The following is a 115343-nucleotide window of genomic DNA, read 5'->3' as shown; positions in this document are numbered from 1 at the left end:
CCCTCCCTATCGAAGATATCATGAAGGGACATGAGAAGGATACGCTCAACACAGCTACCATCTCTTTCCCACGACTCAACAATGACAACGAAGACAACCCATACAACTTTGCTACACCAAGCACCATCCTGATGGTTCAGAAAGACAGTTTGCAGTCGTTCTTCGAAAAGAGCAAGTTGGCTGACAACCGTACTTCTTATACGGCAAGCTACAGCAATACCGGCACCTACAAGAATGCCTATACATTCCAGAATATCGCCAACCTGGTTTCTGCCATGTATAAGAACAAGGGCAAGGGGGAAAACTGGAATAAAGTAGTACTGGTTCCTGTAAACGTCATCACAACCACACAGGGCTATACTACCGTCATCTCCAAGATCAATCACGATATGTCACTCGCTTCCACCCGACTCATCGTGGGTACGGATGATCCTAACAAGGATTATACCACAGACGAGAAGACTGGTAAGAAGGTGGCATCTGGTCCGATCCGAATCAAAGTGATTTACAGTAAGTTTAAAGAAGAATAAGCATTCATAACGCAAAGTAAAAAAGGAAACGAAACATGGCTGATAATTTTTTGGAGCGTCATCGCGAAGAATACGAAATACGCAAGGCTGCATGGCTCAAGAAGAAGAAACTATTCATGAAGTCAGGCAAGAAACAGAAGCCCCAGACACAGATGCCACGTCCTGAAGACGAAGCGTTATAAACACGAAAAAATTCAGAATCCTGAGAAAGAGGGTGTATCATAAAGCATTTGAATGTTTATGATACACCCTCTTAACTTTGCCGGTTAATCCTTAAAAACTGCCGCATAAGTACAATAAAAGCCACTTAATACAAAATAAAGCAAAATTAATTTGGAGTTTACCCATTTTTTTTATATCTTTGCATTGTGAACTTAAAAGTATTAAATATTAAACAGACAAAAAGCAATAAAATAAAAATAATCAAGATATTAGTAGAGATACTGGTCTATGGGTTTGACTTTTCTAAGAACTTGCATTTAAGGATACAAGATATTTGCAGGATACAAGTTACTTGCAATATATGAGATACTTGGTTTATGTTTATAGATAATGGAGAAATTACTCTCATAAAGAATTTGTTTTTAAGTTTAAACAAAAATGCTAAAGTTAGATGTTAGTAATTATAAGTCCCCGTAGTGACCGTGAGGCTACTGCGGGGACGCTTTTTCAATTTATAGTATATAGAAACAAAAAGGGCAAGACCAGAGATGGCCTTGCCCAATCTATTTTTATAACTCTTTATCTATATTATAAGATTCTACCTGTAAGAGAGAACTTCAAAACAGGATAAACCTTCAAGTCTTTTACAAACTTAGAGAGATCATCCTCGCCAGCATCTTCCAATGCCTTATTGATATCTATCTCGTTACCATTCTGGTAAACCTTGAGCTTACCCATGAACTGGCAACCCAACTCAAAGCGGCAACCGATACGGTTCTTAGGAACCAGACGACCGAAACCTAAACCAAGGTATGGACGAACATTCTTGCAACGGATATCGCCCTGAACATTATAGTTCTCATCGAGCTCCAAGTTGTAACCACCCAAGTTGGCTGATATAGCCTTACGGAACTGATTCTTCAATTCAGGAGTAGGCAAGTTCTCAGAGAACTGACGAAGTTCATCGGAAGAACCATTTACCTCAGCAATCTTCTCACCACCAATTGACAAACCAGCAGCGATAAAGAACTTGCTGCCACCACCGAATGGATACAGATTAGCCTTTACATTAAAGGTGGTACGGTCAAATGAGCCTTCTGCATGAATGGTTGCACCGGTTGGATAAGTAACATTAGGTAGTTGAGGCAAAGAACTGGTATTGACATCTACATCCAAATCACCAGACAGTTTGAAAGATGGCATGATGTTCACACCTGCTTCTACCTCAAGGAAGTTAGTAACAGGAGCAGCCACACCAACACTAATACCCTCGGTACCTGCACCCACGTTAAGACCTACATGGTTAAAGATACCGCGCTTGTAATCGCTCTGTGCCATTACACTTCCTACACCAGCAAGCAGAATTACTGCCATCATCATTAATTTCTTCATAATCGTTCTGTTTATAAGTTAAATATTAAACTCTTTTTTGCATATCGTTCGTAAATATGCTATAAATATAAACAAAAGTTACAAGAAGAACAAATAATTATAAAAAAATTAAGACTCTTTAGTACTTCAGCATACTAAAGAGCCCTAATATATGATTAAAAAACGCAAAATCAGACTACTGAACTTAATCTACTACCGTAAACTTGGCATATTTCAGCAGAAGCTGTTTGGTGCCAGAATGAACGAACTCAACCGTAGCCTTCGTATTCTCACCAGTACCTTCAATCTTCAATACTGTTCCCCGTCCAAAACGCTGATGTTCAATCTTCATTCCCTCCTGCAAACCACAAGAAGGACTGCCAGCAGATGAAGCTGTAGAAGAAGAAACTGATGCTGCAGAAGATCCAGTACCGCGAGAAGCAGGATGAGAAGAATGCGTCTCCATATAACGCTTAGCTGCATTCAGCGCTCTAACAGACTTGAAATTGCCTTCAGAGAGAGATGAGCGACCGGAAACAGACGAGCGTCCGGAAGTACGTGAAGTCTCCGGTTCATCATCAAAGAGAGAAGGCTTAGGATCTGCCACAAACTGCGATGCTACCGGTTTGGAATTCTGATACCTGCTACTGTATCTAGGCTGCTCAGCATCCTCCCACGGTCTGCGAGGACGTTGCGCTCTCGCCCACTCCGGCTGGTCAGACATAGAGCCAAACAAGCTTCCACCAGCCTCATCCTGGCTATCAATCAACTTGCCGTCAATCTCATCGATAAACCGACTCGGATTATCAAACTCCATCTTGCCATATCGCCAGCGGTTCTTGGCGTTCGTCAGGATACAATGTTTCTCAGCTCGCGTAATAGCAACGTAAAGCAATCTCCGTTCCTCCTCCAGTTCTCGGAGGGAAGCAGCAGAAAGCGGACTTGGGAAGATATTCTCTTCCAAACCAACCACGAAAACCGTAGGAAACTCCAGACCCTTGGCAGCATGAACCGTCATCAGAGAAACACGAGGTTCATCCTTATCACCATCACTGTCAGCATCGGTAAGCAGCGCCACATCCTGCAGATAATCCTGCAGGAAGAGTTCATCAAACCTACCCTCTTCACGGCGTTCCTCCACAAAAGCCGACATACCGCTCAAGAATTCCTCCAGGTTCTCCTGACGTGCCAGATCATCGGCATCCTTGCCCGACATGATATCCTGACTGATACCACTCTCCTTGATAATGGCATCACCCAATTCATAGACATCCGTAGTTTGAGCCCGTTCGATAAACGAAGAAATCAGCAATCTGAAGGTTTCCAGCTTGTTCATCGTACCCTTGGTAACCGCCAGTCCATACCGCTCAGGGGCACCGATTACCTCCCAGAAACTCACCTGGTTCTGATGGGCACAGTCAGCAATCTTCAGCACCGTAGTAGCCCCTATTCCACGTGCCGGATAGTTGATGATACGCTTGATAGCCTCTTCATCATCCGGATTCGCCACCAGACGGAAATAAGCAATAATATCCTTAATTTCCTTGCGCTGGTAGAAACTCAGTCCGCCATAAATGCGATAAGGAATACCCTGCTTTCTGAACTCCTCCTCGAAGCTGCGGCTCTGGGCATTGGTGCGGTAGAGAATGGCAAAATCACTATACTGGCATCCATCCTCGCGCCGGATACGCTTCACGTCCTTCGCCACAATCGCCGCCTCTTCCTTGTCGCTGTAAGCAGGCTTATACTGAATCTTCTCACCCTTCGCATTCTCGCTGAACACATCCTTAGGAATCTGGTTGCGGTTATGCTTGATCAGACTGTTAGCCGCCTCAACGATGGTCTGGGTAGAGCGGTAGTTCTGCTCCAGTTTGAAGAGACGCGTGCCCTGAAACTGGCGCTGATAGTTGAGAATATTATCGATATTGGCACCACGGAAACTATAGATACTCTGCGAGTCATCACCCACGGCACAAACACGCTGCTTCTCCTGACAGAGTTGCATGACGATAGACATCTGAACGTGATTGGTATCCTGATACTCATCCACCAGGACATAATCGAAGCGGGCGGCATATTTGTGGCGAATATCCTCATGCTCCCTGAAGAGCTGATAGGTAAGCGTCAGCAAATCATCGAAATCCATGGCATTAGCCTGCTTGCAGCGCTGCACGTAAGCCACGAAAATCTTACCAACCTCAGGCATCTGCGCACGCTTGTTCTGCTCGAAGATAGCCGCATCGCTCTCATAAGCCGCAGCACTCATCAGGTTGTTCTTCGCCATCGAAATCTTGGCATGAACGGCAGCAGGCTTATACTTTTTATCATCCAGTCCCATTTCCTTCACTATCGCCTTGATCAGCGAGCGCGAGTCACTTTCGTCATAAATGGTAAAGTTGTTGTTGAAGCCGATATGCTCAGCCTCCGCTCTCAGGATTCGGGAGAAGATGCTATGGAAGGTACCCATATAGAGATGCTGGGCGAGATCATTTCCCACCAGTTTTCCGATACGTTCCTTCATCTCCCTAGCCGCCTTGTTGGTAAAGGTGAGCGCCATGATGCTCCAGGGTTTCATGCCCTGGCTCAGGAGATAAGCTATCTTATAAGTAAGCACACGCGTCTTACCCGAACCTGCACCGGCTATCACCAGCGAAGGTCCGTCAATATATTCTACCGCAGCACGCTGCGCTTCGTTCAAGTCTTTCAGTAAATCCATGAATCAATATTTGAGGCAAAAAACTATTTTAAGGTCACCCCTATCAACTATAAACTATAAACTATCAACTAAGTATTACTTCCCCCTATATCCTCCCACAGCCGTGCCAGGGTCGAAATCTTCGCCCTCACGAGGGAAGGTAGGGATAAATCTCATCTGATGTTCTATCTGTCGCTGGCGCTTCTTCATATAAGCGCTAGGATGCAGCGAACTGAATTTGCGCGGATTAGGAAGTGTAGCTGCTATCAGCGCACACTCGCCACGAAACAGATCTTTCGCTTTCTTGTCGAAATGATATTCTGCAACCGCATCCACACCATAGATACCCGGTCCCATCTCAATGCTGTTGAGATAAACCTCCATGATGCGCTGCTTGCTCCACATCATTTCGATGAGGAAGGTAAAGTAGACTTCAAATCCCTTGCGGGTCCATGAACGGCCAGGCCACAGGAAGACATTCTTAGCAGTCTGCTGACTGATGGTACTGGCTCCATGCACCTTTCCACCACGTGCATTATTCTTCGCCGCACTCTCGATGGCATTGAAGTCGAAACCGTGATGCTTCAGGAATCTCGCATCTTCGCTCGCCATTACCGCCACTGGCATGTGAGGCGAAATCTTATCCATCGAAACCCAATGATGATGCAGGGTAATACTCTCTCCATCAGCTACTTGCTGAAAGCATCGGATAAACATCAGAGGAGTGACATATACAGGAATGAACCTATATGCCACTACAGCAAGAATGGTGGTACTGAAAAACAGCACCACCACCCATTTTACTATATTCTTGATTTTCTTCAAAATCATCTATTTAGTTTTTCCCTTCCGGGAGCATGAAACTTATTACTTCAATGTACCGTTGTTGGCTGCGTTAACCATAGCCTGGCTAGCATACATGTAAACCTCTACACGACGGTTCTGGGCGCAAGCAGCAGTAGTATTAACAACAGGGTTAGCAGAACCAAAACCCTGAACATTCTTTACCTGACGGCTGGTAACACCGCAAGAAGCGAGATAGTTGTAAACTGCCTCAGCACGCTTCTGGCTCAAAGGCAAGTTGATACCGTCATTACCTGTAGCATCAGTATAACCCTGGATAGAAACCTCACAGTCGGTATTGTTCTTCAATACACCGGCAAACTGAGCCAAATCAGTCTTTGCGCTGCTGCTGAGAGTAGAACCGTTAGTTGGGAAGAGGATACCAGAAGCAAATGTTACCTTAACAGCAGACAAGCCATTGGCATCTGTTACAGTCTCAACCTGTGCATTCTTCACCCGTTCAGCCTCAGCCTTCACCTTATCCATGTGCTTTCCGATGAGGTTACCAGCACCGCCACCAACAGCTGCACCGATAGCAGCACCAACAAGTGCACCTGTACCACGATGGCTATTATTGAGCAATCCACCAACGATAGCACCCAAAGCTGCACCAGAACCGGCACCTACAGCTGTACCAGTCTTCTGATTGGTTCCACAACTTGAGAAAAGCAAGCACAAAGAGAGGCCTGCAACTGCAAAATTAGTCTTTTTCATTTTAAAATCTCCTATATTTATGTTATTTAATTGCAAAGATAACTCTTTTTTCTCCATAATGGAGAGTTTTCTAATATTTTTTTGTATTTTTGCATGCAAATTTAAGGGTATTTGTCGAAATAGAGCTAGGAAATCACCTATTTGGGGGTGGAAAATCCCTAAAAGTAGGATTTCAGACACCTGCAGACAGATGAACTGCCGGCAGCAGATGATGAAGGGGTTCATGCTTATACCTTAATATATAAATAACAGAAGAAATAAAAAACAAAATAAATAGAATAAAGCAATATGGCTAAAGAACTCAAGAATTTAACCAAGCGCGCTGACAACTACAGTCAGTGGTACAATGATTTGGTAGTAAAGGCTGATCTCGCTGAGTTGTCACCAGTTCGTGGTTGTATGATTATCAAACCATACGGTTACGCAATCTGGGAGAAGATGCAGCAGCAGCTCGACAAGATGTTTAAGCAGACAGGTGTACAGAACGCATACTTCCCTCTCCTCATCCCGAAGAGTTTCTTCTCTCGTGAGGCTGAGCACGTGGCAGGTTTCGCCAAGGAGTGTGCCGTAGTTACCCACTACCGCCTCCGTTCTACAGAGGATGGCAAAGAGGTTGAGGTTGATCCTAACGCAAAGCTCGATGAGGAGCTCATCATCCGTCCTACTTCTGAGACCATCATCTGGAACACCTATAAGAACTGGATCCATTCATGGCGTGATCTCCCTATCCTCTGCAACCAGTGGTGTAACGTAATGCGTTGGGAGATGCGTACCCGTCCGTTCCTCCGTACTTCTGAGTTCCTCTGGCAGGAGGGTCATACCGCTCATGCCACTAAGGAAGAGGCTGAAGCAAAGGCTCAGGAGATGCTCAAGGTTTACGCTGATTTTGCTGAAAACTACATGGGCGTTCCTGTATTGCAGGGTGTGAAGAGTGAGACTGAGCGTTTCGCAGGTGCTCTCAACACTTATACCATCGAGGCAATGATGCAGGATGGCAAGGCTCTCCAGAGTGGTACTTCTCACTTCCTGGGTCAGAACTTCGCCAAGAGTTTCGACGTAACATACTTGAACAAGGAGAACAAGCCTGAGTATGTATGGGCTACTTCATGGGGTGTTTCTACCCGACTGATGGGTGCCCTCATCATGGTTCACAGCGATGACAACGGTCTGGTATTGCCTCCAAAGCTGGCTCCTATCCAGGTGGTTATCGTTCCTATCAACAAGGGCGACGAGCAGTTGGCTCAGATTACTGCTAAGTTGCAGCCTGTCATCGACCAGCTCCGTGAGTTGGGCATCACCGTGAAGTATGATGACAACCCTGCCAAGCGTCCTGGCTTCAAGTTCGCTGACTATGAGTTGAAGGGTGTTCCTGTTCGTCTGGCTATGGGTGGCCGTGACTTGGAGAACAACACCATTGAGATTATGCGCCGTGATACCTTGGAGAAGGAGAACGTAAGCTTCGACGGCATCGTTGAGCGCGTAAAGAATATGTTGGAAGACATCCAGAAGAATATCTTCGAGAAGGCTCGTGCTTACCGTGATGCTCACGTTTACGAGTGCGACAACTACGAGGAGTTCAAGGAGCGTGTGAAGAACGGTGGTTTCTTCCTCTGCCATTGGGATGGTACAGCCGAGACCGAGGCTAAGATCAAGGAAGAGACTCAGGCTACCATCCGTTGCGTGCCTTTCGCTTACGAGCAGACTCCAGGTGTAGATATGGTAAGCGGCAAACCAGCCGTAGCCCGTGTCATCATCGCAAGAAGTTATTAATCATCCCCGGTGTCGGGAGTTCATCCTGACACCATAATATATTTAATATGAGGCAGTTGATACTATACATCCTTTTTCTGGTGTCCATGGTCTTCTCAGGCTATGGAGAGGTATCTGCTGCCTCTATTTCTTTTACTCCCGAGGATTCTTATACCGAAGATGCAAGCCATAAGAAAGATGGTTTGACAAAGGTTGAGTATGACAAGAGCCAGCCTGAGGCACAGCTTGAAAACGCCTCACAGCTTGCTTACCGCATCTGTAGCAGCCGTCCGCAGCGCTTATTGCCAAGTGGCAACATGCACAACAGTCAGACTGCCAGTAGATTGCTGACAAATAGAATCCGTTATTTATCATCCCTTTTATCAGCTATAGAAGGTGGCATGGAGCCTTTCCGACAGGAAACTGCCCCAATCCACTTTGATGTCGCCAGCAAGTATTATGTCATTTGCCTGCGACGTCTGCTCTGTTAGTGCTTATTCTTTTCTCTTTTTAAAATTTCATATAGATTTATCGCATCTTTCCTAAGATTTGCGATAAGACTGGTTACACCCCTATTCAAAACAAAAAACAGTTCAATATATATTATTTTTCAAGAATTAAGAAGAAGCAAATAACAGTATAAAATTATGGCAAAGATTAATCATTTAGAGATGGGTGCTGATGTTTTGGCACTCCAGGATGTACAGGTAAAGAAAGGTTTCATGGGTTTGACAGTCAAGCTCATCTATCAACCTACCAACAGTGTGATTAAGATAAAAGAGAAGGAATATTCTGCAGAGGATGGAAGAAAGCTTGAGAATATCCTCAGCGCAGCCCCTAAGGATGTAGAAACAGCGATCAGCAACTTCCCTGTTTCTGCCATCAGCATGGGTAATATGAAGTTACAGGCTTGCATCTCTGACGACCACCAGTTTGTTGCCACACAGCTCCTTGCCTTCAAGGATTTCGGTTACAAGCCGGTTACAGAGATGAAGACCTATACAGGAAAGACAGCCGAAGCTTTCGCTCAGTTGTTTTAGTTATATCACAGTATCGGGACAGGGGACAGAACAATTCCTCTGTCCCTTTTTTATTTTATAGGTATAGGATGAAATCTTTATTTGAAAGAAGGCGGTTCATTCCCCTCTTCCCAATTACGGTAATTCTTAGGCGACAGACCGGTATGTTTCTTGAAGAAGGTTCCGAAGGCTGAAGCATTGGGAAAACTGAGTTCATTGGCTATCTGCTGTATCGTCTTCGTGGTGTTCTTCATCAGATAGATACTGCGACGGATCATCGCCTTGAAAAGCAACTGCTGGACCGTCTGACCGCAAACCGACTTGACCAGTACCGACAGATATTTCGGTGTAAGACAGAGTTCGTCTGCATAGAAAGCCACACTGCGCTCACGCATATAGTTCTTCTCTATCAGCAGCACCAGCGACTCAAAGATGGCTATCTTCCTCTCCATCTCCTTGCCGGCAGCCTTGAACGATGCCGAGAAGATGCTGCACAACCTATACGTAACAGCCATCAGCAACAGTTTCTGCTCATGCACACAATAGGCATCCAGTTCACCACTCTTCTCTTTTTCCAGCTCCAGTTTCCTCAGCATCAGGGCATAAGAAGTAAGCATATCCTCATAGCCCGTCGTCCTGACATGGCAGGGTTTGGGATAAATCGTAGCATAAAGACGCATGGTAACCACGGTATTGCCCAACATGTGACGAATCTGTTCAGCACGGTAAAAAAGAAGGGTATATTTAAGGTTCTTGCCCGTTTCCTGCACATGAAACATCACTCCTTTGGAGAGGAAAACGGTCTCACCCTCAGATGCAACAAAGGATGTTCCGTCTACACAGAAACGGAACATCCCCTGATGACAGATTACGATTCCGACATAGTCGGAGTAGAAAGGCTGCATCAACAGCTGAGGAAACTCATGAGCCTCATATATGATGATATTATCTGTTATTTTCATGATGAATATGGGTCTGTTATCTTCAGATTTAACTGCGAAGATAACAAAAATATCCATTCATCAGATGAGCAGCCTGTATCTTTTATGATATTTTAGCACTCCCCTACCTTCTTCCCAGGGATTTCACATCTACATTCTTCAGCAGATACTCACGCGTCAGTTCCCCGATATTGCGCTTGCGCCAAGGGAGAACGAGCATCAGTCCGGCACACAGCAGACAGCCGTAGAAGGTCCAGCCTGCCATCTCCTTGATACTCACCAGCGTAGCCTGTACCTGTACCTTTCCCTTCGTACTCATGGCAGCCATATTCTGCGCCTCGGTTACACTCTTGCCCTGATATTGCATGCCTCTCACCGTCTGGTCGTAAGTCTTCGCCGTCTCGATGTTCGTGCGGTCGTAATCCTGGGCAAAGCGGGTTACATAATACTGCTGTCTGTGCTGCAGCACATTGGTATAGAGCGCAGAGCCGATGCAAGGGGCAATGACCATACGAACGGTAAGCATGATGCAAACCCAGGTTGACATGAAGCGGTAAGGCATGCGCTGGTTGGCTATCGTGGAGATGAGCGAATAGAGCAGCATCATTCCCGTAGAACGGATGATAATAGGCCATTTCATACGTTCATACATACCGTCGTTCTGTACCTCGAAATACATGTACAGCGCATAGGCTCCGATAAAGAGGAAGCCCAGACAGTACATCCACTTCAGGTGAACATTCTTGACTCGGGCGATGACGGCGAAAATCAGTCCCACGGTATAGCCCACCATCACCCAGTTGCCTAGCGTGGCGTTCTGCCAGTTATCTATCTTCATGCTCACATTGGTGAACACGTTGACAAACATGGCACTCGAATTGCAGACCATCAGCAGGAAGAAGAGCAGGATGCCGTAGTTGATGACCCTGAGCTGGAACACCTCCATGATGAAATAAGGTGAACGCCGCGTCTTCTCCAGATAGATGAACAGAGCGGTAAAGATAAGACAGACCACCGAAGAGAAACGGATGGTTGGATCATCAAACCAGTCGAGCGTCTTACCGAAAACCATGACGTAAGCAAACGAACAGAGCATGATGCTGAACACCGTAACATTGCCAAACTTCGACATCGTTATCGGGAACTTAGGCATCGGATACTTATGATAAGGCATGGTGAAGAACACGATAATGATGCCTGCCAGCATGAATGCCATCATGAAATGATAAACATACTGCCACTCATAGGCATAGGCAAGCCATGCCGTTAGCCAGGTTCCCAACTGTCCGATAATCATGAAGAAGAGATAGATGACCGGCTGCGACACCATCTTCTCCGAATCTACCGCATCCCATGCTTCCTCGGTAGTAGGCTCGCATCCCGGAGTGATATTCCTCGTAGCCTCTATTCCGAAACCATATCTGATGAGCACGAAGAGATGCGCCATCAGCAACGTCTGACGGACAAAACCCATCAGCAGACTGCACAGTCCGAGTATGAACAGCGAGTCGGTCTGGGCACACACGAAACTGAGGATAAAGAGAATGGAGAAGCCCACGATACACATCATCTTCTCTCTACGGATGCACACCAGATCATAGAAGAACGGCGAGAAAGCCGCCATTCCTATCGAGGTGCAGAAGCCCGCAAAAGCGATGTATTCCGACTGGATGCCGAGTCCGCTCATCATCTCGCCGCTGTTGGCAGAATAGACGCCACTCATCGTAATCATCGGCACGAAGAGGATGATCATGAAGATGATACCGAGCGGTTTGGGCACCCAATCATAAAACGGATAATTCTTATATTCTTCTTCCATATATTACTTCATTTCCATCTAGCTGTTTTTTACTTTCTCTCAGCCTTGACAACCACCATCATGCCGGCAGCAAGATGCTCATTATCCTCTTTGCTGAGGTTGTTGAAATCGATTCTTACAGGCACACGCTGCTGAATCTTGACAAAGTTGCCAGCCGAATTGTCGGTAGGTACCAGCGAATATTTCGAACCGGTAGCACCAGAAATGGCGGTCACCGTACCCTCAAATTCCTTGTTACTGATGGCATCTACGGTCATACGCACCTTCTGTCCTACATAGAGATTCTCTATCTGGGTTTCCTTATAGTTGGCAATCACCCATTTGTTGTTGGTTGGGATGATATAGGTAATGGTGGTTCCTGCATTCACCATCTGTCCCTCCTCGATAGAGCGGCGACCCAGTTTACCATCACAAGGGGCCACAACCACACAGTAAGAGAGATTCAGTTTTGCCATCTCTACGGCAGCCTCGGCACGCTCGATGGAGGCTGCCACATTCTGTTTGCGGGTAGTTACCTCGTTTACTCCCTTATAGGCAGCAGCCTGCTGCTTCTTTACCCCTTCGAGTTTCTTCCTGGTAGCAGCATATTCCACCTCCAGCTGTTCGAGCTGGATAGGAGTAGCCGCCTTCTTTTCTACCAGGTTGCGATAGCGTTCGCAGTCCTTGGCAAGTTTGGCAAGTCGTACATTTATTTCATCGATAGATGCCTGATAGATAGAAGCTGATGTCTCGGTGGTCTGCTCTGTAGCGTTGATGACATTGGCTCCAGCCTTGGCATCCTTGAGGGCTGCTTCAGCCTCCATCAGACGGATACGATACTCCCGGTCGTCGAGCACAAGGAGGGTATCTCCCTTGTGTACTTCCTGATGTTCTCTGAAGCATACCTTGGCGATATAGCCGGATGCACGGAGATTAACCGGTGAGATATATTGCTCTATCTGAGCATCATTGCTCGTTTCGTTAGAGTTATAATCGAGGAAGAGGCATACGATCTTCCAGAGTCCGAAAGCCAGAATAGCAACACCTATCAGACTGGCAACAATCTGTCTTACGCGCTGCTTCTTGAGTTTCTTCCTGGTTTCTTCGTGAGATACCTGTGTAGCCTCTGCTGTTTCTACATTTTTATTTTCGTTCTGTTCCATAGTTTTATTGTAATTTGGAATCAGGGAATATGAAGTAAACTTTTTTACATCCCGTTTTCCTGTTTATATTTTATTTCTTAATGATTTATTCTTCTCCGTTATTTAGCAACCGAAATCTGGTTGAGCTGTCCAGTCAACTTGAGCAGCGAGAGATTGGCAACCTTGTAGCGATAGTAGGCTGTGAGATAATTGTTCATAGCCTCGCTCATACGCATCTCGTCCTGCAGCACTGCTGTCATCGAAGCTACACCCTCCTTATACTGGTCTGCTGTTACGTTGTAAACATCCTGAGCCATGGTATAATTATCAAACTGCTTCTTGTAGTTGCGCTGACTGTTGTTCACCTCGCTCACCGCATTCATATAGTTTGCCTGCAGTCCCTTCAGGGCGTCCTCGTAACCGATGCGTGCATTCTCCTCCTCTATCTTCGCCTTTCTGATTTTAGAACGCTTTTCAAAACCATCGAATACAGGCACTCGCAGCTGGATGCCCAGACCATTGGAACCATACCAGTGGTTTGATTCGCCCGAATGAATCCAGTGATCTATCCTATCGGTAAAGGCAGAATACATCAGGTTTCCGGTCAGCGAGAGCGATGGCAGATAGCCGTCCTTGGCAAGTTTGGTCTGCTTCTGGGTGAGCAGTTTCTTCTGTTCCAGCAACTGGAGTTCGTAGAGTCCCGTATCCAGTCCGTCAGCCTTCACCATCTCAATCTTTCCCGGATCTACGGCTGTCACCTTCATCTCCTTCTCGGCAGGATAATCTATCACATACTTGAGCATGGTATACTGCTGTTCGAGCATGGCGATGGCGTTATCGCGCTGCACGGTGAGGTTCTCGATATTGAGATTCACTCGCTTCAGATCGACCTCCAGACTCATCTGGTTGTCATAGAAAGCCTGGGTGATGTTTCTGAGTTCTACCAGTCGCTTGATGTTGTCATCCGTCAGACGAATCTGCTCAGATGTGTTTTGCGCCATGTAATACATCTTGGCAGTCTGCACGATGAGGTCTTCACGCGCCTTCTCATAAGAGAGTTGGTTGAGTTTATCGGCAATCTTGGTAATGTCGATGGCGGTAAGAATCATCTGGTTATACAGTGGCATCTGCAATTGTACACCCGCCGAAGCATTATACTGCAACGTCTTGGTTACATTATAAGGCTTGCCGTAAGCCGAGCCGTCGGTAACCGAAACAGGCGGCGTAAAGTTGTCGTTGAGCTGTGCCACCGCATTGATCTGCGGATAGAGTTTAGCCTGATTTTCGCTGATAGCGTACTTTCCCTTAGCTATTTCGTTTCGGCTGCTCTGGAGCGACAGGTTGTTATCCACTGCCATCTGCAGGCACTGGCTGAGCGTAAGCGTCTCCTGTGCGCCAAGTGTATGGAAAGCTCCGAGCGCGAAACATAATATGATTATTTTCTTCATTTCTTCTTAATGATTTCTATTGATTTACGTTTCATTTATTATCTGGGTGCAAAGGTACGGCTTTTCGGTGATAAATGACTATTCACATCTTATCACAATATGTTCAAAATTTCCGAAAATAACAGGATATGGTTCAGTATCAGCCTCATCGGCCTACTGGCTTTCAGCTATGCGCTTCTCCAGAACCTTCTTCAGGTTATCAGCTGAGCCCATTCCCAACTTCTTTCTGATGTTGGCCCGCTGGGTAGTGATGTTCGATTCCGACTTGTTAAGCAGCGCGCAAATCTCACTCAACTTTCTGTTCTGCAGGATAAGGTAACAGATTTCCTGTTCAGAGGCACTCAACTCGGGAAAGACGCGTTCTATGTTCTGTTTGCTCAATTCGCGGGTCTGGAGATATTGCATCACATTGTCTATGACATTCTTCTGCGAAGCCTCACCCAGAAGATCCAGCAAATGCGCGGTAAGTTTAACATCATGCCTTTCCTTCGCCAGAGCCACGTATGCCTTAATCTGCTTTTTGTTTATCTTCAGCACCTGGAGCAGTTCTTCCTCATCACGCTGCAACGTTCTGTTCGCATTAACAAGATACTCACCGTTTCTGGCAACAGCCAGACTCAGCACGCTGATAAAAAGCAATATGAGCATCATCATGAAGAAATAATCCATGAGCGATTCATCCCCCGTTACAATCACACTCAATATATAAACCCCAAAAGCTATTCCCACCAGCCAGCGTGTGAGACGCGCCTGATAAGCCGCCAGCGAGAAAAACATGTTGCCTGAAAGGATAAGCATATTGATGAGAATCACCATTCTGTTATCTTTCAGCGTAGGCATAAAGGCACTGTAGAGGATATCGGCTCCGATAAAGCACTGGGTGGCGATAGCGATACAAACGATTGCCCTCACCATTGGGATTTTCCCGAAGAGATAAGCCATGAAGGAGGATAACACGACTATCAGAAAAACGATGTTAGACACGGTAAAAAACGGATCAAAGGCTCCAGAAAAGCCCAGGATATTTGACAGGATGCCCAAAGAGAGCATCACGGAGAAACACACAAGGATAGCTTGACGTTGGCGGTCCAAGTAATTAGATTCTCTCTTCAGGAAACAGAATCCTAACTGATGTATCTTAGATTTCTTTGCGTTCTTTTCTTTCATATTCATAATGGATAGATAAATTATTTCGTATTGACAGATGAGGCAGGTTTGCCCTGACTGACGAATCATTTTGCACAGACACACGAATCGCTTTTTCTTCTTGCAAAAATAATAAAAAAGATTGGTTTTGATGTATTTTGAGGGATATTTTTTTATAATTCCAGAAAAATCAGCATTTTTCAGTGTACTTTTCTCCCTACCGAGAGTGGTTTTCCATTACTTTTGCATTTGAAAATTCAAATCATTTATCAATCATTTAATACTAATTACGTATGAAAAAGAATATCACTTTCAACAGTAAGCACATACAATGGTTTCTGTTTTTATGCTTAAGTTTCAGCATCACATTCTGTATGTTTCTGCTATCTTCATGCAGCGATGATGACAGCCCAGAAGTAAACAATAAGGCACACTATCAGGACGTACCAGCCAGTCTACTGACCGATGCCAAGAAACTGGAGATGGTCCGGTCTATCCAGGACTTGAAAGACGGAAGATTCTTCTATCTTGACTATACGGAGGATTACAAACTCTCTACCATATCAGGCTATAATCTTACCGACAACACCCAACTGATTGGTGCCGTATTAAAAACCCTCTGCGACAAAACACCATCCTGGCTCAAGGCAAGAGTCAAGCTGGATGCCGGCTGCAGTGCCTTTGCTGTTACGACACCAGATACTGGTGATTATCTGATGGGGCGCAACTTTGACTATTCTCACGATAATGAACCGATTGCAGCAGCCCTGGTTCGCACGGCTCCAGAAGGTGGACTGAAATCCATCAGCATGGTGGATGCCTACTGGATAGGTTACCGGCAGGATCTCTGGCATTACATCCTATATAACAAGGAACAGTTTGAGAAACATAAGACGCAAGACCTTTCCTATATCATGGCATTCCCATATCTTCTGATGGACGGCATGAACGAGGCAGGCTTTGCCGTTTCCGTTCTTCATCTTGACGGCAAGCCAACCCAGCAGGCTAGCACGGGCAAGAAACTGACTACAACCCTGGCCTTACGCATGATGCTGGATCATGCAAGAACGGTAGATGAAGCTCTCAAGATTCTGGACGGATATGACCTCTGGATACCGGATAATGACGGCAACTATCATTTCTACATGGCAGATGCCACGGGCCGTTACGCCATCGTAGAATTCGTATATGACAAGGATCACCAAAGCAAGATTTACATCGACGATGAATATACGGGTGAAGACGGAAAGACTCATTTCAAATATCCTGACGTATTGCCAAACACCCGCGAGGTGATAGAAAAGCGCTATGCCAGCAACTTCTATGTATCTGAAACCATGGCATGTTCAGATAAAGGTCCGAAACTCTCGAACCACGGCAAGACCCGCTACGACATGATGGAATTCGTCATCAAGCAGAACAGTAACCAGTTGTCAGAGGAAGGAGCCATGAATCTGCTCAATGGTGTGAGTCAGGCAGAAACTCCAGGCAATCCAACGAGCCATACCCAGTGGTCGGTGGTATACAATCTCTCCCAGCGCAAGGCAACCATTTGCGTGAACAGAGATTACAAGAACAAGTTTACGTTCTATGCAAAATAATACATTTTATGCAAAAGAAGATTTTGCCGAGAAATAATATAAAAATAGGTCTAGCTACACCGCGCTAAGCGGGGTCGCTAGACCTATCTTCTAATCTATCAAGAACTTATATTCTTATTTTAGTCTTCATCAGCAAACTCATTCAGAGTATATGCGCTGCTGCCATCGAAACAATGGGTACATACCTGGCACTTTGGAAGACCGATAGCCTCTACCAGCTGCTCGATGGTGTTGAACTTCAGGGAAGTCAAGCCCAACTGGCTGGCAATCTCATCTACCATCTTCTGATACTCAGGAGAACCAGTGGTAGCGTATTTCTCAAGATTCTTGTTGGCATCGCCCTCAAACTTCTCGATGATGCGACGGGTAATCAGCTCCATATCACTCTTGGAAGAAGTGAAGTTGATGAACGGACAACCGTATACCAATGGAGGACACGCAATACGCATGTGGCACTCCTTCAAGCCTGCCTGGTCGAAAAGCACCTTCACATTGTCGCGAAGCTGGGTACCACGAACGATACTGTCATCGCAGAACAACACTCGCTTGCCCTTCAACATCGCCTTGTTAGGAATCAGCTTCATCTTGGCTACCAGTGAACGCATGCTCTGGTTGCTAGGAGTAAAACTGCGAGGCCATGTAGGAGTATACTTGGCAATGCAGCGCTGGTAAGGCACACCCTTGCCGGCAGCATAACCCATCGCCATACCCGTACCAGAATCCGGAATACCGCTGCAGCAGTCTACCTCCACATCATCGGTCTTGGCGAGATTAAAGCCGTTGGTAAAACGCGCCTCCTCTACATTCTTGCCCTCGTAGGTAGATGTAGGGAAACCATAGTAAACCCAGAGGAAAGAGCAAACCTGCATCTTCTTGTTGGCAGGACGGATCTGCTCCATGCCATCAGCTTTAATCTTCACGATTTCGCCTGGTCCTACCTCATATGCAGTTTCATAATCGAGATTAGGGAACGAGGTGGTTTCGCTGGAAGCCGCATAGGCACCTTCCTTCTTGCCGATGATGATAGGAGTACGTCCCCAACTGTCACGCGCACAGATGATGCCATCCTCGGTAAGGATCATCATGGTGCAGGAACCTTTGATGTGATGGAAAACGTTTTCGATACCTTCTCTGAAGGTTTTCCCCTGAATAATGAGCAGAGCCACCAACTCAGTAGGATTGGTACTACCCGAAGACATCTCTGCAAAGTGCATGTTCTTTTCGAGCAGAAGCTGAGTAAGTTCATCCTTGTTTACTATCTTAGCTACGGTGCAAATGGCAAAGCGGCCAAGATGAGAGTTCATGATGAGTGGCTGGGCATCTGTATCGCTAATCACGCCGATGCCCGATGTAGCTCCTTCAAACTTGTTGAGTGTAGGTTCAAACTTCGTTCTGAAGTATGAACTTTCCAGATTGTGGATAGAGCGCACGAAGCCCTTCTCACTACTGTAGGTTGCCAAACCGCCCCGGCGTGTGCCGAGATGTGAGTTGTAATCTGTGCCGTAAAAGAGATCAGCGACACAGCTTTTCTTGGAAATAGTTCCGAAAATGCCTCCCATAAGAGTATAATTATATGTTATAATTTTGTAATATGGGTGCAAAGGTAAATAAAAATCAGAAAATATGCAAGTCTTTTTGCTTTTTTTCTATAAAAACATGATAATGAGGGTAACTTGCTACCCTATTTCGAGAAGAATAAACGGCTACTGAAACGAAAAGCGCTCCGGCAATAATTACCGGAGCGCCATAATATGATTTCCTATGAAATTAATCCAACTTCAGGCTCTTCTTGATAGCCTCGATCTTATCCATTGCAGCAGCTGTGCAGCGGTTGTAGCAGCCAGCGCACTTGAATGAAGGATCCTTAACCTCAATATAGAACTTAATCTTAGGCTCTGTACCTGATGGACGGACACTTACCTTAGTGTTGTCATCGCAGAACCACTGGAGTACATTGCTTGTAGCAGGCATATCGAGCTTCTCTACGCTGCCGTCAGCATGCTTAGCCTCCAAAGACTGATAGTCCTTCCAGGTTACCACCTTGCTGCCACCCAACTCCTGTGGAGGGTTGGCACGGAAGTCTGCCATCATCTGCTTAATCTCGTCAGCACCAGTCTTACCTGGGCGAACTACGTTTACAGTGAACTCCTTGCTGAAGCCATACTCTGCATAAATCTGCATCAGGAGGTCGTAGAGAGTCTTACCCTGATCCTTAGCCCATGCAGCAATCTCGCAAATCAGACAGATAGATGCAGGAGCATCCTTATCGCGTACCTTATCGTATGGCAAGAAACCGAAGCTCTCCTCACCACCACCGATGTACTGCTGCTTGCCCTCAGAGATAGCAATCTCGCGTGCAATCCACTTGAAACCGGTGTAGCAGTCGCGCAACTCTACGTTGTTCTTCTTGGCAATCTCAGCGATAACTTCTGTTGTTACGATGGTCTTTACGAGGAAGTCTGTTGGCTTCAACTTACCCAACTTCTTCTTGTTCTCGATGATGTAGTAGCAGAACATCATGGCTGTCTGGTTACCGTTGATGATCATCCACTCGCCCTTGTCATCGCGGCAAACGATAGCCAGGCGGTCAGCATCTGGGTCAGTAGCTACCACGAGGTCAGCGTTCAACTTAGTACCGAGCTTCATACCGAGGGTCATAGCCTCTGCATTCTCTGGGTTAGGAGAAACTACTGTTGGGAAGTTACCATCTACAACCATCTGCTCAGGAACTACATTGATGTTCTGGAAGCCCCAAGAACGCAGACAGAGAGGAACGATGACACGACCTGTACCGTGCATAGCTGAATAAACGATGTTGAGGTCTTTCTGACGGTTGATGACATCCTGGTCAATCATAGCAGAATGAACGGCTGTCATGTAGTCGTAATCCATCTCACCACCGATAATCTTGATCTTATCCCAGTTAGCCTCAAACTTCACCTGGTCGATAGTAACCTTGTTTACCTCCTCGATGATACCTGTATCGTGTGGAGCCAGAACCTGAGCACCGTCGCTCCAGTAAGCCTTGTAACCGTTGTACTCCTTAGGGTTGTGAGAAGCAGTTACGTTGACACCAGCCTTGGCACCGAGCTCGCGGATAGCGAAAGAAATCTCTGGTGTAGGACGGAGACTCTCGAAGAGATAAGCCTTGATGCCATTGGCAGAGAAGATGGCAGCTACGGTCTCAGCGAAGAGACGGGAGTTGTTACGGCAGTCGTGACCTACCACTACAGAAAGGTTCTCCTCACCTGGGAAAGCCTTGAGGATGTAGTTAGCAAAGCCCTGTGTAGCCATACCAACGATATACTTGTTCATGCGGTTGGTACCTGCGCCCATGATACCGCGCAAACCACCAGTACCGAACTCCAAGTTCTGATAGAATGCATCAACGAGAGCAGACTTATCCTCTGCGTCGAGCATTGCCTTTACTTCCTTACGGGTTTCTTCGTCAAAAGCAGGTGTGAGCCACTGCTGTGCTCTTTCTTCACACTGCTTGATCAATTCTGCGTTATTAGCCATAGTTTGATTATATTATGTTATTAATTAATTCTTATCGAGAAGGATGTGCACGAAAACAATGCATAATTTCTCTATTTGCGTACAAAGTTATATAAAAATTTTGATAAACCAAGCAAGAATGAAGTTTTTTTTGTATTTTTGCACTTTGAAATGGAATTGAAAATAGAATAAGGCTAATATTTAGCAATATTGTATTGGTAAGATAGCAAAGTTGAATGAACAAAATATAAAACAATAGAATATGGAAGTATATTACACGGGCGTCATCATCGCCGTATCCACCTTTTTAATAATAGGTATCTTTCACCCTATCGTCATGAAGACGGAATATTATACGGGCACCCGCTATTGGTGGGTTTTCCTCGTTGCAGGCATCATCTGCATAGGAGCTGCCTTCCTGGTTGCCAACGTGCTCTTCTCTGCCATACTGGGCGTAGTAGGTGCTTCATGCCTTTGGAGCATCGGTGAACTCTTCGAACAGAGACAACGCTGCGAGAAAGGCTGGTTCCCGAAGAATCCGAAAAGAATAGGAACAGGATATTACAGGGACGAGAAGAAGTGAAGAACGAAGAACTGAAGTTTCGCATGTGGTTCAAGTACGGGCTGAAGGCCCAAAAGCTCCTAGCCCAGGGCGTGTGGGGCTTACTTGCGAAACTTCAGTGAAGAATTCAAGTGTATAGGAAGAAAATGAAGACAGAACTCATTTTGGTCGGAAAGACCGTAAACAAGCATTTCATTGCGGGCATCAAGGATTATGCCGAGCGCATCACCCATTATATGCCTTTCAACATAACAACCATTCCTGAGCTCAAGAACACCAAGAGTCTCAGCGAACAGCAGCAGAAGGAACGGGAAGGAGAACTGATTCTGAAACTCCTCCAGCCTTCGGATACCGTGGTGCTGATGGATGAACATGGACAGGAATTCCGAAGCATCGAGTTTGCCAAATGGATAGAGCGCAAGCAGGCTACGGCAAGAAGGCTCGTCTTTGTCATCGGCGGTCCTTACGGTTTCTCACAGTCTGTCTACGACCGCGCCAACGAGAAGATTTCCCTCTCCAAGATGACCTTCTCGCATCAGATGGTTCGCCTTATCTTTACCGAGGCGCTCTATCGCGCATGTACTATTATAAAAGGTGAACCTTACCACCATGAATAAAGGGTAAAAAGTAAAAAGGTAAAAAGGTAAAAAGGTAAAAAGAGCCTTTCCCCCTTGCGCCCCCGTCCCCAGCGATTCCATCGCTGGTCCCCTAATCTTAAAAGAAGAAAGAATATGCCAAAAGATAAATATATAGAAATAAAAGGGGCAAGAGCCAACAACCTCAAGAATATCGATGTGAAGATACCTCAGGGCAAGTTTGTTGCCATTACGGGTGTCTCCGGATCGGGAAAATCATCGTTGGCTTTTGATACCTTATATGCTGAGGGCCAGCGCCGCTATGTGGAGTCGCTCTCTTCATACGCACGCCAGTTTCTGGGACGTATGAGCAAACCGGAATGTGATTTCATCAAAGGATTGCCACCTGCCATCGCCATCGAACAGAAAGTGATTTCGCGCAACCCACGATCTACCGTGGGCACCAACACCGAAATCTACGAATACCTGCGACTGCTCTACGCACGCATCGGAAAAACCTATTCGCCTATCAGCGGACAGGAGGTGAAACGCCATACTACCGAAGATGTACTCGCCTGTACCCGACAGTATTCCCAGGGTACCAGGTTTGTCATCCTCGCCCCTATCCACGTCATCGAAGGGCGCAGTCTGGGCAAACAGCTGGAGATGTACAATCAGGAAGGTTACGCGCGTATATATATAAAAGGTGAATTCGTGCGCATCGAAGACTTCATGGAGCAGGCGGATAAGGAACTGCTGGAAGTAAGCGGCGATAAACTGAGAAAGAGAATGCAGCAGAAGGATGAAGAAATCTTCCTGGTCATCGACCGTGCTTCGGTAAGCGATGAGAAGGATGATATCAGCCGACTGATGGATTCTGCCGAAACTGCCTTCTATGAGGGCGATGGAGCCTGCCGCCTCGTCTTCCTGCCAAGCAACATCTGCTACGACTTCTCTACCCGGTTCGAAGCTGACGGCATGCAGTTTGAAGAGCCTACCGACAATATGTTTGCCTTCAATTCTCCTCTCGGAGCCTGCCCTACCTGCGAAGGTTTCGGCAGCATAATAGGCATCGATGAGAAACTCGTCATCCCGAACACTTCGATGAGCGTATATGACGGATGTGTGGTTTGCTGGCGAGGCGAAAAGATGGGTATGTGGCTCAAGGAATTCATCCGAAGAGCAGCAGAATACGACTTCCCTATCTTCAAGCCTTACTTCGAACTGACTCAGCAGCAGAAGGACTGGCTGTGGCACGGTCTGCCTGGCGAGAAGAAACGTAAACAGCAGGAAAGGGTGAGCATCGATGAGTTCTTCAGAATGGTAAAGGAGAACCAGTACAAGATACAATACCGCGTGATGCTGAGCCGATTCCGTGGAAAGACGATTTGTCCTGACTGCCATGGTACCCGACTCAAGAAGGAAGCCAACTATGTGAAGATTGGCGGAAAGAGCATCACCGAACTGGTTGAGATGTCGATTGTGAACCTGAGCGAATGGTTCAAGAAACTGGAACTCTCTGAGCATGAGAAGGAAATCAGTAAGCGTCTGCTCACCGAAATCACCCACCGCCTGCAGTTCCTCCTGGATGTTGGTCTGGGTTATCTTACGCTCAACCGACTTTCCAACACCCTCTCCGGCGGTGAGAGTCAGCGCATCAACCTGACCACCAATCTGGGCTCATCGCTCGTGGGTAGCGTATATATCCTCGATGAACCTAGTATAGGACTCCATAGCCGCGATACCGCCCGACTGATTAAGGTGCTGAAAGAACTGCAGCAACTGGGCAATACGGTGGTTGTGGTAGAACACGACGAAGAGATTATGCGGGCAGCCGACTATCTCATCGATATTGGTCCAGATGCCGGCAGACTGGGCGGAAGAGTGGTCTACGCCGGTCCGTCATCAGAATATTCAACCACCGACAAGGCTGAACAGGAAAAGCTGCTGGCTGAATATCCAGAGAGTTATACCATCAAGTACCTGACCCACAACGAGGAGATAAAGGCGCCAACGAGCCACCGTGCCTGGAACCAGTATATCGAAATCAAGGGAGCCCGGATGAACAATCTGCGCGGCATCGATGTTAAGATACCGCTCAATGTATTCACCTGTGTAACCGGTGTATCAGGCTCAGGCAAGAGTTCGCTCATCAAGGGAATCCTCTATCCTGCCATGCGTCGCCGTCTGGACCTCGTAGCAGATGCACCAGGCGAATATGCATCGATGGAAGGCGACTGGAAGAGCATCCATCATGTAGAGTTTGTCGACCAGAACCCTATCGGAAAGAGTACCCGCAGCAACCCTGCTACCTATCTGAAGGCATACGATGCGATACGTGCCCTCTTTGCCAACCAGCCACTGGCTAAGCAGATGGGATTCACGCCGCAGTACTTCTCTTTCAATACCGAAGGCGGAAGATGCGAGGAATGTAAGGGTGCGGGATATGTTACCATCGAGATGCAGTTTATGGCAGACCTCACGCTGACCTGCGAGGCTTGTAAGGGCAAACGGTTCAAGCACGATATCCTGGAGGTTCGCTATGGCGGAAAAGACGTCAATGATGTGCTGAACATGACGGTAAACGAGGCCATCGAGTTCTTCAGCGATGAAAAGCTGCAGCGCAACGAGGGCGACTTCGACAACTGCCGCATCATCGTAAACCGCCTGAAGCCGCTTCAGGATGTAGGTCTGGGTTATATCAAGCTCGGTCAGAATTCAAGTTCGCTTTCGGGAGGTGAGAATCAGCGTGTAAAGCTCGCCTTCTTCATAGGCAAGGAGGAACAGGAGCCTACGCTCTTCATCTTCGACGAGCCTACCACGGGTCTTCACTTCCACGACATCAAGCGCCTGCTCCATGCCTTCAATGCCCTGATAGAAAGGGGCCATTCGCTGGTAGTGATTGAGCACAATCTGGATGTCATCAAGTGTGCCGACTATATCATCGACCTCGGTCCTGAAGGCGGCGATAAAGGCGGCAATCTTGTTGTTGCCGGAACTCCGGAAGAAGTAGCTGCCTGCAAGGCAAGCCTTACCGGAAAGTTCTTGCGTTAAGAGTTGGGGATATAAAAAACTGTGTCAAGTTACAACCAAAGTAATTTGACACAGTTTACTTTTGCAACCTCATCACAATCTGATGAAGTATAATAAAGTATCTGCGAAATTCCAGCCCGCACAGCAAGTTCCATCATGGAATGTTAAAAACGGTAAATACAAATTTAACGTATTTACCGCCTTTTTCATTTTCATACCTTTTTTGCATAACGTTTGCATAAGCATAATAACCAAACATTAATGCATAATATTTTCTCAAAAAGGGAAAGACTTCTAAAGCCCGTTCCACCCAATATAGTTCTCAAATAAGGTTTATTATCCATACTTGTCTATATTTAGAAGGCGAAATCATCCTCTTCCTCATCCTCATCATTTGGGAACATGACGCTTCTCTCATACTCTGGATCATAGAATTCATACTCATCCTTCACCTGTTTGATTTTCTTCTGAATGGAGCAAATCTGCTCCAACTCCGGAAATTGAAGATGTTCACGATTGAACTCCAATATCCCATTCAGCTCTCTCTCAATGGAACAAACCTCTGGTTGGAAGTCATCCATGTCAAACTCGGAATCATTGAAGAGGTCATTATCTAGGGCCTCGTCCAAACGTTTTTCCATCTTATCCAATTGCTCTTTTATAGTTTTGTTCATTATGCTCTATTTTTAAGTTATATGTTCGATTTATGAAATAAGAATCTTACCTGATGAAAGATTCATTTTTCGTAGGAATCTGAGAGTAACAGGATTTGCTTCACCTTGGAAAGCAAATCTTTCTCTGTAACTTCTAAGTTCAAAGATGCCCCATTCCCTGTTATATTGACACCTAAAACACCTGTAAGTTTTATCAGATGTTTTGTACTTCCACTCTTTACAAAAAGACAAATAGACCATTCACCATAAGTACAAAAAAGGGTTATATAAATGGGCCTGTTGTCATACATGATTTGATAACCATATTTTTCAACATATGGAATCTTGCCATCGAAGGTTTCCGCTATAAAGGAAGCTATCTCCTCGTGGAACTTCTTCGTAAAAACGTTGGCGTATTCTTCGGAAATCTCATCCTTGGCACAGATAATCTGCTCTTGGGCATCTTCCAAATCATCAAGCAAATCGTCTAAAGCCGAGCATTTTTCGATAATGTTCAGTCCTTTTAACTTCGCCATTTCTTTATTAATATCAAACTTTTCCATTGTATATCAATTTTAATTATTCTGGAGCAAAGGTAGCCCACACCTGTGTAAATTCATTTCACTCAATAAAAAAGTTTTTTCATGCGCAATGATTTTTCTCACGTTTCATCTAATTTTGCAGAAAATTTAATGAGCAAACATGAATATGGGCAAAGAATTATCAAATGGTAAGATGGATAAAGAAGCCATCAAACATACCATCAAGACAAAGTATCTCAATAGTTACAAGGTGATTGTAGCGGGAGGACGTGACTTTGACAACTATGAGTTTCTGAAAGAAAGGCTTGATGAAACTTTCGAATCTTTGGGAGACTTGGACGCTCACCCAATAGAAATCATTTCAGGAATGGCAGATGGAGCAGACACCTTAGGTATCAAATACGCCAAGGAGCATAAGCTAACAATGGTCCTATACCCTGCGAATTGGGATAAGTATCCGAGGATGGCAGGAATCCTTAGGAACATGAATATGCTTGTTACGGCAACACATCTTGTAGCTTTTTCCGTCTTCAGCCACCGACAACATGCTACTCAATGCCAACCGTGATGAAATGAATCCCGCACACACCAATGGAAAGGAGTGGAATTCTCATCATGGATAGCTGACAATCTCCAAGATGAAGGTCGGTATGTTATTATCGATGATGAATACGTGATACAGGATTCGCAACTGCCACACTTCATCCTGACCAATCCGTATGATGGCATTACTGCGGACCTGGTCAACAAAGCCATTAAGATTCTTAACGGATAAAGGAATTAAGTTTTTCTATAAGTATAACCGTAATTTATGGGATTAAGATATGAACATAAAACATGTATTTGAAGACTCTCGCATAGTCATGCTGGAGAAAGACATTGCAAGAATAAACGAGTATTGTCAATACTCTGATGAAGAAAAGTTTGTGATGAAGCACTTGCTCAAAAAGCGTTGCAACGTACTATGGCAATTGAATATGTATGACGATGAGACGAAGCAGCTCCTCATCGGTTTCAATGATGCACTTCGAAAGGCATGTACGCAGCTTTATCACCGGACGATGACAGTTTATCAAGAATACCTGCATCGTAAGGACATTTCTGGAGATTTTGAGGTGGAAGGAAAGATATTCCTTGGTTACGAATATCCTGCACATCACCCCATTCAGACAGAAACGGCAAAACAGGTGTGGGATACTCTCACATGTGGAGGTTTCAATACACTCTATGATGAGGGTTGCGCATGGCCGCTCCGATTCAGTAGAGAGCGGCCTTCTGAGCAAAGTATCAATGAGAAATTGGAGAATTGGTTGGGGATGGAGATTGAGAACGACAATTGGAATGAGGGACTGGATAGAGAATGGTCGAAAGACCTGCATCTTATACAGCCCTTTCATAATCTATACGATCATTGCTACTTCTCATTATATGACCTCATATATGTCCGTGAGTTCAACCTGGAAGTACATGTGGAGTTTGATGATAAAGTAAAATATTAAACATCAAGCCAAACAAACCGCTGGAACTCTACAATCTGCTAGAGGATCCGGAAGAGAAGCATAATCTCGCCAAGAAATATCCGGAAAGTGGGAAAAAGTAATCGGCTTTGTAAAACTGAGGGCGTGTCATGGACTTATGACACACCCTCAGTTTTTTATCCGTTTTTCAAGATTTTACGGTCTTTAAGCAACGTGTTTTGCGACAACGTGTTGGCTGTAGAATATGCATCGAGCAGCCAGCGTGACAATTATCCATCACCAAGATTTTCTGAATTGGAGATGTTGTAGCGATAGCAGCCATTCTGTCGGCAATCGATATTCACCCAAATGTTTTTCCTGTGTCGTCATACGTCACTCACGTTATTTTTTACTTATCCAAAAAGCTGACAACCTCTGGAATCTCTTTATTCAAGAAGTCGTACCAAAGCTGAGGGCTATATCCCAAAGATGTATGATGAATCATATAGAACGGCAGCTTGTAGCCGTTAGCAAATTGCAGTTCACCTTTCTTAGGATAAGAGTTGTTGATTTTTTCATCCAATGTTTGGATAAAATACTTCACACCTTTCTCGTCAAGAATATTCATGCCTTTGTCGTTTCTTAGACCAACAAATATGCAAACATCTGGCTTGATGATCTGCACGACATCAGCTAAGCACTTCCATGCCGTCTCGTAATCAGCCAAGGAGGGCACCTCATGTGTGCCTTTCATAGGCTCCTGTATGAAGTTATAAGAAGCTATTTTGTTCCAAAAGCCCTCGACATCCATGTCGCTTTCATCCAAGAATGTTTTCTGAAGGTTAGTATGGAATTTCCAGCCACCTTTTTCTATTGCACAATTAATGATTCCTCTTGTATACTCCTTGTCTGTAACACATCTATCATATTCCTCTGGGCAGAATTCGCCTTCGTCATTCACCGTATAGTGCGAGTCTCCCATGATAAGCACACGCTTTGGTGCCGAAGCATAGTTGCAACCTATCCAAGGATAGTGTACAAGATTCTCAACTTTATCAAACTGCGAATCAAATTGTCTGTCTGATGTTGTCATAATAACCTAATTTCCGCAACACTATAATTCAATGTTATTTATAAGAACCTGAGCAACAAAAAGTTGATTAGTTTTTTGCCATGTCAGAAATCTCACTTGTCTTAGTGTTGCATTTAAAAACAAATAAAACTCTGAATGACACGGCAAAAATACAAATAAAATCTAAGAAACACACTCCTTTTGGGGATTTTTTTTCTATTATGAAGCAATTTGATGCTTTTTTAGCTCAAACCATAGATTCCACCTTGGGATTGAGATGCACATTGTTTGGTTATCAATATAGTGAGATTCTACGCTCTCTGATATGCGTATATCTTTGTGGTGGTTCATGTCTTGAGGATATTTCAACACACCTTATAAAACATTTTATAAAAATATCACAGCCTTCAAAGATATTTTTAATCTGTGCCATTTTTTTGCACACCATTGCACTACCTTTGCAATAAATTTTAAATGTTAAGTGTATGAAACTGAAAGAACTTTTACTTAGTACGGATTTTGATATGTTGATACCAGCCTTGAAAAAGGAAGGATATTTGGGCATCAGACAATATCGTGAGGCATACGACATCCTTTGCCATCTTATTCCTGCGGATGAATCCGAGATTAAGGACCCCCAAATACGTGTAGAGTGGGTTAAACCTGTTGAAGGCTATGAGGATGAAGAGCCATATATTAATGTATACAATTGTGAAGGTGATTTTTGGGAATGTAATGTTGCCAAGGAAGTTATTGTTGACGATGCCTGTAGACTTACTAAGGAAGAAGTCATAGCCAAGATTCTTTGGAGTTGTACATTCTACGGCTATACACCGCAGACACTCAAAGATACATTTGAGGACAGAATCGAGCACAAGATGCACACCAGTTATGGTACTATGGCTAGAAAACTAGAACAAAAGTTATACTTCAACTATTTGCCTGGCCGTAAGAAAAGGGAGATCCTCGAAACCATGAAGCTCGCTTCTCATGATAGTATATCCATGAGCATGGAGGATTGGGACTACTGCAACAGAAGAATCTCCCAAGCATCCAACATCAAAAAGAAGCGTGACCATCGCTTGGAGAAGCGAATTGATTATCTCGATTATCGAGAAAAGTATGAAGCTCTCCGAGAGAAGTTCTTGGGTGGTAAAGATATTTCCTTCCATGACATGGACTTCATCTATGATGGTTTCTCAATGCTGCAAACCAACATGGAGACTCATACCTATGGAGAAATCAGCAGAGTGGATTACCTGAAAAGACTGATAAAATACATAGATATGGATTCAGAGAATGAGTTTTTCAATCTGCAGAAGCTAGTCGTATTATGTAAGGTGTCTTCACTTCATCCTCTTTCTTTGAAGGAGGAAGAAAATATCAAGAGTGAGTTCCAAATGTTGGCAGGAAAAGGAAAATTAGTCTTTGGTACGAGAGAGGTAAGTTCCGGTGTAGTTGATTTGCATTTTACGATACTTATTCAGAAATACGAAAAACGTCAACCATAAACCTACTCGGATGACTACAGGCATTTCTTTGACTGATATTTAGAAGACTTGTCACCAAGGTGGAAACCTTTCTCTATTGACCTCCATCTTGGTTTTTAAGTTCATTAAACTGTGAGACATTGTAAAACTCCGTAAAAGCACCACCCTTGCTTTGATTTTCTCAAGAATGAGCATGACCAAAGACATGAAAACGAGGTTGAGAACGATAGACCTCTAACAAAAGAGGAAGGCTTCCCCTACCCTCGTCAAGTATGCCTTCCGGTGGAATATGGGTTATCAGGAAGTCCATTTTGCCAGCAAGGTGGATATTTGACTCCTTGCTTTGCAAACTTCGCGTGGATATATTCCCAAAACTTATCCTATCAAACTCATAGCAAGTATCATGGAGGAAGACTATCTCCCTTGTCAGCAGGAACTTGGCTTGCTCTGGAGTACCTTCCAAGAGTAACTCATGATTGCCAGCCACAAAAATATAAAGTTTGGCGGGATGGCTTAACAACCAGGAAAAGAAGTCCTCCATGCCATCCTTGCTAAAGCCAGACACTACATCGCCAGCACAAAGCAGGATGTCAGCTTCTTCAAGGATATGAAGCCACTTGTGCATTCCATGAGAGTCAGAGAACGCAAAAATCCGATGTTCCTTATAGTTGAATAGCATAAATCTAAATCTTATAAAGTTAATACTTCAATGGTGAATGTGGGCGGAATCTCTTCCGACCACATTTTTTGCATTGGCTTCATATTTCATTTTTTAAATGATACGAGACCTGTTTTCTTATTTTTCCTGACACACTTTATAAACATCAAACCATAAACCATGCAACATGTCAAGCAGTTTGATTTTATCGTCTGAAGATATGGGTAAGCCGGCAATGTCCTCTGGTTCGAAGCTGACGGATGAGACTTCATTTTTTAGCTCTAGCAAGAGCATATCCATTCGTTTCTCCAAGTATTGTTTCAACCAAGAGAGTTCGTCAAAATCACAAGTTGGAATTTTGATGTTTGATACATATTTTTGTTTCTTATCACCTGTCACTGAGTACAAATTCGCAAACCATATATCGCCAAAGCCAACACTCAAACTGAGTTCTATGCTATATATCTTTCCCGTATAGGAAAAAACATACTCACTTTGAGCTTCATCACCTATGTCAAAGTCAACCCATTGATTCATCTTCATATGCTTGAATGATTAACAATAGTTGTTCTTCACTTGTGCCCAATGTCTTCTGTACAAGATCCACCTTTGTTGTGTCCATAAATGATTGTGACACAGACATAAGTTGAACAAGTTCTCCCATCAGCAAAGGATATTTTACAGAGGTGACGATTCGCATAGACACCTTATTATATTTAGCCCAATCCACCAGGGTGTATTGCCTAAAAGATCGGCAGATAGCCTCTGCCCTGCTCTCTCCTTTCATTGGAAAGGAATAGATACGGCGTTTTACCGATATTCCGTGTTTAGTTTGTTCCATGATTTCTTGTTACTTTACATCTATGGCACAAAGGTAGTCTGAAAATGGGAAAAATTACTGCACACCTAAAAAATATTTTAGATGTGACAACATTTTACACAGGAAATATGTTCCTTTGCCACAAAATAAATATACAATGAAGAGGAGGAACATATGGGGGCAATGCTCCATCTATAAACAGATTTTCTTGCCGCCCAAGATTGTGGTTTTCCCATTGGAATTGATAGACGAGATTATCCTACATGAAATGAGTCATCTCAAATTTATGCATCATAGGAAACAATTTTGGGAGTACTTTAGTTTCCTGCAAGGAAGAGATGCCAAACTATGCAAGATGAAGGAAAGTGTATTTTTCGCCAAATACGACGAAATGATAGAGTTCTTACTAAAATAATTGGCAATTGTGCAACATTATTTCTCACTTTTTCATTATCTTTGTACCAAAATTTAAAAGTATAGAATATGGCTATCAATCAATTGAACAAATATGTCTGGCTCGTAGAGACCATTCATCGAGCAAGAAACAGGGGTGGCATTACCCTGAAGGAGATTCAAAGCAGATGGTTGGACTCTGACCTCAGTGAGGGAACGGAACTTTCACGGCGTACCTTCATCAATAATCTCCATGCCATCGAGGAACTGTTTGAGATTAACATCGAATGTAGTAGCGGATTCCGTTATCACATAGAGTATGGCAATTGCTTCGAGGAAGGAAGCACCAGGAACTGGTTACTCAACGCCTTCTCACTCAACGCCATGGTGGGCAACAGTCGCAAACTCAAGGAGAGGGTTCTCCTGGAGGACATGCCATCTGGCAGGAACTTCCTGGAGGATATCATCAAGGCGATGCGCGACAACCACGTTATATTCATCTCTTACTACAGTTACTATAACGAGAAGTATTATGAGTTTGACATCCATCCTTATTTCGTGAAGGCTTTCAAGAAACGTTGGTATGTGGTCGCATATAGTCCTGGCACGAACGATATCCGTTGCTATGCACTTGACCGTATGGAGAATGTCATCATCTCCGAGGAAATGTTCAAGATGCCTAAGGATCTGGAACCAGCTGAATACTTCAAGGATTGCTTTGGAATCATCAACAACAAGGATTCCGAAGTTCAAAAGGTAGTGCTAAAGGTTGATGCCTTCCAGAGTAACTACATACGCAATCTTCCTCTCCATGACTCTCAAAAGGAGACAAAGCGAACTGACGAGTACTCTATCTTTGAGTATCACCTGAAACCAGAGTTTGATTTTGAGCAGGAGATTTTCTCGAACATGGACGCCATGGAAGTGTTGGAACCTCTATGGCTAAGAGATGAAGTGACAGAAAAGTTAAGGAATCTTGCCGAGAAATACAAGATATAAACTTCTTGGTAACTTCCATCATGGAATGTTAAAGCTTGATGAGACTTTCGAATCTTTGGGAGACTTGGACGCTCACCCAATAGAAATCATTTCAGGAATGGCAGATGGAGCAGACACCTTAGGTATCAAATACGCCAAGGAGCATAAGCTTACAATGGTCCTATACCCTGCGAATTGGAAAAGATATCCGAGGATGGCAGGAATTCTTAGGAACATGAACATGCTTGTTACGGCAACACATCTTGTTGCTTTTTGGGATGGCAAATCTCATGGAACCAAGCACATGACAGAAATTGCCAAGGAAAAGGACATACCAGTATGGATATATAAATATTAAAAATTTGGAGAATACATATATAATTAGTAACTTTGCACTCATGAAGAATTTTGCAGCGATAGATTTTGAGACTGCCAACCAGCAACGAACCAGCGTTTGCTCCGTGGGCATTGTGATAGTAAGGGATGATGAGATTGTGGATAGCTACTACAGTCTCATCAAGCCAGAGCCTGAGTATTATTCTTATTGGAATACAAGGGTACATGGACTAACCATGGAGGATACCATGAACGCCGGGGTATTTCCAGAGGTATGGGCTGAGATTCAGCCAAAGATTGAGGGATTGCCATTGGTGGCTCACAACTCTCCCTTTGACGAGGGATGCCTGAAGTCTGTGTTCCAAATGTATCAAATGGACTATCCCGATTATGAGTTCCATTGCACATGCCGAGCCTCCAGAAGAAAGTTGGGATCTCTCCTACCCAACCACCAACTACAAACTGTAGCTGCTTATTGCGGGTACGACCTAACCCAACACCATAATGCCCTGGCTGACGCAGAAGCTTGTGCTTGGATTGCCAGGGAACTACTATAATTCTTACAACTCATTTTAATGTTTTTGTCACAAAATGACAATAGCACTACAAGGGAGTTGCTTTCACGGGTTCATACCGTGAAGCACTCTTTTTGGATTGGTACATAGCATAACAGGAAGTCCCTCATAAAAGTGTGTTAATCTTTCAAAAAGTCCCTCATAAAAATGTGAAATATTTTGCTATCTCGCTAATTTTCAATATATTTTCAGTAAAAAGCAATATATGGAAAGATAATTAACCAATATCACAACTAAAATGTTAATTAGTAATAAAGTTCTTACTAAGAAATTTCTTACTAAGAAGATTATTACTATCTTTGCATTCAATAATAACGAAAAAAGAAACGATTATGATAGAAAATCCATTTGAATTCGGTAGAGCTGTGGAAGATGAATATTTCACCGACCGCATAAACGATGCTAAGCGTTTGGAAGCCAATCTTACACATGGCATCAATACCATCATTATCTCTCCTAGAAGATGGGGAAAGACTTCTCTTGTCAAGAAAGTGATAAGCCAGTCAAAGCGGAAAGATGTTAAGTTCATCTTTATTGATGTATTCTCATGCAAATCCGACTATGAGTTTTGCAAGATGCTGGCAACGGAAACCATCCGTCAGACATCTTCCAGATGGGACGAATGGGTTCAGATGGCAAAAACCTTTCTTTCCAACATTACTCCAAAGTTCTCCTTCGGTACTGATCCTATGAACGACTTTTCCCTGTCTTTTGCCTGGAATCCAAAGGATAACCCTGAAAGGGAAATCTTGCAGCTGCCAGAGAAAATTGCAGAGAAGAAAGGCATTAAAATAGTTGTGTGCTTTGACGAGTTTCAGCAGATAGCTGACTTCAAGGACTCGCTTACCTTCCAGAAGAAACTGAGAACAGTATGGCAGCACCAGAAGTTGACTACTTACTGTATGTTCGGAAGCAAGAAGCATCTGATGACTAAGCTGTTCCACACCACAGAATGTCCATTCTACAAGTTTGGCGACATCATGTTTCTCGACAAGATACCGGAAACAGAGTGGATTCCTTTCATCTGCGAGAAGTTCAAGAATACAGGGAAGCATATAGAAGAGAAACAGGCTCTTAAGATTTGCCAAGTCTCGGAAAACCTGTCTTCGCTCGTCCAACATCTGGCTTGGCTCACCTGGTACAAGGCTAGTCCGGAAGTTACAGATCAGATGATAGATCAAGCTATCGATGAACTTTTGGATCAAAATCGCCTGTTCTATCAGCGTGATATGGAAACCATGACGGTTTACCAGAAGAATTTCCTCATAGCGGTGGCGAATGGCATCAATACCGGACTTTCCCGTAGGGAGGTACTGAATGAGTATCGCCTGGAAAACTCAGCCAACGTGCAGAGTATCAAGAAGGCATTGATTGCTAAAGATTTCATAGATGTGGAAGGAGATACAGTATCTTTCAACGACCCATTCTTCAAACTTTGGATCAGAAGAAACATTGCGCAGCTTTGATGGAATAAGAATACCTTTTCACATACAGAAAGCTTAAACATAGTTAAGACTACGATTTTTCGTATAAAACATTTGGTTACTACGAAAAATAGTAGTATCTTTGCATTGTCTTAAAATAAAACGATATGAAGAAGATTTTAGTAACAGAAAAAGAGGAAGAACTGATAGAAGCTATCAGAAATTTCCGGAAGTCATACCCTAGAGGTAACCCACAGTTATTATGGTACGCTCAGCAGCTGTTTGATGAGATGATTGAGCCACCCGAGTATTACACCTAGTATTAACAACAGTCTTCCCTTCGGGGAGGGCATTAAAAAGCATAAGATTATGGAAGTAACAATGAAGCAGGCTAAGGACAGCACAGTAAAGCAGCGCATACAGGATATCCAGATGACGGTATCATGGCGCGAGATAGCACATACCTATTTCGGGAAATCGGCATCATGGCTTTATCATAAGCTCGATGGTATTGATGGGAATGGTGGTGTAGGTGGTTTCACCGAAGAAGAGAAGGTTATGCTCCGTGGAGCACTTTGCGATGTTTCCAATCGCTTGCGTGCGGCTGCGGACAGGATATAATGAGGCTGGGGTCATCGTTCTCCATAAGACAGAAGTCGCCATAGCCTTGTGGCGCATCAGCCCCGGTGCAGCAGCGCATCGGGGCTTTCGATTTTGTTTCGCTTGCGTCGTTCATCATCGCACTGGCTGTGGGTCCGTTTATTGTAGGATCCTGCAATCCCGTGTTATGGGTGTTCTACCTCGGTTTGTGCACCATGCTCACCCCATTACTGGGTATTCCTATTTATAAGGCAATCTTCAGATAGTCCTTTGCCCTTCATCTGTCTGTTACTATATAACATATTAAAATATTATGGGACTGATAACGTATATACAAGGCTACTCCGCCATTATAGCGGTAGTACTGATGCCTTTCCTGGTTAAGAGCAGGATTCCCGCCTACTGGGTACTTTACCTTCTCTTCTGCACTATTCTTACACCCTTGATAGGGTATCCTCTATATCGGATCTGTATCCTCAAGAGATAGGGTGCAGTCCTTTGCCCTTCGTCTGCCTCTTACTATATTTGCATTGCTAATTAGTAATGTATAAGGGCAAAATTTGCAATAAATCTGCAAATCCCCCCGAAAATCAGTTTGCCTAACCTCATTCCTGTATCTACGAAATTCCACCCGCACAGGGTGAAAATACGATATCAGTGGAATCCGACAACCGCCGGATTCCACTTTTTAATTTAAAAAACCAATTCAAAAGTATTATTTATTAAAAAAGTAACTATCATCGAAGGCTGCTTCGATAAGGCGTTGCTTCACTCGGGCATATTCTGCCGAGTCTTCGATAAAGTACCGAAGAGCTGAAACAATCCTCACATAAACACTGAGCCGATAATCGCCCTTACCCTTTTAGATTGCAAAAATGTTTTCCTTATGCATCCCAGCATAATACATCAGATCAGAACCAGAAACATGATGGTTCTTCATCACTTCACTCAGAACAACACCGAAACGGCTGTTGTCTGCAAGAAAATTAACAATCTTCATTGCTTAATTTTTTTAAATTGTTTGTAATTATTGTATACGAGTTCCCACTACGGGAACTCTTTTTTATTTTCTTTTTAGTATCTTTGCACCATGTAAAACAGATTCAACAATCTGCTTACCTATAAGAAAACGAATAACTGATACATATATTGTATAACAATATAAAATTTTTAGGAGATGATGAACATCAGTACATTCATTAACATGGCCAGCAAGATTCCTTCACCTGGCCAGTTGGAAGGCCTGGTAACCTTCATGAAGGAAGATGAGAAACTCAGGTTTTTCACCGAGTCTTACCGGAAAACGGGTAATAAGTCGTACAAGCACGATGCACCCCTCTTCGCCGTAGCCTGCATCTTCGAAGGCGGAAAAGGCAAGGACAACATCCGGAGCCTCACACATCTGTCACTGGTCGACTTCGACCACATCACAGAAAAACCGGATGACGGCACCCTGCGCTCGCTCAAAGAGAGAATCTGCCACGATGCCCACACCCTGCTCTGCTACGTTACCATGAGCGGCAACGGACTGCGCGTCATCTACCGCTACGAAGGCGATGATTATCCCGCCGCCTTCGCCATGGGAAACGACTACTACGCGCATCTCATCGGCAAGGAAAGCGATCCGCTCTGCAAGAACATCACGAGGCTCAGCGGACTCGCCTACGACCCCGAAGTCTATTTCAATCCTGAAGCCAAAGCCTTCAGCGCCGAGGAAATCAGCCATTTCCATTCCGCTACGCTCAAGACCGCCCAGAAGAAAAAGAAACAGGAACGCATCGCCGACTACTACGAAAACATCATCAAACCCAAGCTGGAAAGCGAACAGGTAAAGTACGAACCCGGCAACCACAACCAGTATGTGATGCGGGTGGGCTACATGATGGCTAAGAAACGGTACGACAGGAAAGAAGCCACCCAGTGGGCTATCAGGCAGTTTCCCGAATACGACGACGTAGAACAGGTGTTCAAGTCGTGCTACGACAACACCACTCACCCACAGAAGATGAAGGCAGAAACCGGAAAGATTCCCTATGCCACCGTAGATGAAATCAAAGACTACCTCGACGGGCATATCAAACTCCGCTTCAACCTCATCACCCTGCGCTACGAGTATCTGAAGGAGAAATGGCGAATCCTCCAGGACCGCAATCTGAATACGCTATGGAGCAACATGTCGCTAACCGCAAGGGTGAGCAAGAGCGACATGATCAATGTCATTGAGAGCGACTATAGCCCGCCCTACAATCCCTTCACCGATTATCTGGAGAATCTACCACCCTGGCAGGAAGGCGACAAGGACTATATAGCCGAACTCGCTGCCACGGTAAAGATGAAGGGAGACCCCGTGATGCCCTTCTGTGAAGCCCTCAGGAAATGGCTCGTGGCGATGATAGCAGGATGGATAGACGAAGGTGCCGTAAACAATGTCATCCTGGTATTCATCGGCAGACAGGGCGCCTACAAGACCACCTGGTTCAACTATCTCCTGCCGCCGGAACTGAAGCAATACTTCTATACGAAGGCGAATGCCAGGCGCATGACGAAGGATGATATCATCGCCCTTTCGCAGTATGCACTCATCTGTTATGAAGAGCTCGACACGATGAGTCCATCGGAACTGAACCAGCTGAAGGCTGTGGTAACGATGCAGTATACCAACGAAAGGGCGGCATACGGCCATTATGCCGAGCAGCGCAAGCATATCAACACCTTCTGCGGCACGGGCAACAATCCCGAGTTTTTGAGCGACCCTACCGGTAACCGTCGCTGGCTGCCCTACGAGATAGAGAGCATCCTCTCGCCCCGTGAGCATCCGTTCAATTACGAAGGCATCTACGCCCAGGCTTACGCCCTCTACAAGAGTGATTTCCGCTATTGGTTCACCGATGAGGAGATAGAAAAGCAGAACCGGCACAACCGCGCTTTTGAGGCGCCCAGACTAGAACAGGAACTTGTGGATCTCTACTTCCGAAAGCCAACGGAGGCGGAGACAGGGGAGTTCGTGTCCATAGCCAGAGCGATGCAGATCATCAGTTGCAACATCTCACAGAAGCTGAACAGTTCGAAACTGGGCAAGGCTTTCAATGATCTCGGATTCGAAAAGATGCGCACCAAGCACAGCCGTGGTTACAGGGCAATCGTCCGTACAGCCGAGGAAATCAAGGCATATCAGGTATCCGTCTGCATCAACCCGCCGCAATGCGATGATGATGCCCCCTTCTAGCCGTTCCCAAGCCATCGGTTCATCCGGTTCAGGGTGACAGGGTGACACGGTGACACGAGTTTTTCAACTTTTCGCCTCGCACGCGGGCAGGCAGGAACTTTCGGCCTGATTTTTCCTGCCTGCCCGCGCGAGAGTAAATCTTCAGAATTCCCTGTCACCCCTGTCACCCTGTCACCCGGAAGCCAGTTACTTCCGAAACGGAAACCAAAGACTTACGGTGCAAAAGTCAGTAGCTTATGGTTCAAAAGTCAGAGACTTACGATGCAAAAGTCAGTAGCTTATGAACCGCAACTCAATCATTAACCCTCATAAAAATCAAACAAAACTATGGATTTAAGAAGTTATACCAAGCAAGAGCTAGCTCTCCTGTATTTTCCCGATGCTACTCCAGCAGTAGCCAGTGCTCACCTGATGCGATGGATCCAGCGCATCCCCGACCTTCTCCAGAAGCTCGCCGCCACCGGTTACGGCAAGAACTGCAAGGAGTTCACCCCGATGCAAGTCTCCTACATCCTCTACTTCCTCGGTGAACCCTAACCCTGTTTTCTACACCAGACGTAAAGAAGAAACGCAACCCCGCTAGGCGTTCCGGCGGATTTGCAATCCGACGTCAAAAAAGGCTCGACCTATTTCCTTGCGGATTTGCAATCCGCCTTAAGCGAGAATGCTGCATCACGATTTTGGCGACTGATTCTTGATGACGGCAGTTTTAGGCTCTTAGCCTTGACTTTTGGATAAAAAGCCATTATTTTAGCCTTGACTTTTGGATAAAATTAACTATTGTTTGCCTTGACTTTTGGATAAAAGTTGTATCTTTGCACTGTAAATCAATAAATTATACAGAATGACATATTACAAGCGAATTATAGATAAAAAACTCCTGGAGTGGAAGGCTTCTCAAAGAAGAAAACCGCTGCTGATACGTGGAGCCAGACAAGTAGGAAAATCTTCTGCTGTGCGCCACTTTGGTAAAGAATTCAAGTACTTTGTAGAGATCAATCTGGAGAGCCAGCCATCCATAAGAGGACTCTTTTCAAAGGATATTGACGTGCATAGAACGTGTGAAAGCATAAGAATTTCTCATGGCACAGGGACTAGATACCACGGTGAGTTACAAGCAGCAGGCTTCACCCTCATCTCCGCTTCCAGAGGCCGTTCATAATAAACTGGTGGACCAGTTGAAGACTTTCTATCTGGTGGGTGGTATGCCTGCCGCAGTTACAGAATGGATAGAGACTAACAGTTACATAGAATGCACTCATGTCCATAATGATATTCTGGATACCTATCAGGATGATTTTGCCAAGTACAAGTCGCGTGTATCTCCGGCTTTATTGAGAAAGGTTTTGCGTTCCGTAGCTTTGCAGGCTGGCAGTAAGTTTGTCTATAGGCAGGTGGCCGATGATGTTCATTCTTCGGTTATCAAAGACGCACTTCATTTATTGACCTTGGCAGGACTCATAAAGCCGGTGACCCATAGTGATGGAAATGGCGTTCCACTTGGAGCTGAAGAGAATGACAGCTACAGGAAATATCTTTTCTTGGATTTGGGACTGATGCAAACCATGTTGGGTACTCCTGCTGCCAATGTACTTTTAGCTTCGGATGTTGATTTCGTCAATAAAGGTGCTGCATCAGAAATGTTTGCTGGTTTGGAACTCGTCAAGAACCATGACTGTTTCCAGAAGGCAGAAATGTATTATTGGCAGAATTTGTCAAGAGGGACCAATGCTGAGATTGATTTTCTGGAAGCCAAGGATGGTATGGTTTTACCGATAGAAGTGAAAGCCACTACCAGGGGCAGCATGCAAAGTTTATGGCTATTCATGAGAAAGAAGGCTCTTCATCATGCTGTTCGTACATCCCTAGAGAATTTCGGAGAGTTTGAGTATGCTGATAAAGAATCCCAGGATGCCATTCGCCATGTAGATGTAATTCCACTCTATGCAATGAGTAATTTGTGCAAACTAAGCGTTGATACGGAGATGAAATAACACCACGAAAATTGGTCAGCAAGTTGCTGACCAAGTGGAAAAAGATATTTTCTCAACTCCTTGGGGGCATCACATGCTGTTGATTGACAAATTCCTAACAGAGCCACAGAAGGCTTTGTTCTATATACACCAAACTGTAGTAAACGGCTGGAGCAGGAATATCCTTCACAATTACATAGACTCGTCTCTGTATGAGCGACAAGGGAAAGCTTTGAGCAATTTTACCCGCACATTACCTGAGGTCGGCAGCGATTTGGCACAAGAAATCACAAGAGACCCATACAACTTTGCTTTCACTGGAATCACCAAACCATATAATGAGCGCATTCTTAAAGATGCTTTGCTCAACAATATCACCAAATTTCTAACAGAACTTGGTACAGGTTTTGCCTACGTAGGCAAGGAATATCGCTTGCAGATTGGAGAGAAAGAGAACTTTATCGACTTGCTCTTTTATAATTTGAACTTGTCATGCTACATAGTTCTGGAAGTCAAGATAGGTTCATTCACCTTTGCTGATGTCGGGCAACTTGGTGGTTATGTAGTAGCTTGTAACCACCTTCTTCGCAAAGAGGGGCGTGACAATCCTACTATAGGTTTACTTATTTGCAAGGAGAAAGACCGTATCCAGGCACAATATGCCCTGGAATCAAGCAGCCAACCCATAGCTATTTCTGAGTACGATCTAGAAAAATTCTATCCTGAAAAATTAGAAGGAACTATGCCGACGATAGAGGAATGGGAAGCTAAGTTGGGGGGTAGCATTGAACACGAATAATATAGAATTATTCAAGTTTCGCAAGTTTTGCCCTACACGCCCTGAAGGCCCAAAAGCTCCCAGAAGCAGCACGCCCCTTACAGGGCGTGTGGGGCTAAACTTGCAAAGCTTGAGTTCTTATAAATTACGAGAACCATGCTGCTCCATAAAGAAACGTTTTTGTTGTTCAATTTCATTGCGCAGTTCTTCTTCTGTTGGCATATAAGTCATATACTTGGCTGCAAACAACTGATTGTTGTCGTGAAGTACAGAATAACGTGCTATCGTATTGTCGGTATCTGTGCAAAGCAGCACTCCAATAGTAGGAGCGTCATCAGCACCTTTGATAAGGTCGTCATACATTCGTACATACATATCAAGTTGACCTATATCTTGGTGTGTGAGTTTATGTGTCTTTAGCTCAAAGATGACAAAACGCTTCATGCGATAGTTGTAGAATACCAAATCAATATAAAAATCGTCCGTATCAGTAACTATGTGCTGTTGACGCTCAACAAAGGCAAAGCCTCGTCCAAGTTCCATGATGAACTTTTCAAGGTTGTCAATTAAAGCTTTTTCAAAATCGCTTTCGTTATAATCAGCATCACGATGAAACCCCATGAACTCTGCCATCATTGGATTTTTGATATATTCCAATGGGTCGGTTGAGTTTTCCATATCTACCGGCAGTGCCGATTTCTCACGTTGCGCAGCTAATCTACGCTCATAGTATTGTGTGGATATGTTACGATCAAGCGCACGAAAACTCCACATGTCTTTATCTGCGGTTTTCAAATACCAAAGCCTGGCATTGGGGTCTGAAACAGAAAGTATGCGGCGTATATGCGACCAACTAAGATTGTGAACACATGTGTTCACAATCTGTATGTCAGGGAAAAGGAGATAGAAACGCTTGTAATAGTCCAAATTGCGTTTATTATAGCTCGCACCATAATCGAGTAGGAGGAAAACGAAGTAGTTATTCTCCTACTTTCGTTTTCCGACCTCTCACACCACCGTACATGCGGTTTCTATTTTGGGTACCTTTCGGGGTATGAACCCGTCAATGTAGCATAGCCGAGCATACCAAAAACGCCCTCCCAACAGCCATCTATGGCAGGGGGAGGGGTGAGACTTCTTTTAATCAGCCCAAATGCTGCCACTTGGATCGCGATAGTTGCTAACAGCATCTTCGTTATAATCCTCTTCCTTTGCTTTCTCTATTACAGAGCCAGCGAGGATAGATGGAGTCTCCATTTGGTAGACATTCATCTCTGGCTTTACATATTCTTTATTTTTCATAATTCTCAGTTTTTTATTTGATGATAACTTTCATTGTCTTGCTGCCACGCTTCACGATGTTGATACCCTTCTGAGGAGCGTTGAGGCGATTGCCCTGCAGGTCGTAGTATGTGGCATTGTCGTCAGCAATAGTGTTGAGGCTGTCGATGGCTGTAGTACCGCCACCGATGGCGATGCTGAACATCTTGGCACCAGCGGCAGTAGCAGTAGAGTTGTCTACCATGTAAGCACGGAACGGCTTGCTGCCAACAGTCTTATTATTGGTATTCTCCAACAGTTTGGCAGGGTTCATCAGCTTGTCGCCCTTCACGATGTAGCAGTTGTTGTCGGCATCCTTGTCGAACACCTTCTTTGTATAGATGCCCTGGAGTTGATAGCTACCGTTTTCTGTCTCTGAGGTATTTACTTCTTTTGCAATCTCCTTGTTGTCAACAGAGAAGTTGAGCTCGGTGGCTCCTTCGTTCATTTTGATGATGACAGGAGTACCTGCTGCGATGCTTGTCGTAATCTCTTCGAGTTCCACAGTATTAGTTCCCTCGTTAGCCGAAAGCAGCTTAAAGGCACGGAAGTCCTTATTTTCGAGCGATACTTCGAAAGGCAGACAGAGAGTAGCCCATGTTGTGCCAGTCTTCATCTCGCGGCTATAAGAGGCGGCTTTAGCTGTGAACGGTTCGTAAACCACGAAGTCCTTGTTGTCGTCAAGAGTAAGATTATCCGCAGTAAGTATGTCTCCTACAGCTCCTATCTTCTCCTCACCATTCTTGCCTACCAGCTTTGTGAAGTAGCCATTCACGTAGTTGGCGTAATCGCTGCTTGTCAAATTTTCGTCATACTTTGGAAGAGCACCCTTGAGCAATTTACAACCATAGAACATTTTATAACCATTATTGAACTCGGCTATTATAAACTTATCGCTGGCGTAGATTGTTGTGAGATCGGAGCAGCCATTGAACATATAGTCCATATTCGTCACTTTCTCTGTGTTGAAATTAGTGAGGTTGAGCGAAGAGAGTTTCTGACAGAAACTGAACATGTTATACATCTCCCTCACTTTCTCTGTGTTGAAATTAGAGAGGTCGAGCGAAGAGAGCTGACAGTCAGAGAACATCCATGACATATCCGTCACATTCGCTGTGTTGAATTTAGAGAGGTCGAGCGAAGAGAGGTTCTGACAGTGAGTGAACATAGCGTACATATTCGTCACTTTCGCTGTGTTGAATTTAGAGAGATCGAGCGAAGAGAGGTTCTGACAGTTGTCGAACATGTATGACATATTCGTCACATTCTCTGTGTTGAATTTAGAGAGATTGAGCGAAGAGAGGTTCTGACAGTTGTCGAACATGCTTGTCATATTCGTCACATTCGCTGTATTCAAATTTTCAATGTTTGAAATTGTTTCCAATGCTGTGCAGTTCTTAAAGAAATCTTTCAACGATGTAGGAGCGTATGTTTTGAAACTCTCATCGAAAACGATATTCTTGATAGTAACATTTCCTAAAGTTGTGCAAATTTCTTTCACATTATTATATTGGTCTACAATGACACTGTTGTTTACTATATCTGATATATTGGCATCAGTAACTTTCTTGAAAGTCAATGTAGTGTTCGTATCATCGTACTGGGCTACATAGTCAGAAATAGTGGTTGCTGTTTTCAGATTGTATATGAATGCGCGGTCAGCACCTTTCTTATACATACGGTCTTTCTTGTAAGACAAATTCAAAGAATGCTTGCCAGCAGATAATAATGCTTTAATCTCTATTTCCTTAATTCCGCTAATCGTCCCATACGTTTTACTATCTAAAGTAATAGTGGCTTTATCATCTTCTTCTGAAGAAACGAGATACTTAAACGTCAATAATATAAGCTTTTCTACTGTGAACGTGACTACAGTCCTTGATGTAGTAGATCCCTGATCATAATTATCCGACATCAATCCTTTGCTTCCTTTTGGAATATCGAAGCCAAGATTTTTCATTCCATCTGCTTCCAAGTTCAGCATCTGCCAAGGATATCTGGCATCATTGTCAGTAATGGTAACATTGGTTATACCATCCAGGTTATCGAACAAAGCACAGCGATGGTTTACTACACCACATACAGTACAGGTGCCTTCGCTATTGTATTTATGACCTTTTGCGGGAATATCAAGACTGGCAGCATCCGTAATCTCAGTAGTAGCATTAGCGTCGCTGAAGAGTTTTTTGCACACACTGCACTGCCAGTATTCTATTTTACCAGTTGCTGTACATGTAGCATCTATCTGCACATGATGGGTGGGTGTGTGCTTCTTTAGCTCATCATTATTATCTACTTTTACTATGGAATGACAAATAGAGCATTCGTGTGTGGTATAGCCATGCTCTACGCAAGTAGCCTCAATGGTTTCGATAGCTTTGCCAAGGGCAGACGAACCATCGGCATTCTTGTGCGAACAGGTTGTTTTGAGCTTGAGTTCAAACTCGCCTACCTGCAAAAAATTTCCTTTATGAATAGCCGTGATTTCCCATTTAAAATATTTATAATAAGTAGAACCTTCGCATTTGAAGTCGTACGAAGCATAGTTCTTATCCTCGAGCTTCTCGTCGTTGCTTACCTCCTGAATGAGTGTCCAATTACTATCTTCGCCTGTATTGTTGCCATAGAGCTTCCATGACAACGGATTGCGACCGTTAAAAACTTGCATTGTCTTCACCCGTTGTGATGGTGTAGCCCACAGGCACTCCTGCCTTGCTGGCTTCGAAGATGACATATGCACTGCCATAAAAATAACAGCCCCACATGGAGAAATTACCTCGTGTCTTTTTGCCATCAAAGAGATTATTGTAAGTCATAGCAATACCGTGGCCCACAGGGTTACCTTCTATGGCTGTAAACTTTACAGACGTGTCGTAATCTGTCTGCGCCACCATACGTGTAGGCACAAACAACAACGTGAGCAACATCAACATGAGCAGAGAGAGTCTGCGGCTCTTGACTGCATTAGTTGAGTAAAGGTCTGTTATGTAAGACCATTGTTTAGAAATTGTAGATTTTTTATTATTCATATCAGTAATTTTTTTTATTATTATTCTACTTTCTTACATATATCCTCTCATAGCCATTATATATACTGTCATTCCCAGGATGATGACGAAAGTCAGTACGAGAAACAGATAGATATAGTATCTCTCCCTCTTGATGAAATCACAGAAGCTGTAGCGAGCCTTGTAGTTTTCATCAAGATATATCCTGTAGTCTTGAACCATGGCATAGCCCATGACTATGGCGAGCAACAGAAGACACAATGCCACTATAAAAATAGCCTGTTCCTCTTTCATGAAAGTCTCTATTATATTTTCCATGGCGCAAAGATAGTGTTTTTCTTCGGAAAAAGGTGTCTACTTCCCCTGTCTATGTGTCTACTTCCTATGTTTTAGGTGTCTACTTCGTAGGAAGTAGACACCCTTTTTAACGATTTATTCCCTTTAGTGATGCGTTTTCCTGGTATTTATCGAAAAATGGTTAGTCCTGCTTTTTATCATCTGCGGCTACATTAGGAGCCATTTTCTCCCGCCATTCGGTAGGAGTACAACCTTCCTTTGTCTTGAAAATGCGGTATAGATAGGTTCGGGCTGAGAAGCCACATTCGGCAGAAACGATGTCATTACTATAGTCTGGGCATTCCAATATCATCTTCTTTGCCGCATTGAAACGTATATCACCGAGCCATATTCTGAATGTGGTTTTCAGATACTGGTCGAAGTATACTGATAACTCATCCTTGGGGATGGAAAGGGTTCGGGAGAGGGTAAGCATGTTTACATTACAGTCCTTATAGCCCGAATTGGCGCACCAGTCATCAAGACTCTTCTGGATGAAATCTCTGTGCTCATCGGAAAGCGGATGTAAAGATTCTGTACTACTGTCAGCGGAGTCATGCTGCTTGGCAGAAGATGCCCCCCCCATACCTGTATCCAGTCCTAGCCAAGTCATTGTATTCCTCTTCCTTGTCCAGGAGTTCTTCGGTAGGGATATAGTTGCTACCGAGAGAGATAAACGTAAGATTGAAGAACAGCAGGGCAAGCAATACAAACGGACCTATGATAAACAGTAAGGTGGTGGAAAAGATAACTACCGGCATGGTGAGAGATGAAAGGAACAGAATGAAGACACTGGCACGTGAATATCTCACGTAGGGCAACATATCGGTAGCTGCCATTGTCTCCAACATCTTCTTGCACCTGATCATCTCGCGCACGATCATGGATATGCTGTAGGCTACACTCATGCAGAACAGGGCAAGCATCATATAAAGTCCTTCCTTGATATAAAGGCTGTGATGGAGACTGATGCCCACCAGGAAGACCAGGAGGGTGGCTGCGTTAATGCTGCCACATACAAGGTTCATCTTCCTGCGGTTGGCACGTGTGGTCTCTATGTTATAGATGGCCATAGCGATGAGCGAGAAGCAGGGGGTATAGATGAGGATGTTGACGACCGCCCCGAGAATGTCGTCGGCAGCACGGAATCCGAAAGCCATCTGTATCACATACTGTATCGCCAGTCCTATCATGGCGAAAACGACCATCCAGCGGGAACGCTCATACCGCTTGTTCACCCATCTTACATACAGATGAGAGAGTGCCACGAAGATGGCATTGATGAGCATGAATATGAAACATGCAAACTGAAGTAGAAATAATGAATCCATACGTTTCTTATCTTATGTTTACTTTCTTTGCTATACATTATTATAATGAATACGCTTGCAAAAGTACGATAATAATTTCAGAAGAAGGTATAAAATCCTCAAAATGTTTGCGAAACATGCAAATAATTGGGTATTTCGCAATATTATCAACTGAACTTTCATAAGTTAGCCCCACACGCCTTAAAAGGGCAAAACTTACGAAACCTTAATTACATCATACATAGACAAGTAAGCGGAAGATGGGGTGATTTGAGGTCACCTCATCCCCCTTTGGCTTTCAATTCTTATCATCGTCAAACGGTAAAGAAGAATCGAATCTATCAAAATCTGAGCTGAATAATTTGTCTTGTATCACACGGTACTTTTCAAACTCTGACTCTGCAAAGTTCTTGGCAAATTCAGCAGAAACCTTTCCTGCATCATGTAATACGGCATCACCGCCAGCTTCAAGAATAATATCAATACGCTTAGCCCAATCTTCCATAGTCATTGGTATATGTCGATTTGCCATACGTTCGGCTAAATCAAGTACTGAATTGACAAGTTTTCCCATATCTTCAAGTTCCACTTGTTTTAGATAGTTTTTGGCGATACTCACATCTGGCTTTACGATTTTACCATCAGGTGCATTCTCCCAAGTGGTCAGTCCCATATGCTCTTTCTCTGCATTGGCTCTTTCCACTATAAGTTCTGCTGCGGTATGCCCATGCACTGCATAATGCATCTTATTCTGAACTTTTTTATAAAACAAACGTGTGGTAGGTGCATCTTTGTTGTAATCAACAGCTGTAGCATATATATCCGTGAGCTTTTGGTAAAATCTTCGTTCACTCAATCTAATCTCACGTATTTCAGCTAACAAATGCTCAAAATAGTCCTCCCCAATGAACGAGCCGTTCTCCATACGCTTCTTGTCAATGATGTAGCCACGCAAAGAGAACTGCCTGATGACATAGGTGCACCATTGGCGGAACTGAGTGGCACGAATGGAGTTGACACGATAGCCCACGGAAATGATTGCATCGAGGTTGTAGAATTTTGTCATGTAATTCTTACCATCTGCGGCAGTTGCCGAGTTTTTCTCGGTAACTGAATCTTCAACAAGTTCTCCACTCTTGAAGATGTTTTTAAGATGCAATCCGATATTATCTGTTGAACAGTCAAAAAGCTGTGCCATAGCCTTTTGAGTTGCCCATACTGTTTCGTCTTTATATAACACTTGTACGCCTTGCTCCTTACCTTCTGCCACGAAAGTCAGGAATTCCGCCGTACTGTTTCGTATTTCAAATTTCTTTGCCATAATTTATCACCTCTCAATGTAATGCGTTATCTCGTTGAAAGCGGATGTATGCAGATTTATTCTTTGAATGTCCATATTATAATGTTTCTTTGTTTTCTTTCTCCTCACTAAATGCCTTAATCTCATCAGCAAGGACTTTCTGTAATTTTTCTTTCGGTACTATCAACTGATAATCCGCCACTCCAATAGGCTTTCCCTATAGCGTGGCTTCATCATTAAATCCCTTGCTCAGCAGTAGCAGATTGTGCGACCACGGCAAAAGTGCTACGGAGCGTAGCACTTTTTCATCATGTCCCGCGTAACGTTCATAAAATTTCTTCATGTTCCAAAGTTGACGTGGTGAAACACCCATCTTCGGGTATCGTTCTTTCAGGTCTGCTGACAATCTTCTTACAACACTGTCACCATACCCGCTTTCAATCTTGCGCTCATGAAGCATTTGACCAATCTCCCAATAAGCGGTAGATACGTAGCCATTGACATGTCGGGCTATTTCTGTCCGTGCATGCTCAATTACTGCGACAGCGTGTCGCAGTATCTCAGCATAATCGCTACTTCCTATTGAGAGTTTGTTGTCTTTATTGTCTGTTGTCATTTTATCAGTCTATTATTTGCCATATGCAGATGCATATTTGATTACAAAGGTAATTATAATACATCACTATTCCGCATAAACACAGTGAATTTTAAGTTTATTTAGCAGCTTGATAAAAAACTGTAACTACTCAGCACCCCTATGGGCATGAGTAATCGTCTTACTGTTGTACTACAGCAAGAATTGCATTAAATTTAGAATTTCCGTTCTTCATAGCAGTTTCAGCAATGGAGTGCAACTTGGCAAAATCATCGGCACCGCTGTCTGTTCGGAAGCAACCGCTGACTTTCTGCTTTATCTTGATTTTCCTAACTCCCCGCTCACTGGCATTGTTCTCGTAAGGCACACTTGGATTGGAGAGAAAGGTAAATAGGTAGTCTTTGACTTTAAGGATACCCCTCTTGAATTTCTCAAACTCGTTATCTAAATGCGTGAGGCTTTCACCCAAGAGGTTCTTCATCTTTGTCTTCAGTACCTTTATCTTTCTAGAGGTAATGTTGTCCTCTCTTCTGAGATTTATAGAGTGTTCTATCAGATGGATGAATCTCCGTGACCAGTTCTGGTTTGGATCCAGTTCGTTCAGATACTCTGCATTCCTAAGAAGATGAGCCAGGCAGACCTGATGGTCCTTAACATTCATCTTGAAGTAGCTCTGATGTCTGTCAGTCACAAGTGTCGAATAGGGAAGTCCCTTTGGAAACCTGGAATCTATGGCCTTCTGACCTCGCGATTCTGACTGGAACACGTATGTAAGCAGGTCGTTCTGGAATATCCAGTTCCAATGCAGATGCTTTCCTACCGTAGCACCAGTTTCATCGGCTCCTACGACAGACGCTGTTTCCAGCCTCTTGCGTATTTCCTCATATGCACAGTCTGCCTTGCCGCTATTCTCTTTGAGTATGTTCTGCACTGTACCCTCACTTATATTCTGGCCGGACAGGTCGGATATAAGTTCTGCAATCCTTTTGAACGGAATACACTGCACTACATTAAGGTATGTCACCAGTGCACGGAGGTTGTCACCATACTTGATACGACAGTTGGGAGCTTCGCAGTTGTTTACGCAACCGCATTCACAGACCTTCTCGTAATACTGTTCCTCGCAGGTCTCTACGACCACCTTGATATCAACAATTTGTGTCTTACGGATCTTCTGGCATGGTATATCAATCAAGAGCCGACCACAGCATTTACAATAGACTGGTTCGTGCTTTACAATTACGTCTGGTTCTGCTATAGTCTGCAGTGTGTGACCCTTGTGGCCAGGCTGTCCACCGCTCGGCTTTCCGCTTGGCTTGCGAAGAGACTTTGTCCTGCGCAGCTCACGGGAAGCGATACTTTCTTGGGATGGAGGGATACTGCTGTTACTGCTGTTTTTCTCGGGCTTTCCTGGTGTACTTGATGTATCGTCATCAGCTCCCTCGAGTTCCTTGATGCGCTCTTTAGCAACGGCAAGTTCTGCCTTTGTGGAAGCAAGTTCTGTCTTTAGATTATGTATCTCCACGTCCTTCTGGTTAATGACACGGTTGAGGCGTCCGATCTCCTCAGTCTTCTCGGAGTCGGACTTCTCAAGTTTGCGCAGACGCTGGTTTATCTGGCGCAAAACAACATCTATGTCAGTACAGTCGCTTGCCATTTTTTTGGTGCAAAGATAAGCATTTTTCTCCACATGGCAAAATCACGATTTACATCCATTAACGCAGACTTTTGACTTACGGGGAATGCAAAAACGCATCTCCTGGCAGATAATCTGTTGAAAGGCGATAATAGACAAAGGAGACATGTTGGAGGCATCATCGGAAAAGAACTCGTTAAATGAACTGTTTTAAACAGCCTACGTCCTCATCGACTCAATCATTAAAAAGTTTGTAATGATGAAGAAAATAAGCAAAATCAAGTTTATGCTTTATTAACGAGAAGTTTTCTATAGGGGTGCTGAGTAGTTACAAAAAACTGTTATTATATTGCACATCACCCCTAAAAAGTGCGGTAAGGAGACGCTATCCATAGCGTTTGCCGACTTGCTTGTTTTTGTAAGATTCAAGCAAATGATGATTCATTATAATGGGCTTATAAACTCCAGGAAAAAAGAATCTATGAAAAAGTATGATAAAACATGAGCAAGTATGAGCAACTGTGAGTTGACACCTCACCGATTTTGTATCTTTGCATTGTGGTTCAGAGATAACATCTCATACCACCAAGAGGCAATGCGCAGCGCCCCCTACAACACAAACACAATTTATTAACCTTAAAAATGAAGACACTATGATTCTGTACACATTGAAGAAGTATGTCAACGAGAAGTTGAGCGCCGCTAACGGCAAGTTTTTCGCCTACCCTGTAATCACCCAGACCTATGGTCTTGATGAACTCGCAGAGCACATGGAAAGTCACAATACCCCGTTCTCAAAGGGAGCCATCAAGGGTATGCTCACCGACATGGTGAGCTGCGTAAGAGAACTGGTTCTGCAGGGTATCGCCGTGAAGATTCCCGACCTCGCCATTTTCAGCATCGGCATCAAGAACAAGGAAGGTGCTGCCTCCGAGAAGGAGTTCAGCATCACCAAGAACATTGCCGGACTGAAGCTCCGTGCCCGTGGCACCGGTGAGTTCAAGGCAAACAGTCTGAACCTCGATGCATCCCTGAAGAAGGCTACAGCCGTAAAAGGAGATGTTACTCCACCAGACGGCGGTAAGGACAACACAGGCGATACTACCCAGGGTGGCGGCACAAACCAGGGTGGCGACTCAACACAGACTGGCGGATCAGGCAACACCGAGAGCAGCGGCTCCGATGGTAGCGACGGCCTGGAGTAACCCCCTCGCCAGTAGATGAAGAAAGAAGGTTTTAGACAGGATGCAGTCCGGGATTCGGCTATAGCACCCCCGGCTATTCATCAATATAGCAAGCAGCATTGAAACACGCGCTATCAAGCCCATCTGCTCATCCTGTCAGCCTTCCTTCTCCAGTATCGCCCGGATATAGGAAATCCGAGCCCCCAATCCATTTATTAACCTTAAATCAAATGAAAATGAAAAGAGAAACACTCAAGAAAATTCTTAATTTCGTCATTACCGTTCTCACCGCCGTAGCCTCTGCCTTTTGTGTGCAGAGCTGCCAGTAGTATCAACCCTTTAAAGATTCAGCACTATGAAAAACACAAGAAAAATATCACTTATTGTTATTCACTGTTCTGCCACACGCGTCACGCAGGACTTCACCTTCGAAAAACTCGAAGCCTGTCATTTAGCCCGTGGTTTCCGCAGCATCGGTTATCACTACTACATCACGAAAGACGGCGTCATCTACCCCGGCCGTCCCGAGTCAGAAATCGGCGCCCACGCCCGCCATTTCAATGCACACAGTATCGGCATCTGTTACGAAGGCGGTCTCGACGCCGACGGCAATCCGGCAGATACCCGTACGAAGGCTCAGAAGCAGTCTCTCCAGAATCTCCTGACGAGTCTGTGCGTAGACTATCCCGAAGCCGAGATCCTAGGTCATCGTGATCTCCCGAACGTCCACAAGTCCTGTCCCTGCTTCAGTGTCCAGGCCTGGCTGAATGAAATCAAATTCCACATTTAGCCCTCTATTCAGCTGATATTGTTCATACTATATTATTTTTTCTACGCTCTCCCCCAATCTTAAGTGATTAAGGTTGGGGGATTTTTTGTCTCCTTTATTTCAGAAAGCGTTAGAAAGGGCAAAAGCTTTGTTTATTGCCCGGTATTTTAAAGCTTTTGCCCTTTCAGGGCGACAGGGTTGCGTCTGTAATTACCCGGGGCGATGCCCTGGGCTAAGAGCTTCTGCCCTTTCAGGGCGTGTGGGACAAAACTTGCGAAAGTTCGGTTAAATAATGTAAAAAAGTAACGTAATACTAAACTTTATATGTACTTTTGCATCGAATTAAATAAAAATAAGAAACAAATTAAAGAGAAAATATAAAAAAGAAGAAAGGATATGAAGATGAAAAGAATCATATTGACACTCACTATGCTGGTGGCTCTTGTAGCTACTGCATCTGCTCAGGCAGAGATTAAGTTCGACAAACTAATACACAACTTCGGTTCGTTCGAAGAGTCAAACCCGGTACAGAAGGCTACCTTTACCTTCACCAATGTGGGCAACAAGCCTTTGATTATCAACCAGGCTATTGCCAGCTGCGGCTGTACCATACCTTCTTACACCAAGAAGCCTATCGCTCCAGGCGAGAAGGGACAGATTAGTGTTACCTATAACGGCAAGGGCATGTTCCCTGGTCATTTCAAGAAGAGCATCACCGTCCGTTCTAACGGCAATGTAGAAATGTCACGTCTCTATATAGAAGGTGTTATGACAGAAAAGAAATAATCTAGCTCAATACATATTTAAAAGTAAGCATGATTTTCTATTTCTCCGGAACTGGAAATACCAAGTGGGCAGCAGCCAGACTGGCAGCGGCTACACACGAAGACTTGATTCCTATCGCCCCTTATATGCGGGCGGATGATTCAAGCCACAATATAGCCGAGCCGTTTATTCTGAAAGAGAATGAACGGCTCGGATTCGTTTTCCCCGTACATGGCTGGAGAGTTCCACGCCTTGTAAGGGAGTTTATCAGGAAGATGAAGATAACTTCTGATGCTACTACAGAAGGTAATAAGAAGATGGTCAGGAAGCATCCTTTCGCCTATTGCGTCTGTACTGCAGGCGACAGCATCGGACTCACCATCGAAAACCTCAACGATACGATTGCGCTGAATGCATCGCTTCAGGCATTGGGCATCACGGAGGTTTCTGCTTCCTACTCGCTCATCATGCCGGAATCTTATGTAGGACTTCCTTTCATGGATGTTGATCCGAAGGAGCGCGAAGTTCGTAAGAAATCGAAATCGGCACAGGAACTGGCGGTTATCTGCGAAGAGATATTCGACAGGAAAGAGGGCGTGAACCGTCTGGTAAAAGGTCCTATCCCCTGGTTTTTCACCAAGGTTGTGGGCGGATTCTTTGAGAAGGTGCTCATCACCGACAAGCGGTTTCATGTGGAGAAAGACAAGTGCGTGAAGTGTGGCATCTGTGCCAACGTCTGTCCTGTAGGCGATATCAAGGGCGGGCACGGAGAATATCCGGAATGGCTGCATCACAAGGATTGCCTCACCTGCTTTACCTGCTATCACCATTGTCCGCATCACGCCATCGAGTTTGGTCACCAGACTCAGAAGAAAGGACAATACTTTTATAAATAATCCCCATCTACCCTAACTGTTTATGAAGAAGACAATCATCTCTCTGGCGCTCGCCTTCCTGGGCATCGCCAATCTCTATGCCGTAAAGGCTAAACCGGGCATCGCCAAGATTATGCTGGCTGACGGAACCATGGCATGTGCTACCCTGCATGGCGACGAAACCTTCCACTACTACATGCTGCTGGACGGTACGCCCCTGCGGGAAACCCAAGACGGAAAATACGAAAAGATAACTGCTGAAGAGCTGAACACCCGAAAAACCCGTGCTTTCTCTTCAGAGAATCTTACAAGAGCATCTGCAATAGGAACCGTTAGACCAAGCTATTTTCCTCATAAGGGAAGTCCGAAGGCATTGGTACTTCTGGTGCAGTTTCAGGATGTGAAGTTCAAGAGTAAGGATCCGGTTGCTACATTCAACCATTACCTCAACGGAAAGAAGGGAGAAGCTATGCCTGAGGCTGATAAAGAAGTGTTTATCACCAACGAGAATTACTGCCAGAACTATGGCAGCGTACAGCAGTATTTCGCTGACATGAGCGATAACCAGTTTATACCACAGTTTGACGTAGTGGGTCCTGTTACGGTAAGCAAGAATTCTGCTTATTATGGCAAGAACGGAGTTGACGACGGAAGTGACACCAACTATTCTCAGATGATTAAGGAAGCCTGCCAGCAGGTAGACTACAAGGTAAACTTTGCCGATTACGACAGCGATGGCGACGGATATGTAGACCTCGTATACGTGATTTATGCCGGCTATTCTGAAAGCATCTCAGGTAATTCAAGTGATTGCCTCTGGCCGAAATCGGGTACCGTAGGAGTGGGAACCTATGACGGAAAAAAAGTACGCCGGTTCGGCATCAACAACGAGCTGAACAATAAGCCTGAAGATACCAAAAACGGCAAATACTACATCAATGGTATCGGTCTCTTCTGTCATGAGTTTTCGCATACCCTCGGTTTGCCAGACATCTATCCGACCAGCGGCATCACAAACCATAACCAGAGTCCTGAATATTGGGACGTTATGGATATGGGCAATTATCAGGCTGACGGCTACCAGCCTATCCCTTATTCACCATGGGAGAAGAGCATCGTAGGATGGAAACAGCCTACCCTCCTTTCTGATACCGAGGCGAAGCAGATAAAGCTGGAACCATACGACAAGGCATCGGATGCATTCAAGATTATAGCCAACAGCCAGGGCGAATACCTGCTGCTGCAGAATATCAGAAACGAGGGATGGTACAAGGAGGCTTTTGGTTACGGATTGCTGGTATGGCGCATCGACTACGATGACAAGACTTCGGTTAATCTGTTTGATAAACCCAACAACACGCTAGGTAAGCCAAGGGTAATGATTGTTCCTGCAGACGGAATGGTATACAACAGCTATAATAGAACTGTCAGCGACAATGATATTATCACGAGTCTTCAGAACGACCCGTTCCCGACCTACAAGGCAGGCTCTGCTACAGAGTACGAGGTGAACAGTCTGACCAGTATCACCCTGAACAACAGTGTTGATACGAGTCATCCGCTCTACAACATCACTAAGGATGAAGCAACCGGTCTGGTTACCTTCGATTATCTCAAGAACTTCTCTCCTACCGGAATCTCTTCGGTCATCATCGGTAAAGACAGACCGACAGCCTATTTTGATCTGGAAGGCAGAAAGGTTTCCGTTCCACAAAAGGGCAAGATTTATATCACCAATAAGGGACAGAAGATAGTATACTAATAAATAAACAAAGAGGGTGTGTCATGTTTAATGACACACCCTCTTATTATTTTAATATATTCTAGGACCGAAGATGGTGGTACCTACACGAACCATCGTGCTGCCGTGCTTGACGGCAATATGATAATCGTGACTCATACCCCAGCTACGCTCGCAGAAAGCATCATCATCAGCAAAATATCTGGCCTTTATCTCATCAAAGAACCGGGCAGCCTCATCAAACTCCTGAGCAATCTGCTGCTCATCGTCTGTATTAGAAGCCATCATCATGATACCACAAATCTGCACATGCTTCATCTCCCGCCATTCTCCTGCCTCCAGGAGTTCGCGGCAAGCATCAAGAGAAAGACCCGATTTGGTATCTTCCTCAGCCAGATGAAGTTCCAGAAGAACCTTCACCACACGATTATGCTTGGCAGCCTGCTTCTCAATCTCCTTGAGAAGTTTCAGACTGTCTACCGATTCAATCATCGAGATATAAGGTGCGATATACTTCACCTTATTGGTCTGCAGATGACCGATGAAATGCCACTCGATGTCCTCAGGCAGCGAAGCCACCTTCTTGGCGAGTTCCTGCTCATGACTCTCGCCGAAGATACGCTGTCCTTCAGCATAAGCCTCCTCGATATACTCGTTGGGATGGAACTTGCTGATGGCAACGAGACGGACACCGGCAGGCAAGCTGCCCAGCACCTCATGGAGATTTCCTTTTACATCATAGTCCATATTCTAAATGTTGAATGTTGAGTGTTGAGTGTTGAATGTTGAATGTTGAATGTTGAATGTTGAGTGTTGAGTGTTGAATGTTGAGTGTTGAATTAACCTTTGTGTCCCGTTAGGCAACTCAACATTCAACATTCAACACTCAACATTAATTTATTTCTCCTCGTATTCAGGCACATCATTCTTCTCCTCTTTCTTCTCGTTAGGAGCATGGTGCTCGAATACATCCATCAGTTTGGTTTCGTTCAAACCAACCACATCATAATCTATCATAGTCTTGCCCATCACCTCATCAATATAACGGAGGGCACGGGCGAGAGACTTAGCCTGAACAAGATAGGTAACATTGCTGCGCTTCTCCTTCTCACTCTTCTCATCAATTGTGATGAACTGGAGTTTAGCCTTATACCACTTATCATCATCATCCACATCGCTGAAGAAGATTTCGCCGTAGCAAGCCTTACCGATACCGCTCACCTTCAACTCGCCGCTTACATAAACCGACATCTCATCGATGATGGCGCTCTCAGCCTCGGTAAAGCTCAAAGCATCTACTACGTATGCTTCAGAAACAACCTTTTCTGAACCATCCTCCATTGTCTTCTGATATTTCACTTTGGTCTCAAACCATGTACTTGTTCTACTTCTCATATTTTTCTTCTTACTTATTTTAATTAATTAGTATAATCTTATAACAATTCTTGAAATTAAGTGCAAAGTTATAAAAAAGAAAGCAAAGAGCGACATATTTAAAGAGTTTTTAATCAAAAAATAAAATTTAACCGAAAGTTATTCTCAATTCTCATCTAATTTTCTTATCTTTGCAGCCGAATAGCGTAAATTGAAAAGACCAGAAGGTCATAGAATTCAATTTTCGACACGGATAATTAATAGAAAGAAACAATATTTTAAGATGCCAGAAATATCTGTACGCGGTCTTGAAATGCCAGAGTCACCTATCAGAAAGTTGGCTCCTCTGGCTGCCGCAGCAAAAAAACGTGGAGTAAAGGTATATCACCTCAACATCGGTCAGCCTGACCTTCCAACTCCTCAATGTGGCCTAGATGCCTTGAAGCATATAGACCGCACGGTCTTGGAGTATTCTCCAAGTCAGGGCTATCTCAGCTATCGCGAGAAGCTTGTAGATTACTATAAGAAATTCAACATCAACGTAACTGCCGATGATATCATCATTACATCGGGAGGTTCTGAGGCTGTACTCTTCTCTTTCATGAGCTGCCTCAACCCTGGCGACGAGATTATCGTACCAGAACCTGCTTACGCTAACTATATGGCGTTTGCCATCTCGGCGGGTGCCAAGATCCGTACCATCGCCACAACGATAGAAGAAGGTTTCTCCCTGCCTAAGGTGGAGAAGTTTGAGGAGCTGATCAATGAGCGCACCCGTGCCATTCTGATCTGCAACCCTAACAACCCTACGGGCTATCTCTATACCCGCAGAGAGATGAATCAGATTCGTGACCTGGTGAAGAAGTACGACCTCTATCTCTTCTCTGATGAGGTTTACCGTGAGTATATCTATACCGGCAGTCCTTATATCAGTGCGATGCACCTGGAAGGCATCGAGCAGAACACGGTTCTCATCGATTCTGTTTCGAAGCGTTACAGTGAGTGCGGTATCCGTGTGGGTGCCCTCATCACCAAGAATGCTGAAATCCGCAAGGCGGTGATGAAGTTCTGCCAGGCCCGTCTCTCTCCTCCACTGATTGGTCAGATTGTAGCCGAAGCTTCTCTGGATGCTCCAGAAGAGTACTACCGCGACGTATATGATGAGTATGTAGAGCGCCGTAAGTGTCTGATAGACGGCTTGAACCGCATTCCGGGCGTATACTCTCCTATTCCTATGGGAGCCTTCTATACCGTAGCCAAACTGCCTATCGATGATTCAGAAAAGTTCTGTCGCTGGTGTCTGGAGGAATTCAACTACGAGGGCGAAACCATCATGATGGCTCCAGCCTCCGGTTTCTATACGACTCCTGGAGCCGGCCACAATCAGGTTCGTGTAGCTTACGTCTTGAAGAAACACGATCTGGAGCGTGCTCTGGTGGTTCTGGGTAAGGCACTTGAGGCTTATCCGGGAAGAGTGGAAGACGAAGGACTATAACAATGTTGTATGTTGAGTGTTGAATGTTGAGTTGCCTAACGGACACAAAGATTAAATTAACACTCAACATTCAACACTCAACACTCAACACTCAACACTCAACATTACAAAAGATGAATTTTCCTCTATTTATAGCAAAGAGATTATATAGCGATCAGGGCGATAAACGTAAAGTTTCTCGCCCTGCTATTCATATAGCCACTGCAGGTGTTGCTATCGGACTCGCCATTATGATTATGTCGGTATGCGTAGTGCTCGGATTCAAGCATACCATACGCGACAAGGTAATAGGATTCGGAAGCCATATACAGGTGGCCGACTTCATGACGCTGCAGCAGCAAAACCAGTATCCGGTGGTCATGAACGACTCGATGGTCAACGTACTGAAAAAGATACCTGGCGTAAAACATGTGCAGAAATTTGCCATGAAAGAGGGAATCCTGAAGACGGACAGCGATTTCCTGGGCGTCATGTTCAAAGGTGTAGGACCTGATTTCGATTCTACCTTTATCCATCAGAACATGATCGAAGGCAGCATCCCTAAGTTTGATGACAAAGCGAGTCATAACCAGATTCTCATCTCACAGCTGATGGCTGATAAGCTGAAGCTGAAGACGGGAGAACGCATCTTTGCCTACTTCTTTGATGACAACGCAGTGCGTATGCGCCGCTTCACCATCAAGGGTATCTATCAGACCAACCTGAAGAAGTATGATGAGGTAATGGTATACACCGACCTCTATACTGCCGTGAAACTGAACGGATGGGAAGAAGACCAGGCGAGCGGTGCAGAACTGACCGTTAACGACTTCAACAAGCTCAACGAGACTGAAGATTATATTATTAATAAGGTGAACCGCACGGTAGATCACTATGGAGAAACCTACAGCAGTTCTACCATCAAGGACCTGAATCCAAACATCTTCCAATGGCTGAGCCTGATGGATCTGAATGTCTGGATTATTCTCGGTCTGATGCTGATAGTAGCCGGCGTCACCATGATCAGCGGTCTGCTCATCATCATTCTGGAACGCACCTCCATGATAGGCGTAATGAAGGCATTGGGTGCCCGCAACAAGACCATCCGCCACACCTTCCTGTGGTTTGCCGTCTTCATCATCGGCAAGGGTATGCTTCTGGGCAACATCATCGCCCTCGGCATTCTTACCCTCCAGTACTTTACAGGCATCATCAAACTCGATGCACAGACCTATTATGTAAGTACCGTTCCGGTAGAATTCAACTGGCTTGCCATCATAGCCCTGAACATTGCTACGCTGCTGATAAGCATCTTCATGCTCGTAGCACCAAGCTACCTGATTTCTCATATCCATCCAGCCAAATCAATGAGATATGAGTAAAATACAGTCTATAACACCACAATATATAGACTAAAAAGGAAAAAAACTAATTATTTTATATAGTTTTTGAAAATAGTGCACATTTTATTTTGCAGTGTGCACTATTTTCATTATCTTTGCACAAAATTTTGTAAATTGTGCAATGAATTCAATACCAAGTTTTAACTCGTATATTGAGAACAGCATTATCAAGAATTGGAATCTGGATGCGCTCACCGATTACAAGGGCACAACCCTCCAATATCACGATATTGCCAGAAAGATTGAGAAGCTACACATCCTGTTCGAAAACAGCGATGTAAAGAAGGGCGACAAGATTGCCGTCTGCGGAAGAAATAGTAGCCAGTGGGCAGTAGCCTTCCTGGCCATTATTACTTACGGAGCCATTGTCGTACCTATACAGAACGAATTCAAGCCTGAGCAGATTCACAACATCGTGAACCACAGCGAAAGCAAACTTCTGTTCGTTGGTGACGTGGTAGCTACAGAGATAACACCAGAGGAGATGCCTTCGCTGGAAGGAATCATCTATCTTCCGGACAATTCGCTTGTCATCTCGCGCTCTGAGAAACTGACTTATGCGCGCGAGAACCTCAATGCCATGTTCGGACACAGATATCCTAAGTATTTCAGACCAGAACACGTGAAGTATCACGTAGACGATCCTGAAGAACTGGCGATGATCAACTATACCAGTGGAACTACCGGTTTCTCAAAAGGTGTGATGCTCCCATACAGAGCACTTTGGGGTAATCTCGACTACCTCATCGATTCAGTGAAACCTAAGATAGGTAAGAACTGCAACATCCTTTCTACCCTTCCGATGGCTCACATGTATGGACTCATGACAGAATTTCTCTTCAACATAGTATTGGGTAACCATATCTTCTTCCTTACCCGTCTGCCGAGCCCAACGCTCATCTCAGAGGCGTTGTCAGAAATCAAGCCAGACATCCTCTATGCGGTGCCGCTTGTAGTAGACAAGATTGTAAGAAAGGAAGTATTCCCACATATCCAAACCAACCGTGCACGACTGCTGATGAACATGCCTGTCATCAATAAGCGCATCAAGGAGAAGGTTCGCGAGTTTGTATTGAGAAAGTTTGGCGAACGTCCTTACGAGGTTGTTGTGGGTGGTGCTCCGCTCAACAAGGAGATAGAGAACTTCTTCATCAGCGTAGGTTTCCCTATCGCAATGGGATATGGTACTACTGAGACTGCTCCACTTATCACCTTTGCCCATCAGAACAACTACGTGGCAGGAAGCTGTGGTGTTGCCGTGAAGCACATGGAGGTAAAGGTTTTGAGCGATGACCCGGAGAACGTAGCCGGTGAACTGGTTTGCCGCGGCATCAATGTGATGAAGGGCTATTACAAGAACCAGGAGGCAACAGATGCCGTAATAGATGAAGACGGATGGTTCCATACAGGCGACCTGGCAACGATGGACGCCGACGGACATATCTTCGTTAAAGGCAGAAGCAAGAACATGCTGCTGGGACCTAACGGACAGAATATCTATCCGGAAGAGATTGAGGACAAGCTCAACTCCATGGCTATGGTCAACGAGAGCATCGTAATACAGAACGATGACAAGCTGGTAGCTCTGGTTCATCCGGATATGGAAGAAGTTAACAACCTCGGCTTTACAGACGAAGACCTGGAGAACATCATGGAGCAGAACCGCAAGGAACTGAACATGCAGATACCTAGCTTCGCAAAGGTGTCACGCATCAAACTTCATAATCAGGAATTTGAAAAGACAGCCAAGAAGTCTATCAAGCGTTACCTCTATCAGAACGCTATCTAGAGACAGGCCCTATCTGCTGACAGATCATCAGCAGATAAGGTCTATCATCAGCAAACTGACTTCAGTACGAGAAAAATATAAAAAAGCAAATCGTTAAATAACAAGAATATGGAGATTCCAAGCTTTAACGCACTAATCCAAAAGAGCATCGTAGACCATTGGGATATGGATGCTCTGACAGACTACAAGGGAGCAACCTTGCAGTACCATGATGTAGCACGCAAAATTGAGAAGCTACACATCATGTTTGAGAACTCTGGTGTAGTAAAGGGCGACAAGATAGCACTTTGCGGTCGAAATAGCGCAAACTGGGCTGTAGCATTCCTTGCTACCCTTACTTATGGTGCCATTGCCGTACCTATCCTGCATGAATTCATGCCAGACCAGATTCACAACATCGTAAACCACAGCGATGCCAAACTGCTCTTTGTGGGTGATGTTGTAGCTACACAGATTGATGCAACGAAGATGCCAGGTCTTGAAGGCATCATCTATATACCAGATTATTCACTTGTCGTTTCACGTACCGACAAGTTGACTTATGCCCGCGAACACCTCAACGAGATGTTCGGTATCAAGTATCCTAAGTACTTCCGCAAAAACCATGTCAACTACTATATGGAACAGAATCCGGATGAGTTGGCTATGATCAACTACACCAGCGGAACTACCGGTTTCTCCAAAGGAGTAATGGTTCCATACCGTGCACTCTGGGGCAATGCAGATTTTGCTGAGGACGTACTGGGTAAGAAGATTAAGCCGGGAGATTCCATCATCAGTATCCTGCCGATGGCCCACATGTACGGCATGGCGTTTGAATTTATCTTCGAATTCATCAAGGGCTGCCACGTCTTCTATCTCACCCGCATCCCTAGTCCAGCCATCATCGCCGAGGCATTCGGACGCATCAAGCCAGCCGTCATCATAGCTGTACCTCTGGTTATCGAGAAGATTATCCGCAAGAAGGTATTCCCTAAGATCCAGAACAACCGCATGCGTATGCTGCTCCACATGCCTGTAATCAGCAAGAAGGTGAAGGAGAAGATATGCGACCAGGTATCCAATGCCTTCGGTGGCAACTTCTACGAGGTGATTATCGGTGGTGCAGCCTTTAACCAGGAAGTGGAAAGTTTCCTCCATAGCGTAGGTTTCAAATATACCGTGGGATATGGCGCAACAGAATGTGCCCCTATCATCTGCTACGAGGATTACAAAAACTTCGTACCGGGCTCTTGCGGTAAGGCTGCCCTCCACATGATGGTCCGCATCGACAGTCCTGATCCTGAGAATGTACCGGGCGAAATCCTTGCCAAGGGTCCTAACGTAATGTTGGGTTACTATAAGAATGAGGAAGCTACCAAGCAGACCATCGACGAGAACGGATGGTATCATACAGGCGACCTCGGAACCATGGATGGTGACGGCAACGTCTTCATCAAGGGTCGTAGCAAGAACATGCTGCTCGGCGCAAACGGTCAGAATATCTACCCTGAGGAGATTGAGGATAAGCTCAACTCTTTGGCTCTGGTAGCAGAAAGCGTGGTTGTACAGAAGGGAGACAAGCTCATTGCTCTGGTTCACCCAGACTATGATGAAGCTCAGACCCTGAATCTCGGTACCAACGAACTGGCAGATGTCATGGAGCAGAACCGTCAGGAGCTCAACACCATGATTCCTGCTTACAGCAAAGTATCAGAAATACGTATACATGAAGATGAGTTTGAAAAGACTCCTAAGAAGAGCATCAAGCGATTCCTCTATACGGCAGAATAAAAAAAGTGTGACTTCAGAACATTGAAGTCACACTTTTTTATTTTATGATTATAATAAAGTATTCGAGCGGATTCTGGACAGCGTTTCCGGAGTCATCTGCAGATAGCTTGCGATATAGGTGAGCGGAGCACGCAGAACCACCTGTGGGTTCATTTCACACAGGCGCTTATATTTATTAGGTGCCGACTCAAATCGCATCAGATCGGCATGAATCTGAGACTGAATCAAACTCTCTTCCAGTATTTTACGATAAAGCATCTGGATATTGACATTACGCATAGCAGCCGCCTCCAGCTTCTTCTTCGGTAGCATATACACCAGAGTAGGCTCCAAAGCTTCCACCTGCAGGCGGGTAGGTTCTTCCTTAAAGAGGCTCTCAATGCACATAAAGATGGAATGATCCACACCCAGATGTTCGGTCACCTCCTTGCCATTCTTTAAGTAAAATTGGCGTATCAATCCCTTCTCGATGTACGAGATACCCATGCACTGTTCACCTTCAGGCAAGATCATCTCGCCCTTGCCATACTTGATAGGCTCCAGGATATCTTCCATCACATCGAGCTCATCATGAGTCATCGTACTATATTTACGCGCCAACTCGCGCGCAATATCACGCTTAGGGGTAATTACTTTAAAGTCTGCCATAATACTTAACCTCCTTTTACTTTATACTTATATTAAATCATTAGTCGAGTTTGAGCACAGCCAGGAAGGCTTTCTGTGGAACTTCCACATTTCCAATCTGCTTCATGCGCTTCTTACCCTTCTTCTGCTTCTCCAGCAACTTGCGCTTACGGCTCACGTCACCACCATAACATTTGGCAGTAACATCCTTGCGCACCTGCTTAACAGTCTCACGTGCCACAATCTTGGCACCGATAGCTGCCTGGATAGCAATATCGAACTGCTGACGAGGTATGAGGTCCTTCAACTTCTCGCACATTCTGCGGCCGAAGCTCACAGAGTTATCGCGGTGAGTCAAAGTACTCAATGCATCTACAGGCTCTCCATTCAACAGGATATCGAGCTTCACCAGGTCGGAATGACGGAATGAATCGATATGATAGTCGAACGAAGCATATCCCTTGGAGATACTCTTCAGCTTGTCATAGAAGTCGATGACGATTTCTCCCAATGGCAACATGAAGTGGAGCTCTACACGGTTTCCACTCACATATTCCTGGTTGATGAGTTCGCCTCGTTTATCCAGACAGAGTTTCATGATAGGTCCAATATAATTGGTTGCCGTAATGATGGTTGCCCGGATATATGGTTCCTCAATATGGTCTATCAGTGTTGGGTCTGGCAATCCGGAAGGATTGTGAACCTCTTTCACACCGCCCTGCTTGTCGTATACCATATAAGATACGTTAGGTACGGTAGTGATGACATCCATATTAAACTCACGGTCCAGTCTCTCCTGTACGATTTCCATGTGGAGCAATCCGAGGAATCCGCAACGGAAACCGAAGCCCAAAGCCACAGAACTCTCTGGCGAGAAAGTCAATGAAGCATCATTGAGCTGCAGTTTTTCGAGCGATGCACGCAGATTCTCGTAATCGCTAGGATCGATAGGATAAACACCGGCAAAGACCATAGGTTTCACTTCCTGGAAACCCGCAATCGCCTTGTCACAAGGACGGGCGATATGGGTAATGGTATCACCCACCTTTACCTCGGTAGCATTCTTGATACCCGAGATGATATAACCTACCTCACCGGTACCCAATTCCTGGCGTGGAATCATATCCATCTTCAATACACCGATTTCGTCAGCATCATATTCCATGCCGGTATTGAAGAACTTCACTTTATCTCCCTTACGGATCACGCCATTCTCTATCTTGAAATAGGCGATGATGCCGCGGAAAGAGTTGAATACAGAGTCAAAAATCAAAGCCTGAAGCGGTGCCTTCTCGTCTCCTACCGGAGCAGGAACACGATTAACAACAGCTTCCAGTATATCTTCTACACCCTCACCGGTCTTACCTGAAGCACGGAGAATATCCTCATGCTTACAACCGATCAGGTCTACAATTTCGTCTTCTACCTCATCAGGCATAGCTGAAGGCATATCTATCTTATTGATTACCGGAATAATCTCCAGGTCGTGCTCGATAGCCATATAGAGGTTTGAAATAGTCTGTGCCTGAACGCCTTGAGTTGCGTCAACAACCAGCAGTGCTCCCTCGCAAGCAGCGATGGAACGGGAAACTTCGTATGAGAAGTCAACATGTCCCGGAGTATCAATAAGATTCAGGATATAGGTCTGTCCATCCTTTGCCTTATATTCCATTTGGATAGCGTGACTCTTGATCGTGATACCACGTTCTCTTTCCAAATCCATATCATCAAGCATCTGGCCTTCAGTAATCTTGATGGTCTGAGTCTTCTCCAGAAGTCGGTCTGCCAAGGTACTTTTACCATGGTCTATATGTGCAATAATGCAGAAATTTCTTATTTTATTTATATTCTCCATATAATTTTCTCTCTTTAGAGTGCAAAGATAGTATTTTTTTTCGTATCTTTGCACAAAATATTGAAAATAATAGAGATTTTTAGATAAAAAATAGAAAAATCATGAAGAAAAAGTTGATTTACATCGGTATTTTTGCTTCTTTGCTCGTTTCTTGTACAGAAAGTCTGGAGGACAAAGCGGCTCGTGAAGCCAAGGAATATACTGAAAAATACTGTCCTACTCCATACGTCAACGACGCCAGGACTGACAGTGCTGCATTTGATAAAACCAAGAAGATATATACGTACTATATCTCTTTGAGAAACAAGGCAGATAACAAGAAGGCGATTGATGCCAACAAGGATAAACTCCATAAGATTCAGAAGGAAGCCCTGGACAACAACCCTGGTCTGAAGAAATATAAGGAAGAGCATTTCACCTTCCGTTTCGTATATCATTCGGCTAAGAACCCGAAAGAGGTATTGCTGGATGATACCTTTAAGTATTAGAAAAAGGAAGGTGTGTCATAAGTCCAGATAATGGCAGCAAGACGCCCTGAAAGGGCAAAAGCTCCTAGCCCAGGGCAGCGCCCTGGGTATAATGGCAATCAGCAAGACGCCCTGTAAGGGCAAAAGCTTTGTATACTGCCAGGTATTTTAAAGCTTTTGCCCTTACAGGGCGACAAGTTTGCGTCTGTAATAACCCAGGGCGCTGCCCTGGGCTAGGAGCTTCTGCCCTTTCAGGGCGTATTGGATGTGACTTATGACACACCCTCCTAAAACACTCTTAATATCCCATTTCCTGCAAAGCTGTAGCCAACTGGTCTGGACAGCTAGTAGGCTTATTGCCACAAGTGATACCCTTCAGTCGGGCGATGACCTCCTTTGCCTTCATGCCCTTAATCAAAGCACAAACGCCCTTGGTATTGCCATCGCAGCCTCCGATGAACTGGGCATCCTGCACATTTCCATCTTCATCTATACTGATGCAGATGTATTTTGAGCAGGTGCCATGAGTCTGATAAGTTACCTTCTGCAACTTATCCTGTTTGTCTTGCTGCAACATAATGCTTATTCTGCGTCTGCAGGAATTTCTGGCTTCATGTTGGTATATACAGTCTGAACATCGTCAAACTCTTCCAACTTCTCAACCATCTTGTCGATAGTTTCGCGCTCCTCAGGAGTTACATCCTTCAAATCATTAGGGATGTAAGTGAACTCAGCACCAGTTACCTCGAAACCCTCAGCCTCCAGGTGCTTCTGAATTTCGCCGAAGCTTGTAGGAGCACCATAGATAGTGATTTCGTTGTTCTCCTCATCCTCATCAAACTCATCTTCTACACCGTAGTCGATCAGGTCGAGAATCATCTCGTCCATATCCAGACCTTCCTTCTTCTTGAATGTGAACACAGCCTTGTGGTCGAAGAGGAAAGACAGAGAACCTGTTGTACCCAAGTTTCCGCTGAACTTGTTGAAGATAGAACGAACGTCAGCAACAGTACGTGTAGTGTTGTCTGTCAGAGTATCAACGAAGACAGCCACTCCGTGAGGGCCATATCCCTCGTATGTTACCTCCTTGTAATCGCTGGTATCCTTGCCACAAGCGTTCTTGATGGCACGAGCGATGTTATCCTTAGGCATGTTCTCACGCTTACAGTTAGCGATGATAGCACGCAATGATGGGTTGTTCTCTGGTTCTGGACCGCCTGCCTTCACAGCAATAGCAATCTGCTTACCCAACTTAGTAAATGTCTTGGCCATGTGGCCCCATCTTTTCAGCTTTGTAGCTTTACGATATTCAAATGCTCTTCCCATTGGAATAAAATTTTAAATGTTTATCGTTTGTTTATAATATTATCTTAATTCTGCACTGAGCACCTTCTGCATTATCTCAATTCTGCATTGAGCTTGCCTGTAAGGTTGGCTATGAGCTTCTTCATGATAGCATCTATCTGCTTATCATTCAGAGTCTTCTCCTCATCCTGCAGGATGAAGTTAACGGCATAACTCTTCTTGCCCTCTGGCAAATGCTCACCCTCGTAAACATCAAAGAGAACAACGCTCTTCAGAAGTTTCTTCTCTGTCTGGCGGGCAATCTGCTCAATCTGAGCGAACTCTACATTCTTGTCTACGAGCAATGCAAGGTCGCGGCTCACTGAAGGATACTTGCTGATGTCGGTGTAAGTAAGGTTCACCTTCTTCACTGCCTTCATCAGGTTATCCCAGTGGATATCAGCATAGAATACATCCTGCTCGATATCGAATGCTTTCTTCAACTTCAGGCTCAGGATACCCAGTTCTACCAATACCTTTCCGGCACGGGTCTCGTAATTTACGCCCTTAGAGAAGATGTTATTGTCGCTGTGCTTGATAACCACGTTGTTCTGTGGCATACCCACACGGCGGAGAATATTCTCTACCACAGCCTTCAACTCGTAGATGTTACTCTGCTCATCAGCATGAGCCCAACTGCCCTCTACGCGCTTACCGGTGATGAAGAGAGACATGTGAGCCTCCTGAGAGTAAGCCTTGATAGGACTCTCCTCGCTCCATTTCTCCTTATTATATATATAGGTGTTACCCACCTCGAAGAACTTCAGGTTCTGGCTCTTATGGTTGATGTTGCGAACCACGCTCTCCAAACCACCGAACAGCATCGTCTGGCGCATCACACCGAGATCAGCACTCAATGGGTTCATCACCTTCACGGTTGTCTCGTTAGGATACTTGTTGAGGTCGAAGTCGGTATAGTAGCTAGCCTTGCTCAGAGAGTTGTTGAGAATCTCCATGAAGCCCTCGCCTACCAGCTGCTCTGCCACGAGGTTCTGGCTGTGATAAGCCTTGTCCTCATCGCCCTGAACAGTCAGGGAGCTCTTCAACTGGGTTGGAATCTCCACATTATTATATCCATAGATACGGAGGATATCCTCTACTACGTCGCAAGGACGCTGAACGTCTACACGATAAGCAGGAACCAGGAGGTCGATGCCCTCAGCATCCTCCTTCACAATCTTCATCTCGAGAGATGTAGCAATGTTCTTGATGGTTTCAGCACCAATCTCCTTACCGATGAGGCGATGCGCATACTCATAGTTCAGACGAACAGGGAAATCCTGCATTGGCTCTGGATATACATCCTTGATCTGCATGGAAATCTTACCGCCTGCCAACTGCTTACAGAGGATGGCTGCCTGCTTCAAAGCATAAATCTGTCCGTTTGGATCTACACCACGCTCAAAACGGTAGCTGGCATCTGTGCTCAAACCATGACGGCGAGCGCTCTTGCGGATCCATGTAGGATGGAAGTAAGCACTCTCCAAGACTACATCCTTGGTTGTCTCGTAAGTACCAGAACCCTTACCGCCGAAGATACCGGCGATACACATAGGCTCCTCAGCATTGCAGATGCTCAGGTCGTGCTCACCCAAGGTATGCTCCTCGCCATCGAGAGTAACAAACTTGGTGCCCTCTGGCTGGGTACGAACTACAATCTTATGACCGGTAACCATGTCTGCATCGAAGCAGTGCAATGGCTGGCCGTATGCCATCATGATGTAGTTGGTGATATCCACGATATTGTTGATAGGGCGCAAGCCGATGATGTTCAGCTTATCCTGCAACCACTTAGGACTTTCCTTCACCTCACAACCGGTGATGCTTACACAGGCATAACGCTTGCAAGCCTCAGTATTCTGGATTTCAACATCGATAGGAAGATCCTCGTTGTCTACCACAAACTCATCGCAAGATGGGCGATGCAAACTTGTCTTGTAGCCATTCTGCTTCAACCAGGCATACAGGTCGCGGGCTACACCCCAGTGACCGAGCGCATCAGCACGGTTGGCTGTGATATCAATCTCGATGAGCCAGTCGCTCTCCAGGTGATAATACTCAGCAGCAGGCTGACCTACCGGAGCATCTTCTGGGAGTACGATGATGCCGTCGTGAGAGGTACCTACACCAATCTCATCCTCAGCACAGATCATACCCAGACTCTCTACACCGCGGAGTTTGCTCTTCTTGATGGTAAAACTCTGGTCGCCATCGTAAAGCACGCAGCCCAAATCAGCCACGATAACCTTCTGACCTGCAGCAACATTAGGTGCACCACAGACAATCTGCTGAGGTTCGCCCTTTCCCAAGTCAACGGTTGTAACATGGAGGTGATCACTGTTAGGATGCTCCTCGCATGTCAATACTTTACCAACATAGAGACCTTTCAGTCCGCCCTTGACAGACTGAACTTCTTCCAAAGCGTCAACTTCGAGTCCGCAAGAGGTCAACGCGTCCGCAGTCTCCTGTGGTGTCAAATCGAAATCGACGTATTCTTTAAGCCATTTGTATGAAACGTTCATTATAATGATTTTTTATTTTATTTCTATTTTGAAAAACCCGAAGAAACATCATTCGGGCTATGCATGTTCTAAAACTCTGCAAAAATACAAAAAAAAATGCATATAAACAAATAACATTCGCCATTTTTGCACTATTTAAAATAAATACATGCAAAAATGGCGAATGCCTTGGTTTTTATTCGAAAACTTCGTCGATGCTGCCACCTCCTACTTCCTCAAAGTCATCCTGTTCGGCTGCCTTGCGGGAACAAGGATCGTAGTCTTCCGGCAAATCGAACTTGATAGCAGGACTGATACCCAGCGACGGGTCGGCATAAACCTTCTTCATGAATATCGCCCAGATAGGCAAAGCCATGGTAGCACCCTGACCCATACTCATGGAATCGAAGTGAATATCGCGCTCCTCACCACCTACCCAGCAGCCACTTACGAGTTGTGGAGTAAAGCCGATAAACCAACCGTCGCTGTTGTTATTGGTAGTACCGGTCTTGGCGCCAATCTGTCCTTCCAGGTTATAACGGTAGCGCAGTCTTCCTGCCGTACCATTATCCACAACGCCCATCAGCATGGTGAGCATCTTCATGGCATTATCGGCACTGATCACCTCGTTCATACGTGGCTGGAAGGTAGCAATCGTATTACCTTCATTATCCTCGATACGGCTCACAAACATTGGAGCAGTACGGATGCCGTGGTTGGCAAATACGGTATAAGCGCTCACCATCTCGCTGACACTTACCTCACATGGTCCCAGACAGAGACTCATGGATGCATGGATATCAGGACTGTTGATGCCGAAGTCGCGCAACATCTGTACGAACTGCTGCGGATTGAGCTTACTCATCAGATAAGCACTCACCCAGTTGCTACTCTGCGCCAATCCCCAACTCAGCGGAACCATCTGTCCGGCACGTGAATGGTTGGCATTGCGAGGTGTCCACGGACGACCTGCCACCATATAGGTCCGCTGACGGTTAGGCGCCAGATCGCAAGGCTGGAAGCCGTTAGACATCGCCAGACTGTAAAGGAATGGCTTGATGGTAGAGCCCACCTGCCGGCGTCCCAGACTCACCATATCATACATGAAATGAGTATAATCCAATCCACCCACATACGCCTTCACAGCACCCGTCTTAGGATCCATGCTCATAAAACCGCTACGCAGAAAACTCTTGTAATAACGGATAGAATCGAGCGGACTCATCAGCGTATCAATATCACCATGATAGGTAAATACGGTCATCTCCTGCTTCTTGCGGAATGCCGCCTTGATTTCATCCTCAGAATATCCCGCAGCCTTCATCGTACGGTAACGCTCACTCTGGGTGATACTGCGGTTCAGTATACTCTTAATCTGTTGCGGTGTCAGCTTATCGCTGTATGGCGAGCTTGGTTTGCGGGCTATCTCTGCACTGAAGCGAGGCTGCAGATAGCGGGCTACATGCTGATACATAGCCTCTTCCGCATACTGCTGTATACGGCTATCGATAGTTGTAAACACCTTCAGTCCATCACTGTATACATTATATGGCGAACCATCCTTCTTATAGTTCTTGTTGCACCATCCATAGAGCGGATCATTATCCCACTGGATAGAATCCACCACAAACTGGGCACGGTTCCAGGATGGATAATCACTGCGCTCCGGACGCTTAGCCATCATATACTGGCGAAGGAACTCACGCAGATAAGTAGCCGAGCCGTCCTTATGGTCGGTACGGTGGAAATTGAGTGTCAGCGGCTCAGCAGCATACTGGCTATACTCGCTCCGGCTCAGATATCCCGCCTTCACCATCTGCGAAAGAACCACATTTCTGCGCTCCCTCGCTCTCTCCGGATAGCGAACCGGATTGAAGAGCGACGGATTCTTGCACAGTCCGATGAGCGTTGCCGACTCACAGAGGGTCAGATTCTTCGGTTCCTTATTAAAATAGGTATTGGCCGCCGTCTTGATTCCTACAGCATTGTGCAGGAAATCGAAGTAATTGAGATAGAGAGCAAGAATCTCCTCTTTGGTATAATAGCGTTCCAGCTTCACCGCAATCACCCACTCTATCGGCTTCTGCAACAATCGTTCCATCGTACTGCCTGCCTTCTCAGAATAAAGCTGCTTGGCGAGCTGCTGCGTGATGGTACTTCCACCACCCGCATTAGTCTGTCCCAGGATACCACGCTTGACGATGGCACGTCCCAGTGCACGGAAGTCGATACCCGAATGTTCATAGAATCGCTCATCCTCAGTAGCCACCAGTGCCTTTATTAAATAAGGTGACATTTTCTTGTAAGGAATCACGATACGGTTCTCCTTGTTCAGGTTCCACGTACCAAGCACCTTGCCATCGGCAGAGTAAACCTGGGTGGCAAATCTGTTGATAGGATTCTGCAGATCCTCGATGTCGGGCATGTAGCCAATCATTCCAAACCAAATGGCAACAAAGGCAAGAATTACCATGAGTATTCCAGTGCCGAAAACAGCCCATAAAATATGTATAAATCGCTTTCTCATCACTATTTCTTTAAATATTTGTGCAAAATTACATAAAAGTTTTGACTTATCGCACATAAATCAGATTTTTTATGTAACTTTGTGGGCGATTTTAGAACATTCAATCAAATTTCAAATGGAAAAACATAATTTTGTGACCATTGCAGACCTTTCCAAGGAGAAAATCATGTACCTCCTGGAAATGGCGCAAGAGTTCGAAAAGCACCCGAACAGGGAGTTGTTGAAGGGAAAGGTCGTAGCGACCCTTTTCTTCGAGCCATCTACTCGTACCCAACTCAGTTTCCAAACCGCTGCCAACCGTCTTGGTGCCCGTGTCATTGGTTTCTCTGATGCCAAGACATCCAGTACCACCAAGGGTGAGACCCTCAAGGATACCATCCTGATGGTAAGCAACTATGCCGATGTAATCGCCATGCGCCATTTCATCGAGGGAGCAGCCCAGTATGCCAGTGAGGTAGCACCAGTGCCTATCGTAAATGCAGGCGACGGCGCTCACATGCACCCTTCACAGTGCCTGCTCGACCTCTACTCTATCTACAAGACCCAGGGTACCCTGGAGAACTTGAACATCTATCTTGTGGGTGACCTCAAATATGGCCGCACCGTTCACTCACTTATCACAGCTATGCGCCACTTCAATCCTACTTTCCATTTCATCGCACCTAAGGAACTCGCTATGCCAGAAGAGTATAAACTCTACTGCAAGGAGCACAACATCAAATATGTTGAGCACGAGGACTTTAACGAAGATGTGATTGCAGGTGCCGACATCCTCTACATGACCCGTGTACAGAAGGAGCGTTTCAGCGACCTGATGGAGTATGAACGCGTAAAGAACGTGTATATCCTGAAGCGCGACATGCTCTGCAAGGCGAAGGAGAACATGAAGATCATGCATCCGCTGCCACGCGTGAACGAGATTGCTTACGATGTAGATGATGATCCACATGCATACTTCATCCAGCAGGCTCAGAACGGTCTCTATGCACGTGAGGCTATCTTCTGCCACTGCCTCGGCATCTCGCTCGATGATGTGAAGAACGATAAAAGCATAATTGAATAATGTTGAATGTTGAATATTGAATAATGTTGAATGTTGAATGTTGAATGTTGAGTTGCCTAACGGACACTTAACATGGGCCTCAAGGGCGCAAGCCTCACTCAACATTCAACACTCAACATTCAACACTCAACATTCAACACTCAACACTCAACACTCAACACTCAACATTAAAAAAAAAGAGATGGGAAACAATAAAAGTCAATTAGTGGTTGCGGCTATCGAGAACGGTACCGTAATCGACCATATACCAGCCGAAAAGACCTATCAGGTAGTAAATCTGCTCCAGTTGGAGAAGATGGAGACTCCTGTTACTATCGGCTACAACCTGCCAAGCAAGAAGATTGGCAAGAAGGGCATCATCAAGGTTGCCAACAAGTATTTTACCGATGAGGAAATCAACCGACTCTCTGTCGTTGCGCCTAACATCGGACTGAGTATCATCAAAGACTACGAAATCGTAGAGAAGAAGACCGTCAAGACTCCTGATACGCTGAAGGGCATCGTAAAGTGCAACAACCCTAAGTGCATCACCAACAACGAGCCTATGCAGACCCTCTTCCATACCGTAGACAAAGTGCTCGGTATCGTACGTTGCCACTACTGCGACAAAGAGCAGCAATTGGGCAAAGTAGAGCTCTGCAAGTAATAAAAACAGGTAGTTTATAACAAAAAGTAAGCAATATCACTCAAAATGTTACGATTTATTTGGTAGTTTGGGAGATATTGCTTATTTTTGCACCCGATTTCATTAAACATCAACCATAAAAAGTAAAGGGAAATGGTAAAAGATCAAGAGATTTTCGACTTAATCGAAAGAGAACATCAGCGCCAGCTGAAAGGTATGGAGCTTATCGCTTCTGAGAATTTCGTGAGTGACGAGGTGATGAACGCTATGGGTTCTTACCTTACTAACAAGTATGCCGAGGGTCTGCCAGGCAAGCGTTATTATGGCGGATGCCAGGTAGTTGACATCGTAGAGAACCTCGCCATCGAGCGTGTAAAGAAGGTGTTCGGTGCTGAGTATGCCAACGTACAGCCTCACTCTGGTGCGCAGGCTAACGCTGCTGTTCTGCTTGCCGTATTGAAGCCAGGCGATACCTTCATGGGCTTGAACCTCGACCACGGCGGCCACCTCTCTCATGGTAGCCACGTCAATACATCCGGTATTCTCTACAACCCTATCGGTTACAACCTGAACAAGGAAACAGGTCGTGTAGACTACGACGAGATGGAGAAACTGGCTCTTGAGCACAAACCAAAACTGATTATCGGTGGTGGTAGCGCTTACAGCCGCGAGTGGGATTATGCCCGCATGCGCAAGATTGCCGATGAGGTAGGCGCTCTCCTCATGATCGATATGGCTCACCCTGCAGGTCTGATTGCAGCCGGTCTGCTCGACAACCCATTGAAGTATGCACACATCGTTACTTCTACTACTCACAAGACTCTCCGTGGTCCTCGTGGCGGCATCATCCTGATGGGCAAAGATTTTGACAATCCATGGGGATTGACTACCAAGAAGGGCGAGGTTAAGAAGATGAGCATGCTCTTGAATTCTGCCGTATTCCCAGGTCAGCAGGGTGGTCCGCTGGAGCACGTCATCGCCGCCAAGGCAGTAGCCTTCAATGAGAATCTGCAGCCTTCATGGAAGGAGTATGCTACTCAGGTAAAGAAGAATGCAGCCGTACTCGCAGATGACCTCATCGGTCGCGGATTCGGTATTGTGAGCGGTGGTACAGATAACCACTCTATGCTCGTAGACCTCCGAAGTAAATATCCAGACCTTACAGGTAAAGTCGCTGAGAATGCGCTGGTTGCAGCCGACATCACAGTCAACAAGAACATGGTTCCATTCGACAGCCGTTCTGCCTTCCAGACATCAGGTATCCGCCTGGGTACAGCAGCCATGACCACACGTGGTGCCAAGGAAGATATGATGCATCTCATTGCCGAACTCATCGAGGAAGTTCTGAATGCTCCTGAGGACGAGAAGGTCATTGCCCGCGTTCGCGAAAAGGTGAATGCTACAATGAAGGATTACCCTCTCTTCGCATACTAATCGTTACGGATAAATATAATTACAAACTGCGGGCCTTCCGTCCGCAGTTTTTTGTTTCATTTAATAAATAATAAAGAAAAGAAAAAAATTATGAAAAAGATGAAAAGCCTACTGCTCATGGCACTTGCGTTGCTCCCTGCGAGCAAAACTTTAGCACAGACCAACGCCCAAGTTTTCTACGACTTCGGCAGTGACCGCAAGTTTGTTACCCTCACACTCGAAATGTTCAAGCAGGACAAATGGGGTAACACCTATTTCTTTGTAGACCACGACTTCAATTACGACAAGATGGACACCAGCAGTCCAAACGTGGCACAGGGTGGAACCTATACTGAGATTTCACGTGCATTGAACTTCTGGCAGAACAGCCCAATGAAGAACTGGAGCCTCCACGTAGAGTATAACGGTGGTATTACCAAGAACTACCCTATCAACAATGCCTGGCTCTTTGGTGTGGAGTATTTCATGCACGACAAGAGTTTCAAGAACACCTTGACACTCCAGGCACTCTACAAGACTATCCGCAAGACCGACCAGAACGTGCCAATGCAGTTTACTGCTGTTTGGGGATGCAAAGACATCTTTGGATTAAAGGGATTGAACTTTAGCGGTTTCGCAGATTTCTGGTGGGAGAATCACGTAAGTATGCTTGACAAGCACGGAAACGTGAAAGAATTCCTCAAAGACAATGACGGCAATCTCATCAAGGACAAGGACGGCAATCTCATGGCCAAAACCACTCCTGAGCACACCGTCTTCACCACAGAACCACAGCTCTGGTACAATGTAGGCCAGCACTTCGGCTGCGAGAACCTGAGCGTAGGTAGCGAGGTAGAAATCAGCCACAACTTCGGCAGCAATGCCGGCTGGATGGTTCGCCCTTGCCTCGGTGTAAAGTGGGACTTCTAATTACGAATTTCTTAGCTGCGGAAAATTTTCAAAAATTCATTTTGAAAATTTTCCGCACTAATTCTTAACCACTTTATTTTCTGTTTTTCAACAACTTACGTTACTCCCTTACTGTCAATCCGCCATCAGAAATTCCTCCGATTCCACCTTTATTCTTATTATACTGACGGGTTACGCCGCTCAAGTTAACTCCGCCAACACCCTCGGATGTAGCGTTTACACTCTGGCAGTCAACCTTGGCTTTCACGCTGCCAACGCCTTCATTCTTGATAATCAGACTGCCGCCCTTAAACATTCCCAGATTAACAGAGCCTACGCCCTCATTATCCAGTTTCACACTTCCCATCTCAATCTTAGAGATTTTCACCGAGCCTACGCCCTCGTTATCAATGTTCATATCATCTCCAGCCACATCATCGATATTTACCGAGCCAACACCCTCGTTGGTTACCTCCAGTTTGTTGGCAAGAATCTTCCCAATCTTGACAGAGCCTACACCCTCGTTATCGATTTTCAGGCGGTCGCTATTAATCGTCTTGGCATAGAATGAACCCACGCCTTCCTGTGCAATCTTCACCAGGTCAGGACTGGTGATATAAATCTTGAGCCTGTTCTTTTCAGAGTTACACGCGGCAGGCACTTTGACCTTTCCGTTGAGTCCGATCTTCACCTCGCCGTCACGATAAACCACCTTGAGTTTCTCCTTGAGTTTCTGTACGAACTCAGCATCCTTGATGGCAGAGTAATCCAATCGAACGCTGCATTCATCGCCATTGTTCTGGGTATAATAAACGCTGGCAATCACATCCACGTCGATTGCCTTGAAAGGTTTCTCGGTCAAATCATCCTGCGTAAAGTTGAGACTTCCCTTCATTTCACTGGCAGAAGATCCCATACTGCAAGAACTCAAGCCCATTGGGGCAAAGAATAAAGCGGCAGCCACCGCCCAAATACCAAATTTCTTCATACTCATATCTAATTTTATGTTTCTAAATACGTGATATACCGAAAACCTATTCTGTTTCGGAATTCTGATGGTTAGACGCAAGAAGATACATAAAGGTTGCAGGGAAAGAGAAAAAATGCAAAAAAAGTGCAACAGAAAGCTATTCTCACTGGAACAGCCTCCTGTTCTTACTGAAATAGCCTTCGTTAGTCACTGAAATAATATTCGTTGACTATTGAAGTAAGCCTCACTCCAATTTCAAGCAAGCAACACGCCATAACATTAAGGTATTCAAGGAAAAGGCACAAATTCTACAAGGCATTCCAATAGATTTATTTTTCTCTATCCCCCAATGCAAAAAATTGCCTAAAAATTTGGAAGTTACAAATTTTCAGCGTATCTTTGCAGAAGATTGTACGGCGCTCGGCAATTCGAAAGCAAGCTTTCATTGCACTCACTGACATAATCTTTGCAAAAGTATTAATTTAAATGAATCGCGTATGAAACAGGCAGAAGAAAGATACATCAAAGCCGAGATAGCCAAGTTCACTCCGCAGGAAATGAGGGAGTACGAAACCAGCAAGATGGCATATCGCGACATCAAGAATTCCGTAGACACCGCCAAGCGTGAAGGTATAGCCGAAGGCAAGGAAAAAAGAAGTCTTGAGATTGCCAGAAAGATGCTGGCAAAGGGCATAGATGAAGCGACGGTAAAGGAAATAACCGGGCTGTCGGCGGAACATATACTGCAGCTAAAAGCAGAAATATAGATTACTTACTGAACTTTCGCATGTGGTTCAAGTACGGGCTGAAGGCCCAAAAGCTCCTAGAAGCAGCACGCCCTGAAAGGGCAGAAGCTCCTAGCCCAGGGCAGCGCCCTGGGTATAACACCAATCAGCAAGGCGCCCTGTAAGGGCAAAAGCTTTGTTATTACCTGGTACTTGAAAGCTTTTGCCCTTACAGGGCGACAGGCTTGCGTCCTTGATTACCCAGGGCGCTGCCCTGGGCTAGGAGCTTCTGCCCTTTCAGGGCGTGTGGGGCCAACTTGCGAAAATTCAGTAACGGAAAATTTGCAGCAGGCTTTAAAATATTAGAATTATGATTTCAGAAAAAGAATTAAATAGCTATCGGCTGACAAGCATGGAAGAGCCAACAGATGAAATGCTGGCTCAGATTATGCATGAGGCTGCCGAAATATACAACAGAGAAAACGAAGAAGCTTACAGAAGTTATTTTGCCAATATGCAAAAACAGGCTAAAGAACAACGACAAAAATTCAATTTGAACTAATGGAGGCAAAAATACACAAACCCGTTTTAATTGTCATTGCAGGACCTAATGGTTCTGGGAAGACAACAATAACCAGTCGTGTATTACACCACGAATGGCTAGAAGATTCTATTTATATCAACCCAGACAATATTGCACAAAATATGTTTGGCGATTGGAACAATCAAGATGCAGTATTAAAAGCAGCCCAATACTGCCAGGCTCAAAGAGAAGAATGCCTCAACAATAAACATAGTATGATTTTCGAAACAGTAATGTCCACTGCCGAGAAAATTGACTTTATCAAAAGAGCTAAAGAAGCAGGATTTTTTATTCGTCTCTTTTTTGTAGGAACTTCCTCGCCAACAATAAATGCTTCAAGAATTGCTACTAGAGTAATGAAAGGTGGACACGATGTACCGATTACAAAGATTATTTCAAGATATGCCAAATCCATCATCAATTGCGAAATAGCATCCCAATACGCCGACCGCACATACGTATATGACAACTCAAAAGACGGTGTAGAAGCTCAACTTCTTTTCAGAATGACAGAAGGTAAAATATTTAAGGAATACGTGAAGGAGATTCCGGAATGGGCTATAGGCATTGCCAACAAAGAAGGATAGCCTTGAAAGGTTTCTCGCCGACAAAAGCATCGCATTACCTTTGCTTTACTGAACTTTCGCATGTGGCTTAAGTACGGACTGAAGGCCCAAAAGTTCCAAGAAGCAGCACGCTCTAAAAGGGCAGAAATAAGACAATCCCTGCTTTTGCCCCACACGCCCTGAACGGGCAGAAGCCCCTAGCCCAGGGCCTTCAGCCCGTTCTTGAACCACATGCGAAAGTTCAGCAAATAATTGATAAACCGAATACCGTTCTGTTTCGGAAATCTTTGTTTTCCTGGTTTACTGAGCGACCGTAGGGAGTGATAACTTCTTTAACTTCCCTTAACTTCCCCACATACGAAAGTTCAATCTAATATGCGAAACTTCAAGATTTCTGCGTTAATATTTGTTTAAAAATCAGTCCTTTTTCGGTATCGTTAACTTCTTTTATCTGATAATTGTTTAACACAACATAAGACGGGATACCCTACCCCACTCGCTTTTCAAAGATTTCAGCGGTAAGAAAAGAGAAAAAATGGGACCCTAAAAAAATGGCACCTCTTTCGGAACCAAAAATAAACGCTTAAAATATGTAAAAACGGGCAGAATTCTTAAAATATGTTTATAAAAAGCGAAAAACACCCTTCACCACCCTTCACCCGTAACTATTTGACACATAAAACGTTAAATAAAAAGGTGAAGGGTGAAGGTTTGAAAACTCTTTTTTATATATACGCGCGGCAAGGGAAAAAATCCGTTTTTTCATTTTTCTGACTTTCTGGATTTTCCAAAAATCCTAAAAAAAGAATATAATATAGAGTTTAAAATATACCCTTCACCCTTCACCTCGTCACCACAACACATATCCATCATCGTATTCCCAACATTTGTTTTCCTGATTTATTCTTCGGAGATATTCTGCTATCTATCGGAGATATTTTCGTATTCTTCGGAGATATTCTGCTATCTTTCGGAGTAATTTTCGGGTTAATGAGTTCAGAAATGTTGTCGTTGACAAGGGGAAGAGCCAATTTGTTATCGCCCACAACAAACCAACCGATTGAGAATCAGAACAAAAAGTAGTAAATTAAGTTTATTTAACCCTAAAAAACAACTAGTAACTACTCAGCACCCCTATGGGCATGAGTAATCGTCTTACTGTTGTACTACAGCAAGAATTGCATTGAATTTAGAATTTCCGTTCTTCATAGCAGTTTCAGCAATGGAGTGCAACTTGGCAAAATCATCGGCACCGCTGTCTGTTCGGAAGCAACCGCTGACTTTCTGCTTTATCTTGATTTTCCTAACTCCCCGCTCACTGGCATTGTTCTCGTAAGGCACACTTGGATTGGAGAGAAAGGTAAATAGGTAGTCTTTGACTTTAAGGATACCCCTCTTGAATTTCTCAAACTCGTTATCTAAATGCGTGAGGCTTTCACCCAAGAGGTTCTTCATCTTTGTCTTCAGTACCTTTATCTTTCTAGAGGTAATGTTGTCCTCTCTTCTGAGATTTATAGAGTGTTCTATCAGATGGATGAATCTCCGTGACCAGTTCTGGTTTGGATCCAGTTCGTTCAGATACTCTGCATTCCTAAGAAGATGAGCCAGGCAGACCTGATGGTCCTTAACATTCATCTTGAAGTAGCTCTGATGTCTGTCAGTCACAAGTGTCGAATAGGGAAGTCCCTTTGGAAACCTGGAATCTATGGCCTTCTGACCTCGCGATTCTGACTGGAACACGTATGTAAGCAGGTCGTTCTGGAATATCCAGTTCCAATGCAGATGCTTTCCTACCGTAGCACCAGTTTCATCGGCTCCTACGACAGACGCTGTTTCCAGCCTCTTGCGTATTTCCTCATATGCACAGTCTGCCTTGCCGCTATTCTCTTTGAGTATGTTCTGCACTGTACCCTCACTTATATTCTGGCCGGACAGGTCGGATATAAGTTCTGCAATCCTTTTGAACGGAATACACTGCACTACATTAAGGTATGTCACCAGTGCACGGAGGTTGTCACCATACTTGATACGACAGTTGGGAGCTTCGCAGTTGTTTACGCAACCGCATTCACAGACCTTCTCGTAATACTGTTCCTCGCAGGTCTCTACGACCACCTTGATATCAACAATTTGTGTCTTACGGATCTTCTGGCATGGTATATCAATCAAGAGCCGACCACAGCATTTACAATAGACTGGTTCGTGCTTTACAATTACGTCTGGTTCTGCTATAGTCTGCAGTGTGTGACCCTTGTGGCCAGGCTGTCCACCGCTCGGCTTTCCGCTTGGCTTGCGAAGAGACTTTGTCCTGCGCAGCTCACGGGAAGCGATACTTTCTTGGGATGGAGGGATACTGCTGTTACTGCTGTTTTTCTCGGGCTTTCCTGGTGTACTTGATGTATCGTCATCAGCTCCCTCGAGTTCCTTGATGCGCTCTTTAGCAACGGCAAGTTCTGCCTTTGTGGAAGCAAGTTCTGTCTTTAGATTATGTATCTCCACGTCCTTCTGGTTAATGACACGGTTGAGGCGTCCGATCTCCTCAGTCTTCTCGGAGTCGGACTTCTCAAGTTTGCGCAGACGCTGGTTTATCTGGCGCAAAACAACATCTATGTCAGTACAGTCGCTTGCCATTTTTTTGGTGCAAAGATAAGCATTTTTCTCCACATGGCAAAATCACGATTTACATCCATTAACGCAGACTTTTGACTTACGGGGAATGCAAAAACGCATCTCCTGGCAGATAATCTGTTGAAAGGCGATAATAGACAAAGGAGACATGTTGGAGGCATCATCGGAAAAGAACTCGTTAAATGAACTGTTTTAAACAGCCTACGTCCTCATCGACTCAATCATTAAAAAGTTTGTAATGATGAAGAAAATAAGCAAAATCAAGTTTATGCTTTATTAACGAGAAGTTTTCTATAGGGGTGCTGAGTAGTTACACAACTATTTATGAAATAATTTCATTAAATTTGCAGCGTCTAAAAGCTCCACTTGTAAGTGTACGCAAGATGATGATAGTCAAACTACCAAAACGATAGTCAAACTACCCAAAAAAGAACAACGAGCTGGAGGACAAGAATATAAGTAAGTGATATTAATCAGAAACTGAAAGTACAATTTAAACTTAAATAGATATGAAAGTATTCAATTCTAAACTTGCTGCTATCGGTTTGGCAGCATTCGTATTCGCATCATGTAGCGACAGTAACAGTGATCCTACGGGCAATCCAGACCGTGCAATCATCCCTGCTGACCTCACCCAAGTAACTCTTACATCTCAGGACGTAGACTACAGTCGTGTTGTAAACTACAAGAACAGTACAGCTAATGCTAGAAAGTTCTTCTTGACAAGAGCCGGTGAAACTAGCTTCATCAACGCTATGCCTACAGACATGCCAAATGAGGACGTCTACAAAGAAAAAGGAATTAAGATCCTGAATCTTAACAACGCAGGCGATATTATTGGCTCAGACAAAAAGTCTTTTGCTATCACCGGCGGAAAGACTCTTGATTTCTCAGGCAAAACTATCCAAAACGCCACAATTTTCATACATAGTGACTGCACTATGAAGTACGATGCAACCGCAGGTGGCAACACATTCGTATTGGAAGGCAAAGCAACATTGGAATACAAAGGTTCTGGCGCAATGGTTGCAAACAACGATGTTGTTTACGTAAAAGAAGCAAATGGTGTTTTGGCAGCAACAGGCGACATGACCATCAATGGTACTTTGTATGCTAACCTCAGAAGCAAATCAGAGGCTGGAAAAGATTTGATTAGCGGTCTTGGCTCAATCAACAAGAATGACCAAAAGAACAAAAAGATTACACCAACACAGAACATCACATTCGGTGAAGGTGCAAAGGCATTCATCAATGGTTCTATCCGCGCACAGAAGTTGACTATCGGCAACAATGCAAATATCCATACTACGGCAAACGTGTTCGACTCCAAGGGGCTTGACTTGAATGGTAACTTGAAAGTTGATGGCTTTGTCCAGGTAGGTGATTTCACAAACATGAATAAGAAGAAACAGGCTGTCGCAGCTGATATGAATGTAAATGGCTACTTGGAAGCAGGAGCAAATTCTGCCATCAAGGTAACAGGTACACTCAATGCCAATGCTGGTTCTAAGATTGTTGCTAACTATATTAATGTGACAAACAATCCTAAGGATACAAACGGTGACCAAGAGAAAGATGCAAACGGCAAGACCATCCCAGGAAACGCTACACTCAAGCTGAATGGCACTTGTAAGATTATCATCGGTAACCAAAACGTCATCAACGTAAATAACTTGGAAACAGACAACAGTGCTCAGGGTCAAATCGAGTTGAAAGATAACAATTCTGTTGCAGTCATCAAGGCTGATAAGTTCGTGAACAATGGTGCAGAAAATATTCAGGCATTGCAGACAAGTGGTGACAACGCTTCTTTCTTGCTTGAATTTACAAAGAACTACAATGGAACAACCGAGTTGAACTCATTCGAAGATCTTGCTATTGGTGCAACTTACGTTGACTACGACAAGACAACAGAGAACACCAAGATTGAGTACAAGGACAAAAACAACGAGAATTATGGTTATCACTGGGTAGGTGATGCTTCACAGTTGGTTTCTTCCCAAAAACTTGATTTGGTTGCTTCAGACGAGGATCCAAATGACGGTGAGTCTGCAACCTGCATCCAGCCTGCAAATGGCAAGCTCTATGTAACATACCACACCAATGGCGACCATAAAGTTGGCGGTAGCATCGAGGTAGCTAGCTTGAATGGCAAAAAATTGACCATTGAAGCTAATAAGAAAGCTGCCAACATCGACTATAACCACTTGATTGTTGACGGCAGCAAGCTCTTCCTCGCTGGAAGCCAGCAGGGCAACGGCACTGCAGAAGGAACAGCAGTGGGTGCCTTCTTGGGTTCTGTTGATTTAAATGGTGCCAAGTTGGGTGACAACCTTACTCTCTACGCCATTGACAAAAAGGTAAGCGGCATTGACGCAAATTGCGTGGCAAAGAGTGGTACAGACCACGTTGTTGCAACAACAAATGGTTTCACCATCTTCGACAAGGATTTCAACTACTGGAACAACAACGGCAACTCTGTTGGAAAGCATGTTGTAACAGCCAATGGCAAGCTCTATGCCTTGACAGCAGACGGAAAATTGTCAGTTTACGATAACAGCGACATGGAGAACGGTACAACATACGAAGTTGGAGTTGTTAGTCCTAAGGGCAACAAGGCGGTTATCGCTGTGGATGAAACAAATAACGATATCTACGTTTGCAAAGGCGAGAATGGTATTGCAAAGATTTCAGGTGGGAATGTTAACCAGAAGTTCTACGAGTGCCCTACATTCTCTGCAGCAAGCAAGAATAATGGTAACGTCAAGGGTTGCGCAAATGGTGTAGCAGTTGGCGGAGATAAAGTTTACGTTGCATGCGGTAGCTATGGTATTGTTGTACTTGACAAGAATACAGGTAAGCCAATTTGCCACCGCAAGTCTGCAAATGGCAAGTCAGCCAACTACGTAGCTCTTGAGGGTGAGAACATCTATGTGGCATATGGACAGAGCCGCATCCAGGTTTACACTCTTACAACTACAAAGTAATATAAAACAATAAATACTTGTTCTCCCCCACTCTCAGATAGAGTGAGGGAGGACAAACCTTATAAAGGCTAAATTAACTAGCTATTAAACAATTATAAGGTATGCGTAAAAAGTGACTAAAGTATTAACGAATAATATTGAATAACATGAAAGCTATAAATATAAAGCTTGCTACTTTTAGTTTCGCAGCTATGCTCCTCGCTTCTTGTAGTGATAGCAATAACATTCTTGAAAATGGTGGTACCAGCCCTATCAAGACTGTGGTAGGTTCTGCTGTCACATCCACAACTGATGCGCAAGAACTGGCAAGCCGCATTACAAACTATAAGGTAACTACCGAAACATCTAAAGCAAGAACAAGAGCTTACGCAGGTTCTGGTTGGGATGGAAAATCTTACCCAACAAATGCTATTCCGTTAACAAATGAAAATGTAGGTAGCGTACAAGCAGGAGGTATATATGTTATAAAAGAAGGTGTTACTGTAAACCAACAAATAAACCTCAAACCTGCATGGGATAAAGATGGTATTACCCTTTATATCGAAGGAACATGGGATAACAGCGGAAGAAGTAATTATTGGGGAGACCATGCCGACATAAGAATCTTGCCAACAGGAAACCTTAAGGGCTACAACATGACAGAAGCTTTGGGCAAAAACAAAGTAACGAATTACGGAAAAGTTGAAATTCCATCTAGCATAAATAATTTAATATTGGATGGTAAGTACACAGTACTCGACAACCACGGAAGTCTTGATTTAACAAATACAGATGTTAAACTCAGTAACAATGCAGTCCTAAATGTTACAGGTACTTTGAAAGCAAAGACTTTATCTATAACAAATAGTGAAGTATATAGTGGTTGCTCTGCAAATATATCTGATTTCGTATATATATCAAACGACAGCAAGCTACACGTATCATATTTGCACTGCAAGAATTTCAAACAAGATTCAAGTGGCAAAGTCGTAGTGAAAAACCAATCCATGATTGAATGCGACAATGTGTTCATGAATTTGAATTCCCAGCAGGGAACATACGCATTGGGCGAAACAGACGCTGTCTGCGTAATCAAAGCAGCAAAGCTTGCATTCAATGCTCCAGGTCCGGATGCTAAGAATAAGATAAGTTGTGACATGTTCGCAACAAGCGGAGAAAGAGCAGGATTCATCGTTGACGTTCCAGAAGATAAGATATATGGAATAACAAATGATTACGAAAAGACATTAGGTGCTCTGTCAGACTATCAACATGGTCAAGTTGTAAGACCAAAAGATATTTCTATAACAGAAGAAGGATACGGAGTGACACTGAACAACAATGGTAACGTATTCTTGTCCTCATCAGACGAGGCTTCTAAATATGTCATCAAGAAAACAGAGAGTGAAGATTGCAAGACTCCAGGATTCAATGACAACAAGCCTCAACCAGATAAGCCAAAGACAGACTTGATTATCTCTGTGGATTATGACCACACACACAACATCTCTGCTACAGGCATCATGGATCTTGACGGCTATCTGTACATGTCATACCATACAAATCAGGAACAGAAAGACAATGCAGATAACTCACACGGAGGTTGTGTTGAAGTTCTTACTCCTGTAGAAAACAATAAGATACGACTCTTGCAATACCTCTATGATAGCCAAAGAGTAATAGACTTCAACCACCTTCTGGCTGTTGAATTGAATAATGGCGAGAAAAAGATTTTCCTGCCAGGTAATTCTAAAAATAAGGGTGCATTACTATCATACATGACCATCAATGGAGACCATTTGTTAGCAACGGAGTCTAAAGAGATAACAACTGCAGACGTTGACAAGGATGGAAATCCAATTGTTAAGATCGTAGAACCATTGCAATACGCCCAATTGCATCCAGCAACAGAGGAGTATAAAGGTAAAAAATATGACGAGAATTGTGTTGTTTACAACAAGAAGAAAGATCACCTGATTGTTGCAACCACAGAAGGCTATGTCGTATACGATGCAAACACCATGAACGAGGTCGACAAAATAGAAAGACCAGGAAAGGTTAAGCATGTAGCAATCGGCAATGGAAAAATCGTCGGACTTTATCTTAACGACAAAAACCATTCTAGCGATGACGAGGTTGGAGCAACTATCGAAGTAATAAATAGAGATGACGAAGATTTCGAAAATTCTACAAAATTCAACACAACGGTAGGTATAAAACCAAATGATGGCAAGAATGTAGTTTCTGTTAGAGACAACTTGATATATGTTTGCCAAAGCGGACTCGGACTCTATGTTTACAATATGAAGGGTGAAGAGCAATGGCACTGGCAGATGCCAAAAGCTTGGAATGACAAAAAGAATGAATACAAGGCATTATGTAACGGATGCGATGTAGATGACAAATACGTTTATCTAGCATACGGTTCTTATGGACTTGTCGTTTTGGACAAAAACACCCATGAGGTTGTTGCACATAGAGTAGCATCTAAGTCTGCTAACTACGTCAAAGTAAGAGACAACTACATTTATGTAGCATATGGTAGAGACCGCCTGCAGGTATACAACCTTTCTACAGGTGCTCAAACAGAAACAAATTATCAAAAGAAGTAACAAAAGCCGAAATGCTTTTCAGATAATAAGAAGACACCAGATGAATGCAGCTGCAACAGCTCGCAGCTGCATTCATCGTGTTTAATAACTCATTATGAAGCGAAAAATAATACTATACTCAACTACAGCTCTGCTACTTCTCATGGCAGCACAAAGCTCTATGGCTCAGACGAAAGGCAAAAAGCCGAAAAGTTTTAGCCCTAAGATGCTCGTATATGAGAATCTGAAGAACGATAATGTACTGAGACACTTCAAACAGCGCTTCGCACAACTCGACACTCTCATCAAAAACCCTATATGGGTAAAAGCACCAGTCATAGAACTGGGACTCAATAAACAGCATCACGCTGATATCAATAAGACCGACTCTCTGTTCTGGTCGAAAACTGCACATGAGCACCTAGCGCTCAACAGACACAACGGTCTGGAAGTGACCGGACAGGTTTATGCCCGACCTGACGCGTACTTCGACTCTGATGAAGACGACGCAAAAGAGGTATCAAAATATAAGATGAAGGTTCAAGCCGAACTCGGATGGAACATCATCAACTCGAAGTTCTACCAAGGCAAGGAGAAAAGAAATAAGATTGCTCTTGCCAATGAACTCGACCGCTTGCAAATAAAAAAGCGCCAAACTGCAGACATCTATGAAAAGGCAGCCGATGAGCTGACCGAACAATATAATTTCTATATCGGTACTGTCATAGCACACAGACTGGACAACCTCGACATCATGAACGAAGCGTACCAGTTTATGCTGGAAAAAGACCGAATCAGCAACGACAAGATGCTGAAAGTGATGAACGATAAGCTGGAGGCTGAATATGACATCTCCGTGCTCTGCACAGACAGAGATATCAGCAACAAGCCTATCTACCGCATCAAACCAACCAAGATTGTGGTAGACACAACAGCCCTCTGGAACCATCTGAACCAGGAAAGTCTGGATGCACGCATCATGATGGTGAAAGAACAGATTGCTGACAACGACAGCAAACTGACCAACTATTTAAGCACTACCCGACTCACACCATTCGCAAGATGGTCGAGTTACTGGCAGAGCAACAACAAGATTTCGAACAATGCCGACGTGGGCGTAAGATTCACCATTCCTATCTGGAACGAAACGCCACGCAAACGACAGGCACTGGAGACCCAGAAGGAAATCATACGCAGCAGCCGTGGTACCGACGTGAAGGAAATAAAACAGTCGGTAGGCATCCTGCTCAAGAAGATAGACAACCTGAACAAGGCTATAGCCACCGAGGCTTTCCATATAGACCAGACCGGCAAATATATAGAAATGCGGCGGTTTGCCTACCAGAACCAGAAACAGGGATACAACTATCTGATGCGTATGGACGAATATACGGGACTCCTGGAAAGTATGGAGCGTATGTACAAACTGATGCAGAACCGCGCACTCGCTATCATCAATATCGAGAAAGCCGTGAGCATCTATGACAACAACAACATCTTCAAAGAAATAGAACTTTGAATGTAAGGAAACCAGAATATGAATGAATTCCAATATAATGGCACGCCACAAGAACAGGCGATGGCAGACTTGCTGAAGACGCAGGGTCACCGCCTTGCCAGACAGCAGATTATCTTTGCCCTGATCTTCCTGCTGGTTATCGTGCTTGCCGCCTACTATATTGTCACTCGTATGATATGGGCAACCTTCGACGGTTATATAACCCTCGATGAAAACCATATCAGTGCCGTTGACGACATCTATATCCTTAAGGTGAACAAAGAAATGGGTGAAGTGGTGCATAAGGGAGATACGCTCTACTCTTATGTACTGCTAGGTAATATTGTGAACCAATACGACCCGAACATCCTGCCTTCTGCCGTAAAGGAGACTCACGACATGGAGGTACAGGCAAAACTCGCACAGCAGGAGATTCCGGTGCTGCGTACCCGACTTGCCGAACTGAGAAAACAGAAAGCATCTGAAAGTTCGGACATCTACTACGGCCTTACCGACAACACCAAGCGAAATGAACTGGATGCCGAGATTGCCGAGGTAGAAGAAGAACTGAGAAAGCAGGCTAAGAAGGTGGAAATCTACGCACAGGCTAAGAACACCACCTATAACTTCATGAGCCGCAGAGGAGCCGGCACGACAAATGCTTCCATGCCTTACTCCAACACCAGCATATACAACCCTGGTCTGATACACTACTGCTGTGCACCAGCCGATGCCTTCATCTCAAAAATCAATGTGAGCGACAAGACACTGGTGTTCAAAAGCGAGGAGGTGATGGTTATCCAGCACACCGACTATGCAGACTGTCATCTGGGCGTAATCGCATACGTACCCAACGACATGGTGAAGTATATGGAAAGCCCTGACGATGCAGACATCATCATCAACAAAGACCTGGAACTGCAGGCTAAGTTGCAGATGGTAGGTCTGAGAGTAGAGGAAATACCAAAGCATCTGCAGAGCAACTTCTCGCATGATGCCAACGCAGTGGTTGCCGTATTCACCCTGAACCCGAACCAGAGAGTTCCGGCATGGGTAATGAGCAACAAACTGCCGGTAAGAATAAGAGTGAACAAGATTAGTGCCATGCTCGATCCGAAGCCGCTGCCGATGTACACCGTCCCAGTGGGCAAGAACGAAAACGTGAAGCGAAGCAACTTGATTTCGAGCGACACCAATAATCATCAAGAACAAAAGAAATAAAGAATGATTGGACTTAGAAGAAACAAACGTGGAGATATGGTGCTCACCATCGATAGCTATATAGATATTGACTCGACACCGGACATCCAGCCCGACTACTTCGATTGTATTTACATCAATACGAAGAGTGAGCGTGCGTTCCATGCTATACTGTATGGAGCCAGTCCAATCTTATCGTGGAAATGTAGCTACAAACCGATATTCGTCAATACGGCGGTATCGGGAAAGGAACAGATCACCGACTATATCGTCGATGCCTATGTGAGCGACATGAACAATGAAAAGGTATATGAGATTATAGACAAAATCAAGCTGGCAAGACAGAAGTTTGGTGTAAAAAGCGAAACAAGCCGTCCTACACAGCCTAACCAGCTCTTTGCCAACATCCTGAAATACCTGCTCTCAAGAGACCAGCGAATCATGGGACACCGACTGCTGGAGAAATCATCATTGGGATATATCAACCCAATCTTCGAGCACTACCACAGTATGGGTCTCTTCCATCTCAACGAGATGTTCATGTTCATCGACACTATGGTGGAGTTCGGAGCACTGCGAATTCACCGCTTCCTGCTCAAGGAGCACCTCTGTCCTAAGTGTAACCACTCTCACCTGCTCTATACGGAGTGCTGTCCGAAGTGCGGAAGTTCGAACCTGAAGATTCAGAACATCATCCACCACTTCAGCTGCGCCAACGTATCGCCAGAGAGCAGCTACAATGTGGGCGGTATGCTCATCTGTCCGAAGTGTCACAAGAAACTTCGCCACATCGGTGTTGACTATGACAGACCAGCCGTGGTATATACCTGCAACGACTGCGAGAACTCGTTTACCGCGCCTATCACCAAGTCAACCTGCTGCTACTGCCAGAGCACCTTTCCGGTAAATGCCCTGGTGCCACGAGACGTAGTGGACTACGAGATAACGGAAGAAGGAATCAGAACGCTGACCAGCGGCAACATCATGTTCAGCAACATGGTGAACATCTATGATAACTTCATGGAATATTATCTGCTGATGAACCGACTGCGACGCCAACTGATGGAAACCTACCGCAAGGATGAACTCTCGGTCATGGTAGGCAAGATATGGATTATAGATGAAAACAAGGATACCGTAAAGATAAAGGAAAGCATACAGGGCAAGCTCTGTAGAATCTTCTCCAATCACAAGGTGTCTTACAACAACAATATCTTCTACATATCCTCTACCATCTATGAGCAGGGAGAAACGGTAGAAGAGGCTCAGCAGAAACTGAGCAAGGAGATGTCGGTAGCCATCAGAAAGGTGGCCAACTCGATAGAACCGGACGAGATTATCTGCAGCATGCTGGAAACCAAGACGAAGACCATCGCCAACAACTATGACGAGTTCTTCAACAAACTGCAATATGTGGATATGACTCCAGACGACTACTGCCGCTACTCAGAGGAACCTCTGATGAAGGAAGAAGAGAAAGAGGTGCAGCCGCAGGAAGAGCTGCTTGATACGGAGCCGAAGGAAGATGAAAACGACAAGATACAGAAGCGCATCGTGCTCTACAAGAAACTCGTTGCCATCCTTGTCACCATCGCAGGTATACTCATAATCATGGCCCTCTTGGCGCTCACCGTGCTGAGATAAGCCATCAAGAAGAAAGGGAAAAGCGTATGTTTAGCATAGCAGAACATCTGAACGATTTCTTCGACTGGATCAGCACGCTATCGTTTAGCAGTATCGTGAATACCTACTGGTTCCTCTTCTTCATCGAGATGCCAAGATATTATATCCTGGAATACCTCGTAATCGGAAACCGACTGATGAAGAGAAACCAGCTAGATAAAGAGAAAGAATATGCCAAGTACTTCCTGTACCGCGAGAATCCGCTTATCAGCATCCTCGTACCGGGAAAGAACGAAGGCAAACATATATTCAAAATGGTGAACTCGCTGGCTGAGCAAACCTACCGCAACTACGAAATCATCGTGGTAGACGATGGTAGCGACGACGACACCAAACTGATTTGTAACGACCTCTACCGAGCCGGGTATATCACCCACTACCTGAGGTTGGATACAAGAGGCGGTAAAGCTGCCGCCAGCAACTATGGAGCCCAGATGGCAAAAGGCAAATACATCGTATGCCTGGATGCCGACTCTTCGCTCGACCGTGATGCGCTTGAGAAAATCCTACTCCCCTTCTACATCGATGGAATGGTGAAGGGTGTAGGAGGATGTGTGAAAGTGCGCAACTACAAGGAGACCATCTGCTCATCGCTGCAGGCTTTCGAATACCTGAAGCGAATACAGGTGGGACGTATCGTAACCAGCGAACTGGGTATCTACCACATCATTTCGGGAGCATTCGGAGCCTTCGAAAGAAAGACGCTGAAGGAAGTGGGCTATTGGGACATAGGACCGGGACTGGACGGTGACCTGACACAGAAGATCCGCAAAGCCGGATATAAAGTGAAAATTGCCGAAGATGCCATCTGCATGACCAATGTGCCTACCAAATGGTATAAGCTGTATCATCAGCGCATCAGATGGTCGCGCTCACTCGTGAGATTCCGTCTCCGCAAGCATGCCGACATTCTGTTGCCTACAAAGAACTGGAGTATCCTTAACTGGTTATCCAACATGGAGAGTGTAGTTTTCGACTGCTTCCTCAATTTTCTGTGGTTGTGGTATATCATCAAGCTCGCCATCACGTTTAACACGCACATCATCGAGGTGCTGGCGCTGGGCTACTTTATCAGAGTATGTTTCTCGCAGCTTGCCTTCCTCCTGGTGCTGATGGTTTCTGAAAGAAAGAAAGACGTGTGGTTCCTCTACAGATATCTGCCACTGATGTCGCCTTATACAGGTTATTTCCTGCGTATCGCCCGTCTGTCGGCTCATCTGCAAGAAATCTTCTTCCGCCGTTCTTACAAGGACGCATGGAACCCTGAGAAGACTTCGCGCTATGCTCAGCTTGAAGGAATCTAAAAGACCCGAGTTACTTGCTGTAACGCAAACACAGCAGGGAGCTCCCAATAAAAGAAATAACATTATAAAACATAAACAATATAGTATATGATAAACAAATCTTTTGAGTTTAAGATTGGAGTAATAGGATTAGGGTATGTTGGTACTCCACTGGCATGCTTATTCTCAAAGAAATACGATACATGGGGTTATGACATCAAAGCTGAGAAGGTAGCCAAGTTAGCCAAAAGCACGATGGAAGACAACAGACCTGTATCCAAAGCTTTGGAACAGGGACTGAAACTGACCAGCAATATTGATGACCTGAAGAAGTGTAACGTGTATATCATCGCTGTACCGACACCGGTGAACAAATCGAACAAGCCAGACATCAGTTGCGTGCGCAATGCTACAGCTGAGGTTGGCAAGATTCTGAAAGAAGGTGATATCGTAGTCTACGAGAGTACCGTTTACCCAGGTCTGACAGAAGAGGTCTGTGCTCCATTACTGGCATCTACATCAGGATTGAAGTTGAACCAGAGTTTCTTTGTAGGCTTCTCGCCAGAGCGCATCAACCCGGGCGATACTGTTCATACCATCGAGAACATCGTGAAGGTTACCAGCGGTTCTACACCCGAAGCAGCAGCTATCATCGACAGTCTCTATGCTTCAGTACTTACCCATGGCACCTACAAGGCGAAGAGTATCAAAATAGCAGAGGCATGTAAACTGATGGAGAACTGCCAGAGAGACATACAGATAGCCTTCTTCAACGAGATGGAAAAGATTTTCGACAAGATGAACATCAACATCGAAGACGTAACGGCGGCAGCTAGCACAAAATGGAACTTCGTGCCAGCTACTCCAGGACTCGTTGGCGGCCACTGCATCGCGGTAGACCCATACTACCTGATTAACAAGGCACAGGAGGTTGACGTGGTACCATCGCTGCTCTCTACAGCCCGTGAGGTTAACGAGCAGATGGCGGTATGGATGGCAGGAAAGATAAAGAATGCATCTGAAAGCAGAAAGTTCAAGGCTCCGGAGACTAACGTGCTGATTCTCGGCTTCTCGTTCAAGCCAAACAGCGATGATATCAGAAACACAAAAGTAGCCGATCTCTATATCAACCTGGTAGGAGCAGGTTACAAAACCACACTCTACGATCCATTGGTAGATGTAAAGGAAGTAAAAGAAGAATATAACATCAAGGTGACAGATGATCCTAAAGTTCTGGAAAAAGAGTATCAGATTGTGGTAATCGGTACTCATCACAAGATGTTCGACAGTATCGATATGAACAATCTCATCACTGATAAAGGATTCATATGCGACATCTACGGCATTCACAAGCCAAGAAACTAGATCTTCAAGATCGGAAAGAACCTACATAAAATAGACCAGTGAAAAATGGAAAAGAACAAAGTGCTAATCGTCGATGATATTTCAGAAAATATTAAAACTATCTCTGAAATGATAAAGGACTTTGACATCGACGTGAAAACTGCCAATGGCGGAAAAGAAGCCATTGAACTGATTGACTCATTCAAGCCGGACGTGATACTGCTCGACTTGATGATGCCAAATGTAAATGGGTGGGACGTAATAGACCATGTACGCTCTAAATACTCGAAAAGTGAAATGGTCATCATCGTGGTTTCCCTGTTAAGCAACAAGGATAATGTGGATGAATGCTACGAGCTTGGAGTAAACGACTACATCACAAAGCCTATCATCAAAGCCCGTCTCACCAGTTCGCTAGACGCTCATCTAAGCAGTCTTGCAAGAGGCTAAAGTGCCTCTTGCAAGATTGCTTCTGCATGAGCAATGCGATCACTAGTAGGAGGATCTATGCCTTCCAGCGGGTAGGCAATACCTAGTTTCTCATACTTGTAGATACCCATCGTATGATAAGGTAAGACATCTATACGCTCAATATTAGAGAGTGTAGAAAGAAAATCGCGCAACTGATAGAGGTATTCATCCTTATCGGTAATACCTGGAATCAGGACGTGACGAACCCATACTGGTTTGTGTATCTCGCTTAAATATCGTGCACAATCCAGTATGTTTACATTAGAATGGCGGGTGAGTTTACGATGCTCTTCATCGTTGATATGCTTGATATCAAGAAGAACAGTATCAGTGACGGTCATCAGACGCTCGAATTTATCGAAGAAAGCACCCTCTTTCCTAAATGGTTGCGCTGATGTATCAAGACAAGTGTTGATGCCACGCTGATGGGCTTTCTCGAACAGTTCGATGAGAAAGTCTATCTGCATCAGGGCTTCTCCACCACTTACAGTGATGCCACCCTTGTCTCCCCAATAACTCTTGAATCGCTCTGCTTTATCCAGCAGGTCATCGGCACTCCATTCCTCTCCTACTCCCATCTTCCATGAATCCGGGTTATGGCAGAACTGGCAGCGCATGGGACACCCCTGCAGGAAAATCAAAAATCTGATGCCTGGTCCATCTACAGAACCAAAGCTCTCTATGCTGTGAACAAAACCCTTATGCATTCTTTCGAAGATCATATATTCCCCACAATGCAAAAAGACTCATAAATAAGGCTATAACACCTAAAAAAAGAAATACACCCATAATTATTTTATCTTTTTAGAAATGATTAAAAACAAAAAGCCCATTTAAGCCTGCATTTTACGATAATCATTGTAAGCCCATAGGGTAAAAGCACCAGCAAGCAGAGCAAAAAATCCCATAAATACTAATAGTTCCATATTTATTTTCCTTTCTTATTTTTATCTTTAGACATTAATATTAAAAAGAATCCACATACAGCTAGAAACATAGTTATGAGAGCACCAAAAACTAAAAGTTTCCCTGCATCTATATCCTTTTTCATAATACTTGCCAAGATGATACCACCAAATATAAGTTTGGCTAAATCCAGGCAAAACTTTCCTCCTTCACTCCAAAGAGTTGTTTTTTGTTCTATATTCAATTTCATACCGCAAAATTAGTAAATTTATCAATATCTTGTTCCATTTTGCAGTTAAATAAGCTAAAATGCCCGCTAAATATCCTCGGAAAGAAAATCTAGCGGGCAATCTATATGTTACAAAGAGACAAGAGAATTCTTCCCTCTTCATTCTTCACTTCCTTAGAGTCTCTCGTGAGCCTGACGAGCGATTACGTCGAGCTGCTGCTCACGTGTCAAGTCGATGAACTTAACAGCGTAACCACTTACACGGATGGTGAAGTTCTGGTACTCTTCCTTCTCTGGGTGCTCCATCGCATCCTTGAGCTTGTCGATACCGAATACGTTCACGTTCAGGTGGTGAGAACCCTGGTTGAAATAACCATCCAATACACCTACCAATGTCTGGGCACGCTCCTCATCGTTGTGACCGAGAGCACCTGGACTGATGGTCTGAGTATTAGAGATACCATCGAGAGCATACTCGTATGGCAACTTAGCTACTGAGTTCAATGAAGCCAAAAGACCGTTCTTCTCTGCACCGTAAGATGGGTTAGCACCTGGAGCCAATGGAGCACCGGCTGGACGACCATCAGGCATGTTGCTGGTGTACTTACCGTATACTACATTTGATGTGATAGTCAGGATAGATGTAGTAGGCTCTGAATTGCGGTATGTATGATGCTTCTTGATCATGTTCATGAAGGTCTTGAGCAACCATACTGCAATTTCATCAGCACGCTCATCATCGTTACCGTAACGTGGGAAGTCGCCCTCGGTCTTGAAGCTGAGAGGGAAACCGGTCTCATCACGGACGATGTTTACCTTGGCATACTTGATAGCTGAGATAGAGTCAACTACGTGGCTGAAACCAGCGATACCTGTAGCGAAAGTACGACGAACATCTGTATCGATGAGCGCCAACTCTGCTGCCTCGTAGAAGTACTTATCGTGCATGTAGTGGATGAGGTTCAATGTCTTCACATAAACGCCAGCCAACCAGTCCATCATATCCATGAAACGTGGCATGAACTCCTCGTATGTCAATACATCACCCTCAACGGCGCGATACTTAGGACCGCACTGCTCGCGTGTCTTTGAGTCAACACCGCCAGATACAGCGTAGGTCAAGCACTTAGCCAAGTTGGCACGTGCACCGAAGAACTGCATTTCCTTACCTGTCTGTGTAGCAGATACACAGCAGCAGATGCTATAGTCGTCACCCCAAACTGGGCGCATTACGTCATCGTTCTCATACTGGATAGAGCTTGTCTTTACAGAAATCAAAGAAGCGTAGTGCTTGAATGCCTTTGGCAAGCGAGAGCTATAGAGTACAGTGAGGTTTGGCTCTGGTGAAGGACCCATGTTCTCCAATGTATGGAGGAAACGGTAATCGTTCTTGGTAACCATTGAGCGGCCATCCTGACCCATACCACCTACTTCGAGAGTAGCCCAAACTGGGTCGCCGGTGAAGAGCTCGTTATAAGAAGGGATACGGGCGAACTTAACCATACGGAACTTCATTACCAAGTGGTCGATGAGCTCCTGAGCCTCATCCTCGGTAAGAGTACCCTCGTTCAAGTCGCGCTGGATATAGATATCGAGGAATGTAGAGATACGGCCTACAGACATCGCAGCACCATTCTGAGTCTTCACAGCTCCGAGGTAACCGAAGTACAACCACTGTACGGCCTCGCGAGCGTTCTTAGCTGGCTGAGAGATGTCGTAACCATACAACTGAGCCATCTCCTTCAAGCCCTTGAGCGCCTTGATCTGCATAGCAACCTCTTCACGAAGACGGATAACGTCGTCGATCATCTCACGGTCGCCCATGTTAGCGAGGTCGTTCTTCTTCTCCTCGATGAGGAAGTCAATACCATAGAGAGCCACACGACGGTAGTCACCTACGATACGTCCACGACCGTATGTATCAGGAAGACCCGTAAGAATGTGGTTATGGCGAACGAGCTTCATCTCTGGAGTATAAGCATCGAATACGCCATCATTATGAGTTTTGCAATACTTGTGGAAGATTTCGTGGAGCTTCTCTGATGGCTGATAGCCATATGTTGTACAAGCCTGCTCCGCCATCTTAATACCACCGTAAGGCATGAAGGCACGCTTCAAAGGCTTATCGGTCTGCAGACCAACTACCTTCTCCAAATCCTTAGTACCCTCACCAATATAGGCAGCACCATAAGCTGTCAATCCTGAAACGATTTCTGTTTCCATATCAAGCACACCACCCTTGGCGCGCTCCTCCTTCTGGAGTTCCTTCAACATACCCCAAAGGGTGTTAGTTGCCTGAGTTGGTTCTGCAAGGAACGACTCATCGCCGTCATAACAAGTGTAGTTGTTCTGAATGAAATCACGAAGATTCACTTCACTCTGCCACATGTTTCCTTTGAAACCTCTCCATTCTGTTTTCATCATTTTAATACTTTTTTTTTACAAAGTTAATAATTATATATTTTGCACACACTATCTATTTTGAGTTGGTTTTACACCTATTATATATAGTAAAATAAAAAAGCCCGAACACGTTTGTGCCCGGGTTTTTAAGCACCTTTATCTGAAGGTGCGTATATCATGATGTTCTCGTTCTTTCCGACAGCATCTGTTTTTCCTATATTTCCTAAGTAAATTCCCACTATTAATTTCATGTCTTTTAAATTCATTATTTGTAATTGGCTTGCAACAGTTTTGCAATGCGGATGCAAAGTTACAACAATAAAATGAGAAAAGAGAAGAAAACCAAAACTTTCTTCTCTTTTCTCATGCAAAATCATCATTTATGAGTATCATTCTACTGATTCTCAAAGATATGATTGAGATTTTCGATGAATAATCCGAAACACTTGTCATGAATCTGACGTGTCATGGTAACAGGGTTCTCAGCATTCAGGATGGTACCGCTCATTGCCACACCGATGCCCAATTCTGCAAGCGGATCTATATCGTCTGGAGTCAAACCTCCGATGGCTACCATAGGCAGAGAGATTTTATTCTCCCTCATCTGCTCAATAATCTGGCGATAACCTTCTATACCCAACACCGGAGAGAGTTTCTCCTTGGTAGTAGTATAGCGGAACGGACCACAACCGATATAGTCTGCCCCCTGTTCATGCAAACGACGAATATCATCAAATGTATTGGCAGTTCCTCCGATAATGAATTCATCACCCAGGAGCTTACGGGCCTCATCAACCGGCATATCATTTTTGCCAAGATGTACACCATCTATCTGTAACTTCTTCACCAGTTCTACACGGTCGTCGAGGATAAAAGTTGCACCGGCACCCTCGCAAGCCAACTTCAACTTACGGGCAATAGGCTCTACCTCTTCATCGGTAGCCCCCTTCATGCGAAGCTGAACCCAATCACATCCTCCGATAAGTGCCAGATAGGCTCCTTCGAGATAAGAGAAGCGCTCGTTCTGATGCGTGATAAACTGAAAGCTCGTCTGAAAATGAGCTAATGCTAAAGACTTGTTCATACGTACTATAAAATATAAATTCGCTTGCAAAGGTACTACATTCACACGACAAAATCCTACAATTTACCTTTTTTAAACTTCGTCATTTGGAAATGGGGAAAGTCTTCCTTTTTTTTATTTTGTTTTTTTATACTTTCTTATTCTAATATATGAATACTTTTCCGTACCTTTGCACTCAAAATACAAAACATTACTTTTTATGTTGACAGATATTGAAATAGCTAAATCAGTAAAAATGCGCCCTATCAATGAAGTGGCAGCAGAACTTGGAATCCATGAAGACCAAGTGGAAAACTACGGCCGTTACATCGCTAAGATTACTACGGACAAGATTGACACCAACAAGTTTAAGAATCACCATCTCATCCTTGTTACAGCTATCAGCCCTACAAAGGCTGGTAATGGCAAGACCACCGTATCTGTAGGTCTCGCATTGGGCATGCAGAAGATTGGCAAGAAGGCTGTAGTGGCTCTTCGCGAACCATCTCTGGGTCCTTGCTTCGGCATGAAGGGTGGTGCTGCAGGTGGCGGTTATGCCCAGGTTTTGCCTATGGATAAGATTAATCTCCATTTCACCGGCGATTTCCATGCCATTACAGAGGCCAACAACATGATTTCAGCCCTTCTGGACAATTACCGTTTCCAGCACGAGGCAGAGGGATTCAAACTCAAGAAGATTCTTTGGCGTCGCGTGATGGACGTAAACGACCGTGGTCTCCGCCGCATCATCACCGGTATCGGCGATAAGAACGGCATCGAGACAGAGTCTGGTTTCGATATTACGCCAGCTTCTGAAATCATGGCTATCATGTGTTTCGCAACAAGCATCGATGATCTTCGTCGCCGTATCGATAATATCCTCCTGGGCATCACCGAGGACGACAAGCCATTTACCGTAAAGGATATGGGTGTAGGTGGCAGTATCGTAGCTCTCCTTCTCGATGCTTTGAAGCCAAATCTGGTTCAGACAACAGAGGGTACACCAGCATTTGTTCATTGCGGTCCTTTTGCCAACATTGCTCATGGCTGCAATTCCGTCATGGCTACAGCTGCTGCTCTTGAGTATGGCGACTATGCCATTACAGAGGCAGGATTCGGTGCAGATCTCGGTGCAGAGAAATTCTATAACATCAAATGCCGCAAGACAGGTTTGCAACCAGACCTCACCGTTCTCGTTGTTACCCTCCAGGCGTTGAAGATGCATGGTGGAGTAGCTCTGGAAGATATCAAGAAGCCAAACATCGCAGGAATGGAAGCCGGTTACTGGAACCTCGACAAGCACGTAAAGAACCTGCAGAGCTTTGGTCAGACTGTAGTGATTGCATTCAACAAGTTTGCAACCGATACAGATGAAGAAATTGAAGTATTGCGCAAGCATTGCGAGGAGATGGGTTGCGGTTTCGCCGTAAACAGCGCCTTTGCCGAAGGCGGAAACGGTGCCATTGAACTTGCCAACCTCGTAGTGAAGACCATTGATGAGCGTCCATCAGCCCCTCTCTATTATGCTTACGATGATAACGATAGCGTTGAGGAGAAGATAGAAAAGGTTGCATTCAATCTTTACGGAGCAGGCAGCGTGACATTGAGCGATTCTGCCAAGGCGATGATTGAAGAGATCAAGAAGCTGGGTGCTGAAAAGTTCCCTATCTGTATTGCCAAGACTCAGTACAGTTTCTCTACCGATGCCAAGGCATACGGCCCTACAGAAGGTTTCGAACTCCACGTTCGCGACATCACCGTAAATATGGGTGCCGAGATGATTGTAGTCATCGCTGGTCCTATCATGCGTATGCCGGGCTTACCAAAGAGCCCACAGGCTGAGCGCATTGATGTAGTAAACGGTGAGATTACTGGTCTTTCTTAAGCACTACAGATTTCACAGATTCTTATAAAAAAGCCCAGGGCGTGATGTCCTGGGCTTTTTCATTTATCTCATACTGAATTCGCAACCACAATATAACTGATTATAGAATTCATTGATTCTCAAGAGTTCACCTCGGCGATTCTGCAAACCGCCCTTCCGCCAATTCATATCCCACCATTCTACATCAGGATAAGCCTCAACGGCAAGATGACCGGCAGTATCTATCTGCCTGATATTCTTCCAGCGCGAAGATGCCAACGTGGTAGTAAGAAGGTGAAATCCATGCTCCTGCGCATACTTGGCTGCATGAGAGAGGCGGAACTGAAAGCAGACAGAACAACGGCTGCCACGCTCGGGCTCACCCTCTAAACCCTTGATAACAGAAAGCCACTCCTGATGATCATACTCATCCTCTACATAAGGTACATTCTGGGCTTCCAGGAATCGTTTCAGTTCATGTTTGCGTACATCATACTCCTGCTGAGGATAGATATTACTGTTACTGAAATATACAGTAGGCTTCATGCCATTACGAAGCATACATTCTACGATAGCCGCCGAACAAGGTGCACAACAGGCATGCAACAAGACAGCCTGACCTTCAGCCTTGCTTCCATCCGGGAGAGTAAGTTTTACGTATTTATATTGTTCTTCTACAGGAATCTTCATTGTTTTCAATGTTAAATGTAAAATTAAAATGTGAACAGCTACTTCTGTTACGAAGTATTTTCGCCTTACTTCAAAAAAACAAATGGAGTACAATCTCACGACACCCCCCATTTGCCCAAATATATGCGAAAACTAGTGCAAAGGTACAATATTTATTCGAACCACCAAATTTTTAACACTTTTTTTTCATCACAATGGTTCAAACGGCTAATATTTAACTATGTTTTAACACTTAAACACCAGTTTTTTTATCTTTAAGAACTATAAATCACGTTTCAGCGTGATAACTGTCAGTTCAGGCCATGCGCCTAGGCGGAAAGGGAAAGAACCACCAATACCCGATGATACATAGAGCATCTGCTCACCAATGCGGTAAGCTCCGCCCCACTCTTTGAAAGCCATGCGGGCAGGCGTCCATTTACCTATTTTCAATTGTCCGGCATGCGTATGTCCCGCCAGAGTAAGTTGTATCTTCTTACCAACTACTTCTCTGCGCCAATGGTGAGGATCATGACTCAAGAGGATTTTAAACATATCTGGATTCAACCCCTTCATCGCTTTCTTCAGATTACTGCGATTGGTGAAAGGAGGCTGACCGGGATTCTCTACGCCTATTACAGCGATAGATGCCATACCATGACTCACCACATGATGTTCGTTCATCAGCTGATGCCACCCCAGACTTTCCTGATAACCATAGAGCATACGGCGGTTTCTCTTCAAAGCGCCAATAGAATGATTGTTGCCATATTCACAATAATCATGATTTCCCCAGATAGAATAGACGCCATCTGACGCATGAAGCTGCCCCAGCGTATCCAGATAAGGCTCCACTTCGCTGGCTTGGTTATTGACCAGATCGCCCGTAAAGAGAATCATATCGGGTTCTTCATTGTTGGTCGCATCCACCACCTTCTGCACGAAATCATTGCCGGGAGGAAACGAACCGAGATGAAAGTCGGTAATCTGTACCAGACGGTAACCATCAAAATAAGGTGGTAAATCGGGCGAGGTAAAGGTAATATGTTTCAGTTCTAACCGCTTCCAACCCTCTATAAAGCCGAAGGCAAACCACCCCATTACACCCAAAGCAGGAATCAGAGCAAAGAACCAAGGAAGAAATGCATCGAACAGGATGAAGACAACCTTAGGGAATGCCGAGAAAAGTATGGTAGTAAAGAGTACACGGACGGACAACTTATGGAAGAACCCCATCTGCAACCCCACTTCGGCAAGAACAAGTAACAACGAGGGAACCCACCATAAGATGGCTAGCAGCAAAGGCCACTCACTCACCCCGATATGCCAAAGCCAGAAGTCGGGCAGGAATGCCAGAACCGACATGACTACTATATAGAATATGGATCTTAATACCTTTTTTAATACCTTCTTCATTGTTTTTCTTTATAACTGGGTACAAAGGTACGATAATTCATAGACAATACAAAATAAATTTAAATATATTTTCAATGTTTTGTTATTTGAGAAGATTGCATTATCTTTGCACATAGAAAAATTAAATAAAATGGCACGACGACTAAGAAAAAAACGCATAGCAATCATATTGCTTACCTTTACAGCAATCGTAGGATGGACTACACACAGCTGTGTATCTCGCTGTACATCAGCATCAGACAAGAACAAGGCGGCAGATTCGCTCCCTAAGGTTCATATCAACGATTCCGTCTCAAATGCCCTGACAGAGGGGAAGGAATATCATGAGATGGACTCGGTAATAGAAAGGTATCTCAAGAGATGGGAAATCAATGGAGCCCAACTCGTCATCACCCGCAACGACTCGCTACTCTATGCCCGCGGATTCGGAATGGCGGATAAGGAGCGAGGCATCAGAATGGAGCCTAACATGCTGATGCGCTTCGCCTCGGTATCGAAACTGATTACAGCCGTAGGTATCATGAAGTTACAGGAGATGAAGAAACTCAAGCTGAACGAGAAGGTGTTTGGCGAAAAGGGAATCCTGCGCGATACCGTTTACAACAACAGTATCAAGGACAAGCGATATTACGACATCACCGTAGAACAGTTGCTGCGCCATCAGGCAGGTTTCAACAACTATGCCGGTGACCCTGTATCTTCCACCCGCTACATCATGATGCAGAACCATCTTAAGACGCCACCTGATCACCCTACCCTGCTCAAGATTCTCTTGAAGCGCCACTTGGGTTATACTCCTGGCGAAGGCAAATGCTACAGTAATCTGGGCTACATGATTCTCTCCATGATCATAGAGAAGAAGAGCGGAATGAAATATGAAAACTTCATGCAGAAGTATGTGCTCCACCCAGCCGGCTGCTACGACATGCACATTGCCGGCACTTACTTAAAGGACCGCCGCCCCAACGAGACGAAGTACTACATGCACCAAGGCAGCATCCCTGTGTATGAATACAACAACAGTGGACGACTGGTAGAGAAATGCTATGGAGATACCGACCTCCCTCGCCTTTCAGGTGCAGGTGCCTGGTGTGGTTCAGCTGCTGAATTGAGCCGCTTTATTGCCAGCATCGATGGTTTGCCACATGTCAAGGATATCCTCAACAAGAAGAGCATCGAGTTTATGACGCGCGAACAGGCTGACCACCAATACTCTATCGGCTGGAACTATACACCAAAGAGCAACAAACCATGGATTCGTACAGGTTCGCTGGCAGGCACATCAGCCATCGTCTTGAAATATCCGGATAACCAATGCTGGATTCTCATCACGAACACATCTACATGGAAGGGACATGGTTTCTCTAACGATACTATGGCTTTCTTCGAGAAACTGAGAAAGAAATATATGGCAAACATGCCAAAGAAAGACTTGTTCTTATAAAACCAAAAAGATGGTGAATCATTTACTTATGATTCACCATCTTTTTACATTAATGATATGTTGTCTGAAAAGATAATATATGTTGTTAGAAAATACAACATAAGTTTTTGAGACAGTTAGTATCTCCGGTCGCACAACAGCTGTTGTGCTCTTGCATAACAGCTGATATGCGCATGCACAACACCTGTTGTGCATGCGTTAGTCAACTGTTATGCGCCAACCATTATCTAAACTTTCTTCATACCATTTTTATACAAAATCTTTGTTTATCTCGATTCGTATATACCTTAATATGCAAATAAACGAAAAAAGGATGCACTTCCCTCGAGAAAGAGAAGTGCATCCCATATCAAGTTAAAAATAAAAATCTTACGATTAGTCTTTGGTATAGAAGATACCGCCACCAACCTGAATCAGGCCCTTGAAAGATGTACGATAACCAATGACGGTAATCTTGTCACCTTCTTTCAATCCAAGCTTAGCAGCCTTCTTTGACTCTCCATTCCATCCGGTAGAAACGCCATATACATAAACCTCGCCGGTTTCATCCTTCAAGGCAAAGTTGCCATATTCGTTCAAATCGAACTTGGTATTCGCCTCTTTTGATTTCACAATCGTTCCAGAGATGCGGTAGAACTTCTCCTTGCTCTCAGCTGCTTTGCGGAAATCAGCTACCGAAATCTTCTGCAATGAAGAAGCAGCATAAGATTCTTCATACTGAGCACCCTTGGTCTGTGGCTGACCCTTGAAAGAAGAACGAGCTGCTACGAGTGTGATGATATCACCCTCCTTCAAGCCCAACTTCTTGAAGTCACCAGCCTCACCGAGACCATAAACGGTGGTTTCACCAGAATAGTCGGCAATGATAAACTGAGGTTTATCAGGATTGATGATCTTGGTAATGACACCCGTCAGGCGATACTGTGCTGTACCCTCTTCTGCTGCGTTGAACTCTGCAATGGTAAGAGGAACGATAGAACCTTCCTGTGTGATAGAAGCTGTAACAGTAGAGCTCTGCTTACCCTTGGTAGATGTAAAACCAATGTTTGTAGAGCGGGCACCACCTGCATTAGCGTTGGCATGGAAAGAAACTACTGCCTCTGTGCCCTTGGTTACGATACCCTTTACAGACAACCAGCTCTGATCAGCCTCAGGGATATCAACAGTTACACCTTCACCCTTTACGGTCAAGGTAACCTTGAAGTCCTCACCAGCCTTGCTCAAGGTAGCCTTATCGAGTTTTTCAACCTTGATCAAAGACTTGGTATAGCTCAAAACGGTTACGTTCTTCAACTGAGGAGTACCATTATGTGTATCTCTAGGACCCTGGATAGTAACCTCATCACCCTCTTCCAGTTTCAGACTAGAGAAGTTCTTGTCACTACCATTGGCATCAAGCGTACCATAGACATATACCTCACCGGTGGCATCCTTGATATACCAGTTACCATACAAGGTATTAGAAATCCTGGTCATCGTACCCTTCACCTTATAAGTCTCACCATCATTACCTGCCAAAACTTGGGCGCAAGTAGAGAAAGGAGGATTCAAAACACCTTGAAGAATGTTGACACGCTGAATCTCATTATCACAAACAAACTGTAACATAGCAGAGTTTGCGCCCTTTGTTGCCTCGGCAGAAACGGTCACTACAATCTCGCCAGCTTCACCAACAGTAGGAGTAACTTTCAGCCAAGTAGGGATAGAGTCTTTCTCTGCAGTCTTTTCCTTTTTCTGACCGTCAGCATCCGTGTACGTGTACTTGTACTTGGTCATACAAACGATTTTCCAGTCAGAAGCGGCATTAACCTTGAATGATGCACTACCACCCTCCACAGGAATGGAAACAAACGACTGTGACACCTGCACCTTGCCGAGGGAGTCCAAGGTCTGGTCGTCGTTACAACTTGTAAACAACGCCAAGATTGCAACAAGTGCAGTAAATAAATATTTTAGTTTCATATAAATAATCTCTTTATTGAACAACACCTAATATTAGAAAATATAGCGGAGACCCACTGATGCATACCAGCACTGACCGATAGCGTGATTTGGTACGAAAGTCTTGGTGTTACCATTGATTGACTTTGGTGTCGAGAAGGTAGCATAGCCATCCTTGTCATTACCTTCATATCTCAAGATACGTGGATCTGAACCAATCTCTGGGTTCAAGTACTTCATTACACCCCAGCTAGAGTTGAAGAAGTTGAGTACGTTCTTCATATCGAAGCTCAACTGGATAGTGTTGGTGTGACCTGCCACATCAAACTTGAAGTCGTGCTTGTAACTGAAGTCGATACGATGTACCCATGGGCTGTAAAGGCTATAAGCCTCTGCATACTCGCCCTGATGATTCTTCAGATAGCTATTATTATGTACATAATCCATGAAGCGGGTCTTATCATCCTCTGACTTGAAGCGGAACTCATTATCAGCTACCTGCTTGTCGGTTGGGATATAGATAGCATCATAGTTGTAACCATCACCATTGATATCGTTTACTGTCATGTAAGAGTAGTTGTAACCACCACGCCATGCCTCATAGATGAAGCTATAGTGGTTGTTACTCTTGTCGTGGATCGTTGCAGAAGCAATGATACGATCAGGAGTTACATTCTGTCCGTTGTGCAACTTGATGTTGTTAGGACCATATACTGTAGAGATATAGTTCAATACAGAAGATGCGTTAGATCCAGGAAGTGAAGTAACCTCCTTAGATACAGTATGAGTATAGGCTGCCATCAGGTTCAACCACTCCCATGGCTGAGCATTCACCTGTGCTGAGAAAGACCAACCATAACCACGGCTTGTGTTCTCAAGTACATAAGCACTTGTACCAACAGAAGAGCCCTTAGGATATACAGGACGGTTGTCTGCACCATTGAAACGTGGGAAGCCCTTTACATCCTGTACACTCCAGTCGGTAAGTGTAGCTGCGTTCAAAGTCTTGTTGAAGATACCTTCCACAGAAACAGACATTGGGAAAGACACAGGAATCTGATAATCGATAGCGAAAGATGTCTTCCATACCTGTGGCAACTTAAAGTCTGTATCTACAGCAGAGATAGCTGAAGGAACTGTACCCTCTTCAGGAGTGATGTTCTCTGGGTAACCCATAGAAATCAACTTGTCACGGAGAGCTGCTGCTGTTGGCTTACCATCCTTATCAACAACCAGACCACCTTTAAATGGAGTCATATCTACACCCTCTTTCTTATGTGTCTGAGGATTCCATGCCTTGGTTGCATTCAGCTGTGCCTGATACTGTATCATACCAGAGTTGGTTGGCAAGTTGGTGAAGAATACCAATGGCAAACGGCCCTGGAAGAAACCAGTACCACCACGGAACTTCAATGTCTTGTCACCAAATACATCATATACGAAACCGATACGAGGAGAAACAGTCAAAGAGCTGTTTGGCCACTTACCAGAGTCGATGTGACGACCATTATAGTCGAGATCGAGGATGGCATTGTTAGTCATCAAGTCAGAATTGTCGAAGAACAGACCATCCAGACGAAGACCATAAGTCAACTTGAACTTAGGAGTCATCTGCCATTCATCCTGAGCATAGATACCAGCCTTGTTATACTGTACGCGGGCAGCAGGATTGTTGTTGCCACCATAACCATAAGTCAAACATACAACCTCTGGGATACCACCATTCAGGAAGTCGTCGAGGCTCTTGTAACGATAGTAACCAGTACCATTACGCTGATAAGCATTGTCAGCCATCTGGTGCTCATAGTTGAGACCGGCGATGATCTTGTGCTTACCGAGATAGTAAGTTACATCGTCCTTGATATTCCATACAGTATTGTGTACGGCATTGTTCCAGGTAAACAACTCATAACCCAAAGCCATATAGTTGTTGGTACCATCAGCATCAGCTGTTCCATCAACACTCTTCTGTCCACCATCAAGGATATCGATGAATGGGAACTCAGAAGAATCTGTGTAACGAGTATCATCCAACTTAGAGTATGTGAACAGGAACTGGTTAGACAGATTATCTGTGAAACGGCTGTTCAAGTCAACAGTCCAAGAGTTGACGAGGTTGTCATTGGCATACATACTGTTGGCAAATGACATAGAGTACTGAGACATACGGCTACCAGATGCACGTGTACCACCATCCATAGATGATGCGTTAGGAGCCTGCCAAGAACGGTTCTTGGTATAGTTGTAGCGTACAGCCAAGTGATGCTTGTCTGTGATGTTCCAGTCAACACGGAAGAGGAGCTTGTAGTTGCTCTCGTCTGCAGGGAAGTTGGTCCATGAACCTGTATCGTAACCATACTTATCCTTTACGAAATTAGAAACTCTCTCCAAATCAGCAAGCTTGGTACGAGAGATATAGTTCTCTGCATCACCGATACCATTCTCTGAACCTCTCCAGCGGTTTACCACTGTAGGAGTCTTGACCATTTCACCGTTAGCGAAGAAGAACAACTTGTTCTTGATGATAGGACCACCGAGAGAGAAACCCCATGTAGTCTGCTGTTGCTTCTCACGTGCACCAGAAATCTGCTCACGCTCGATAGCATCACCACGCATGTTCTCATTCTTGTGATATACGTAAGCGCTACCCTTGAAGTTGTTGGTACCAGACTTGGTAATCGCATTGACACCACCACCTACGAAGTTAGTCTGACGAACATCATAAGGAGAGATAACAACCTGCATTTCCTCGATAGCATCCAGAGAGATAGGAGCACCACCACCAGGAAGCTTTGAGCTCAAGCCGAAGTTGTTGTTGAAGTTTGCACCATCCACAGTGAAGTTGGCTGTACGGCCATCAGCACCTGCGAATGACATTCCGTTTCCACCATAAGGAGAAAGACGGGTGATATCTGTAATGCTACGGCTAACAGTTGGCATGTTAGCAATCTGTGCATTAGAGATATTGGTAGAAGCACCAGTCTTCTCTACACTGAACTTGGAACCCTTTGCTACTACTACAACTTCGCCAAGCTGCTTAGCATCCTCATCAAGAGTTTCTTTCAAGTTGTAGGTTTCACCAAGCTGAAGGGTGACATTCTTTACGACTTTAGTCTTGTAGCCGATGTAGCTAATCTTAACTTCGTAAGGACCGCCGACACGCATACCATTGATAGTGAACATACCATCAATGTTGGTTACAGCTTTGTAACGAGTTCCAGAAGGAACGTGAACGGCCTCAATCGTTGCGCCAATCACGTCTTCACCACTTGCAGTCACAGAACCACTTAAACCAGAAGTAGTAATCTGTGCCATGGCTGTAGTAACCATAAAGGCCAGCAAAGCCATTAATAAATGCAATCTTTTCTGCATACCTTTTAAAAAATTAATTAATAATACGGGGAAATATTCCCTTAATATTGATTTCGAGTGCAAATATAAACAAAAAAATCGATATAAATGTTACATCTGCATTAAAAATGATGTTTTATAACATAAAAAAAATCTGCGTTAAGCAAATAACGCAGATTTCCTTTAATTTGTTATTTATAACGGGGGTTTGCTTATAGTTTTTTCGGGGGCTAAAAGCGGGGGACTGAGCTTCTATGACAGGCGATGGAATCGCCTGGAACGGAGGCTAGGCTCCCTTACTCCTTTCGCTGCCAGATGCTCATTACCTTGCGACGGATGGCTACGATGTTCAGGATAGAAACTATCAGGAACAGGAACAGACCTAGGGCGATGGCTGGGAGCATGGTGCCCTCGTCGATATCAGGGAAGAGGGTTTCGATGAAGCCCATGTAGTAATCGCGGAGGAAGAAGAGGATGATCCACGCGATGATGAGTACCACGATGTTCAGCGCAATGGTGAGCACCTGATATGGTTTTGCTACATTGTTCGGACTGTAACCTATCAGAAGAAGATTCTCTAACTTAGAAGAGTTCTTCTGTACCAGCAGATAGATGCTGAGCATCAGAATATAGAAACTCAAGACAGAGATAACCAAACCGATAATCATCACCATCGATACCATCATGCGAAGGAAATAGGTAGTTTTCTCAGCATCCAGCTTGTCTGTCTCTACCTCATAACCATTATCATCCAGGTATTTAGTGATGTTCTCGTCTCCCGGGTTTCCTACCTCTACGATGAGACGGTTAGGATCGCTCTTCTGGTTTGGCGCAAATTCCTGGTTGCTCCAGTCCATGAATGCCTGAGGAACGAGGATGGTGTTGAGTCGCGAAGAGAAACCGATAACCTTTCCCTTGAACTGCTCTTTCTTGCCACCAGCCTGAATCTGGATATTGAAATCGATCATGCCCATCAGTCCATCGCTGATTTTAGGGAGCGAATGACTCTGGGCGAAACCGAAGTTATACATATTAATATAGGTACGCGGGAGGATGATTGGCACCTCCTGAGTTCCCGGCGTATATTTCCAGTCCTTGAGTGGCACATCAACAAAACCGTCAGGCACACTCTCGAAGAAGAGTTCGCTATTCAGAACGTTCACGCCGTTTACACCCATCTGGGCATCTACCTTATATTCAGTAGAGGTGAATTTTCCTATCTTCTTTACAAACTTCTGGTCGCCGATTTCATCGATTTCAGAACCCGAGAAGGTATTGGAACGGCCGCTGATGGTATTTCCCATACCTATCTTCTTGCTCATGATGAGGTAGTCGGCTTTCATGAAACTGTCTTGCTGAGTGAAGACAGGCAGCACGTCTTTATAAAACTGAAAGCCGAAAAGAACGATGAGCATACCGAAGAGATTGGCGAAGGCAAAGCCCGCAAACTGAGGTATGCTGATATGCTGACGCAATAATTTCCAAACGAGATTCATAATCTAAATATATGTTCATAGTTTAAGTCCATGTGTTTACCTATACTGGTTACGATGACGCCAGCCCCCTGCTCCTTCGCTTCGGTCATCATGATATCTGCCATGATGCGCGAATTGTTGTCGTCGAGGTGACTGATAGGCTCATCAGCCAGAATGAAGTCGAAAGGCTGACAGAGCGCACGCATCATTGCCACACGCTGCTGCTGCCCGAACGACATTCTGCCGATTTTGGCATCTACCTTATCAGCAATACCGAGCATATCAAACCATTTAAGAATCTGCTCACGCGTCTTGAATCCGGTTATTTTGTTCTTAATTTCTACATTCTCCAGGGCAGTAAGCTCAGGGAAGAGACGGAGTTCCTGAAAGAGATGGCTGATGTGACGCTTGCGCATCTCTACCCAGTCTTTCACCTTATAGTTGGCGGTAACATCATTGTCGAACATCACGCTTCCGCTGTAGTCGTGACGATAGCCGAGCACATAGCTGCAGAAAGTACTCTTTCCGCTGCCACTCTCTGCCTCGATAAGATAAAGATGACCTTTCTCAAAGGTAACATCCTGCTTCCATATCTCCGAATCCAGGTCGTTGCGCTGGGCAAAAACCTGTGGGAGAACGGAATGAAGCTGAATCTTTTCCACTTTTTTTTATGTTTAATGTTTAATCTTTTACCTTTAAAATTTGGACTTGGTTGGGGACTAGCGATAGAATCGCTAGGAACGGGGGCGCAGAGAGAGAGGGAGGGGGTAAGGTTCTTTTTACCCTTTTACCTTTTTACCCTTTTACTTTTTTACCTTTTTACCTTTTTACCTTTAAAGTATAGACCACCGAAGTAAGATTTCCGAAGACTGGGGTGAGCAGACCGGTTACGGTAGAGATGGCATCATCCTTGCCCGAGCCGTCACTACCAGAACTCTTGGCGAGATTGATGACCATTGCCAGTTTCTGACCGACGATGAGTTTCTGAATCTTTGCATCTATCGGATGATTACTTGGTTTCACGGCATATTGCGCCATCAGCTGGTCGCTTCCGCTAAAGAACTGCTTGTCATCCGTCACACCGAAATAGAACGAGGTCTTGCCATCGGTATAGAAGTAAGCATTCTTTCCCCAATTGGCTATCTTCGCACCAGCCGGACATGAAGTTTTCCAATAATCAACATCGCCCAACCACTTGGCATGCGACAGTTTAGCAGCCATCGTCATCTGCATATTGTTATCCGTAAGCGAAGGCATCACGATAGCCATATCCCCATCCACACTACGGATGATATTATCCATATCGATGGCCTGGTTGATACCCATCAGGAGGGTCTGAAGGCTGCGGTTGCTCTGCATCATCGGCAGGAACTGCTCGCCCTTTACGTTCATGAAGATACCCGCCAGGGCATCAGCAGGCATCGACTTAACGTAGCTGCCTTTAATCGGACGATAGGTTTGAGCCGCCTTCTTCAGGGCCTCATCTATTTCTTTATTAAAGGAGAAGGTTTCTCCCTTCACCTGCAGGATACCGTCTTTCACGTCCATCTCAGCAGCAATCACTACCTGCGAAGGGTCGGTATCTTTAGGAGTACCAAGGGTAAATGGAGCTACGAACTTCTCCGGCAGCGCCTGAGCCTGAGCCACCATAGCCATAGGCGAAGTGATGTTTTCCAGTCGTTCAAACATAGGCGATGCGGTAATACCTTCGTCCTCATCAGCCTTCAGATATTTCACCATCTGCTGCTGGAGCTGGGCCTGCGCATCGGCTACAACCGGTCCCATAACGAGGAGTGCCTGATCAGAAAAGCCGACCAGCCACGAATTTTTCAATACAGAGAAATGAAAGCCTTTGCGCTCCTTCACCTCTGTAGCGATATGCTGTTTGGCAAGCGAAGCAAGCCAGTCTTCCACATCGCCCTCATCGCTCACCTTGGCACAAAGTCCGAGGTTGCCATCAGCACTCTCAAAGAGAAAAATTTTCTCTGAGATGTCGATGCCACACTTCGATGCATCCTCAACGTGCAGCAGAGACTTTAGCATTCCCGCCTTGTCTTCATCGCTTTTGCCGGATGCCATCTGCTGCATGTCAACAGAAATGAGCGCAGTACTTTTCTTTGGAATGGCATTGAGATAGTCAGTGCCCGAGCATGAGCTCAGCAATCCCAATACGACAGCCAAGCACATGAACATCAAACTCTTATACAATCTTTTCATCACACTAGTAAATATTATAAAGCTCTTGCCAGATGGCACATGTTGACAGCCACCAATCCTGCCGTTTCCGTA

102 protein-coding genes and 3 pseudogenes (2 of these 105 running past the window's edge) are annotated in these 115343 nt (G+C 44.7%); 54 read left to right on the top strand and 51 right to left on the bottom strand.

The features are described 5' to 3' along the window. Positions 1-530: the final stretch of a DUF4270 domain-containing protein gene (locus tag KUA46_RS02615; RefSeq protein WP_153093356.1), read on the top strand. The gene continues 958 nt to the left of window position 1, outside the view; the window shows 530 of its 1488 coding nt (coding positions 959-1488); its start codon lies beyond the left edge, outside the window; its stop codon occupies positions 528-530. Positions 531-565: 35 nt separating this feature from the next. Continuing rightward, the gene (locus tag KUA46_RS02610) at positions 566-712 is read left to right on the top strand and encodes a hypothetical protein (protein ID WP_022120923.1); all 147 of its coding nucleotides are present in this window, start codon (positions 566-568) and stop codon (positions 710-712) included. A gap of 568 nt (positions 713-1280) precedes the next feature. On the opposite strand, the gene KUA46_RS02605 is transcribed toward KUA46_RS02610, so the two are convergent. The 4 genes from KUA46_RS02605 to KUA46_RS02590 all read right to left on the bottom strand — a co-directional run bounded on the left by KUA46_RS02605 (position 1281) and on the right by KUA46_RS02590 (position 6315). Continuing rightward, positions 1281-2084, bottom strand: coding sequence for a hypothetical protein (locus KUA46_RS02605; protein ID WP_022120924.1), 804 nt, complete (start codon positions 2082-2084; stop codon positions 1281-1283). Positions 2085-2268: 184 nt separating this feature from the next. Then, positions 2269-4779, bottom strand: coding sequence for an ATP-dependent helicase (locus KUA46_RS02600; protein ID WP_218487045.1), 2511 nt, complete (start codon positions 4777-4779; stop codon positions 2269-2271). A gap of 75 nt (positions 4780-4854) precedes the next feature. After that, on the bottom strand, positions 4855-5589 hold the full coding sequence (gene mtgA, locus KUA46_RS02595) for a monofunctional biosynthetic peptidoglycan transglycosylase (protein WP_022120926.1): 735 nt from the start codon (positions 5587-5589) through the stop codon (positions 4855-4857). Between the two features lie 36 nt (positions 5590-5625). Continuing rightward, positions 5626-6315: an OmpA family protein gene (locus KUA46_RS02590; protein WP_119229376.1), complete on the bottom strand. Its 690-nt coding sequence runs from the start codon at positions 6313-6315 to the stop codon at positions 5626-5628. A gap of 288 nt (positions 6316-6603) precedes the next feature. Here KUA46_RS02590 and proS point away from each other — a divergent pair, with 288 nt between their 5' ends. The 3 genes from proS to KUA46_RS02575 all read left to right on the top strand — a co-directional run bounded on the left by proS (position 6604) and on the right by KUA46_RS02575 (position 9104). After that, positions 6604-8085 carry a proline--tRNA ligase gene (gene proS, locus KUA46_RS02585; protein WP_022120928.1) on the top strand — a complete coding sequence of 494 codons (1482 nt, stop codon included), beginning with the start codon at positions 6604-6606 and terminating at the stop codon, positions 8083-8085. Between the two features lie 47 nt (positions 8086-8132). Next, a complete protein-coding gene (locus KUA46_RS02580; RefSeq protein ID WP_022120929.1) occupies positions 8133-8555 on the top strand; it encodes a hypothetical protein in 423 nt (140 codons plus the stop codon). Between the two features lie 156 nt (positions 8556-8711). Then, positions 8712-9104 (top strand): hypothetical protein, encoded by a 393-nt coding sequence (locus KUA46_RS02575; RefSeq protein WP_118085548.1) that lies wholly within the window; start codon positions 8712-8714, stop codon positions 9102-9104. A gap of 77 nt (positions 9105-9181) precedes the next feature. Here KUA46_RS02575 and KUA46_RS02570 read toward each other — a convergent pair whose 3' ends face one another. From KUA46_RS02570 to KUA46_RS02550, 5 genes are all read right to left on the bottom strand, one after another. Beyond that, positions 9182-10045, bottom strand: coding sequence for an AraC family transcriptional regulator (locus KUA46_RS02570; protein WP_194257150.1), 864 nt, complete (start codon positions 10043-10045; stop codon positions 9182-9184). Between the two features lie 103 nt (positions 10046-10148). Next, a complete protein-coding gene (locus KUA46_RS02565) occupies positions 10149-11843 on the bottom strand; it encodes an MFS transporter (RefSeq protein ID WP_022120932.1) in 1695 nt (564 codons plus the stop codon). Between the two features lie 29 nt (positions 11844-11872). Further along, on the bottom strand, positions 11873-12985 hold the full coding sequence (locus KUA46_RS02560; protein WP_153137673.1) for an HlyD family secretion protein: 1113 nt from the start codon (positions 12983-12985) through the stop codon (positions 11873-11875). A 98-nt stretch (positions 12986-13083) separates the two neighbouring features. Continuing rightward, positions 13084-14412 carry a TolC family protein gene (locus tag KUA46_RS02555; protein ID WP_022120934.1) on the bottom strand — a complete coding sequence of 443 codons (1329 nt, stop codon included), beginning with the start codon at positions 14410-14412 and terminating at the stop codon, positions 13084-13086. Positions 14413-14565: 153 nt separating this feature from the next. After that, complete coding sequence (locus tag KUA46_RS02550) at positions 14566-15579, bottom strand: hypothetical protein (RefSeq protein WP_153137671.1); 1014 nt, start codon at positions 15577-15579, stop codon at positions 14566-14568. Between the two features lie 272 nt (positions 15580-15851). On the opposite strand from KUA46_RS02550, the gene KUA46_RS02545 reads away from it, so the two are divergent. After that, complete coding sequence (locus KUA46_RS02545) at positions 15852-17159, top strand: carcinine hydrolase/isopenicillin-N N-acyltransferase family protein (RefSeq protein ID WP_022120936.1); 1308 nt, start codon at positions 15852-15854, stop codon at positions 17157-17159. 119 nt (positions 17160-17278) lie between these two features. Here the strand turns inward: KUA46_RS02545 and KUA46_RS02540 are convergent, their stop codons facing one another. Further along, entirely contained in the window at positions 17279-18718 is a 1440-nt protein-coding gene (locus tag KUA46_RS02540) for an amidophosphoribosyltransferase (RefSeq protein WP_153082001.1), read from the bottom strand. A gap of 208 nt (positions 18719-18926) precedes the next feature. Next, positions 18927-20678, bottom strand: a complete 1752-nt coding sequence (locus KUA46_RS02535) for a phospho-sugar mutase (RefSeq protein WP_153084021.1) — start codon at positions 20676-20678, stop codon at positions 18927-18929. A gap of 241 nt (positions 20679-20919) precedes the next feature. Between KUA46_RS02535 and KUA46_RS02530 the strand changes: the two genes are divergently transcribed. The 3 genes from KUA46_RS02530 (at position 20920) to uvrA (ending at position 24848) form a co-directional block, all read left to right on the top strand. Continuing rightward, positions 20920-21240: a DUF4491 family protein gene (locus KUA46_RS02530; protein WP_022120939.1), complete on the top strand. Its 321-nt coding sequence runs from the start codon at positions 20920-20922 to the stop codon at positions 21238-21240. Between the two features lie 125 nt (positions 21241-21365). Next, on the top strand, positions 21366-21836 hold the full coding sequence (rlmH, locus tag KUA46_RS02525; RefSeq protein WP_006846932.1) for a 23S rRNA (pseudouridine(1915)-N(3))-methyltransferase RlmH: 471 nt from the start codon (positions 21366-21368) through the stop codon (positions 21834-21836). Positions 21837-21950: 114 nt separating this feature from the next. Beyond that, a complete protein-coding gene (gene uvrA / locus KUA46_RS02520; protein WP_215652434.1) occupies positions 21951-24848 on the top strand; it encodes an excinuclease ABC subunit UvrA in 2898 nt (965 codons plus the stop codon). Positions 24849-25183: 335 nt separating this feature from the next. Here the strand turns inward: uvrA and KUA46_RS02515 are convergent, their stop codons facing one another. Both KUA46_RS02515 and KUA46_RS02510 read right to left on the bottom strand, forming a co-directional pair. Next, positions 25184-25501, bottom strand: coding sequence for a hypothetical protein (locus tag KUA46_RS02515; protein WP_153089321.1), 318 nt, complete (start codon positions 25499-25501; stop codon positions 25184-25186). A gap of 62 nt (positions 25502-25563) precedes the next feature. Continuing rightward, positions 25564-26043, bottom strand: a complete 480-nt coding sequence (locus KUA46_RS02510; protein ID WP_153089322.1) for a hypothetical protein — start codon at positions 26041-26043, stop codon at positions 25564-25566. A 145-nt stretch (positions 26044-26188) separates the two neighbouring features. Here KUA46_RS02510 and KUA46_RS02505 point away from each other — a divergent pair, with 145 nt between their 5' ends. The 3 genes and pseudogenes from KUA46_RS02505 (at position 26189) to KUA46_RS02495 (ending at position 27521) form a co-directional block, all read left to right on the top strand. Further along, complete coding sequence (locus KUA46_RS02505) at positions 26189-26590, top strand: DUF2493 domain-containing protein (RefSeq protein ID WP_256625032.1); 402 nt, start codon at positions 26189-26191, stop codon at positions 26588-26590. A gap of 30 nt (positions 26591-26620) precedes the next feature. After that, a pseudogene (locus KUA46_RS02500) lies at positions 26621-26797 on the top strand (hypothetical protein); the annotation flags it as partial. Between the two features lie 49 nt (positions 26798-26846). Further along, entirely contained in the window at positions 26847-27521 is a 675-nt protein-coding gene (locus KUA46_RS02495) for a hypothetical protein (RefSeq protein ID WP_218487046.1), read from the top strand. 367 nt (positions 27522-27888) lie between these two features. Here KUA46_RS02495 and KUA46_RS02490 read toward each other — a convergent pair whose 3' ends face one another. Next, positions 27889-28572: a hypothetical protein gene (locus tag KUA46_RS02490; RefSeq protein ID WP_218487047.1), complete on the bottom strand. Its 684-nt coding sequence runs from the start codon at positions 28570-28572 to the stop codon at positions 27889-27891. 464 nt (positions 28573-29036) lie between these two features. On the opposite strand from KUA46_RS02490, the gene KUA46_RS02485 reads away from it, so the two are divergent. Further along, positions 29037-30062 carry a hypothetical protein gene (locus tag KUA46_RS02485; RefSeq protein WP_218487048.1) on the top strand — a complete coding sequence of 342 codons (1026 nt, stop codon included), beginning with the start codon at positions 29037-29039 and terminating at the stop codon, positions 30060-30062. A 160-nt stretch (positions 30063-30222) separates the two neighbouring features. Here KUA46_RS02485 and KUA46_RS02480 read toward each other — a convergent pair whose 3' ends face one another. The 3 genes from KUA46_RS02480 to KUA46_RS02470 all read right to left on the bottom strand — a co-directional run bounded on the left by KUA46_RS02480 (position 30223) and on the right by KUA46_RS02470 (position 31540). Continuing rightward, positions 30223-30720 carry a metallophosphoesterase family protein gene (locus KUA46_RS02480; RefSeq protein WP_218487049.1) on the bottom strand — a complete coding sequence of 166 codons (498 nt, stop codon included), beginning with the start codon at positions 30718-30720 and terminating at the stop codon, positions 30223-30225. 117 nt (positions 30721-30837) lie between these two features. After that, on the bottom strand, positions 30838-31242 hold the full coding sequence (locus KUA46_RS02475; RefSeq protein ID WP_334670717.1) for a hypothetical protein: 405 nt from the start codon (positions 31240-31242) through the stop codon (positions 30838-30840). Beyond that, positions 31220-31540 (bottom strand): hypothetical protein, encoded by a 321-nt coding sequence (locus tag KUA46_RS02470; RefSeq protein ID WP_118200704.1) that lies wholly within the window; start codon positions 31538-31540, stop codon positions 31220-31222. Before KUA46_RS02470 ends, KUA46_RS02475 begins: the two co-directional genes overlap by 23 nt. A gap of 136 nt (positions 31541-31676) precedes the next feature. Between KUA46_RS02470 and KUA46_RS02465 the strand changes: the two genes are divergently transcribed. The 7 genes from KUA46_RS02465 (at position 31677) to KUA46_RS02435 (ending at position 35846) form a co-directional block, all read left to right on the top strand. After that, complete coding sequence (locus KUA46_RS02465) at positions 31677-31934, top strand: M48 metallopeptidase family protein (protein WP_117587191.1); 258 nt, start codon at positions 31677-31679, stop codon at positions 31932-31934. Positions 31935-32002: 68 nt separating this feature from the next. Beyond that, a complete protein-coding gene (locus KUA46_RS02460; protein WP_218487051.1) occupies positions 32003-32911 on the top strand; it encodes a helix-turn-helix transcriptional regulator in 909 nt (302 codons plus the stop codon). A gap of 25 nt (positions 32912-32936) precedes the next feature. Continuing rightward, positions 32937-33248 (top strand): SLOG family protein, encoded by a 312-nt coding sequence (locus tag KUA46_RS02455; protein WP_218487052.1) that lies wholly within the window; start codon positions 32937-32939, stop codon positions 33246-33248. A 40-nt stretch (positions 33249-33288) separates the two neighbouring features. After that, positions 33289-33783 carry a 3'-5' exonuclease gene (locus KUA46_RS02450; RefSeq protein WP_218487053.1) on the top strand — a complete coding sequence of 165 codons (495 nt, stop codon included), beginning with the start codon at positions 33289-33291 and terminating at the stop codon, positions 33781-33783. 350 nt (positions 33784-34133) lie between these two features. After that, positions 34134-35267, top strand: coding sequence for an AAA family ATPase (locus tag KUA46_RS02445; RefSeq protein WP_256625033.1), 1134 nt, complete (start codon positions 34134-34136; stop codon positions 35265-35267). A 125-nt stretch (positions 35268-35392) separates the two neighbouring features. Then, the gene (locus KUA46_RS02440) at positions 35393-35545 is read left to right on the top strand and encodes a hypothetical protein (protein ID WP_006846937.1); all 153 of its coding nucleotides are present in this window, start codon (positions 35393-35395) and stop codon (positions 35543-35545) included. Positions 35546-35594: 49 nt separating this feature from the next. Then, entirely contained in the window at positions 35595-35846 is a 252-nt protein-coding gene (locus tag KUA46_RS02435; RefSeq protein WP_006846938.1) for a DUF5053 domain-containing protein, read from the top strand. 841 nt (positions 35847-36687) lie between these two features. Here the strand turns inward: KUA46_RS02435 and KUA46_RS02430 are convergent. Continuing rightward, on the bottom strand, positions 36688-36825 hold the full coding sequence (locus KUA46_RS02430) for a hypothetical protein (RefSeq protein WP_022120942.1): 138 nt from the start codon (positions 36823-36825) through the stop codon (positions 36688-36690). 177 nt (positions 36826-37002) lie between these two features. On the opposite strand from KUA46_RS02430, the gene KUA46_RS02425 reads away from it, so the two are divergent. The 5 genes and pseudogenes from KUA46_RS02425 to KUA46_RS02405 form a co-directional block, all read left to right on the top strand. After that, complete coding sequence (locus tag KUA46_RS02425) at positions 37003-39051, top strand: VapE domain-containing protein (protein ID WP_218487054.1); 2049 nt, start codon at positions 37003-37005, stop codon at positions 39049-39051. Between the two features lie 327 nt (positions 39052-39378). Then, the gene (locus KUA46_RS02420; protein WP_006846942.1) at positions 39379-39588 is read left to right on the top strand and encodes a DUF4248 domain-containing protein; all 210 of its coding nucleotides are present in this window, start codon (positions 39379-39381) and stop codon (positions 39586-39588) included. Positions 39589-39895: 307 nt separating this feature from the next. Beyond that, on the top strand, positions 39896-40213 hold the full coding sequence (locus KUA46_RS02415) for a hypothetical protein (RefSeq protein WP_228114882.1): 318 nt from the start codon (positions 39896-39898) through the stop codon (positions 40211-40213). After that, positions 40134-41045, top strand: a complete 912-nt coding sequence (locus KUA46_RS02410) for an ATP-binding protein (RefSeq protein ID WP_256625034.1) — start codon at positions 40134-40136, stop codon at positions 41043-41045. The genes KUA46_RS02415 and KUA46_RS02410 overlap by 80 nt, the downstream gene beginning before the upstream one ends. A 46-nt stretch (positions 41046-41091) precedes the next feature. Next, positions 41092-41823 (top strand): annotated as a pseudogene (locus KUA46_RS02405) (PDDEXK nuclease domain-containing protein); the annotation flags it as partial. Between the two features lie 117 nt (positions 41824-41940). On the opposite strand, the gene KUA46_RS02400 reads toward KUA46_RS02405, so the two are convergent. Further along, a complete protein-coding gene (locus KUA46_RS02400; RefSeq protein WP_228114884.1) occupies positions 41941-42729 on the bottom strand; it encodes a PDDEXK nuclease domain-containing protein in 789 nt (262 codons plus the stop codon). Between KUA46_RS02400 and KUA46_RS02395 the strand changes: the two are divergent. Then, positions 42672-42857 (top strand): annotated as a pseudogene (locus tag KUA46_RS02395) (hypothetical protein); the annotation flags it as partial. The gene KUA46_RS02400 and the pseudogene KUA46_RS02395 overlap by 58 nt on opposite strands. Before the next feature lie 85 nt (positions 42858-42942). Here the strand turns inward: KUA46_RS02395 and KUA46_RS02390 are convergent. From KUA46_RS02390 to tnpC (KUA46_RS02350), 9 genes are all read right to left on the bottom strand, one after another. After that, on the bottom strand, positions 42943-43104 hold the full coding sequence (locus tag KUA46_RS02390; RefSeq protein WP_153137438.1) for a hypothetical protein: 162 nt from the start codon (positions 43102-43104) through the stop codon (positions 42943-42945). A gap of 13 nt (positions 43105-43117) precedes the next feature. Then, on the bottom strand, positions 43118-45790 hold the full coding sequence (locus tag KUA46_RS02385; RefSeq protein WP_218487055.1) for a BspA family leucine-rich repeat surface protein: 2673 nt from the start codon (positions 45788-45790) through the stop codon (positions 43118-43120). Next, positions 45777-46151 (bottom strand): hypothetical protein, encoded by a 375-nt coding sequence (locus KUA46_RS02380; RefSeq protein WP_218487056.1) that lies wholly within the window; start codon positions 46149-46151, stop codon positions 45777-45779. The genes KUA46_RS02385 and KUA46_RS02380 overlap by 14 nt, the downstream gene beginning before the upstream one ends. A 33-nt stretch (positions 46152-46184) precedes the next feature. After that, on the bottom strand, positions 46185-46448 hold the full coding sequence (locus KUA46_RS02375) for a hypothetical protein (RefSeq protein WP_119236241.1): 264 nt from the start codon (positions 46446-46448) through the stop codon (positions 46185-46187). A 160-nt stretch (positions 46449-46608) separates the two neighbouring features. Next, positions 46609-47079 carry a helix-turn-helix domain-containing protein gene (locus KUA46_RS02370; protein WP_144150589.1) on the bottom strand — a complete coding sequence of 157 codons (471 nt, stop codon included), beginning with the start codon at positions 47077-47079 and terminating at the stop codon, positions 46609-46611. After that, a complete protein-coding gene (locus KUA46_RS02365; RefSeq protein WP_218487057.1) occupies positions 47021-47797 on the bottom strand; it encodes a hypothetical protein in 777 nt (258 codons plus the stop codon). Before KUA46_RS02365 ends, KUA46_RS02370 begins: the two co-directional genes overlap by 59 nt. A 277-nt stretch (positions 47798-48074) precedes the next feature. Next, positions 48075-49097 (bottom strand): virulence RhuM family protein, encoded by a 1023-nt coding sequence (locus KUA46_RS02360; protein WP_218487058.1) that lies wholly within the window; start codon positions 49095-49097, stop codon positions 48075-48077. A gap of 196 nt (positions 49098-49293) precedes the next feature. Continuing rightward, entirely contained in the window at positions 49294-49692 is a 399-nt protein-coding gene (locus tag KUA46_RS02355; RefSeq protein ID WP_200757501.1) for a DUF1016 N-terminal domain-containing protein, read from the bottom strand. 160 nt (positions 49693-49852) lie between these two features. After that, positions 49853-51328 carry an IS66 family transposase gene (gene tnpC, locus KUA46_RS02350; protein ID WP_434725783.1) on the bottom strand — a complete coding sequence of 492 codons (1476 nt, stop codon included), beginning with the start codon at positions 51326-51328 and terminating at the stop codon, positions 49853-49855. Positions 51329-51960: 632 nt separating this feature from the next. On the opposite strand from tnpC (KUA46_RS02350), the gene KUA46_RS02345 reads away from it, so the two are divergent. The 6 genes from KUA46_RS02345 to KUA46_RS02320 all read left to right on the top strand — a co-directional run bounded on the left by KUA46_RS02345 (position 51961) and on the right by KUA46_RS02320 (position 56662). Next, positions 51961-52512, top strand: a complete 552-nt coding sequence (locus tag KUA46_RS02345; RefSeq protein ID WP_218487717.1) for a DNA-binding protein — start codon at positions 51961-51963, stop codon at positions 52510-52512. A gap of 215 nt (positions 52513-52727) precedes the next feature. Further along, positions 52728-52820, top strand: coding sequence for a smalltalk protein (locus KUA46_RS02340; protein ID WP_167529916.1), 93 nt, complete (start codon positions 52728-52730; stop codon positions 52818-52820). Between the two features lie 26 nt (positions 52821-52846). Further along, complete coding sequence (locus KUA46_RS02335; protein WP_022121070.1) at positions 52847-53281, top strand: N-acetylmuramoyl-L-alanine amidase; 435 nt, start codon at positions 52847-52849, stop codon at positions 53279-53281. A 381-nt stretch (positions 53282-53662) separates the two neighbouring features. Next, positions 53663-54046, top strand: coding sequence for a DUF1573 domain-containing protein (locus KUA46_RS02330; RefSeq protein ID WP_022122030.1), 384 nt, complete (start codon positions 53663-53665; stop codon positions 54044-54046). Positions 54047-54075: 29 nt separating this feature from the next. After that, positions 54076-54921, top strand: a complete 846-nt coding sequence (locus KUA46_RS02325) for an EFR1 family ferrodoxin (protein ID WP_153082168.1) — start codon at positions 54076-54078, stop codon at positions 54919-54921. Between the two features lie 22 nt (positions 54922-54943). Beyond that, entirely contained in the window at positions 54944-56662 is a 1719-nt protein-coding gene (locus tag KUA46_RS02320) for a M6 family metalloprotease domain-containing protein (RefSeq protein ID WP_218487718.1), read from the top strand. A 51-nt stretch (positions 56663-56713) separates the two neighbouring features. Here KUA46_RS02320 and KUA46_RS02315 read toward each other — a convergent pair whose 3' ends face one another. Together KUA46_RS02315 and KUA46_RS02310 are read right to left on the bottom strand one after the other, a co-directional pair. Beyond that, a complete protein-coding gene (locus KUA46_RS02315) occupies positions 56714-57388 on the bottom strand; it encodes a YggS family pyridoxal phosphate-dependent enzyme (RefSeq protein WP_022122026.1) in 675 nt (224 codons plus the stop codon). A 150-nt stretch (positions 57389-57538) separates the two neighbouring features. Then, entirely contained in the window at positions 57539-58036 is a 498-nt protein-coding gene (locus KUA46_RS02310; protein WP_153085631.1) for a DUF4494 domain-containing protein, read from the bottom strand. Positions 58037-58298: 262 nt separating this feature from the next. Between KUA46_RS02310 and KUA46_RS02305 the strand changes: the two genes are divergently transcribed. The 4 genes from KUA46_RS02305 to KUA46_RS02290 all read left to right on the top strand — a co-directional run bounded on the left by KUA46_RS02305 (position 58299) and on the right by KUA46_RS02290 (position 64454). Further along, positions 58299-59510: a pyridoxal phosphate-dependent aminotransferase gene (locus KUA46_RS02305; RefSeq protein ID WP_006846964.1), complete on the top strand. Its 1212-nt coding sequence runs from the start codon at positions 58299-58301 to the stop codon at positions 59508-59510. Positions 59511-59623: 113 nt separating this feature from the next. Further along, positions 59624-60871: an ABC transporter permease gene (locus KUA46_RS02300; RefSeq protein ID WP_119238114.1), complete on the top strand. Its 1248-nt coding sequence runs from the start codon at positions 59624-59626 to the stop codon at positions 60869-60871. Positions 60872-61013: 142 nt separating this feature from the next. Then, entirely contained in the window at positions 61014-62681 is a 1668-nt protein-coding gene (locus KUA46_RS02295; protein WP_218487719.1) for an AMP-binding protein, read from the top strand. A 108-nt stretch (positions 62682-62789) separates the two neighbouring features. Further along, positions 62790-64454 (top strand): AMP-binding protein, encoded by a 1665-nt coding sequence (locus KUA46_RS02290; RefSeq protein WP_218487720.1) that lies wholly within the window; start codon positions 62790-62792, stop codon positions 64452-64454. 48 nt (positions 64455-64502) lie between these two features. Here the strand turns inward: KUA46_RS02290 and KUA46_RS02285 are convergent, their stop codons facing one another. Both KUA46_RS02285 and lepA read right to left on the bottom strand, forming a co-directional pair. Continuing rightward, positions 64503-65102, bottom strand: a complete 600-nt coding sequence (locus KUA46_RS02285; RefSeq protein ID WP_153095719.1) for a Crp/Fnr family transcriptional regulator — start codon at positions 65100-65102, stop codon at positions 64503-64505. Positions 65103-65142: 40 nt separating this feature from the next. After that, positions 65143-66936 carry a translation elongation factor 4 gene (lepA, locus tag KUA46_RS02280; RefSeq protein ID WP_022120308.1) on the bottom strand — a complete coding sequence of 598 codons (1794 nt, stop codon included), beginning with the start codon at positions 66934-66936 and terminating at the stop codon, positions 65143-65145. A gap of 101 nt (positions 66937-67037) precedes the next feature. On the opposite strand from lepA, the gene KUA46_RS02275 reads away from it, so the two are divergent. Further along, on the top strand, positions 67038-67424 hold the full coding sequence (locus KUA46_RS02275; protein WP_006846970.1) for a hypothetical protein: 387 nt from the start codon (positions 67038-67040) through the stop codon (positions 67422-67424). Between the two features lie 277 nt (positions 67425-67701). On the opposite strand, the gene KUA46_RS02270 is transcribed toward KUA46_RS02275, so the two are convergent. From KUA46_RS02270 to KUA46_RS02255, 4 genes are all read right to left on the bottom strand, one after another. Continuing rightward, positions 67702-67980 (bottom strand): TIGR03905 family TSCPD domain-containing protein, encoded by a 279-nt coding sequence (locus tag KUA46_RS02270; RefSeq protein WP_006846971.1) that lies wholly within the window; start codon positions 67978-67980, stop codon positions 67702-67704. A gap of 5 nt (positions 67981-67985) precedes the next feature. Next, a complete protein-coding gene (locus KUA46_RS02265; protein ID WP_022120814.1) occupies positions 67986-68729 on the bottom strand; it encodes a YebC/PmpR family DNA-binding transcriptional regulator in 744 nt (247 codons plus the stop codon). A 71-nt stretch (positions 68730-68800) separates the two neighbouring features. Beyond that, the gene (gene pheT / locus KUA46_RS02260; RefSeq protein ID WP_153082162.1) at positions 68801-71269 is read right to left on the bottom strand and encodes a phenylalanine--tRNA ligase subunit beta; all 2469 of its coding nucleotides are present in this window, start codon (positions 71267-71269) and stop codon (positions 68801-68803) included. 175 nt (positions 71270-71444) lie between these two features. Next, the gene (locus KUA46_RS02255) at positions 71445-73775 is read right to left on the bottom strand and encodes a penicillin-binding protein 1A (RefSeq protein WP_117587316.1); all 2331 of its coding nucleotides are present in this window, start codon (positions 73773-73775) and stop codon (positions 71445-71447) included. A 115-nt stretch (positions 73776-73890) separates the two neighbouring features. Between KUA46_RS02255 and pyrB the strand changes: the two genes are divergently transcribed. The 4 genes from pyrB to KUA46_RS02235 all read left to right on the top strand — a co-directional run bounded on the left by pyrB (position 73891) and on the right by KUA46_RS02235 (position 77806). Continuing rightward, positions 73891-74838 carry an aspartate carbamoyltransferase gene (gene pyrB, locus KUA46_RS02250; protein ID WP_218487721.1) on the top strand — a complete coding sequence of 316 codons (948 nt, stop codon included), beginning with the start codon at positions 73891-73893 and terminating at the stop codon, positions 74836-74838. Positions 74839-75019: 181 nt separating this feature from the next. Beyond that, positions 75020-75484, top strand: a complete 465-nt coding sequence (pyrI, locus tag KUA46_RS02245; RefSeq protein ID WP_117587317.1) for an aspartate carbamoyltransferase regulatory subunit — start codon at positions 75020-75022, stop codon at positions 75482-75484. Between the two features lie 132 nt (positions 75485-75616). After that, positions 75617-76897, top strand: a complete 1281-nt coding sequence (gene glyA, locus KUA46_RS02240; protein ID WP_117587318.1) for a serine hydroxymethyltransferase — start codon at positions 75617-75619, stop codon at positions 76895-76897. 90 nt (positions 76898-76987) lie between these two features. Further along, positions 76988-77806, top strand: coding sequence for a DUF5020 family protein (locus KUA46_RS02235; RefSeq protein WP_256625090.1), 819 nt, complete (start codon positions 76988-76990; stop codon positions 77804-77806). Positions 77807-77906: 100 nt separating this feature from the next. Here KUA46_RS02235 and KUA46_RS02230 read toward each other — a convergent pair whose 3' ends face one another. Beyond that, a complete protein-coding gene (locus KUA46_RS02230) occupies positions 77907-78773 on the bottom strand; it encodes a GIN domain-containing protein (RefSeq protein WP_218487723.1) in 867 nt (288 codons plus the stop codon). 479 nt (positions 78774-79252) lie between these two features. Here KUA46_RS02230 and KUA46_RS02225 point away from each other — a divergent pair, with 479 nt between their 5' ends. From KUA46_RS02225 to KUA46_RS02215, 3 genes are all read left to right on the top strand, one after another. Continuing rightward, on the top strand, positions 79253-79522 hold the full coding sequence (locus tag KUA46_RS02225; protein ID WP_228121549.1) for a hypothetical protein: 270 nt from the start codon (positions 79253-79255) through the stop codon (positions 79520-79522). A gap of 328 nt (positions 79523-79850) precedes the next feature. Then, the gene (locus KUA46_RS02220) at positions 79851-80042 is read left to right on the top strand and encodes a hypothetical protein (protein ID WP_022121808.1); all 192 of its coding nucleotides are present in this window, start codon (positions 79851-79853) and stop codon (positions 80040-80042) included. After that, entirely contained in the window at positions 80042-80650 is a 609-nt protein-coding gene (locus KUA46_RS02215) for a zeta toxin family protein (RefSeq protein ID WP_218487724.1), read from the top strand. Before KUA46_RS02220 ends, KUA46_RS02215 begins: the two co-directional genes overlap by 1 nt. Positions 80651-81784: 1134 nt before the next feature. On the opposite strand, the gene tnpC (KUA46_RS02210) is transcribed toward KUA46_RS02215, so the two are convergent. Beyond that, on the bottom strand, positions 81785-83260 hold the full coding sequence (gene tnpC / locus KUA46_RS02210; RefSeq protein WP_434725783.1) for an IS66 family transposase: 1476 nt from the start codon (positions 83258-83260) through the stop codon (positions 81785-81787). Between the two features lie 506 nt (positions 83261-83766). On the opposite strand from tnpC (KUA46_RS02210), the gene KUA46_RS02205 reads away from it, so the two are divergent. The 8 genes from KUA46_RS02205 (at position 83767) to KUA46_RS02170 (ending at position 96272) form a co-directional block, all read left to right on the top strand. Next, positions 83767-86244 (top strand): hypothetical protein, encoded by a 2478-nt coding sequence (locus KUA46_RS02205; protein ID WP_218487285.1) that lies wholly within the window; start codon positions 83767-83769, stop codon positions 86242-86244. A 146-nt stretch (positions 86245-86390) separates the two neighbouring features. Beyond that, positions 86391-88835: a hypothetical protein gene (locus tag KUA46_RS02200; RefSeq protein WP_218487284.1), complete on the top strand. Its 2445-nt coding sequence runs from the start codon at positions 86391-86393 to the stop codon at positions 88833-88835. Positions 88836-88995: 160 nt separating this feature from the next. After that, the gene (locus KUA46_RS02195; RefSeq protein WP_153093669.1) at positions 88996-90333 is read left to right on the top strand and encodes a hypothetical protein; all 1338 of its coding nucleotides are present in this window, start codon (positions 88996-88998) and stop codon (positions 90331-90333) included. 18 nt (positions 90334-90351) lie between these two features. Further along, positions 90352-91533 (top strand): multidrug transporter, encoded by a 1182-nt coding sequence (locus KUA46_RS02190; RefSeq protein WP_218487283.1) that lies wholly within the window; start codon positions 90352-90354, stop codon positions 91531-91533. Positions 91534-91536: 3 nt separating this feature from the next. Continuing rightward, a complete protein-coding gene (locus KUA46_RS02185) occupies positions 91537-93156 on the top strand; it encodes a hypothetical protein (protein ID WP_218487282.1) in 1620 nt (539 codons plus the stop codon). Positions 93157-93182: 26 nt separating this feature from the next. After that, positions 93183-94499: a glycosyltransferase family 2 protein gene (locus KUA46_RS02180; protein WP_218487281.1), complete on the top strand. Its 1317-nt coding sequence runs from the start codon at positions 93183-93185 to the stop codon at positions 94497-94499. A gap of 87 nt (positions 94500-94586) precedes the next feature. Beyond that, positions 94587-95843 carry a nucleotide sugar dehydrogenase gene (locus KUA46_RS02175; protein WP_218487280.1) on the top strand — a complete coding sequence of 419 codons (1257 nt, stop codon included), beginning with the start codon at positions 94587-94589 and terminating at the stop codon, positions 95841-95843. A gap of 45 nt (positions 95844-95888) precedes the next feature. Beyond that, a complete protein-coding gene (locus tag KUA46_RS02170; RefSeq protein WP_217327001.1) occupies positions 95889-96272 on the top strand; it encodes a response regulator in 384 nt (127 codons plus the stop codon). On the opposite strand, the gene pflA is transcribed toward KUA46_RS02170, so the two are convergent. The 5 genes from pflA to KUA46_RS02145 form a co-directional block, all read right to left on the bottom strand. Next, positions 96269-97015 carry a pyruvate formate-lyase-activating protein gene (pflA, locus tag KUA46_RS02165; protein ID WP_218487279.1) on the bottom strand — a complete coding sequence of 249 codons (747 nt, stop codon included), beginning with the start codon at positions 97013-97015 and terminating at the stop codon, positions 96269-96271. The two genes, KUA46_RS02170 and pflA, sit on opposite strands and share 4 nt — an antisense overlap. A gap of 206 nt (positions 97016-97221) precedes the next feature. Further along, positions 97222-97449: a DUF6722 family protein gene (locus tag KUA46_RS02160; RefSeq protein WP_153082156.1), complete on the bottom strand. Its 228-nt coding sequence runs from the start codon at positions 97447-97449 to the stop codon at positions 97222-97224. A 153-nt stretch (positions 97450-97602) separates the two neighbouring features. Continuing rightward, positions 97603-99849 (bottom strand): formate C-acetyltransferase, encoded by a 2247-nt coding sequence (gene pflB, locus KUA46_RS02155; protein ID WP_117727143.1) that lies wholly within the window; start codon positions 99847-99849, stop codon positions 97603-97605. A 128-nt stretch (positions 99850-99977) separates the two neighbouring features. Further along, the gene (locus tag KUA46_RS02150; RefSeq protein ID WP_218487278.1) at positions 99978-100211 is read right to left on the bottom strand and encodes a hypothetical protein; all 234 of its coding nucleotides are present in this window, start codon (positions 100209-100211) and stop codon (positions 99978-99980) included. Between the two features lie 14 nt (positions 100212-100225). Then, entirely contained in the window at positions 100226-100915 is a 690-nt protein-coding gene (locus KUA46_RS02145) for a thiamine phosphate synthase (RefSeq protein ID WP_218487277.1), read from the bottom strand. A 199-nt stretch (positions 100916-101114) separates the two neighbouring features. Between KUA46_RS02145 and KUA46_RS02140 the strand changes: the two genes are divergently transcribed. Beyond that, complete coding sequence (locus KUA46_RS02140) at positions 101115-102779, top strand: formate--tetrahydrofolate ligase (RefSeq protein WP_218487276.1); 1665 nt, start codon at positions 101115-101117, stop codon at positions 102777-102779. Between the two features lie 63 nt (positions 102780-102842). Here the strand turns inward: KUA46_RS02140 and KUA46_RS02135 are convergent, their stop codons facing one another. Together KUA46_RS02135 and KUA46_RS02130 are read right to left on the bottom strand one after the other, a co-directional pair. Beyond that, positions 102843-103448, bottom strand: coding sequence for an epoxyqueuosine reductase QueH (locus tag KUA46_RS02135; protein WP_153118096.1), 606 nt, complete (start codon positions 103446-103448; stop codon positions 102843-102845). A gap of 261 nt (positions 103449-103709) precedes the next feature. Next, positions 103710-104843, bottom strand: coding sequence for a metallophosphoesterase (locus KUA46_RS02130; RefSeq protein WP_217327004.1), 1134 nt, complete (start codon positions 104841-104843; stop codon positions 103710-103712). A gap of 130 nt (positions 104844-104973) precedes the next feature. On the opposite strand from KUA46_RS02130, the gene KUA46_RS02125 reads away from it, so the two are divergent. Further along, complete coding sequence (locus KUA46_RS02125; protein WP_218487275.1) at positions 104974-106287, top strand: serine hydrolase domain-containing protein; 1314 nt, start codon at positions 104974-104976, stop codon at positions 106285-106287. Positions 106288-106662: 375 nt separating this feature from the next. Here KUA46_RS02125 and KUA46_RS02120 read toward each other — a convergent pair whose 3' ends face one another. The 6 genes from KUA46_RS02120 to KUA46_RS02095 form a co-directional block, all read right to left on the bottom strand. Then, on the bottom strand, positions 106663-108249 hold the full coding sequence (locus KUA46_RS02120) for a BACON domain-containing protein (RefSeq protein ID WP_218487274.1): 1587 nt from the start codon (positions 108247-108249) through the stop codon (positions 106663-106665). Between the two features lie 33 nt (positions 108250-108282). After that, the gene (locus KUA46_RS02115) at positions 108283-111600 is read right to left on the bottom strand and encodes a TonB-dependent receptor (protein ID WP_217327007.1); all 3318 of its coding nucleotides are present in this window, start codon (positions 111598-111600) and stop codon (positions 108283-108285) included. A 275-nt stretch (positions 111601-111875) separates the two neighbouring features. Continuing rightward, positions 111876-113075, bottom strand: a complete 1200-nt coding sequence (locus tag KUA46_RS02110) for an ABC transporter permease (protein WP_022121166.1) — start codon at positions 113073-113075, stop codon at positions 111876-111878. Continuing rightward, positions 113072-113716, bottom strand: coding sequence for an ATP-binding cassette domain-containing protein (locus tag KUA46_RS02105; RefSeq protein ID WP_117692599.1), 645 nt, complete (start codon positions 113714-113716; stop codon positions 113072-113074). Before KUA46_RS02105 ends, KUA46_RS02110 begins: the two co-directional genes overlap by 4 nt. A 157-nt stretch (positions 113717-113873) precedes the next feature. Then, complete coding sequence (locus KUA46_RS02100) at positions 113874-115271, bottom strand: DUF4836 family protein (protein WP_218487273.1); 1398 nt, start codon at positions 115269-115271, stop codon at positions 113874-113876. Between the two features lie 14 nt (positions 115272-115285). Further along, positions 115286-115343, bottom strand: the 3' end of a protein-coding gene (locus KUA46_RS02095) for a 16S rRNA (uracil(1498)-N(3))-methyltransferase (RefSeq protein ID WP_218487272.1). Its footprint extends 698 nt past the window's final position; 58 of the gene's 756 nt are visible here — the last part of the coding sequence; the start codon falls outside the window, past its right edge — the gene reads right to left on this strand; it ends in the stop codon at positions 115286-115288.

It is taken from the genome of Segatella copri (genome assembly GCF_019249765.2).
GTDB classification, from domain to species: domain Bacteria; phylum Bacteroidota; class Bacteroidia; order Bacteroidales; family Bacteroidaceae; genus Prevotella; species Prevotella copri_K.
The sequence above is the reverse complement of the archived record's forward strand: the minus strand, read 5'-3'. Positions and strand labels throughout refer to the sequence as shown.

Bases quoted from the DNA above. Each gene is read 5' to 3' on its own strand.
- KUA46_RS02285 (WP_153095719.1), bottom strand. From the start codon at position 65,102: ATGGCAGACTTTAAAGTAATTACCCCTAAGCGTGATATTGCGCGCGAG.
- glyA (WP_117587318.1), top strand. From the start codon at position 75,617: ATGGTAAAAGATCAAGAGATTTTCGACTTAATCGAAAGAGAACATCAG.
- KUA46_RS02465 (WP_117587191.1), top strand. From the start codon at position 31,677: ATGAAGAGGAGGAACATATGGGGGCAATGCTCCATCTATAAACAGATT.
- KUA46_RS02480 (WP_218487049.1), bottom strand. From the start codon at position 30,720: ATGCTATTCAACTATAAGGAACATCGGATTTTTGCGTTCTCTGACTCT.
- KUA46_RS02575 (WP_118085548.1), top strand. From the start codon at position 8,712: ATGGCAAAGATTAATCATTTAGAGATGGGTGCTGATGTTTTGGCACTC.
- KUA46_RS02290 (WP_218487720.1), top strand. From the start codon at position 62,790: ATGGAGATTCCAAGCTTTAACGCACTAATCCAAAAGAGCATCGTAGAC.
- KUA46_RS02180 (WP_218487281.1), top strand. From the start codon at position 93,183: ATGTTTAGCATAGCAGAACATCTGAACGATTTCTTCGACTGGATCAGC.
- KUA46_RS02470 (WP_118200704.1), bottom strand. From the start codon at position 31,540: ATGGAACAAACTAAACACGGAATATCGGTAAAACGCCGTATCTATTCC.
- KUA46_RS02265 (WP_022120814.1), bottom strand. From the start codon at position 68,729: ATGGGAAGAGCATTTGAATATCGTAAAGCTACAAAGCTGAAAAGATGG.
- KUA46_RS02570 (WP_194257150.1), bottom strand. From the start codon at position 10,045: ATGAAAATAACAGATAATATCATCATATATGAGGCTCATGAGTTTCCT.
- rlmH (WP_006846932.1), top strand. From the start codon at position 21,366: ATGAAGACAGAACTCATTTTGGTCGGAAAGACCGTAAACAAGCATTTC.
- KUA46_RS02225 (WP_228121549.1), top strand. From the start codon at position 79,253: ATGAAACAGGCAGAAGAAAGATACATCAAAGCCGAGATAGCCAAGTTC.
- KUA46_RS02100 (WP_218487273.1), bottom strand. From the start codon at position 115,271: ATGAAAAGATTGTATAAGAGTTTGATGTTCATGTGCTTGGCTGTCGTA.
- KUA46_RS02325 (WP_153082168.1), top strand. From the start codon at position 54,076: ATGATTTTCTATTTCTCCGGAACTGGAAATACCAAGTGGGCAGCAGCC.
- pheT (WP_153082162.1), bottom strand. From the start codon at position 71,269: ATGAACGTTTCATACAAATGGCTTAAAGAATACGTCGATTTCGATTTG.
- KUA46_RS02530 (WP_022120939.1), top strand. From the start codon at position 20,920: ATGGAAGTATATTACACGGGCGTCATCATCGCCGTATCCACCTTTTTA.
- KUA46_RS02300 (WP_119238114.1), top strand. From the start codon at position 59,624: ATGAATTTTCCTCTATTTATAGCAAAGAGATTATATAGCGATCAGGGC.
- uvrA (WP_215652434.1), top strand. From the start codon at position 21,951: ATGCCAAAAGATAAATATATAGAAATAAAAGGGGCAAGAGCCAACAAC.
- KUA46_RS02315 (WP_022122026.1), bottom strand. From the start codon at position 57,388: ATGGACTATGATGTAAAAGGAAATCTCCATGAGGTGCTGGGCAGCTTG.
- KUA46_RS02375 (WP_119236241.1), bottom strand. From the start codon at position 46,448: ATGGAAAATATAATAGAGACTTTCATGAAAGAGGAACAGGCTATTTTT.
- KUA46_RS02420 (WP_006846942.1), top strand. From the start codon at position 39,379: ATGGATTTAAGAAGTTATACCAAGCAAGAGCTAGCTCTCCTGTATTTT.
- KUA46_RS02485 (WP_218487048.1), top strand. From the start codon at position 29,037: ATGAAACTGAAAGAACTTTTACTTAGTACGGATTTTGATATGTTGATA.
- pflA (WP_218487279.1), bottom strand. From the start codon at position 97,015: ATGATCTTCGAAAGAATGCATAAGGGTTTTGTTCACAGCATAGAGAGC.
- KUA46_RS02445 (WP_256625033.1), top strand. From the start codon at position 34,134: ATGATAGAAAATCCATTTGAATTCGGTAGAGCTGTGGAAGATGAATAT.
- KUA46_RS02545 (WP_022120936.1), top strand. From the start codon at position 15,852: ATGAAAAAGAATATCACTTTCAACAGTAAGCACATACAATGGTTTCTG.
- KUA46_RS02305 (WP_006846964.1), top strand. From the start codon at position 58,299: ATGCCAGAAATATCTGTACGCGGTCTTGAAATGCCAGAGTCACCTATC.
- KUA46_RS02230 (WP_218487723.1), bottom strand. From the start codon at position 78,773: ATGAAGAAATTTGGTATTTGGGCGGTGGCTGCCGCTTTATTCTTTGCC.
- KUA46_RS02490 (WP_218487047.1), bottom strand. From the start codon at position 28,572: ATGACAACATCAGACAGACAATTTGATTCGCAGTTTGATAAAGTTGAG.
- KUA46_RS02600 (WP_218487045.1), bottom strand. From the start codon at position 4,779: ATGGATTTACTGAAAGACTTGAACGAAGCGCAGCGTGCTGCGGTAGAA.
- KUA46_RS02550 (WP_153137671.1), bottom strand. From the start codon at position 15,579: ATGAAAGAAAAGAACGCAAAGAAATCTAAGATACATCAGTTAGGATTC.
- KUA46_RS02175 (WP_218487280.1), top strand. From the start codon at position 94,587: ATGATAAACAAATCTTTTGAGTTTAAGATTGGAGTAATAGGATTAGGG.
- KUA46_RS02425 (WP_218487054.1), top strand. From the start codon at position 37,003: ATGATGAACATCAGTACATTCATTAACATGGCCAGCAAGATTCCTTCA.
- KUA46_RS02120 (WP_218487274.1), bottom strand. From the start codon at position 108,249: ATGAAACTAAAATATTTATTTACTGCACTTGTTGCAATCTTGGCGTTG.
- KUA46_RS02430 (WP_022120942.1), bottom strand. From the start codon at position 36,825: ATGAAGATTGTTAATTTTCTTGCAGACAACAGCCGTTTCGGTGTTGTT.
- pyrI (WP_117587317.1), top strand. From the start codon at position 75,020: ATGGGAAACAATAAAAGTCAATTAGTGGTTGCGGCTATCGAGAACGGT.
- KUA46_RS02360 (WP_218487058.1), bottom strand. From the start codon at position 49,097: ATGGCAAAGAAATTTGAAATACGAAACAGTACGGCGGAATTCCTGACT.
- KUA46_RS02560 (WP_153137673.1), bottom strand. From the start codon at position 12,985: ATGGAACAGAACGAAAATAAAAATGTAGAAACAGCAGAGGCTACACAG.
- KUA46_RS02170 (WP_217327001.1), top strand. From the start codon at position 95,889: ATGGAAAAGAACAAAGTGCTAATCGTCGATGATATTTCAGAAAATATT.
- KUA46_RS02215 (WP_218487724.1), top strand. From the start codon at position 80,042: ATGGAGGCAAAAATACACAAACCCGTTTTAATTGTCATTGCAGGACCT.
- KUA46_RS02610 (WP_022120923.1), top strand. From the start codon at position 566: ATGGCTGATAATTTTTTGGAGCGTCATCGCGAAGAATACGAAATACGC.
- KUA46_RS02605 (WP_022120924.1), bottom strand. From the start codon at position 2,084: ATGAAGAAATTAATGATGATGGCAGTAATTCTGCTTGCTGGTGTAGGA.
- KUA46_RS02580 (WP_022120929.1), top strand. From the start codon at position 8,133: ATGAGGCAGTTGATACTATACATCCTTTTTCTGGTGTCCATGGTCTTC.
- KUA46_RS02565 (WP_022120932.1), bottom strand. From the start codon at position 11,843: ATGGAAGAAGAATATAAGAATTATCCGTTTTATGATTGGGTGCCCAAA.
- KUA46_RS02310 (WP_153085631.1), bottom strand. From the start codon at position 58,036: ATGAGAAGTAGAACAAGTACATGGTTTGAGACCAAAGTGAAATATCAG.
- KUA46_RS02330 (WP_022122030.1), top strand. From the start codon at position 53,663: ATGAAAAGAATCATATTGACACTCACTATGCTGGTGGCTCTTGTAGCT.
- KUA46_RS02205 (WP_218487285.1), top strand. From the start codon at position 83,767: ATGAAAGTATTCAATTCTAAACTTGCTGCTATCGGTTTGGCAGCATTC.
- KUA46_RS02385 (WP_218487055.1), bottom strand. From the start codon at position 45,790: ATGCAAGTTTTTAACGGTCGCAATCCGTTGTCATGGAAGCTCTATGGC.
- KUA46_RS02140 (WP_218487276.1), top strand. From the start codon at position 101,115: ATGTTGACAGATATTGAAATAGCTAAATCAGTAAAAATGCGCCCTATC.
- KUA46_RS02355 (WP_200757501.1), bottom strand. From the start codon at position 49,692: ATGACAACAGACAATAAAGACAACAAACTCTCAATAGGAAGTAGCGAT.
- KUA46_RS02125 (WP_218487275.1), top strand. From the start codon at position 104,974: ATGGCACGACGACTAAGAAAAAAACGCATAGCAATCATATTGCTTACC.
- KUA46_RS02410 (WP_256625034.1), top strand. From the start codon at position 40,134: ATGGCACAGGGACTAGATACCACGGTGAGTTACAAGCAGCAGGCTTCA.
- KUA46_RS02195 (WP_153093669.1), top strand. From the start codon at position 88,996: ATGGCTCAGACGAAAGGCAAAAAGCCGAAAAGTTTTAGCCCTAAGATG.
- KUA46_RS02515 (WP_153089321.1), bottom strand. From the start codon at position 25,501: ATGAACAAAACTATAAAAGAGCAATTGGATAAGATGGAAAAACGTTTG.
- KUA46_RS02220 (WP_022121808.1), top strand. From the start codon at position 79,851: ATGATTTCAGAAAAAGAATTAAATAGCTATCGGCTGACAAGCATGGAA.
- proS (WP_022120928.1), top strand. From the start codon at position 6,604: ATGGCTAAAGAACTCAAGAATTTAACCAAGCGCGCTGACAACTACAGT.
- KUA46_RS02455 (WP_218487052.1), top strand. From the start codon at position 32,937: ATGTTAAAGCTTGATGAGACTTTCGAATCTTTGGGAGACTTGGACGCT.
- pflB (WP_117727143.1), bottom strand. From the start codon at position 99,849: ATGAAAACAGAATGGAGAGGTTTCAAAGGAAACATGTGGCAGAGTGAA.
- KUA46_RS02535 (WP_153084021.1), bottom strand. From the start codon at position 20,678: ATGGCTAATAACGCAGAATTGATCAAGCAGTGTGAAGAAAGAGCACAG.
- KUA46_RS02145 (WP_218487277.1), bottom strand. From the start codon at position 100,915: ATGAACAAGTCTTTAGCATTAGCTCATTTTCAGACGAGCTTTCAGTTT.
- lepA (WP_022120308.1), bottom strand. From the start codon at position 66,936: ATGGAGAATATAAATAAAATAAGAAATTTCTGCATTATTGCACATATA.
- KUA46_RS02295 (WP_218487719.1), top strand. From the start codon at position 61,014: ATGAATTCAATACCAAGTTTTAACTCGTATATTGAGAACAGCATTATC.
- pyrB (WP_218487721.1), top strand. From the start codon at position 73,891: ATGGAAAAACATAATTTTGTGACCATTGCAGACCTTTCCAAGGAGAAA.
- KUA46_RS02555 (WP_022120934.1), bottom strand. From the start codon at position 14,412: ATGAAGAAAATAATCATATTATGTTTCGCGCTCGGAGCTTTCCATACA.
- KUA46_RS02340 (WP_167529916.1), top strand. From the start codon at position 52,728: ATGAAAAGAGAAACACTCAAGAAAATTCTTAATTTCGTCATTACCGTT.
- KUA46_RS02270 (WP_006846971.1), bottom strand. From the start codon at position 67,980: ATGTTGCAGCAAGACAAACAGGATAAGTTGCAGAAGGTAACTTATCAG.
- KUA46_RS02335 (WP_022121070.1), top strand. From the start codon at position 52,847: ATGAAAAACACAAGAAAAATATCACTTATTGTTATTCACTGTTCTGCC.
- mtgA (WP_022120926.1), bottom strand. From the start codon at position 5,589: ATGATTTTGAAGAAAATCAAGAATATAGTAAAATGGGTGGTGGTGCTG.
- KUA46_RS02460 (WP_218487051.1), top strand. From the start codon at position 32,003: ATGGCTATCAATCAATTGAACAAATATGTCTGGCTCGTAGAGACCATT.
- KUA46_RS02415 (WP_228114882.1), top strand. From the start codon at position 39,896: ATGACATATTACAAGCGAATTATAGATAAAAAACTCCTGGAGTGGAAG.
- KUA46_RS02275 (WP_006846970.1), top strand. From the start codon at position 67,038: ATGAAGAAAAAGTTGATTTACATCGGTATTTTTGCTTCTTTGCTCGTT.
- KUA46_RS02450 (WP_218487053.1), top strand. From the start codon at position 33,289: ATGAAGAATTTTGCAGCGATAGATTTTGAGACTGCCAACCAGCAACGA.
- KUA46_RS02380 (WP_218487056.1), bottom strand. From the start codon at position 46,151: ATGAATAATAAAAAATCTACAATTTCTAAACAATGGTCTTACATAACA.
- KUA46_RS02320 (WP_218487718.1), top strand. From the start codon at position 54,944: ATGAAGAAGACAATCATCTCTCTGGCGCTCGCCTTCCTGGGCATCGCC.
- KUA46_RS02130 (WP_217327004.1), bottom strand. From the start codon at position 104,843: ATGAAGAAGGTATTAAAAAAGGTATTAAGATCCATATTCTATATAGTA.
- KUA46_RS02255 (WP_117587316.1), bottom strand. From the start codon at position 73,775: ATGAGAAAGCGATTTATACATATTTTATGGGCTGTTTTCGGCACTGGA.
- tnpC (WP_434725783.1), bottom strand. From the start codon at position 51,328: ATGGCAAGCGACTGTACTGACATAGATGTTGTTTTGCGCCAGATAAAC.
- KUA46_RS02115 (WP_217327007.1), bottom strand. From the start codon at position 111,600: ATGCAGAAAAGATTGCATTTATTAATGGCTTTGCTGGCCTTTATGGTT.
- KUA46_RS02190 (WP_218487283.1), top strand. From the start codon at position 90,352: ATGAATGAATTCCAATATAATGGCACGCCACAAGAACAGGCGATGGCA.
- KUA46_RS02590 (WP_119229376.1), bottom strand. From the start codon at position 6,315: ATGAAAAAGACTAATTTTGCAGTTGCAGGCCTCTCTTTGTGCTTGCTT.
- KUA46_RS02200 (WP_218487284.1), top strand. From the start codon at position 86,391: ATGAAAGCTATAAATATAAAGCTTGCTACTTTTAGTTTCGCAGCTATG.
- KUA46_RS02540 (WP_153082001.1), bottom strand. From the start codon at position 18,718: ATGGGAGGCATTTTCGGAACTATTTCCAAGAAAAGCTGTGTCGCTGAT.
- KUA46_RS02345 (WP_218487717.1), top strand. From the start codon at position 51,961: ATGATTCTGTACACATTGAAGAAGTATGTCAACGAGAAGTTGAGCGCC.
- KUA46_RS02510 (WP_153089322.1), bottom strand. From the start codon at position 26,043: ATGGAAAAGTTTGATATTAATAAAGAAATGGCGAAGTTAAAAGGACTG.
- KUA46_RS02475 (WP_334670717.1), bottom strand. From the start codon at position 31,242: ATGAAGATGAATCAATGGGTTGACTTTGACATAGGTGATGAAGCTCAA.
- KUA46_RS02150 (WP_218487278.1), bottom strand. From the start codon at position 100,211: ATGATGATTTTGCATGAGAAAAGAGAAGAAAGTTTTGGTTTTCTTCTC.
- KUA46_RS02235 (WP_256625090.1), top strand. From the start codon at position 76,988: ATGAAAAAGATGAAAAGCCTACTGCTCATGGCACTTGCGTTGCTCCCT.
- KUA46_RS02505 (WP_256625032.1), top strand. From the start codon at position 26,189: ATGGGCAAAGAATTATCAAATGGTAAGATGGATAAAGAAGCCATCAAA.
- tnpC (WP_434725783.1), bottom strand. From the start codon at position 83,260: ATGGCAAGCGACTGTACTGACATAGATGTTGTTTTGCGCCAGATAAAC.
- KUA46_RS02435 (WP_006846938.1), top strand. From the start codon at position 35,595: ATGGAAGTAACAATGAAGCAGGCTAAGGACAGCACAGTAAAGCAGCGC.
- KUA46_RS02160 (WP_153082156.1), bottom strand. From the start codon at position 97,449: ATGAAATTGAATATAGAACAAAAAACAACTCTTTGGAGTGAAGGAGGA.
- KUA46_RS02135 (WP_153118096.1), bottom strand. From the start codon at position 103,448: ATGAAGATTCCTGTAGAAGAACAATATAAATACGTAAAACTTACTCTC.
- KUA46_RS02390 (WP_153137438.1), bottom strand. From the start codon at position 43,104: ATGAAAAATAAAGAATATGTAAAGCCAGAGATGAATGTCTACCAAATG.
- KUA46_RS02185 (WP_218487282.1), top strand. From the start codon at position 91,537: ATGATTGGACTTAGAAGAAACAAACGTGGAGATATGGTGCTCACCATC.
- KUA46_RS02365 (WP_218487057.1), bottom strand. From the start codon at position 47,797: ATGGATTCATTATTTCTACTTCAGTTTGCATGTTTCATATTCATGCTC.
- KUA46_RS02495 (WP_218487046.1), top strand. From the start codon at position 26,847: ATGAACATAAAACATGTATTTGAAGACTCTCGCATAGTCATGCTGGAG.
- KUA46_RS02440 (WP_006846937.1), top strand. From the start codon at position 35,393: ATGAAGAAGATTTTAGTAACAGAAAAAGAGGAAGAACTGATAGAAGCT.
- KUA46_RS02370 (WP_144150589.1), bottom strand. From the start codon at position 47,079: ATGACTTGGCTAGGACTGGATACAGGTATGGGGGGGGCATCTTCTGCC.
- KUA46_RS02110 (WP_022121166.1), bottom strand. From the start codon at position 113,075: ATGAATCTCGTTTGGAAATTATTGCGTCAGCATATCAGCATACCTCAG.